The sequence below is a fragment of the Listeria sp. ILCC796 genome (assembly GCF_900186175.1).
GTDB classification, from domain to species: domain Bacteria; phylum Bacillota; class Bacilli; order Lactobacillales; family Listeriaceae; genus Listeria; species Listeria goaensis.
Window position 1 is genome coordinate 1 of the sequence record NZ_FYBV01000001.1, and the last position, 115,343, is coordinate 115,343.

Annotated in this window: 116 protein-coding genes, 1 other RNA gene, 1 pseudogene and 1 riboswitch (1 of these 119 running past the window's edge); of the genes and pseudogenes, 97 read left to right on the top strand and 21 right to left on the bottom strand. The window is 41.9% G+C overall.

Annotated elements, in window-relative coordinates:
* From CFS04_RS00005 to CFS04_RS00035, 7 genes and pseudogenes are all read left to right on the top strand, one after another.
* Positions 1–671 (top strand): annotated as a pseudogene (locus CFS04_RS00005) (hypothetical protein); the annotation flags it as partial.
* A gap of 5 nt (positions 672–676) precedes the next feature.
* Positions 677–1,033 (top strand): hypothetical protein, encoded by a 357-nt coding sequence (locus CFS04_RS00010; protein WP_088808554.1) that lies wholly within the window; start codon positions 677–679, stop codon positions 1,031–1,033.
* Between the two features lie 496 nt (positions 1,034–1,529).
* Positions 1,530–2,786 carry a tetratricopeptide repeat protein gene (locus tag CFS04_RS00015; RefSeq protein WP_088808555.1) on the top strand — a complete coding sequence of 419 codons (1,257 nt, stop codon included), beginning with the start codon at positions 1,530–1,532 and terminating at the stop codon, positions 2,784–2,786.
* A gap of 25 nt (positions 2,787–2,811) precedes the next feature.
* Positions 2,812–3,348, top strand: a complete 537-nt coding sequence (locus tag CFS04_RS00020; protein WP_088808556.1) for a ReoY family proteolytic degradation factor — start codon at positions 2,812–2,814, stop codon at positions 3,346–3,348.
* Positions 3,349–3,446: 98 nt separating this feature from the next.
* Positions 3,447–4,037, top strand: coding sequence for a DUF1405 domain-containing protein (locus CFS04_RS00025; RefSeq protein ID WP_179946361.1), 591 nt, complete (start codon positions 3,447–3,449; stop codon positions 4,035–4,037).
* Between the two features lie 102 nt (positions 4,038–4,139).
* A complete protein-coding gene (locus CFS04_RS00030) occupies positions 4,140–4,823 on the top strand; it encodes a zinc metallopeptidase (protein ID WP_088808557.1) in 684 nt (227 codons plus the stop codon).
* A 65-nt stretch (positions 4,824–4,888) separates the two neighbouring features.
* Positions 4,889–6,169 (top strand): NAD(P)/FAD-dependent oxidoreductase, encoded by a 1,281-nt coding sequence (locus CFS04_RS00035; protein ID WP_088808558.1) that lies wholly within the window; start codon positions 4,889–4,891, stop codon positions 6,167–6,169.
* Positions 6,170–6,190: 21 nt separating this feature from the next.
* Here the strand turns inward: CFS04_RS00035 and CFS04_RS00040 are convergent, their stop codons facing one another.
* Genes CFS04_RS00040 through CFS04_RS00065 form a run of 6 tightly spaced genes read right to left on the bottom strand, consistent with a single transcriptional unit; the run spans position 6,191 to position 12,826 of the window.
* On the bottom strand, positions 6,191–7,198 hold the full coding sequence (locus tag CFS04_RS00040) for a serine hydrolase (RefSeq protein ID WP_088808559.1): 1,008 nt from the start codon (positions 7,196–7,198) through the stop codon (positions 6,191–6,193).
* Positions 7,199–7,200: 2 nt separating this feature from the next.
* Positions 7,201–8,832, bottom strand: a complete 1,632-nt coding sequence (locus CFS04_RS00045) for an NAD-dependent malic enzyme (RefSeq protein ID WP_088808560.1) — start codon at positions 8,830–8,832, stop codon at positions 7,201–7,203.
* A gap of 44 nt (positions 8,833–8,876) precedes the next feature.
* Positions 8,877–9,551, bottom strand: coding sequence for an EAL domain-containing protein (locus CFS04_RS00050; RefSeq protein ID WP_088808561.1), 675 nt, complete (start codon positions 9,549–9,551; stop codon positions 8,877–8,879).
* Complete coding sequence (locus tag CFS04_RS00055) at positions 9,548–10,531, bottom strand: glycoside transferase (protein WP_088808562.1); 984 nt, start codon at positions 10,529–10,531, stop codon at positions 9,548–9,550. The genes CFS04_RS00050 and CFS04_RS00055 overlap by 4 nt, the downstream gene beginning before the upstream one ends.
* Positions 10,524–11,672: a GGDEF domain-containing protein gene (locus tag CFS04_RS00060; RefSeq protein ID WP_088808563.1), complete on the bottom strand. Its 1,149-nt coding sequence runs from the start codon at positions 11,670–11,672 to the stop codon at positions 10,524–10,526. The genes CFS04_RS00055 and CFS04_RS00060 overlap by 8 nt, the downstream gene beginning before the upstream one ends.
* A 5-nt stretch (positions 11,673–11,677) precedes the next feature.
* On the bottom strand, positions 11,678–12,826 hold the full coding sequence (locus CFS04_RS00065) for a sensor domain-containing diguanylate cyclase (protein ID WP_088808564.1): 1,149 nt from the start codon (positions 12,824–12,826) through the stop codon (positions 11,678–11,680).
* Between the two features lie 162 nt (positions 12,827–12,988).
* Between CFS04_RS00065 and CFS04_RS00070 the strand changes: the two genes are divergently transcribed.
* Both CFS04_RS00070 and CFS04_RS00075 read left to right on the top strand, forming a co-directional pair.
* Positions 12,989–13,660 carry a uracil-DNA glycosylase gene (locus CFS04_RS00070; RefSeq protein WP_117584595.1) on the top strand — a complete coding sequence of 224 codons (672 nt, stop codon included), beginning with the start codon at positions 12,989–12,991 and terminating at the stop codon, positions 13,658–13,660.
* On the top strand, positions 13,657–14,751 hold the full coding sequence (locus CFS04_RS00075) for an FAD-binding oxidoreductase (RefSeq protein WP_088808565.1): 1,095 nt from the start codon (positions 13,657–13,659) through the stop codon (positions 14,749–14,751). Before CFS04_RS00070 ends, CFS04_RS00075 begins: the two co-directional genes overlap by 4 nt.
* Here CFS04_RS00075 and CFS04_RS00080 read toward each other — a convergent pair.
* A complete protein-coding gene (locus CFS04_RS00080; protein ID WP_088808566.1) occupies positions 14,748–15,614 on the bottom strand; it encodes a YitT family protein in 867 nt (288 codons plus the stop codon). The two genes, CFS04_RS00075 and CFS04_RS00080, sit on opposite strands and share 4 nt — an antisense overlap.
* Positions 15,615–15,691: 77 nt before the next feature.
* Between CFS04_RS00080 and CFS04_RS00085 the strand changes: the two genes are divergently transcribed.
* The 16 genes from CFS04_RS00085 to CFS04_RS00160 all read left to right on the top strand — a co-directional run bounded on the left by CFS04_RS00085 (position 15,692) and on the right by CFS04_RS00160 (position 30,210).
* Positions 15,692–16,024 carry a nucleotide pyrophosphohydrolase gene (locus CFS04_RS00085; protein WP_088808567.1) on the top strand — a complete coding sequence of 111 codons (333 nt, stop codon included), beginning with the start codon at positions 15,692–15,694 and terminating at the stop codon, positions 16,022–16,024.
* Positions 16,024–16,812: a 4-hydroxy-tetrahydrodipicolinate reductase gene (gene dapB / locus CFS04_RS00090; protein ID WP_088809057.1), complete on the top strand. Its 789-nt coding sequence runs from the start codon at positions 16,024–16,026 to the stop codon at positions 16,810–16,812. Before CFS04_RS00085 ends, dapB begins: the two co-directional genes overlap by 1 nt.
* Before the next feature lie 14 nt (positions 16,813–16,826).
* Positions 16,827–17,234: a methylglyoxal synthase gene (locus CFS04_RS00095; protein ID WP_088808568.1), complete on the top strand. Its 408-nt coding sequence runs from the start codon at positions 16,827–16,829 to the stop codon at positions 17,232–17,234.
* A gap of 16 nt (positions 17,235–17,250) precedes the next feature.
* On the top strand, positions 17,251–18,423 hold the full coding sequence (locus CFS04_RS00100; RefSeq protein WP_088808569.1) for a CCA tRNA nucleotidyltransferase: 1,173 nt from the start codon (positions 17,251–17,253) through the stop codon (positions 18,421–18,423).
* Positions 18,416–19,393 carry a biotin--[acetyl-CoA-carboxylase] ligase gene (locus tag CFS04_RS00105; protein ID WP_244169910.1) on the top strand — a complete coding sequence of 326 codons (978 nt, stop codon included), beginning with the start codon at positions 18,416–18,418 and terminating at the stop codon, positions 19,391–19,393. The genes CFS04_RS00100 and CFS04_RS00105 overlap by 8 nt, the downstream gene beginning before the upstream one ends.
* 153 nt (positions 19,394–19,546) lie before the next feature.
* Positions 19,547–20,002: a thioredoxin family protein gene (locus CFS04_RS00110; RefSeq protein ID WP_088808571.1), complete on the top strand. Its 456-nt coding sequence runs from the start codon at positions 19,547–19,549 to the stop codon at positions 20,000–20,002.
* Between the two features lie 217 nt (positions 20,003–20,219).
* A complete protein-coding gene (gene panB / locus CFS04_RS00115) occupies positions 20,220–21,053 on the top strand; it encodes a 3-methyl-2-oxobutanoate hydroxymethyltransferase (RefSeq protein ID WP_088808572.1) in 834 nt (277 codons plus the stop codon).
* A 1-nt stretch (position 21,054) separates the two neighbouring features.
* Positions 21,055–21,906 (top strand): pantoate--beta-alanine ligase, encoded by an 852-nt coding sequence (panC, locus tag CFS04_RS00120; RefSeq protein WP_088808573.1) that lies wholly within the window; start codon positions 21,055–21,057, stop codon positions 21,904–21,906.
* On the top strand, positions 21,899–22,282 hold the full coding sequence (panD, locus tag CFS04_RS00125) for an aspartate 1-decarboxylase (protein WP_088808574.1): 384 nt from the start codon (positions 21,899–21,901) through the stop codon (positions 22,280–22,282). Before panC ends, panD begins: the two co-directional genes overlap by 8 nt.
* A gap of 37 nt (positions 22,283–22,319) precedes the next feature.
* The gene (dinG, locus tag CFS04_RS00130) at positions 22,320–25,112 is read left to right on the top strand and encodes an ATP-dependent DNA helicase DinG (RefSeq protein ID WP_088808575.1); all 2,793 of its coding nucleotides are present in this window, start codon (positions 22,320–22,322) and stop codon (positions 25,110–25,112) included.
* Between the two features lie 97 nt (positions 25,113–25,209).
* Positions 25,210–25,716 (top strand): DUF5590 domain-containing protein, encoded by a 507-nt coding sequence (locus CFS04_RS00135; protein WP_088808576.1) that lies wholly within the window; start codon positions 25,210–25,212, stop codon positions 25,714–25,716.
* 15 nt (positions 25,717–25,731) lie between these two features.
* Positions 25,732–26,916 carry a pyridoxal phosphate-dependent aminotransferase gene (locus CFS04_RS00140; RefSeq protein ID WP_088808577.1) on the top strand — a complete coding sequence of 395 codons (1,185 nt, stop codon included), beginning with the start codon at positions 25,732–25,734 and terminating at the stop codon, positions 26,914–26,916.
* 12 nt (positions 26,917–26,928) lie between these two features.
* Entirely contained in the window at positions 26,929–28,221 is a 1,293-nt protein-coding gene (asnS, locus tag CFS04_RS00145; RefSeq protein ID WP_088809058.1) for an asparagine--tRNA ligase, read from the top strand.
* A gap of 124 nt (positions 28,222–28,345) precedes the next feature.
* Positions 28,346–29,059 carry a DnaD domain-containing protein gene (locus CFS04_RS00150; RefSeq protein WP_088808578.1) on the top strand — a complete coding sequence of 238 codons (714 nt, stop codon included), beginning with the start codon at positions 28,346–28,348 and terminating at the stop codon, positions 29,057–29,059.
* 7 nt (positions 29,060–29,066) lie between these two features.
* Positions 29,067–29,726 carry an endonuclease III gene (gene nth, locus CFS04_RS00155; protein ID WP_088808579.1) on the top strand — a complete coding sequence of 220 codons (660 nt, stop codon included), beginning with the start codon at positions 29,067–29,069 and terminating at the stop codon, positions 29,724–29,726.
* A complete protein-coding gene (locus CFS04_RS00160) occupies positions 29,719–30,210 on the top strand; it encodes a YpoC family protein (protein WP_088808580.1) in 492 nt (163 codons plus the stop codon). The genes nth and CFS04_RS00160 overlap by 8 nt, the downstream gene beginning before the upstream one ends.
* A 37-nt stretch (positions 30,211–30,247) precedes the next feature.
* Here the strand turns inward: CFS04_RS00160 and CFS04_RS00165 are convergent, their stop codons facing one another.
* Positions 30,248–32,770 (bottom strand): PBP1A family penicillin-binding protein, encoded by a 2,523-nt coding sequence (locus CFS04_RS00165; RefSeq protein WP_088808581.1) that lies wholly within the window; start codon positions 32,768–32,770, stop codon positions 30,248–30,250.
* Between the two features lie 19 nt (positions 32,771–32,789).
* Positions 32,790–33,404 (bottom strand): Holliday junction resolvase RecU, encoded by a 615-nt coding sequence (recU, locus tag CFS04_RS00170; protein WP_088808582.1) that lies wholly within the window; start codon positions 33,402–33,404, stop codon positions 32,790–32,792.
* Positions 33,405–33,609: 205 nt separating this feature from the next.
* Between recU and CFS04_RS00175 the strand changes: the two genes are divergently transcribed.
* From CFS04_RS00175 to CFS04_RS00235, 13 genes are all read left to right on the top strand, one after another.
* Positions 33,610–33,978, top strand: a complete 369-nt coding sequence (locus CFS04_RS00175) for a DUF1798 family protein (RefSeq protein WP_088808583.1) — start codon at positions 33,610–33,612, stop codon at positions 33,976–33,978.
* Positions 33,975–34,523 carry a DUF1273 domain-containing protein gene (locus tag CFS04_RS00180; protein WP_088808584.1) on the top strand — a complete coding sequence of 183 codons (549 nt, stop codon included), beginning with the start codon at positions 33,975–33,977 and terminating at the stop codon, positions 34,521–34,523. Before CFS04_RS00175 ends, CFS04_RS00180 begins: the two co-directional genes overlap by 4 nt.
* Positions 34,524–34,638: 115 nt before the next feature.
* A complete protein-coding gene (gene gpsB, locus CFS04_RS00185; RefSeq protein ID WP_088808585.1) occupies positions 34,639–34,977 on the top strand; it encodes a cell division regulator GpsB in 339 nt (112 codons plus the stop codon).
* A 34-nt stretch (positions 34,978–35,011) separates the two neighbouring features.
* Positions 35,012–35,497, top strand: an RNA gene (rnpB, locus tag CFS04_RS00190) — RNase P RNA component class B.
* 137 nt (positions 35,498–35,634) lie between these two features.
* Positions 35,635–36,777: a class I SAM-dependent RNA methyltransferase gene (locus tag CFS04_RS00195; RefSeq protein WP_088808586.1), complete on the top strand. Its 1,143-nt coding sequence runs from the start codon at positions 35,635–35,637 to the stop codon at positions 36,775–36,777.
* Between the two features lie 6 nt (positions 36,778–36,783).
* Positions 36,784–38,292, top strand: coding sequence for a carboxypeptidase M32 (locus CFS04_RS00200; protein WP_088808587.1), 1,509 nt, complete (start codon positions 36,784–36,786; stop codon positions 38,290–38,292).
* Between the two features lie 40 nt (positions 38,293–38,332).
* Positions 38,333–38,434: riboswitch (purine riboswitch) on the top strand.
* 79 nt (positions 38,435–38,513) lie between these two features.
* Positions 38,514–39,107 (top strand): xanthine phosphoribosyltransferase, encoded by a 594-nt coding sequence (locus CFS04_RS00205; RefSeq protein ID WP_159457867.1) that lies wholly within the window; start codon positions 38,514–38,516, stop codon positions 39,105–39,107.
* Positions 39,097–40,407: a nucleobase:cation symporter-2 family protein gene (locus tag CFS04_RS00210; protein WP_088808589.1), complete on the top strand. Its 1,311-nt coding sequence runs from the start codon at positions 39,097–39,099 to the stop codon at positions 40,405–40,407. Before CFS04_RS00205 ends, CFS04_RS00210 begins: the two co-directional genes overlap by 11 nt.
* A 107-nt stretch (positions 40,408–40,514) precedes the next feature.
* Positions 40,515–40,784, top strand: a complete 270-nt coding sequence (gene rpsN, locus CFS04_RS00215; RefSeq protein ID WP_088808590.1) for a 30S ribosomal protein S14 — start codon at positions 40,515–40,517, stop codon at positions 40,782–40,784.
* A gap of 592 nt (positions 40,785–41,376) precedes the next feature.
* Positions 41,377–42,276: a helix-turn-helix domain-containing protein gene (locus CFS04_RS00220; RefSeq protein ID WP_088808591.1), complete on the top strand. Its 900-nt coding sequence runs from the start codon at positions 41,377–41,379 to the stop codon at positions 42,274–42,276.
* 193 nt (positions 42,277–42,469) lie between these two features.
* Positions 42,470–43,345, top strand: coding sequence for a 5'-3' exonuclease (locus tag CFS04_RS00225; RefSeq protein ID WP_088808592.1), 876 nt, complete (start codon positions 42,470–42,472; stop codon positions 43,343–43,345).
* A gap of 14 nt (positions 43,346–43,359) precedes the next feature.
* A complete protein-coding gene (locus CFS04_RS00230; RefSeq protein WP_088808593.1) occupies positions 43,360–43,743 on the top strand; it encodes a DUF1801 domain-containing protein in 384 nt (127 codons plus the stop codon).
* Between the two features lie 21 nt (positions 43,744–43,764).
* Positions 43,765–44,133 (top strand): hypothetical protein, encoded by a 369-nt coding sequence (locus CFS04_RS00235; protein ID WP_088808594.1) that lies wholly within the window; start codon positions 43,765–43,767, stop codon positions 44,131–44,133.
* 48 nt (positions 44,134–44,181) lie between these two features.
* Here the strand turns inward: CFS04_RS00235 and CFS04_RS00240 are convergent, their stop codons facing one another.
* Together CFS04_RS00240 and cspD are read right to left on the bottom strand one after the other, a co-directional pair.
* Positions 44,182–44,568, bottom strand: coding sequence for a ribonuclease HI family protein (locus CFS04_RS00240; protein WP_088808595.1), 387 nt, complete (start codon positions 44,566–44,568; stop codon positions 44,182–44,184).
* A 113-nt stretch (positions 44,569–44,681) separates the two neighbouring features.
* A complete protein-coding gene (cspD, locus tag CFS04_RS00245; protein ID WP_088808596.1) occupies positions 44,682–44,882 on the bottom strand; it encodes a cold-shock protein CspD in 201 nt (66 codons plus the stop codon).
* A gap of 354 nt (positions 44,883–45,236) precedes the next feature.
* Between cspD and mntR the strand changes: the two genes are divergently transcribed.
* The 9 genes from mntR (at position 45,237) to CFS04_RS00290 (ending at position 55,191) form a co-directional block, all read left to right on the top strand.
* Positions 45,237–45,665, top strand: a complete 429-nt coding sequence (mntR, locus tag CFS04_RS00250) for a transcriptional regulator MntR (protein WP_088808597.1) — start codon at positions 45,237–45,239, stop codon at positions 45,663–45,665.
* A gap of 139 nt (positions 45,666–45,804) precedes the next feature.
* Positions 45,805–47,487, top strand: coding sequence for a formate--tetrahydrofolate ligase (locus CFS04_RS00255; protein WP_088808598.1), 1,683 nt, complete (start codon positions 45,805–45,807; stop codon positions 47,485–47,487).
* A gap of 311 nt (positions 47,488–47,798) precedes the next feature.
* Positions 47,799–49,673 (top strand): ribosomal protection-like ABC-F family protein, encoded by a 1,875-nt coding sequence (abc-f, locus tag CFS04_RS00260; RefSeq protein WP_088808599.1) that lies wholly within the window; start codon positions 47,799–47,801, stop codon positions 49,671–49,673.
* A 10-nt stretch (positions 49,674–49,683) separates the two neighbouring features.
* On the top strand, positions 49,684–50,628 hold the full coding sequence (locus tag CFS04_RS00265; RefSeq protein WP_088808600.1) for a thymidylate synthase: 945 nt from the start codon (positions 49,684–49,686) through the stop codon (positions 50,626–50,628).
* A gap of 11 nt (positions 50,629–50,639) precedes the next feature.
* Positions 50,640–51,125 carry a dihydrofolate reductase gene (locus CFS04_RS00270; protein ID WP_088808601.1) on the top strand — a complete coding sequence of 162 codons (486 nt, stop codon included), beginning with the start codon at positions 50,640–50,642 and terminating at the stop codon, positions 51,123–51,125.
* A complete protein-coding gene (locus CFS04_RS00275) occupies positions 51,122–51,991 on the top strand; it encodes a putative RNA methyltransferase (protein ID WP_255377756.1) in 870 nt (289 codons plus the stop codon). Before CFS04_RS00270 ends, CFS04_RS00275 begins: the two co-directional genes overlap by 4 nt.
* A 44-nt stretch (positions 51,992–52,035) precedes the next feature.
* Positions 52,036–53,523, top strand: a complete 1,488-nt coding sequence (locus CFS04_RS00280) for a phosphomannomutase/phosphoglucomutase (protein ID WP_088808602.1) — start codon at positions 52,036–52,038, stop codon at positions 53,521–53,523.
* 83 nt (positions 53,524–53,606) lie between these two features.
* Positions 53,607–54,584 (top strand): aromatic acid exporter family protein, encoded by a 978-nt coding sequence (locus CFS04_RS00285; RefSeq protein WP_088808603.1) that lies wholly within the window; start codon positions 53,607–53,609, stop codon positions 54,582–54,584.
* 49 nt (positions 54,585–54,633) lie between these two features.
* Positions 54,634–55,191, top strand: a complete 558-nt coding sequence (locus tag CFS04_RS00290) for a 2'-5' RNA ligase family protein (protein WP_088808604.1) — start codon at positions 54,634–54,636, stop codon at positions 55,189–55,191.
* 21 nt (positions 55,192–55,212) lie between these two features.
* Here CFS04_RS00290 and CFS04_RS00295 read toward each other — a convergent pair whose 3' ends face one another.
* Together CFS04_RS00295 and CFS04_RS00300 are read right to left on the bottom strand one after the other, a co-directional pair.
* Positions 55,213–56,586, bottom strand: coding sequence for an L-cystine transporter (locus CFS04_RS00295; RefSeq protein ID WP_088808605.1), 1,374 nt, complete (start codon positions 56,584–56,586; stop codon positions 55,213–55,215).
* A 136-nt stretch (positions 56,587–56,722) separates the two neighbouring features.
* Positions 56,723–57,544 carry an AraC family transcriptional regulator gene (locus CFS04_RS00300; RefSeq protein WP_088808606.1) on the bottom strand — a complete coding sequence of 274 codons (822 nt, stop codon included), beginning with the start codon at positions 57,542–57,544 and terminating at the stop codon, positions 56,723–56,725.
* Between the two features lie 150 nt (positions 57,545–57,694).
* Here CFS04_RS00300 and CFS04_RS00305 point away from each other — a divergent pair, with 150 nt between their 5' ends.
* The 3 genes from CFS04_RS00305 to CFS04_RS00315 all read left to right on the top strand — a co-directional run bounded on the left by CFS04_RS00305 (position 57,695) and on the right by CFS04_RS00315 (position 63,383).
* Positions 57,695–59,443 carry an ABC transporter ATP-binding protein gene (locus tag CFS04_RS00305; protein WP_088808607.1) on the top strand — a complete coding sequence of 583 codons (1,749 nt, stop codon included), beginning with the start codon at positions 57,695–57,697 and terminating at the stop codon, positions 59,441–59,443.
* Complete coding sequence (locus CFS04_RS00310; protein ID WP_088808608.1) at positions 59,430–61,211, top strand: ABC transporter ATP-binding protein; 1,782 nt, start codon at positions 59,430–59,432, stop codon at positions 61,209–61,211. Before CFS04_RS00305 ends, CFS04_RS00310 begins: the two co-directional genes overlap by 14 nt.
* A 174-nt stretch (positions 61,212–61,385) precedes the next feature.
* Positions 61,386–63,383 carry a heavy metal translocating P-type ATPase gene (locus tag CFS04_RS00315; RefSeq protein ID WP_088808609.1) on the top strand — a complete coding sequence of 666 codons (1,998 nt, stop codon included), beginning with the start codon at positions 61,386–61,388 and terminating at the stop codon, positions 63,381–63,383.
* A 32-nt stretch (positions 63,384–63,415) separates the two neighbouring features.
* Here CFS04_RS00315 and CFS04_RS00320 read toward each other — a convergent pair whose 3' ends face one another.
* Positions 63,416–64,048 (bottom strand): hemolysin III family protein, encoded by a 633-nt coding sequence (locus tag CFS04_RS00320; RefSeq protein WP_088808610.1) that lies wholly within the window; start codon positions 64,046–64,048, stop codon positions 63,416–63,418.
* A 155-nt stretch (positions 64,049–64,203) separates the two neighbouring features.
* On the opposite strand from CFS04_RS00320, the gene CFS04_RS00325 reads away from it, so the two are divergent.
* From CFS04_RS00325 to CFS04_RS00425, 21 genes are all read left to right on the top strand, one after another.
* Entirely contained in the window at positions 64,204–65,043 is an 840-nt protein-coding gene (locus tag CFS04_RS00325; protein WP_088808611.1) for a DegV family protein, read from the top strand.
* A gap of 18 nt (positions 65,044–65,061) precedes the next feature.
* On the top strand, positions 65,062–65,856 hold the full coding sequence (locus CFS04_RS00330; protein ID WP_088808612.1) for an SGNH/GDSL hydrolase family protein: 795 nt from the start codon (positions 65,062–65,064) through the stop codon (positions 65,854–65,856).
* Between the two features lie 14 nt (positions 65,857–65,870).
* The gene (locus tag CFS04_RS00335; RefSeq protein WP_088808613.1) at positions 65,871–66,497 is read left to right on the top strand and encodes a YpmS family protein; all 627 of its coding nucleotides are present in this window, start codon (positions 65,871–65,873) and stop codon (positions 66,495–66,497) included.
* 26 nt (positions 66,498–66,523) lie between these two features.
* Positions 66,524–67,057, top strand: a complete 534-nt coding sequence (gene msrA, locus CFS04_RS00340; protein WP_088808614.1) for a peptide-methionine (S)-S-oxide reductase MsrA — start codon at positions 66,524–66,526, stop codon at positions 67,055–67,057.
* Positions 67,058–67,063: 6 nt separating this feature from the next.
* On the top strand, positions 67,064–67,501 hold the full coding sequence (gene msrB / locus CFS04_RS00345) for a peptide-methionine (R)-S-oxide reductase MsrB (protein WP_088808615.1): 438 nt from the start codon (positions 67,064–67,066) through the stop codon (positions 67,499–67,501).
* Between the two features lie 55 nt (positions 67,502–67,556).
* Positions 67,557–68,462 carry a Gfo/Idh/MocA family protein gene (locus tag CFS04_RS00350; RefSeq protein WP_088808616.1) on the top strand — a complete coding sequence of 302 codons (906 nt, stop codon included), beginning with the start codon at positions 67,557–67,559 and terminating at the stop codon, positions 68,460–68,462.
* A gap of 84 nt (positions 68,463–68,546) precedes the next feature.
* Positions 68,547–68,777 (top strand): YozE family protein, encoded by a 231-nt coding sequence (locus CFS04_RS00355; RefSeq protein ID WP_088808617.1) that lies wholly within the window; start codon positions 68,547–68,549, stop codon positions 68,775–68,777.
* 13 nt (positions 68,778–68,790) lie between these two features.
* On the top strand, positions 68,791–69,489 hold the full coding sequence (gene deoD, locus CFS04_RS00360) for a purine-nucleoside phosphorylase (RefSeq protein ID WP_088808618.1): 699 nt from the start codon (positions 68,791–68,793) through the stop codon (positions 69,487–69,489).
* A 69-nt stretch (positions 69,490–69,558) separates the two neighbouring features.
* Positions 69,559–70,377: a D-alanyl-D-alanine carboxypeptidase family protein gene (locus CFS04_RS00365; protein ID WP_088808619.1), complete on the top strand. Its 819-nt coding sequence runs from the start codon at positions 69,559–69,561 to the stop codon at positions 70,375–70,377.
* Between the two features lie 108 nt (positions 70,378–70,485).
* Positions 70,486–70,782, top strand: a complete 297-nt coding sequence (locus CFS04_RS00370; RefSeq protein WP_088808620.1) for a metal-sensing transcriptional repressor — start codon at positions 70,486–70,488, stop codon at positions 70,780–70,782.
* Between the two features lie 14 nt (positions 70,783–70,796).
* Entirely contained in the window at positions 70,797–73,010 is a 2,214-nt protein-coding gene (locus CFS04_RS00375; RefSeq protein WP_088808621.1) for a cation-translocating P-type ATPase, read from the top strand.
* A gap of 12 nt (positions 73,011–73,022) precedes the next feature.
* Positions 73,023–73,229, top strand: coding sequence for a copper ion binding protein (locus tag CFS04_RS00380; RefSeq protein WP_088808622.1), 207 nt, complete (start codon positions 73,023–73,025; stop codon positions 73,227–73,229).
* Positions 73,230–73,600: 371 nt separating this feature from the next.
* Positions 73,601–75,076: a S41 family peptidase gene (locus CFS04_RS00385; protein ID WP_088808623.1), complete on the top strand. Its 1,476-nt coding sequence runs from the start codon at positions 73,601–73,603 to the stop codon at positions 75,074–75,076.
* A 25-nt stretch (positions 75,077–75,101) separates the two neighbouring features.
* On the top strand, positions 75,102–75,515 hold the full coding sequence (locus tag CFS04_RS00390) for a MarR family winged helix-turn-helix transcriptional regulator (protein ID WP_088808624.1): 414 nt from the start codon (positions 75,102–75,104) through the stop codon (positions 75,513–75,515).
* A 140-nt stretch (positions 75,516–75,655) separates the two neighbouring features.
* Positions 75,656–76,369: a metal ABC transporter ATP-binding protein gene (locus tag CFS04_RS00395; protein WP_088808625.1), complete on the top strand. Its 714-nt coding sequence runs from the start codon at positions 75,656–75,658 to the stop codon at positions 76,367–76,369.
* Position 76,370: 1 nt separating this feature from the next.
* Complete coding sequence (locus tag CFS04_RS00400; protein WP_088808626.1) at positions 76,371–77,204, top strand: metal ABC transporter permease; 834 nt, start codon at positions 76,371–76,373, stop codon at positions 77,202–77,204.
* The gene (locus CFS04_RS00405; RefSeq protein ID WP_088808627.1) at positions 77,201–78,121 is read left to right on the top strand and encodes a metal ABC transporter substrate-binding protein; all 921 of its coding nucleotides are present in this window, start codon (positions 77,201–77,203) and stop codon (positions 78,119–78,121) included. The genes CFS04_RS00400 and CFS04_RS00405 overlap by 4 nt, the downstream gene beginning before the upstream one ends.
* 96 nt (positions 78,122–78,217) lie before the next feature.
* Positions 78,218–79,507 carry an NCS2 family permease gene (locus CFS04_RS00410; protein WP_088808628.1) on the top strand — a complete coding sequence of 430 codons (1,290 nt, stop codon included), beginning with the start codon at positions 78,218–78,220 and terminating at the stop codon, positions 79,505–79,507.
* A 60-nt stretch (positions 79,508–79,567) separates the two neighbouring features.
* Entirely contained in the window at positions 79,568–80,038 is a 471-nt protein-coding gene (gene lspA / locus CFS04_RS00415) for a signal peptidase II (RefSeq protein WP_088808629.1), read from the top strand.
* A complete protein-coding gene (locus CFS04_RS00420; protein WP_088808630.1) occupies positions 80,035–80,934 on the top strand; it encodes an RluA family pseudouridine synthase in 900 nt (299 codons plus the stop codon). Before lspA ends, CFS04_RS00420 begins: the two co-directional genes overlap by 4 nt.
* Before the next feature lie 188 nt (positions 80,935–81,122).
* The gene (locus tag CFS04_RS00425) at positions 81,123–81,764 is read left to right on the top strand and encodes a hypothetical protein (protein WP_088808631.1); all 642 of its coding nucleotides are present in this window, start codon (positions 81,123–81,125) and stop codon (positions 81,762–81,764) included.
* On the opposite strand, the gene CFS04_RS00430 is transcribed toward CFS04_RS00425, so the two are convergent.
* Entirely contained in the window at positions 81,754–82,014 is a 261-nt protein-coding gene (locus CFS04_RS00430; protein ID WP_088808632.1) for a hypothetical protein, read from the bottom strand. The genes CFS04_RS00425 and CFS04_RS00430 overlap by 11 nt on opposite strands.
* 244 nt (positions 82,015–82,258) lie before the next feature.
* On the opposite strand from CFS04_RS00430, the gene pyrR reads away from it, so the two are divergent.
* From pyrR to CFS04_RS00485, 11 genes are all read left to right on the top strand, one after another.
* Positions 82,259–82,804 (top strand): bifunctional pyr operon transcriptional regulator/uracil phosphoribosyltransferase PyrR, encoded by a 546-nt coding sequence (pyrR, locus tag CFS04_RS00435; protein ID WP_088808633.1) that lies wholly within the window; start codon positions 82,259–82,261, stop codon positions 82,802–82,804.
* A 117-nt stretch (positions 82,805–82,921) separates the two neighbouring features.
* Positions 82,922–84,193, top strand: a complete 1,272-nt coding sequence (locus CFS04_RS00440) for a solute carrier family 23 protein (RefSeq protein ID WP_088808634.1) — start codon at positions 82,922–82,924, stop codon at positions 84,191–84,193.
* Between the two features lie 70 nt (positions 84,194–84,263).
* A complete protein-coding gene (locus tag CFS04_RS00445; RefSeq protein ID WP_088808635.1) occupies positions 84,264–85,175 on the top strand; it encodes an aspartate carbamoyltransferase catalytic subunit in 912 nt (303 codons plus the stop codon).
* Entirely contained in the window at positions 85,163–86,440 is a 1,278-nt protein-coding gene (locus CFS04_RS00450; protein ID WP_088808636.1) for a dihydroorotase, read from the top strand. The genes CFS04_RS00445 and CFS04_RS00450 overlap by 13 nt, the downstream gene beginning before the upstream one ends.
* A complete protein-coding gene (locus tag CFS04_RS00455; RefSeq protein WP_088808637.1) occupies positions 86,437–87,531 on the top strand; it encodes a carbamoyl phosphate synthase small subunit in 1,095 nt (364 codons plus the stop codon). Before CFS04_RS00450 ends, CFS04_RS00455 begins: the two co-directional genes overlap by 4 nt.
* Complete coding sequence (gene carB, locus CFS04_RS00460; RefSeq protein ID WP_088808638.1) at positions 87,524–90,709, top strand: carbamoyl-phosphate synthase large subunit; 3,186 nt, start codon at positions 87,524–87,526, stop codon at positions 90,707–90,709. The genes CFS04_RS00455 and carB overlap by 8 nt, the downstream gene beginning before the upstream one ends.
* A gap of 18 nt (positions 90,710–90,727) precedes the next feature.
* Positions 90,728–91,489, top strand: coding sequence for a dihydroorotate dehydrogenase electron transfer subunit (locus tag CFS04_RS00465; RefSeq protein WP_088808639.1), 762 nt, complete (start codon positions 90,728–90,730; stop codon positions 91,487–91,489).
* Positions 91,486–92,400 (top strand): dihydroorotate dehydrogenase, encoded by a 915-nt coding sequence (locus CFS04_RS00470; RefSeq protein ID WP_088808640.1) that lies wholly within the window; start codon positions 91,486–91,488, stop codon positions 92,398–92,400. The genes CFS04_RS00465 and CFS04_RS00470 overlap by 4 nt, the downstream gene beginning before the upstream one ends.
* Positions 92,397–93,098 carry an orotidine-5'-phosphate decarboxylase gene (pyrF, locus tag CFS04_RS00475; protein WP_088808641.1) on the top strand — a complete coding sequence of 234 codons (702 nt, stop codon included), beginning with the start codon at positions 92,397–92,399 and terminating at the stop codon, positions 93,096–93,098. Before CFS04_RS00470 ends, pyrF begins: the two co-directional genes overlap by 4 nt.
* Positions 93,095–93,721 (top strand): orotate phosphoribosyltransferase, encoded by a 627-nt coding sequence (gene pyrE, locus CFS04_RS00480; RefSeq protein WP_088808642.1) that lies wholly within the window; start codon positions 93,095–93,097, stop codon positions 93,719–93,721. The genes pyrF and pyrE overlap by 4 nt, the downstream gene beginning before the upstream one ends.
* A gap of 564 nt (positions 93,722–94,285) precedes the next feature.
* Complete coding sequence (locus tag CFS04_RS00485) at positions 94,286–95,974, top strand: MucBP domain-containing protein (RefSeq protein ID WP_088808643.1); 1,689 nt, start codon at positions 94,286–94,288, stop codon at positions 95,972–95,974.
* A gap of 275 nt (positions 95,975–96,249) precedes the next feature.
* Here CFS04_RS00485 and CFS04_RS00490 read toward each other — a convergent pair whose 3' ends face one another.
* Complete coding sequence (locus tag CFS04_RS00490) at positions 96,250–97,110, bottom strand: mechanosensitive ion channel family protein (protein ID WP_179946362.1); 861 nt, start codon at positions 97,108–97,110, stop codon at positions 96,250–96,252.
* Positions 97,111–97,366: 256 nt separating this feature from the next.
* On the opposite strand from CFS04_RS00490, the gene CFS04_RS00495 reads away from it, so the two are divergent.
* The 10 genes from CFS04_RS00495 (at position 97,367) to CFS04_RS00540 (ending at position 105,700) form a co-directional block, all read left to right on the top strand.
* Complete coding sequence (locus CFS04_RS00495; protein WP_088808645.1) at positions 97,367–97,858, top strand: PTS glucose transporter subunit IIA; 492 nt, start codon at positions 97,367–97,369, stop codon at positions 97,856–97,858.
* A gap of 61 nt (positions 97,859–97,919) precedes the next feature.
* Positions 97,920–98,750, top strand: coding sequence for a PRD domain-containing protein (locus CFS04_RS00500; protein ID WP_088808646.1), 831 nt, complete (start codon positions 97,920–97,922; stop codon positions 98,748–98,750).
* Between the two features lie 21 nt (positions 98,751–98,771).
* Entirely contained in the window at positions 98,772–99,245 is a 474-nt protein-coding gene (locus CFS04_RS00505; RefSeq protein WP_088808647.1) for a PTS transporter subunit EIIC, read from the top strand.
* A 32-nt stretch (positions 99,246–99,277) separates the two neighbouring features.
* Positions 99,278–100,729 carry a PTS transporter subunit EIIC gene (locus CFS04_RS00510; RefSeq protein WP_088808648.1) on the top strand — a complete coding sequence of 484 codons (1,452 nt, stop codon included), beginning with the start codon at positions 99,278–99,280 and terminating at the stop codon, positions 100,727–100,729.
* Between the two features lie 89 nt (positions 100,730–100,818).
* The gene (locus CFS04_RS00515; protein WP_088808649.1) at positions 100,819–101,514 is read left to right on the top strand and encodes a copper homeostasis protein CutC; all 696 of its coding nucleotides are present in this window, start codon (positions 100,819–100,821) and stop codon (positions 101,512–101,514) included.
* A gap of 120 nt (positions 101,515–101,634) precedes the next feature.
* Positions 101,635–102,513, top strand: coding sequence for a S1 RNA-binding domain-containing protein (locus CFS04_RS00520; protein WP_088808650.1), 879 nt, complete (start codon positions 101,635–101,637; stop codon positions 102,511–102,513).
* Positions 102,514–102,618: 105 nt separating this feature from the next.
* Positions 102,619–103,332, top strand: a complete 714-nt coding sequence (gene liaF / locus CFS04_RS00525) for a cell wall-active antibiotics response protein LiaF (protein ID WP_088808651.1) — start codon at positions 102,619–102,621, stop codon at positions 103,330–103,332.
* Complete coding sequence (locus tag CFS04_RS00530) at positions 103,329–104,387, top strand: sensor histidine kinase (protein ID WP_088808652.1); 1,059 nt, start codon at positions 103,329–103,331, stop codon at positions 104,385–104,387. Before liaF ends, CFS04_RS00530 begins: the two co-directional genes overlap by 4 nt.
* A complete protein-coding gene (locus tag CFS04_RS00535; RefSeq protein WP_088808653.1) occupies positions 104,384–105,025 on the top strand; it encodes a response regulator transcription factor in 642 nt (213 codons plus the stop codon). Before CFS04_RS00530 ends, CFS04_RS00535 begins: the two co-directional genes overlap by 4 nt.
* Positions 105,026–105,040: 15 nt before the next feature.
* Positions 105,041–105,700 carry a TrkA family potassium uptake protein gene (locus CFS04_RS00540; RefSeq protein ID WP_088808654.1) on the top strand — a complete coding sequence of 220 codons (660 nt, stop codon included), beginning with the start codon at positions 105,041–105,043 and terminating at the stop codon, positions 105,698–105,700.
* A gap of 31 nt (positions 105,701–105,731) precedes the next feature.
* Here the strand turns inward: CFS04_RS00540 and rnjA are convergent, their stop codons facing one another.
* Together rnjA and CFS04_RS00550 are read right to left on the bottom strand one after the other, a co-directional pair.
* Positions 105,732–107,399: a ribonuclease J1 gene (gene rnjA, locus CFS04_RS00545; protein ID WP_088808655.1), complete on the bottom strand. Its 1,668-nt coding sequence runs from the start codon at positions 107,397–107,399 to the stop codon at positions 105,732–105,734.
* A gap of 6 nt (positions 107,400–107,405) precedes the next feature.
* Positions 107,406–107,615, bottom strand: a complete 210-nt coding sequence (locus CFS04_RS00550; protein WP_088808656.1) for a DNA-dependent RNA polymerase subunit epsilon — start codon at positions 107,613–107,615, stop codon at positions 107,406–107,408.
* Positions 107,616–108,058: 443 nt separating this feature from the next.
* On the opposite strand from CFS04_RS00550, the gene CFS04_RS00555 reads away from it, so the two are divergent.
* From CFS04_RS00555 to CFS04_RS00570, 4 genes are all read left to right on the top strand, one after another.
* A complete protein-coding gene (locus CFS04_RS00555; RefSeq protein WP_088808657.1) occupies positions 108,059–108,829 on the top strand; it encodes a Cof-type HAD-IIB family hydrolase in 771 nt (256 codons plus the stop codon).
* A gap of 206 nt (positions 108,830–109,035) precedes the next feature.
* The gene (locus CFS04_RS00560; protein ID WP_088808658.1) at positions 109,036–110,946 is read left to right on the top strand and encodes an OPT family oligopeptide transporter; all 1,911 of its coding nucleotides are present in this window, start codon (positions 109,036–109,038) and stop codon (positions 110,944–110,946) included.
* Between the two features lie 12 nt (positions 110,947–110,958).
* Entirely contained in the window at positions 110,959–111,300 is a 342-nt protein-coding gene (locus tag CFS04_RS00565; protein WP_088808659.1) for a hypothetical protein, read from the top strand.
* Between the two features lie 94 nt (positions 111,301–111,394).
* Positions 111,395–112,273, top strand: a complete 879-nt coding sequence (locus tag CFS04_RS00570; RefSeq protein WP_088808660.1) for an ROK family protein — start codon at positions 111,395–111,397, stop codon at positions 112,271–112,273.
* Between the two features lie 53 nt (positions 112,274–112,326).
* Here CFS04_RS00570 and CFS04_RS00575 read toward each other — a convergent pair whose 3' ends face one another.
* Genes CFS04_RS00575 through CFS04_RS00585 form a run of 3 tightly spaced genes read right to left on the bottom strand, consistent with a single transcriptional unit; the run spans position 112,327 to position 114,208 of the window.
* Entirely contained in the window at positions 112,327–112,896 is a 570-nt protein-coding gene (locus CFS04_RS00575) for a molybdenum cofactor guanylyltransferase (RefSeq protein ID WP_244169911.1), read from the bottom strand.
* Entirely contained in the window at positions 112,871–113,503 is a 633-nt protein-coding gene (locus CFS04_RS00580; RefSeq protein ID WP_088809060.1) for an ATP-binding cassette domain-containing protein, read from the bottom strand. The genes CFS04_RS00575 and CFS04_RS00580 overlap by 26 nt, the downstream gene beginning before the upstream one ends.
* A 33-nt stretch (positions 113,504–113,536) precedes the next feature.
* Positions 113,537–114,208 (bottom strand): molybdenum ABC transporter permease, encoded by a 672-nt coding sequence (locus tag CFS04_RS00585; protein ID WP_088808662.1) that lies wholly within the window; start codon positions 114,206–114,208, stop codon positions 113,537–113,539.
* Positions 114,209–114,376: 168 nt separating this feature from the next.
* On the opposite strand from CFS04_RS00585, the gene CFS04_RS00590 reads away from it, so the two are divergent.
* Positions 114,377–115,343, top strand: the 5' portion of a protein-coding gene (locus tag CFS04_RS00590) for a molybdopterin molybdotransferase MoeA (RefSeq protein WP_088808663.1). It continues 245 nt past the right edge of the window; 967 of the gene's 1,212 nt are visible here — the first part of the coding sequence; its start codon is at positions 114,377–114,379; its stop codon lies beyond the right edge, outside the window.

Genomic DNA, 115,343 nt, shown 5'->3' on the forward strand with positions numbered 1-115,343 from the left:
GAAAGTACTTAGACCCAAGTGACTACCAAATTATCACGAATGAGGATTTAAACAAAAAAATCACTGAATCGTGGAAAACCGGCACCTATTATATGGACGGCACGCAATACACCGGTATGGCTGGTGGCACGCTTCGGGCATCCGCGTATGTGGAATCGGTGAAAGGCACGCTGGATGAAAGTGGCTTGATGGACGTGGTGATGGGGTTGGGCTTGAGTACGGCGGCGATTCGGGGGAGTATGACGTATGAGAAAGCTAGCGGGGCTAATATTCCTAAACTTTCTAGTTTGTCCGAAGCAGAAAAATTTAGAATGGCTAATCAATATAAGCAGACTGCACCAGTAGGTATTCCTGACAGTGCAAAAATTAATGCCAAGACTATGAATGCCGGTTATGAACAACTTACTTATAAGTGGAATGATGGTCAATTTAAGTATGAAGTAAGGTGGCATACAAGAACTCCAGGAGCACCTGTAGAACAAGGTAATACATGGGTTGTTCAAAGAACAGTACCTGGGAATGGAGGAAACAAGCCACAAACATTCTTTAAAGTTGGTGATAATGAATGGGTAGAAGGATATAGATGGTATGATGCTATAAATGCTAGAAAAGCAGGAAATGCTACTCCAGAACAAATAAAAATTTTAGATAAGGGTCATTGGAAGGAATGAATAAAATGATTGATAGTAGGTTTTATGAAGGTTTTGAGGGCGAAGCAGAGCTTACCTTTGTTGCTGATAATAATAAACTTGTAATTTGGAATGGCTATTTCGAGACTACTTTAGATAACTTATTAGATTGTAATGTAGAAAAAGAGGGAATTGTGAAGGAATATTTTAATCATGAAGGATGGTATGATGATTCACCATGGTTGATAAAAGATAATTCTCTTACTATTAATCAATTAAAACGTTTTGATATTAATAAAATTAATCAAATTTCAATGAAAGATGATCTAGAAGAAATAGTTCAAACGATTATTTCATTTTTAGAAAATAATCGTTTGAGTAAAATCTATATTGAATATGAATAATCAAAAAACAAAAAAGGCACTCAATCACAAGACTGATAATCAAGTTGCCAATAGCTAACAAAAACTAACTGTATTCACTGTATAGAAGTTGCACTACCGAAAAAGATATGAGAAAACTAACTCTACAGAGAAATTAGTATACTCATATCTTTTTAGCTATGTTCAAAAGTATAAAAATCAGTATGTTGCTAGGTATGAGAGGCAGTTTGTCAAGTGAGTAGGAGCTCGGATGTGAACAAAAAAATCTGGTAGTGAGGTTGAAGTAAATATTTTTCCTCGAGTAACTATCAGGTTCTCACGAATTAGGAGTCAGACTTAAAAACGTAGTACGGAAAAATAGAGAAGAGCTATTTCGACAAATATCTACAGCAACACCTTAAATAAACCGATAAAATATTGGCAGATGTTTACAAGACCAATTGGAGCATGACCTTCCGTATCGTAGCAATTAGTGATATAATAGTACCCATGATTTCAATGGACACGGGGGTGCGTTATGGAAAATGCTGAAAAGATGTTACATGCATTAGAGCACGAAGATATGGTTTTGGCTAAAAAATATTTTGATTTGGCAATTCAAAACGGTTCTGACGAGGAGCAATTTTTTCTTGCTGAGCAATTGTTTAGCTTGGGCTTTTTAGATGAAGCGGAGGACTTATATGAGCTTTTGCTTGCGAATTATAAAGATGAAGGGGCACTTCTTGTTCGAGCGGCAGAAGTGGCACTTGAAAAAGACGATATTGATACAGCGCAGGAATATTTGGAAAAAGTGAATAAACAAGATGAAGCTTATCTTGAAAGTTTGCTTGTTTTGGCTGATTTGTATCAAATGCAAGGCTTGTTTGAAGTGACAGAGCAAAAACTGCTTGAGGCAAAAAAATTAGCGCCAAATGAAGCGATTATTGATTTTGCACTCGGGGAATATTATTTGTCACAAGGAAGATTTGCGCTTTCCGTGCAGCATTATCAGGCGGTGCTTGATACAGGCGTGACGGAACTTGCGCAAGGTACGATTTCCGTTTATGAACGTATTGCCGAAGCTTATAGCGCGAGCGGGGCGTTTGAAGAGGCGTTGCCGTTTTATGAAAAGGCACTTTCAGAACATGAATCGGTGGATACGTTGTTTGGGCTAGGGCTTACGGCATTTCAGGCGAGGGAGTATGTGAAGGCGATTCACGCGTTTGAACATTTGAAGGAACACGACCCGGCGTACACGACGCTCTATCCGTATCTTTCGAAAAGCTATCAGGAAAACGGCGAACAGGAGAAGGCACTTCAGGCGCTTACGGAGGGCTTGAAATATGATGAATTTAATAAAGAGCTTTTTTTCGAGGCTGGAAAAGTGGCAGACCGTTTAGGGAAACTAGATGCGGCAGAGGAGTTTTTCAGGCAAGCAATTGTGTTGGATGAGGAGTACTCGGCGGCTATTTTAGAACTAAACAAACTCCTTTTAGCAAAAGAAGATTTTGAAGGTTTGCTTGAGGTTACAGAGGCACTTTCTGAGGAGCTTGTGACGGAGCCGCAAATTTTTTGGGACTTAAGTGTTGCATACAGCGGCGTGGAACAATATAATAAAGCAAAAGAAAATTTTGAAAAAGCTTATCCTCATTTTGAAGACAATCCGACTTTTTTACGGGAATATGGTTTATTCCTGCGAGAAGAAGGAGAAACTCAGAAAGCTCGCGAAATTTTCGAGCGTTACTTGAATTTTGAGCCTGAGGATGCGGAAATTCGAAATTTACTTGAGTTTTAATCAACTTTCGGAAGGAGTGAGTGTGATGAAGGCATCCATTTCTGTAGATGAGAAGAAAGATTTTATTCGCTGGCTTTTAAATACGCATCAAATGAAGATGCGGGAAGCAATGTGGGTGTTAAACTATATTGCGGGTCACGATCAAATTATACAATATGTGCATTTTGTAGATGACTTAGAAGGCTGCAATCGCGGGCTCGTTCTTTCTGCTGAAGGTGTGGACTTTGAACCATTCCGCTTTTTTAAAGGAAAGCTAACAACGAGTAACCCGGAAAAAGCATTTCATGATATTCGTTTAAATTGGGACGAGGAATTATATATTGTGCTTCATTTTAGCGACGCGCTTAGTTCTCCTGAATATGCGCTTGTACGTGAAGATAACCCACATAAAGACTTGCAAATTGGCGAAGAAGAACAGCAGCTTGCGACAGACTTCTTAGATCGTACGCTCAGTAGTTTCATGATGGAATCGGTTCAAAAGGAAATTGACCGTGCGATTGATGCGGGTGATAAAGAACGTTTCTTAGAACTTACGGCATTTTTAAAGGAAATGAAAGAATAGATATGGCTAAAAACTGGGCAAGTTTTTAAGTTCGAGCGTTTTGCGCCCATTAACTTAAAAACATGCCTAGTTTTGTGTTTTTTTGAGATTGGGGGAAAATGTTTGTGTATGCGTTACTACAAAACCGTACGTTTTTGCGGTTGCTTTTGATTGTGAACTTGTTAGGTGCTATTTATGGCTACATTTGGTATATTCCGCAACTAGAAATAACACGACCGATATTTTGGCTGTTTGTTCCCGATAGCCCGACTGCTGTTTTGTTTTTCTTTTTTGTGATTGCGGCTTTTTTGGCTAAAAAACATTGGCCACTGATGGAAGCACTGGCGTTTGTAAGTTTGATGAAATACGGTTTATGGGCAGTAGGCATGAATGTTTTCTTAATGATTGACCAACAAACGATTATTTGGACGGGTGTTATGCTCATGATTAGCCATGGCTTTATGGCTATCCAAGCGATGCTTTATGCACCTTTTTATCGCTTTCGCATTGGGCATTTTATGGTTGCGGCCGTTTGGGTATTACATAACGATGTGATTGACTACTTATTTGGGCAAATGCCAATTTATATGGGCTTAGAGCGCTTTTTACCGTATATTGGTTATGCGACATTCTGGCTCACGATTTTTGTTCTGATTTATGTGTACCGGAAGACGTTAAAAGAAGATCGTCTGAAACTTGAATTATTTTAAGATTAGAATTTTCTCATAGTGAGTGAAACCTATTGAGAAGCGCGCAAAGATACTTTATAATTAAAACTAATCAAAGTTAGTATTAGGAGGAAGATGATTTAAATGTCATTAGGATCTTATATAATTTATTTTTTTATTGTCGCAGCGATTCCACTTTGGGCACAATTTCGTGTTAAAAGCACGTATGCGCAGTATTCAAAAGTGCGTGTAAGAAGTGGCCAAACAGGTGCTGAAGTTGCACGAATGATTTTAGATAGAAACGGTCTTTCTAATGTGCCGGTGCACGCCACAAAAGGTGTTTTGAGCGATCATTATGATCCAAGCAAAAAAGCAGTATTCCTTTCAGAATCAAACTATCATGAAGCAACGATTGCGGCAGCAGCAGTAGCCGCTCACGAAGTTGGTCATGCGATTCAAGATAAAGAAGGTTATGCTTTTATGCGTTTCCGTTCGGCATTAGTGCCAGCAACGATGTTTAGTTCAAACATTTCGTGGGTGTTTTTAATCATTGGGATGCTTGCAACGATTCCAAGCCTTATGTTAATCGGAATTGTTTTAATGGCTGTAGGTGTATTGTTCCAAGTCATTACTTTACCTGTTGAATTTGATGCGAGTAAACGTGCACTTGTACAACTTGAAGATGGTGGTTTCTTAGACTCTTCAGAGAATCCACAGGCGAAAAAAGTGCTTAGTGCAGCTGCTATGACTTACGTTGCAGCAATGGCTGTAGCTGTTCTAGAGTTGCTTCGTCTTATCTTGATTTTTACAAATATGAATCGAAATTAGTTATAAAACCTGAGAACAGCTCTCAGGTTTTATTTTGAGAAATAAGGATAAAATGAGGGGAAAATATGGATTTTGATGTGATTGTAATTGGTGGTGGCCCGTCTGGTTTAATGGCGGCTATTCAGGCGGCGGAGAAGAATAAAAAGGTGTTGCTCGTTGAAAAGGGGCCGAAGCTTGGGCGCAAATTGATTTTATCGGGCGGCGGTCGGTGCAATGTCACCAATCGTTTACCTGTAGAGGAAATCATTCGGCATGTGCCAGGGAATGGCCGTTTTTTGTATAGCGCGTTTCACCAATTTGATAACGAGGATATTATTGCGTTCTTTGAAAAACTTGGCGTGCATTTAAAAGAGGAAGATCATGGGCGAATGTTTCCGGTGTCAAATAGTGCACGGTCGGTCGCCGATGCGATGATAAGTCGAATGGAGAAGCTTGGGGTTACGGTGTTTATGAAGACGCCTGTTAAAAAGGTATTGTATGAAAATGGGCAGGTGAAGGGTGTCGAGCTTCTGGACGGACAGGTGAAGACAGCGTATAGCGTCATTGTGGCGGTTGGCGGGAAATCGGTTCCGCGTACGGGTTCAACGGGGGACGGCTATGGTTTTGCAAAGGACGCGGGGCATACGATAACGGAACTTTATCCGACAGAAGTTCCGATTACGTCGCAAGAGCCGTTCATTATGTCGCGCGCACTTCAAGGGATTTCGCTTCGTGATGTGTCGCTTTCGGTTTTAGGGAAGAAAAATAAAATTGTGGTGACGCACCGTATGGATATGATTTTTACGCATTTTGGCATTTCAGGTCCAGCAGCACTTCGGTGTAGTATGTTTGTTAATCAGGCGCTTAGGAAGCAGGATCTTGTGACGATGGAACTCGATTTGTTTCCGGACCTTGGGCTAGAAGAAGTACATCAGAACGTCTTTAAGCTGTTAGAGGAAAATCCAAAAAAAGCTGTTAAAAACGCGCTTTCCCCTTTAATACAAGAAAAATTATTGCTCTTTCTTTTGGAAAAAGTGAGCATTAATCCGGAAAATCATTATAAGCAGGAGAGTCCGAAAAAATGGGAGGCATTTGAGCAGCTTTTGAAAAGTTTTGTCTTTACTGTAGACGGGACGCTTGATTTTGAGAAAGCATTTGTGACGGGTGGCGGCGTGCAGACGAAGGAAATCATGCCGAAAGAGATGCAGTCGAAACTGATGCCGGGCTTATTTTTCTGCGGTGAAGTTTTAGATATTAATGGCTACACGGGTGGTTATAATATTACGTGTGCACTTGTGACGGGGCATACGGCGGGGGAATATGCGGCGAAATTTTCTAGTGAGGCAAGGAAAAATGAACTTGTCTAATAATGAAGCAGAGTAGGGTGGCTACTCTGCTTTTTCGTTTAGGAAAGTTGTGACAATTTGTTCGCGTTCTTCTAAAAAGGCGGAATTATTGCGGCTTGGATGAATGCGATTTGTGAGGACGATGAGTCCTTTTTTTTGTACGATGTCAAGGACGATGAAGGTGCCTGTAAATCCAGTATGGTAAAGGGCGTAATGGTCGCCGTTTGGTTTTAAGTCATAGCCAATGCCTCGGTCACGATTTAAATCTTGCGTATAGTTTTCTTGAATGCGGGCAAGGCTTTCGCGCGTTAAAATCGGGGCGCCGTCGTCAAAAAGGAGTGCCGATGCAAAACGTCTGAGGTCATCTAATGTTGAGAAAAGCCCTGCATGACCGGTGTTACCACCTGCGATGAAAGCCTTATGGTCATGGACGGTGCCTGAAATGACGCCGCGTTTTTCGGTTACTTCAGTTGGGACTGAATGGGCTTTGTCAGCCGTAAAGAATGTTGTGTCTTCCATGTGAAGCGGGCGTAAAATGGCGTCGGTTACTTGCGCTTCAAACGGCTTTTCACAAGCTACTTCGATAACTTTACCGAGGAGTAGGAAATTCAAATCGGAGTAGTCCACGATGGTGCGGTTTTTTGCGACTGGACGGGCAGCGCTAATGTAGGCGTCGATGTCGCTAGGCGTTTCAATTGGGAAGCCGGGAATGTTTTTTGGGAGCCCAGTGCGGTGCGTCAAACAGTCGAGTAGTGTCAAATCGGGCGTGTGATAGTCCGGCAAAAAGGTGTCAAGCGAATCCGTTAGAGCTAGTTTTCCGCTCTCAACAAGCTGCATCACACGCGTAGTCGTCGCCACAACTTTCGTGAGTGACGCAATATCGTAAATGTTTTTTTCAAAAGAAAGAAGCGGTTTTTTTGAAGGGCTAATTTGTTTTAAACCGCGAGTGAAGGACTGTGTCGCTTCTTGCGTCAAAAACTGGAAACTCGCTCCTGGCACGGTGCCTGAGTCAACCAGATTTTCGATGCGCATTTTCGTTAGTGGAAACATGGCTACACCTCTTTATAAACAGGCGTCCAGATGGCGTTTTGAACGTCCTCTTCTGCGACCGTTTTAATCCGTGCGACACCATCTTTGATGGCTGCTTTAGAAACGGCGTAAGCGACTTTTTCGCTCGTTTGAAGGAGTTTTGATATGTGAGGTAAAAGTGCCGAGCCTTTATGAGTGGCATCAACTTGTTCTGATACAGCCTTTGCTGCTGCGCGTAGCATGCCATTTGTGATTTTTTCTGCGCGCGAAATGATGGCGCCAAGACCAAGGCCCGGGTAGAGTAGCGCATTGTTCGCTTGACCAATTTCAAACGTTTGCCCGCCGAATTCAACAGGCGCGCTCGGACTGCCCGTCACAATGAGCGCTTTTCCATTTGTCCACTGGATTAAATCGGCAGCTTTTGCTTCAGCGAGTTTTGTAGGATTTGACAGCGGTAAGATGGCCGGACGAATCGTATAGCTGGCCATCTCACGCACCACGTCTTCTGAAAAGGCGGAAGGGACACCGCTTGAACCGATAAGCATCGTTGGTTTGATCAGTCTAACAAGCTCTAAAAGCGAAGTGGTGTCGATGTTCTCAAAATCCGCCCGGTCTCGCGCAAAAGAACGCTGCCCAGTTGTTAAGTCGGCCATGTCATCTGTCACAAGACCATTTCGATCGACTAAATAAAAGGCCTTTTTAGCGTCGTGGCGTGTGACTCCACTACTGTGCATGATTTCATGACAAAGCTCGGTGGCAATACCAATACCCGCCGTTCCTGCGCCAAAAATCAGAATCCGCTGTTTCGCAAGCGGAATTTTGGATACGCATGTTGTTGAAAGTGCAGCCGCGACAACCATTGCGCCAGTTCCTTGAATATCATCGTTAAAGGTGCAGACTTCATCTTTGTAGGTATCTAAAATTCGGCTCGCATTGGCCCGACCGAAGTCCTCAAAATGAAAGACGACTTCTTTGAAAATTTCTTTTGCGGCGGAAATAAATTGCGCGATGAAATGGTCATATTCAGTTTTAGACATGCGCGGCTTGCGCTCGCCGAGATAAAGCGGATCATTTCGCAAGTCCAAATTGTTCGTGCCAAAATCAATGATGACCGGTAGGCAGCTAGACGGGTCAAGGCCAGCCGCAACGGTATAAACCGCAAGTTTTCCTACCGCGATTTGAACGCCGTTTACGCCCCAGTCACCGATGCCTAAAACACCTTCGCCATCTGTAATGACCATCATTTTAATTTTTTCAGGCTGTCCGCACGCGTTTTTCAGGCTATTGTGTAAAATTTCTGGGCGGAAAGCATTGATAAAAAGCGCATCATCGGTATTTTGAAAGTGCTTGTGGTATTCGGTCACCGCATCACCAATTGTTGGCGTGTAAATAATTGGAAGCAGTTCCGTCACATATTTTTGCACTGTCGCAAAATAAAGCGTCCGATTTTTATTATAAAGGTCCGTCAAATAATAATTTTTTTGCAAGGCATCAGGAAGCGCGTCAAAAATGGCCTTCACGCGTACAATTTGTTCATCTAGCGTTTCCACGTGCGGCGGAAGTAGGCCGTCTAATTCATATTTTTCACGTTCCTCATATGTAAAAGCAGTTCCTTTGTTTAAAAACGGATTTCTTAAAATATTATTTTTCGTCATAAAGTGGCTCCTTTTCAATCTTTGGTTCTATTTTACCGCGTTTTTCAGATAAAATAAAATCCTTGCGCGTACGTAATCCCAAGACCTACCAAATAATGGAATTGTTCCTTGTTTTCAACACCTTCTACAACCATCTTTTTCTTCTTTTTTTCTAAAAAATGATGCAAGTTGGTGAGCACTAATTTTTTCCCGTGATGATTTTGTACGTCTTTCAACAGTTCAGCGTCCGTTTTCACAAAATCAGTCGGGTGCCTTAGAACGCGTGCGATGTCTGCATAGCCTGAACCATAGTCATCAATCGCAAATTGCGTGCCAAAACGTCTTTTCAGAGAGGTCATTTTTACGTGCAAGTCGAGCAACTGGCATTCATCAATCACAGATGTTTCTAAAAATTCAAATGTAATTTCGCCACTTTCTTTAAGTAGTTCTTCCAATTCTTGGTAGTGGTGGATAAACGTGTCGTAGGAAATATTTAAAAAAAGTCGTGTGCTTTCGCGCCAACTAAAGTGCTCGATGCCATTTTTAAGCGTGCGCAGTTCAAATTGACTGGTCAAACGGTTTTTCTCGCATTCTTTAATAAAATCCCCAATCGGTACGTTATGAACGCGCGTCAGGGATTCGTAGCCAAAAACATGATTTTCTTGAATGTTCACAATCGGTTGATAAATCGTTTGGAATTCATTGGATTCGATCATATCCAAAATTTGGTTTTTATTCATCTACTAACGTCCTTTTTTATCAAGGCTAACTCTTTATGCATGTAATCAAAGAAATGTGTCGTAGTAGCGTTCGACGTATCCATCTCGTTTAGTTTATCCATTGCTTTTTGATAAAAATCTGGTTGATTTGTTTGCGTGTAGTATTCCGTAAGCATCGCATAAACGGCCGTCGATTCAATACTTTCCACAGGTTCTTTCGTATCCCGATAAAAACGTGCATAAACTCGATTATTTTGTTCCCATTCGCTTTGCAAAAAAGCATCAAAATGCGGTTCTTTTTTATGAGTTAGCGTAACATATTGAATCGCAATTAGCATTTGATCAATCATATTCACTTCATTACCAGTCGTTTCATAACGCCCATCTTGAAAGATTTCATCAAAAAACGGACTAGCTACCGCATTTTCTAGCGGCTTGAAGGCAGCCTTATCAAACCCAGCTTCTTTCATCGCGGTACTATTATAATAACTCAAATGAAGCGTTTTTGCTTTTTCTTTTGTTTTAAAATCGAAAAAATCACGAGGTGTTTGGTTCCCCAAACCATATTTTTTCCAACTCACCGCGATTTTGTTCGCGAAGTCAGCGTACGGAGGGTAATTAAATTGGTCACTTGCCGCCTGAAGAGCTTCATAAATGCGCATATCATCTATAAACGCGTTTGTCGTAATACCATTTCCCATTTTCCACTTAATAAATGTTTGTTCAGTTAGCAGTTCATTTTGCATCGCCGTAAAAAGCGAATGAAACGTTTGGCTGTCATTGTTTAAAACAAGATACTGCATATATAAACCGATACTTTCCGACAAATAATTGGCATTTTTAGACACTTTATAGTCGGCAATTAACCCGTTTTCTGCCAAATAATTGGTTGCCACATGTTTCTCCACATTTGCCTTTTTCGGCGTTGTTTCTTTTGGCGGACTTTGCGCGCACCCGGCTAGAAATGCGATAAGCGTCAGTAAAAATAATTTTTTAAACATCTTCCAAGCCCTCCTTTGAAAAGCTTGTTAAAACTTGATTCCGTCCGCTTTGTTTGGCAAGATAAAGCGCCTTGTCGGCCGCCTCAAACAAACTTTCTTTCGTTTTATAGTTCGAATCAGGAAATTGCTGACAGGAAACGCCTAAAGAAATTGTCACTTGCCCGCTTTTTGGATTGTAAGGAAACGATGTGCGTTCAATTTGGCTCCGAATAATCTCGGCGATTTGCTGACTTTCTGGAAGCGCCACATTGGGTAATAAAATGGAAAATTCTTCGCCACCAATTCGGGAAATGAGCGCACTTTTTGGCAGCACATGATTGCTTAAAATCACACTAAACTGGGATAAAACCGTATTGCCCGCCTGGTGACCATGGACATCATTAATTTCTTTAAAATTATCTATGTCAATGACGATTAAACTAAGCGGTTTCTTTTTTTTCAAAGAAAGAAGAAAAGCTTTTTCAAATGTTTCTAAAAAATAACGGATATTAGGCAAATTGGTTAGCATATCTGTCATAGCAGAATTTCGAAGCTGAAACATGATTTTATTGCTCTTATCAATATAGTTACAAGCGGCAAATACGAGTGCGCTCGTTAGCATGAAAAGCGCGTAGTAAAGTAAGGCTTCGCTTCCAGTTAAAATGGTGTGGCTGCCAAAGTCGGTGAAGTAGTAGTAAGCTAGAACGGGAATGGCACAGGAAAAGACAATCAAATATTTTTTGAAATAGCTCATGTTAAGTTTGGTGACAATAAAGCAAATAAGATAAAAGCCTGTTAGCAGCAGAATAAATTTAAGCTCATTTTGCGTGGATTCCCCCATCCAAATGTGGCCGATAACCATGAAGCTATAGGCGATGGTGACAGGAATTCGGCCGCCGAAAATGGCAGTGATGAGTAAAATATTCATGCGCATGTTTGTATAAACGACTGTCGCCGCGTCTTGGTCCCCGCGAAAAATAAAATAAATGCCAGCTAAGCCGTAGTAAACACCAATTGAAATACTTAAAAGCAGCTGACTTTTACGATGTAAAAACCAATTGGGTTTTATTTCGCGAAGTTTGCGGAAGGCAATTCCTTGAATGAATAAAATGGCCAGAAATGTCGAGATACTATCAATATAGGCATCAAATTGTGTAGGCATAAAAATTACTCCTTTAATGGAACTGTTAAATGAACTGCTGCATGAACACGGTTTCGTCCATTTTCTTTTGCGATATAAAGCGCCTTATCAGCGGTGTTTAATAAGGCTGCACCACTTTCAAAATCGTGAAGTTCGTCCATCGTTGCAGTGCCAACAGAAATGGTCAAGTGGATATCTTCACGATTAAAAGGGAAATCGGTTTTCTCAATTTTCCCCCTAAGCTGTTCGGCGTAAAGCTTTGCACCGGTGCGTGAAATATTTGGTAATAAAATGGCAAATTCTTCGCCACCAATTCTTGCGATGAGTGTCCCTTTAGGAAAAAGGACTTTTTGTAGGGCGCCACTTAAGCTTGATAAAATAACATTACCCGTTTGATGTCCATATGTATCATTGATATTCTTAAAAAAATCAATATCAAAAATAATAATGCTTAGCGGTGTGCGATTTTTCTTGCTCTCAGCAAATTGTTCGCCTAAACAATTGTCAAAATGACGAAAATTGGCGAGATTTGTTAATGGATCTAAAATAGCTGACTGGCGCAAGGCAAAAATTTGTTTGTTGGAGGAATCAATGAAGTGGGCAGCCAGATATAATAGCAGGCTACAGAAAAAAGAAATGCCAAAAAATAAGAGCCACCTTGGAATAGCTTCCATTTGAAGGGGAATAGCCATTTTAAGATGGAGATAGAAAAGCATGAAGGGCGTAATGCTCAGCTTGCTTAAAATGAACTTTTGAAAAAGCGAGATTTTCAAAGTGTTTACTTGAATACAAATAAGATGGAAAGAGATAATAAAAAAAAGATAGAGAAGTTGAAGGCTCGTGTCTGCGGCTAGCATGAGTTTGCCTACTGCGATGATGATAGTTGCAATAGTAGCGGGGCCTACACCTGAAAATAAGTTTAAAATTAAGATAATGTTGACGAGCATGTCGGTATAAACGCCGTAATCTGTACCCGGCAAGCCACGCAAAATAAAGTACAAACCTAAAACACCATAATACATGCCGATAAAATAACGGATGATATGGTGTTGCCAATTATTAATAAACCAATTTGGTTTTCTTTCGCGAAGTGAACGTAAAATCATACCGTGAAAAAATAGAGCGGATAAAAAAAGTGCCAAACTGGACCATAACGAGTCAATCATATTCCACATAAAAAAAAGCTCCCTTTTTGTAATTCGTACGGGAATTCAGTAAAATAAAAAGATACGGTTAATTCAGAAGGCTAGTCACGGTGCTATTCTGATGATTTAATACATTTATCATATTATTACAAATTAACATATTGTTGTCAATATATGCAAAGGAAGGATAACATGCAGCCAAATGATGCTTTTTTTGAAACTTCAGATACTCTAGTTCAACTTGTCAAAAAACGGAGTGAACACTTGGCGCTGGAAGGCTTTGTAAAAGGTCGTGGTCCCAAAAAACCGCAAGTGATGCTAATTGGGGAGGCGCCGGGTGAAACAGAAATTCATAATTCAATCCCGTTTAGCGGCCGAGCGGGCGCTGAACTAATGAAGTCACTTGAGAGAGCTTTCTTAACGCGTGAGGACGTTTATATAACGAGCGCCGTTCGAAGTCGGCCTTTTAAAGACGTTTACAAGGTGGATGCGAAGTCCGGGGAGCGCGTTTTGAAGCGTTACAATCGTACGCCGAATCAGAAGGAGATTGATGCGCACGCCCCGATTCTTGATGACGAATTGCGGCACATTGAACCGAAAATTATTCTGACAATGGGGAACATTGCTTTAAGACGAATGCTTGGGGGGAAAATAGCGGTTCCAGATGTGCGCGGTCAGCGCCTTTATGTACCTGCACGCGAACTGGTTACGCCTGGTAACCGGGAGTACCAGGATACGGAGCGGAAATTTCGGATGATGGCAACGTTTCATCCGGCGAGTATTTTTTACAATCGAAAATTATTGCCGCTTATTGAAGCTGATTTTGATGCGCTTCGGGTGTGGCTAAAGGAGATTACGACATGAAAATAGCGGTTGTTGGCGCTGGCATTGTTGGTGCGAGTGCGGCCTATCATTTGGCGAAATGGGGACACGAGACGACGATTATTGAGGATAAGGCGCCTGGGCAGGCGACGGAACATGCGGCGGGGATTATTTGTCCGTGGCTTTCGAAACGGCGGAATAAGATTTGGTATGAGCTCGCGAAACATAGCGCTGCTTTTTATCCGCAGCTATCAAGAGAACTGGCGGGGTTTTCTGTGGATTCTGGATACAAACAAGTTGGCACGCTTGCGCTTCGGGGAAATGAAATGGCGCTTGATGCTTTGTTTGCGCTTGCGAAGGAGCGGCGCGTGTCGGCACCTGAAATGGGCGAGGTGATTCGTTTACAGGAAGCGGATGTGAAAAAGCGGTTTCCGCTCGTGCAGCCTGGTTTTGGGGCGGTTTTCGTGAGTGGCGGCGGGCGTGTGAATGGTGCACGGATTCGTGACGCGCTTTTAGACGGGGCGAAACGAAACGGCGCAGTGAAAATGGAGGCGCACGGTAAGGTGAACGCGGCAGGGGCGCTTTTTGCAGGAGAAGAAGAAGTTGCTTTTGATAAAATTGTGCTGGCAGCTGGCGCTTGGATGCCGCGATTCTTGGAGCCACTTGGTTTTGAGGCGGATGTTTTGGCGCAAAAAGGGCAAATTGTGACGATGACTTTTGCTGAGAAAACGGACGACTGGCCAGTTATTTTGCCGCCAGCTGCGAAGAGTATTGTGCCGTTTGATGCGGGGCAAATCATGCTTGGGGCCACACATGAAAAAGAAGCCGGCTTCGACCGTGAGCCTACGGAAGCCGGCTATGAGGAAATCATTCGAGAGCTCGCGCCGTTTATTCAGCTGGAAGGCGCACAGACGAGCACAATTTTGGTTGGAACTAGGCCATATACGCCTGATTTTACGCCGTTCATTGGTCAAATCGGGGACACGCCAATCTATGCGGCAAATGGCTTAGGGGCATCAGGTTTAACAACGGGTCCTTTTGTTGGAAAACTAATTGCTGAGTGCGCGCTAGGTGAACCGGTTTCGCTGGATATCACACGTTTTGACCCAGCGAATTATATCCGAAAGCGCTAATAAAGCGGATTTTTATTTTCATCCAGCGTAAAGCCTTCCCCCATCACATCATGGACGACGCTGACAGAAACGAAAGCGTGTGGGTCGACGGCTTCGATAATATTTTTAAGTTGGATAATTTCGTTTTTTGCAACGACGATATAAAGCACATCTTGGTCAAGTTTGGAAAAGCCGCCGCGACCTTCTAAAATGGTGACACCGCGGTTCATTGCGAGCATGACGTGAGTTGCGATGGCGTTGTTGTCTTTCGAGATTATCATGGCTCCGCGTGCGGCATACGCGCCTTCTTGGACGAAATCAATAACGCGCGCGCCAATGAAGACGGCAACAAGAGTATACATGACTTGTCTAATGTCTAAATAAGAGAGTGAGGCCGTTAAAACAAGTGCATCGATGACGAATAATGTGCGCCCCATGCTAATCCCTTTTTTAAAGTGGAGCAATTTCGCGATAATATCGCTACCGCCTGTTGTCCCGCCGTAGCGAAAGACGAGCCCGAGTCCAACACCAGTGAAACTGCCTGCAAATAAAGCGACGAGCAGTAAATCTGTGTGCAAATCGAGTGTAAACGGGATGCGCTGAAAAATCCATAAGAAAAGTGATAGGCTAATGGTGCCGATACCACTGTAAAGAAAGGTACGAAATCCTAAAATACGCCAGCCTAAAAGGAAGAGTGGAACGTTTAGGATAAGGTTTGAATAGGCGGGATCGATATGGAAGAAGTGTAACAAAAGGAGTGTAATCCCTGTTAAACCGCCTTCACCGAGTCCGTTTTGAATATTAAAATTGACAAGACCAAATGCATAAATGGCTGTGCCAAGCAAGATGAAAAGAATATTTTTAACCCGAAGTGTTTTGAACATAATCTGCTCCTTTCAAGATTTTTAGAATAACGTTATAATAATACTATTAGTGTACCAAAAAATGGGAGGTAAAGCGCGTGACAAAGACGATAAGAGAGATGCAACATGAAGTAGATGCTTTTATTGGACAATTTGAAGAAGGCTATTTTTCGCCACTTGCGATGATGGCAAGAATGACAGAGGAAACTGGTGAACTTGCGCGTGAAATCAACCATTACTACGGCGAAAAGCCGAAAAAATCATCAGAAGGCGAGAAAACGATTCAAGAGGAACTGGGCGATTGTCTTTTCGTACTAACGTGTATGGCGAATTCGTTACATATTGATTTGGAAGAAGCGCATGACACAGTGATGCAAAAATTTGCGACACGCGACATAAATCGCTGGACGAAAAAGGAGGAAGAAAAATGATACGAGTAGCAGTATCTGGTTATAAAGGTAGAATGGGACATGAGGTCGTAAAAACGGTGTTACGAGAAAGCGACTTGGAACTTGTTGGTGTGTTAGATAAAGATCCAGTAGAAAAAAATATAAATGAATTAGCGGAATTTAGTGAACTAAATGTGCCGGTATTTGGTGATTTAGGACAACTCCTTACCGAAGTGAAGCCAGAAGCTGTTGTGGACTTTACGATGCCAAGTGTGGCGTATTCTAATACGAAAAAAATTATTGAGCACGGGGTACGCGCGATTGTTGGCACAACTGGATTTTCGCCCGAGCAAATCGAAGAACTGACAAAGCTTGCTGCGGATAAAAAAATCGGCAGTTTGATTGCCCCTAATTTTGCTGTTGGTGCTGTTTTGATGATGCAATTTGCTGAAAAAGCGGCGGCGTATTTTCCAAATGTCGAAATTATCGAGCTCCACCATGATAAAAAGTTAGATGCCCCGAGCGGAACCGCGGTAAAAACGGCGGAAATGATTTCCAAAACACGTGAAAAGATTAAACAAGGCGCGATTGGGGAAGAAGAAACTATTCAAGGTGCTCGCGGTGCCGATTATGAAGGCATGCGCATTCATAGTGTTCGCTTACCGGGACTCGTCGCCCATCAAGAAGTTATTTTTGGTTCAGAAGGGCAAGGGCTGACCATTCGGCACGACTCTTATGACCGTATTTCCTTCATGTCAGGCGTTGCGCTTGCTATCCGTAAAACAGCCGAATTCGATACGCTCATTTACGGACTTGAAAATATTTTATGATGGAAGTGAAAAAAATGAATATTGCCCTGATTGCTCACGATGAAAAAAAGGAACAAATTATTGAACTTGCGCTAAGCTACAAAAATTATTTGAAGCCGCACACGCTTTTTGCAACTGGCACGACTGGAAAGCGAATCATCGAAGAAGTAGGGCTTGATGTCCATCGTTTTAAATCCGGACCGCACGGTGGTGACCAGCAAATTGGTGCGAAAATATCGGAAAATCAGATGGACTTAGTCATTTTTTTACGTGACCCATTAACAGCACAGCCGCACGAGCCAGATGTGACGGCGCTAATCAGACTTTGTGATGTATATGCGATTCCACTTGCGACGAACATCGGGACAGCGGAAGTACTGCTTCGCGGACTTTCAAAAGGCTTTTTAGATTGGCGGAAACTACGACGTGACGACACGTTTTAAGAAACGAGAGAGAGCGATGAATCAACTATTTAAACAAGCCATTCCAGTTTTAGAAAAATTAGAAGCGGCAGGATATGAGGCGTATTTTGTCGGTGGTTCAGTGCGTGATACGCTCCTAGACCGCGAAATAGATGATATTGACATTGCCACAAGCGCTTTCCCGGAAGAAGTGAAATTGCTTTTTCCGGCTACATATGACACCGGCATCGAACACGGGACGATTACGGTTCGCTATGAAACGGAATATTATGAAGTGACAACGTTTCGTACAGACGGGAAATACGAGGACTTCAGACGCCCGACAGACGTTACGTTCGTGCGTTCGCTAGAAGAGGATTTACTGCGTCGTGATTTTACGATGAATGCCATTGCGATGGATAAAAACGGGGTGTACCATGACCCATTTCACGGGCGCGATGCGATTCGCATGAAAATGATTTGTGCGGTAGGTGATGCAAAAACGCGCTTCCACGAGGACGCTCTCCGAATGATGCGCGCAGTTCGCTTCGTCAGCCAACTTGGTTTTGCGCTTGAAGCTGAAACGAAAGCGGCGCTCATTTCGGAAGTGGGCCTTCTAACGCATACTGCTACGGAACGGAAAGCTGTGGAGTGGGTTAAATTGATGCGCGGGGCTTTTCGGAAAGACGCCCTCCAAGTCGTGCTGCAAGCTAACATGGAAAACTATTTGCCGCAACTTGCTGGCAGAAAATCGGAACTTGCCGAGCTTTGCGCGTTTCATTTTACGGATAATCCGACAGAAGAGGAAATTTGGCTCGCGCTGCTCCTTGCTGTTCGGCCGAATGAGGCGGTTTCATTTTTGAAAGCTTGGAAGTTGCCAACAAAGCGCATTCAGCTCGTAACGGCTGCGTATGTACTCATTCTAGATGATGTTTCTTGGAATCCGCTAACTGTATTTCAAGCTGGGTCTACTTTAGTCGATTTAGTTGAAGCGGGACGCGCGTTTTATTCAGGAGAGAAAAAAGTGGCTGATGCACTTGAAATTTACGAAAAGTTGCCGATTAAATCTCGGCGGGAGCTTGCGATTTCGGGAACGGAACTAATGGAAATGTTCGGCAAACCGGGCGGCTTATGGCTTCGGGAATTGCTTTTAAAGATTGAGCGGGCGGTTGTTTTTCGGGAAGTGGAAAATGAAGAGGAAGCGATTCGGAGGTGGTTACGACGTGGCTAATCAAAATCGAGAGAAATTGCTCGCGCTTTTTGCGAAGCGTCAAGGTGAGTTTTTATCGGGTCAGCAAATTGCAGATTTACTTGGTTTATCGCGCACGGCGGTATGGAAACATATGGAAAGTCTGCGAAATGAAGGTTTTGAAATTGAAGCGGTTCGAAATAAAGGTTATCGCCTAGTTAAAAATAGCGATTCCTTTTCAAAAGACAGCATTTTAATTGGCTTGCATACGAAATTTATGGGGCAAAAACTGTATTTTTACGATGAAGTCGATTCGACGCAATTTGTGGCGCATCAAAAAATTAGCGAGGGTGCTACGAGTGGCACGGTTGTGGTTAGCGAGTTGCAAACAAGCGGCAAAGGTCGCCTAGCGCGCGTCTGGGATTCGCAAAGCGGCAAAGGTATTTGGATGAGTGTCATTTTAAAGCCGCAAATTGCGATGCAAAAAGTGCCACAGTTTACGTTCATCGCTTCGCTCGCGGTGGCAACAGCGATAGAGGAAATCACGAAACTCGAACCGCAAATTAAATGGCCAAACGATATTTACATTGGCCGACAAAAAGTGTGTGGTGTTTTAACGGAAATGCGCGCTGAAGCGGCTTCTGTTGAGGCGGTCATCATCGGCATCGGCATCAATGTCAATCAAATGACGTTCCCAGTGGAGATTCAAGAAAAGGCGACTTCGCTTGCGCTCCAGGCGGGGCATGCTATTTCGCGCACGGCGCTCATTCAAGAAATTTTAAAACAGCTTGAAAAATATTACCAGCTGTTCATGGCGGAAGGATTCCGTCCGATTAAGCTACTTTGGGAAGACAAGGCGATTCCTTTTGGGGAAAAAATTACGGTTTCAACGATGCAAGGACAACTGGCTGGCTTTGCCGAAGGAATTTCAGATGACGGTGTTTTACTCGTTCGTGACGAATCAAACGTACTGCACCAAATTTATTCAGCGGATATTGATTTCAACTCCTAAAATTGTTTTTCTGCTACGGAAAATTAGAAAATCAAGCCGAATGGTTTGGTGAAATTGAATTTTGTGGGGCTAGACCCTTTAGAAAATGCTAAACTTAGCATTTTCTTTTTTTACAGAGATTGTGTAAAATGAAAATGAATTAGGAGGTTGGACATGAAAAAAATCATGCTGTTTGTTGGTGTTTGTGTGTTAGGGTTGGTTCTTTCGGCTTGTTCGCAAACGGAAGAAAAAAAAGCGGTGGAAAAGGAAAAGACGGAAAAAACAAGTGAAGCTGCGAAAGCTTTTTTAACGACAATTGGAACGAGCGAATTTGCGGATAAAAAAGATGGCTTTGTTTATGTAGGACGCCCGTCTTGTGTGGATTGCCAAGCTTTTCAACCGATTTTAAAAGAAGTACTTCAAGAGGAAAATTGGCCGGAGAAAATGGCTTATTATAATACAGATGCGGCAAGTAAAGAAAATCGTGACAAAATGATGGACTTGCTGAAAGGAATGGATATTGATTCTGTGCCTACAATGGTTTATTTGAAAGATGGCAAAGTGGCATCTAAATTTTTAGGGAACGATAGTAAGGCCGATTTAAAAACATGGCTGGAGAAAAATATGTAAAAAAACCGCAAGGCTCTTAAATTTGCCTGCCCTAGCCTCGATTTAGGCGAGGGCTTTTTTAAGTAAGTGTACTTTATAGCGATGTACAAATATGCTAAACTAACAGAGGAAGCAAAGACAATGATCGTATTCGGATGAAACGATACCGTAAAGCTTCTTTTTCAACTTAATTTTTGCCGTGATTCATTTATGAACATGGACGAAAGGATGCGTTAAAATGAAAACTCCAATTGATTTTTTGAACATGAAGCAAAAGCAAGAAAAAATAACGATGCTGACTGCTTATGATTACCCTTCTGCCAAAAATGCGGAAGCCGCTGAAATCGACATGATTTTAGTTGGTGACTCGCTTGGCATGACGGTGTTAGGTTACGATTCAACAATTCCAGTGACGCTCTCGGATATGATTCACCATACAAAAGCGGTGAAGCGTGGGGCGAAAAATACATTTGTTGTGACCGATATGCCGTTTATGACGTACCACGGGACAGAAAGCGAAACGGTAGAACGCGCGCGGACACTCATTCAAGAAAGTGGTGCAAATGCGGTGAAACTGGAAGGTGCTGGTGATGTTGTGCGACATATTGCGGCACTGACGACGGCTGGGGCACCTGTTGTCGCGCATCTTGGTTTGACGCCTCAGGCTATTGGGCTTACAGGAAGCTACAAAGTCCGTGCAAAATCGCAAGAAGAGGCTAAGAAATTGTTAGACGATGCTAAAAAGATAGAGGCAGCAGGTGCTATTGCGCTCGTTTTAGAGGCGATTCCCAAACAGCTTGCTGAGCAAGTGACGAAAAATATAAGTATCCCAACAATTGGGATTGGCGCAGGTGCTGGAACTGATGGGCAAGTACTGGTCTATCATGATGTCATCGGGTATGGTATTTCGCGGCGCGCTAAATTTGTGAAGGCTTATGCGGAAGTTGATGAGCTGATTGAAAAGGCACTTACTACTTATGTGCAAGATGTCAAAACGCAAGCTTTTCCAGAAGAGAGCCATAGCTTTACGATGAATGAAGAAGAGCTAAAAGGCTTATACGGGGGAAAATAAGATGAAAATTGTACGCACAAAAACGGAACTCCGCGAAACGCTTCGTGCGGTGGACTCGAAATCGGTTGGCTTCGTTCCAACGATGGGTTATTTACATGTTGGTCATCTTACGCTCGTTCGGGAAGCAAGGCGAGAAAATGAAGTGGTTGTGATGAGCATTTTTGTGAATCCGACGCAATTTGGGCCGAATGAAGATTTAGATACCTATCCGCGTGATGAAAAACGCGATATTGAACTGGCAGAAGGAGCCCACGTGGATATTCTCTTTTTGCCGAGTGTCGCGGAAATGTATCCGGTGGAATTATCAACGGCGCTGCATGTTACAAAGCGTGTTGATGTGCTTGACGGGGCGAAACGGCCGGGTCATTTTGATGGCGTCGTTACTGTATTGCTCAAACTATTCCATCTTGTTGGCCCCGACCGTGCTTATTTTGGGCAAAAAGATGCCCAGCAAGTTGCGGTTGTGGAAGGACTTGTTCGTGATTATTTTCTACCGATTACCATTCGGCGTGTAGCGACAGTGCGCGAACAAGATGGCCTTGCGAAAAGCAGTCGAAATGTCAATTTATCCACCGCTGAACGAAATGAGGCGCCGATCATTCATCAAGCCCTTTTAGCTGGGAAGAAACGCATTTTGGAAGGCGTAAACGATGAGGCTGTCATTTTAGCCGAGGTACGAGCGGTTCTTGGAAATGTGGCACAGAAAGTGGACGACTTGGCGCTCTACGAATATCCTGATTTTACTGCGGTGTCTGATTTCTCAAATTCGCTTATTTTAGCCATAGCAGTGCAGTATGAAAAGGCGCGTTTAATTGATAACGAAATTATAAAGCGAGGTGAGTATGATGCTTAGAACGATGATGCATGCGAAAATTCACCGCGCGACGGTTACGGAAGCGAATTTAAATTATGTGGGGAGCATTACGATTGATGCGGCGCTTTTAGAGGCGACGGGCTTACTGCCAAACGAAAAAGTACAGATTGTGAACAATAATAACGGTGCGCGTTTAGAGACCTACATTATTGCGGGTGAAAAAAATAGTGGTGTAATTTGTTTAAACGGGGCGGCAGCTAGGCTTGTGTCACCCGGGGATATCGTTATTATTATGGGCTATGGCTTGTTTGAAACGAACGATGCCAAAACGATGACGCCGAAAGTGATTGTGTTAGATGAAAACAATCAAATTGTAGAACGACTTTACGAAGAAAAAGCGAATACAACGTTGTAAAAAAACAAGTGGAACTGGTTTTAGGAAGGTGAATCATATGGGACGAAAGTTAAAAAAATATGTAGTGGTCGATTTAGAAACGACAGGAAATCAGGCATCAAGAGATGACCGAATCATTCAATTTGCTGCCACGCTAGTGGAAGGAAAACAAATTGTAGAGACTTTTTCAACCTATATCAATCCTTTAAAGCCAGTTCCGCCTTTTATTCAGGAATTGACGGGGATTACGCCAGATGATTTATCTGATGCGCCGCTGTTTGAAGATGTGGCGGATACGATTTTGGCGCTTCTGGATGATACGATTTTTGTGGCGCATAATGTGAATTTTGATTGGACTTTTTTGCAAAAGGAAATGCGCCGTGCGGGTAAGCCGTTTAGTAAAATGAAGTTGCTTGATACGGTGGAAATGGCGCGTATTTTATATCCGTCTGTCGATAGTTATAAATTGCAGGATTTAGCTGATGAGTTTGGTTTTATTCATGAAAATCCACATAAAGCCGATAGTGATGCTTTGGTAACAGCGGAATTGTTTCTTCAGTGCGTGGAGAAGTTGGAGAGTTTACCGGTTTCGGTGATTCGGAAGATGACGACGATTGCCCAGCCGTTAAAAACGCATTTGCCGGAACTTTTCTTTGAGATTGAGATGAAAAAAGACCGCCAAGCTGAGCCGCTTCCTGAAAAATGGCTGGAACATCGTGGTTTAGTTTTGCGTAAAAAAAATATTCGTAAGCCGATTTATCGTACAGAAGATAAATTGGATTTTCCAAAAAGTGAGGAAGAAAAACTTGCGTTATTTAAACGTGCGGGCGCCCCTTTATATGCGAGAAGTGGTCAATTTGAGATGATGAACTTGGCGTTTCAAGCGATGCAAACAGGGCGCCATGCGCTTATTGAAGCAGGAACTGGGATTGGAAAATCATTAGGTTATTTTTTGCCGTCAATTTATTTTGCGAAACAAAAAGAGTTGCCTGTTATTATTAGTACATATACCAACCTTTTGCAAGCCCAACTTTATGAAAAAGATGTCCCGCTTGTGTCAAAATTAACTGGATTTGATGTGCAAGCTTCGCTGTTAAAAGGGAGAGATCATTATTTAAATTTGTTTAAATTTGAGCAATTGCTTCATGAAAGCGATCCGCAGTACGATGTTGTCGTGACGAAATTAAAACTGCTCGTTTGGCTTACGGAAACAGAAACGGGTGACATTGATGAAGTCAATTTATCGAGTGGTGGCGAGCTGTTTTGGAACAGAATGAAGCATACTGGTTGGTACCTTTCTGAAACGAAAGATCCGTGGATTGCTTTTGATTTTTACAAATTTAGTTTGGAGCAGGCGCGCCATGCCGACCTAGTCATTGTGAATCATGCTTTACTTCTTTCCGATCACTTCAACGGGAAAAAATTATTGCCAGCATATTCTTTCGCAGTTATTGATGAGGCGCATCATTTTGCGGAGAGCGCTCGCATGCAGAAGAGCTTTTACTTGTCTTACCGAAAAGTGAAGTATTTCTTGAATCAACTTGGAACGCTCGAAAAATATTCACTTCTTAGTCGCTTAGAAATGGTCTTTCCAGCAGAAGAGAGTTTGTTTGATTTAGACATCGCCCAGTTGAAACTGACAGAAGCAACAGATATTTTATTTAGTTTGTTACATGCGGAACTATTAAATAGTCGCGGTGCTAAAAAAGAACTCGTTTTAATTGAAAATGAACAAAAAATTCATTTTGATGACACATTAAAATATGCGGCTGAAAATGTTCTCGTACTGTTCCGTGAAGTGGAACGGAATATCGAAACGCTTCTAAAAAAAGGGAAGCAAGAAGAAACGGACTTAAAAGAAGCGGAAACGGCTTTTGTTGAGGAAGTGTATTCTTTCTTACTTGATTGGAAAACAATGCGGGAGGATTTTGCTTGTTTACTAAATGAGAATCAGCCTGTCATGACGATTTCTCTTGAGGCGGACAAAAACGGGGCGTTGCCGAGTTTGCGTATTGTTGGTACGCTTATGGAGGTGGAGAGGGCGCTTCAAGAGGACTTTTTTGAACAAAAAGAAAGCGTCATTTTGACGTCTGCCACGCTTTCTGTCAATCATGATTTTTCTTACATAAAAAAAGCACTTGGTCTTGAGGAAAGTGACTTGTTAGAGGCGAAAATTCCATCGCCGTTCCAGTACGAGGAAAATGCGCGGATTTTGATTCCGCAAGATATGCCGCAAATTAAAGGGACGCCTGTTTCGGATTATGCGAAGGCGCTGGCTGATTATTTGAGTGATGTGGCGCTTTGTACGGACGGTCGCATGCTTGTTTTATTCACGGCAACCGAGATGTTGCGCGAAACGCTACGCTTCATGAAGGGGAAAGAGGTACTTGCGGAATATATGATTCTCGCACAAGGCGTGTCTGCGGGGAGTCCTGCCCGGCTAACGAAACAATTTCAACTGTTTGAAAAAGCAATTCTGCTTGGGACGACGAGCTTTTGGGAGGGGATTGATATTCCGGGCGAAGATTTATCTTGTCTGGCTATTGTGCGCTTACCGTTTGCACCGCTCGAAGATCCATATACGAAAGCTCAAATTGCTCTCCGTAAAGAACGCGGGGAGAACGCCTTTCAAACGTATTCGTTACCGGAAGCCGTATTGCGCTTTAAGCAAGGCTTTGGGCGTTTAATTCGCCGCGAAACGGACCGTGGAATTATTTTAGTGTTCGATAACCGAATTGATACGACGAAATTTGGTCAATCTTTTTTAAACTCTATTCCGAAAGTTCCTACGAAAAAAGGCGATAAAACAGTTCTTTTAAGCGAAATTGCTGACTTTTTTAAGTCAGAATAATAATAAAGCTTCAAAAAAAAGCAGCAAATTGCTATAATAGGAACATATTGAAACTTAGCCATTTTGGCAATTAAAGAATAGAAATGAGCGAATAGATTTGCAAAAACGAAAAAACAGGCGAAAAATCGCCCGATATATTCTCATTCCAGTCAGCATTTTGGTAGTTTTAGGACTCGCTTTCTTTTGGTTTTTGCATAGTGCTGAAAAGCCAATTAAAAAAGATGAGCAAGCGGCGCTAGACCGAATAAGCGGCAGCGTAGATTTGAAATCGCACGATGATTTTTATTTGTACAATGGACCAAAAGAAACGTATTATGTTTTAACCGGGAAAAATAAAGCTGGAAAAGACATTATTGTTTGGGTGCCGAAGAAAAAATCGGGCGAAGTTTTAGTCAAATATGCGTCTGATGGTATAAGCGAACAACAAGCGCGAGATATTGTGCAAAAAGAGAAGAAGCCGCGCAAAATTTTAAACGTAACACTTGGTATGGAAGAAGGCGTCCCAATTTGGGAAGTCAGCTATTTAGATAAAAACGATAATCTTGGTTACTACGACATGTCTTTCAGCGAAGGAGAATGGCTAAGACAAATCGAAAATTTATAAGAGGAGGAGCAAAAAATGGACTTACCTTTGTCTAAACGCGTGCAGGAAGTAGCACCTTCACCGACGCTTTTTATTACGGCAAAAGCGAAAAAAATGAAACAAGATGGTATTGATGTCATTGGCCTCGGCGCAGGAGAACCCGATTTCAACACGCCGGAAAATATCATTCAGGCAGCTTATAAGTCCATGAAAGACGGCTTTACGAAATACACCCCATCAACAGGAATTCCCGAGTTGAAAAAAGCCATCGTTCAGAAATTAGAACGTGACCAAGATGTGCGTTATACAGAAGACCAAATTTTCGTAGGAACGGGAGCGAAACACGTTTTATATTCTGCCTTCCAAACGATTTTAAATCCGGGAGATGAAGTGATTATCCCTGTTCCTTATTGGGTTACTTATCCGGAACAAGTCAAACTTGCCGGCGGCGTGCCTGTTTTTGTTGAAACAGGATTCGATGCCGATTTTAAAATGAATCCAGCTAGTTTTGAACGAGCAATTACGGCGAGAACGAAAGCGGTGCTATTAAATTCGCCAAACAACCCAACTGGCATGTGCTATTCAAAAGCCGAATTAAAGGCGCTTGCAGCTATTGCCGTCAAACACAATTTATGGATTGTATCTGATGAAATCTATGAAAAACTATATTACGGCGACCCGGCGGATGTGGTTTCCGTTGCGAGTCTTAGCCCGGAAATTTATGCGCGCACAATTTTAATTAATGGTGTTTCAAAAGCGTATTCCATGACCGGCTGGCGTATCGGTTATGCTGCGGCAAATGCCGACGTCATTCGGGGCATGGGCAAACTAGCGGATCATATGACGAGTAATCCAACTGCAAATGCGCAGTACGCGGCGATTGAAGCCTATAACGGGAGCCAGGAAGTGCCGGAGAAAATGTATCAGGCGTTTTCGGATCGCATGGCGCGATTTTACCCGCAGTTAGAAGAAATACCCGGCTTTAAACCGAAAAAACCAGATGGTGCTTTTTATTTCTTTATTGACGCGCACGAAGCGGCCGCGCGAAAAGGCTATCCAAGCGTGGATGCGTTTGTGGAAGCTTTGCTGACGGAAGCACTCGTGGCCGTTATTCCGGGATCAGGGTTTGGCATGCCGGATTATATTCGGATTTCCTATGCGACAGATCCAGCGCTGTTCCAAGAAGCAATAAATCGAATCAAAGACTTTATGAATCAATAGGGAGTGTACATGGTGAAAATTACAATTAATCAAGTGAAAGATTATGTAGGACAAGAAGTTACAATTGGTGTTTGGCTCGCAAATAAACGTTCCAGCGGCAAAATTGCCTTTTTACAAATGCGTGATGGAACTGCCTTTATGCAAGGTGTTGTTGTGAAGGCGGAAGTGCCAGAAGACATTTTCACACTGGCGAAAGGCATAACGCAAGAAACGAGTTTTTATGTAACGGGGATCATTCAAGAAGATAGTCGTTCTTCGTTTGGTTATGAAATGACTGTTCAAAATATTGAAGTGATTTCAGAAGCACACGATTATCCGATTACACCGAAAGAACATGGTACGGAATTTTTAATGGACCATCGCCATTTATGGTTGCGTTCCAATAAACAACACGCGATTATGAAAATCAGAAATGAAATTATCCGCGCATCTTACGAGTTTTTCAACAAAGAAGGTTTTATTAAGGTGGATCCGCCAATTTTAACAGGCAGCGCACCGGAAGGCACAACGGAATTGTTCCACACGAAATATTTTGATGAAGATGCTTATTTATCGCAAAGTGGACAACTTTACATGGAAGCAGCCGCAATGGCACTTGGAAAAGTGTTTTCATTTGGTCCAACATTCCGCGCTGAAAAATCCAAGACGCGTCGCCATCTTATCGAGTTTTGGATGATTGAACCAGAAATGGCCTTCTATACGTTAAAAGATAGTCTTGAAGTGCAAGAAAAATATGTCGCATTTCTTGTAAAATCCGTTTTAGACAACTGCGCTATTGAACTTGAACGTCTTGGTCGTGATACAGCCGTTCTTGAAAAAATGACGGCGCCATTCCCGCGGATTACGTATACAGATGCGATTACACTTCTTAAAGAAAAAGGTTTTGATGATATTGAATGGGGCGAAGATTTTGGTGCACCGCATGAAACCGCGATTGCCGACAGCTTTGAAAAACCTGTCTTCATCACGTATTATCCAAAAGGCATCAAACCTTTCTACATGCCAGAAGACCCTGAAAACAGCGAAGTCGTTCTCTGTGCGGATTTAATCGCACCAGAAGGATACGGCGAAATCATCGGTGGTTCCGAGCGTATTCACGATTTAGATTTAATGCTTTCTCGTGTAAAAGAATTCGGTCTAGATGAAGAAGCTTACAGCTGGTATATCGACTTGGCACGTTACGGTTCCGTACCGCATTCTGGTTTTGGACTTGGATTAGAGCGCACAGTAGCTTGGATTTCTGGCACTGAACACGTTCGCGAAACCATCCCATTCCCACGTCTATTGAATCGTTTATATCCATAAAAATAAATGACATGCAAAAATAGCGAAACCTTCTGGGTTTCGCTATTTTTATGTCCAAAATGAAACTTTCCCGCATTTTCTTATTTTTTTCGTCTATGCTATAATTTTATGTGAGGTGTTTTGGATGGAAAAAAATGAATTAAGTGCGTGGATGACAGAAGGCTTTGTCACATTACCGCAAATTCTTATTAAACATTATACGAAATTAAATATAGACGAAACGGAATTTATGCTTGTTTTGCAAATTGAAGCGTTCCGTGTGAGCGGGAATTCGTTCCCTAGTATTAGCGAGCTGGCCGAGCGAATGGGGACATCATTTGAGCGGGTGACGCGATTGCTCGAATCGCTTGTTAGGAAGGGCAACTTGGCCATTTTAGCACAGGAAAATAAGCTGGCTCATGAGGTTTATTCTTTAGAACCGTTGTATCAAAAACTTGCCGCTTTTTTAGCAAATGAAGAACTTACGAATCAAAAGGAAGCGGTTAGCGAGGCAGAAACGCATATTTACCGCACGTTTGAATCCGAGTTTGGTCGGCCGCTCTCCCCGCTTGAAGCCGAAATGCTATCGGGCTGGTTGGACCAAGATCACTTTGCTCCGGAATTAATTCGTGAGGCGCTAAAAGAGGCGGTTATTTCACAGAAACTCAATTTTCGTTATATCGACCGGATTTTATTAAACTGGAAAAAAGAGCAAGTGAAAACGGTAGAAGACGCGCGACGTATTGCTGAAAATTTCCATCAGAACGGGCGAACTGGAATTACGACAAATCGAAGTGATATTCAAAAAAGTAAGGACTCCATTCCGCTGTATGACTGGCTAGAAAATCGAAAAGGGTGATGGACACGTGTTAAATAAAAAGCAAACGGTAATGTGCATTCAGGAAATGGCAAAAATGTTTCCTAATGCGCATTGTGAGCTCGTACATAAAAATACATTCGAGCTTTTAGTCGCAGTTGTACTATCCGCACAGTGCACAGATAATTTAGTAAATAAGGTCACGGCTTCTTTGTTTGAAAAATATCATACGCCCGAGGATTATTTGGCGGTTCCACTTCAAGAGCTAGAAGATGATATCCGCTCAATTGGGCTTTACCGCAACAAAGCAAAAAACATTCAAGGTTTATCAAAGCGCTTATTAGAAGTGTTTAACGGCGAAGTACCAAGCACGCATGCGGAATTAGAAAGCTTACCTGGTGTCGGCCGAAAAACGGCGAATGTCGTCTTATCAGTCGGATTTGGCGTCCCTGCAATGGCCGTAGATACACATGTTGAGCGAGTTACAAAACGCCTCGGAATATGCCGCTTAAAAGACTCTGTTGTCGAAGTGGAAGAAACTTTGAAACGTAAATTGCCTGAAGAGATGTGGTCAGATGCGCACCACGATTTGATTTTCTTTGGACGCTATCATTGTAAGGCGAGAAAACCAGAGTGCCCAACATGTCCGCTCCTTTTTATTTGCCGTGAAGGGAAGAAACAAGCGAAAGCGAGAGGTTTTGATGGTTAAATTTCAATATGTCGAGGAACTCCAGCACGTTGCATTTCCTGCGCCGAACGTGAATATCAACGACTTTGACGAAGAATCGATATTCGTTGCGGGCTGTCCTTTTTGGCAAGAAACCTTATTTTATACGAAAAACGAGGGTGTGCAACCATGGGCAAATGATGCCGAAAAAGCCTGCCGTAAACTCACCAAACAAATGACAGCCATTCTAAGCGCCATGGAAGCAAAATTTCGCGCACATGAAAAGCCCGACTCCTACCTCGTTCAAGATGCACTTGGCATTTTCTTGTCCATTCTTTTTTGGAGTAACAGAAAGCCTGTCCGATTAGAAAATTTAAATGAAGCGCTAAACGAACTGTCCATTAAGCCGCTAAATCTTGAAGAACGACTCGAATATTGTCTAATGCGCGCCCATACATTTCCAGGATTTAAGCAATTAAACGAGCTTTTGCTAGAACAGCGAAAATTAATTGCTAAGCATAAGTAAAAAAAGAAGTATAGCAGATAGCTATACTTCTTTTTTATTAGTTACTTGGAGGATCCCCATTGGCGTTGTCCCCGTTATTATTGCCAGGATTATTTCCATTCTGACCGTTATTGTTTGTCGCGTCGTCATTTGCGCTAGCATTTGCAGGTATTGCAACAGATGTTGTCGCGGCGCTGCTTCGTTTATTATCCTTTATTGCTACAACGCTAATGTTGACCGTACTTCCCGGGCTCATTCCACTAACCGTAATCGAAGTGGTTGTGACCGTTGATTTTTGACCATTTACGGTCACTTCATAAGTGGCGCCTTCAACAGCTCCCCAACTTGCGGAAACTTGTTTAGTTGCTGTATTGTAAGATGCTGAGATGCCACTTGGTGCTGCAAGAGGTTTATTTTTTTCCTCTTCAGCCTTCTTCTTCTCTTCCTCAGCTTTTTTCTTCGCTTCCTCTTCAGCTTTCTTCTTCGCTGCTGCTTCCTTTTCTTTATCCGTTGTTGAAGCCGTTTTGCTTGGTGCTGTACCAGCAATAAATAACTCATTCGTTACTTTGTCGCTTGGCGTACCAGCAGCCGCACGAACAGGAGGATTGGAGCCTTTTAGAATCGGAATAGATACAACGTTACTAGGTGCTTTAAAGTCGGCAGTTGTTTTATTAGCTGAAACATGGCTCATTAATTTACTAAACATGCGTTGCGATATTTTTTGCTCATCTGGAGATAAATAATTTTTCAAGCTGTCATAACCAGTCCAAACGGCGATGGTGTAATTCGTTGAGTAGCCAGCGAACCACGCATCACGTGCCGCACCACTTGGATAATAGTATTTACTTTGTGCCGCAGCGTCAAAGTTCGTTGTCCCTGTTTTACCAGCGACTGGAACACCAGGAACAGCTGCACTTGTACCAGTACCCATCGTTAAAACATCTTTTAAAACATCAGAAGTCATATAAGCAGTAGATTCCTTCATTGCCACTTCGCTTTTCGGTTCCATATCAATCGATGTATCGCCATCAGATAGGACGATTTTGGTTACCGTATGAGGTTTGGTATAAATCCCTTGGTTCCCAAAAGCCGCGTAAGCACCAGCCATTTGAAGAGGATTCGACTCATTAGCACCAATCGCATAAGACTCATAGAACTCTTTGTAATTAAAGCCGAGTCCATCAGTGAAGGCTTTTGCCTTATCAAGTCCAACCGCCTGTAATGTCTTAAGCGCCGGAATGTTACGTGACTGGTAAAGGGCTTGCCGAACTGTTATAGGTCCTTTATAGCCAAAGTCCCAGTTGTTAATTTTAGAGCCTCCCGTGTACGTATACGGTGCGTCATCTAAAATTTGAGCAGTAGACCAATTTAAATATTCGAAAGCAGGACCATAATCAGCAATTGGTTTCATCGTCGAACCAACTTGGCGTTTAAGCTGCGTCGCATAATTGTAACCACGTGTAACATTCTCTGCCTGATTTCGCGAACCACCTATAGCTTGCACACGGCCGTTTTTCGTATCCTGTAACACAAGACCAGCTTGCATCTTATCATCCGAATACTGTACGATTTCGTTCGTATTTAACATTTTTTCCGTATACTGCTGGGCATCTTGATCAAGTGCCGTATAAATCGTTAAGCCATCCGTGTAAACATCATATTCTTCCGGAATTTCACTTAAAACTTGTGTGACGTACGCATCATATTTGTACGTTTTTTCCTCACGTTCTTTTTGAGAACGCAAGCCGTCTGAAATAGGGGTTTGTTGGGCTTGTTCCATTTCTTGCTTCGTAATTTTATCATGGTTGTACATGTTTGTGAGTACTAAATCACGACGTTTTTTCGCCAGCTCTGGATCGTCATACGGATTGTAGTTGTTTGGACTTTGCGGCATACCAGCAATTAAAGCCGTTTGCCCTAAATTCAAGTCCTTCAAGTTTTTTCCGTAAAAATGTTCAGCCGCCGTTTCCATACCATGAACTCGGTCAGACATATACACTTTGTTGACGTAAATTTCAATAATATCATGTTTGCTATATTTTTCTTCAAGTTGAAGAGCTAAATAAGCTTCTTGCGCTTTACGTGCAAGTGTCTTGTTGGTGTAATCCAGATAGCTCATTTTAATGATTTGTTGCGAGAGCGTACTTGCTCCTTCCGCACCAAAGCCATTTTTAACATTCGCGATAACGGCGCCACCTAAACGAATAGGGTCGAGACCATCATGCGAGTAGAAACGCGAATCCTCTGTAGAAAGAATTGCATTTTCCAGCTGTTTTGGAATATCTTTATACTCAATATACTCACGGCGTTCTGTACCGATTTCTGCAAAGACCTTACCATCTTTATCTAAAAGTTTAGAAGATAGCGGGTCACGCAATTTTGAATCAGTGAGTTCAGGCGCGTCTTTTGCATAGACGTAAAATAAAGATGCACCAGCAGCAATACCAAAGAACGCAAAGAATAGAGCCACGAAGAATATGGATTTAAAAATCGTTTTCGCGATATTTTTTTTTGGCTTTTTCGGCTTAGCATTTGTCTTTTTGCTGCGATACTCTGATCTAGTTTGCGGTTTTTCTGCCATTCATTTTTCTCTCCTTTAATCAAATCGAACTAAAAAAGTGTGAATCTAAAATACTCAAATAGTCCAACCTTGGATTTAGACCATAGGGAATCAGTGTCGAATGCACTTTTAGCTCAGCAAGCGTGATAGATTTACGCCCACCATCTTGCATTCTTTCCCAAAACGGCAAGAAAGAGTCAAAACTTGTTAAATAAACTTCCCCAAGTGAGCTAAAAGAGGTAATGACAAAAGCAAAACCACCTTGGTTTAAAACTTGTTTCATGTGCTCCATTTGATGGGGATGAAAATTACTTAACGGAAAAGAAGTTTTGTTTTTTGTTTCTTTCGCTTCAAAATCAAGATACTTTCCTTGATAGACGCCGTTATAGTCTGTTGTTGACGGCTGCTTGAAATAGGCTTCTTTAATTGTCGCGCTACTTCGTTTTGGATAGTCAACTCTCACAATTTGAACAGGGGTGGGTTTCTTGTGAATCACTGCCCGTTCATGTGCCAAATAATAGGCATTGGTTTCATTTAAATCTTCCTCAAGCGACATACCACGTTTCCCGTAGTTTGTTTGCGGCTTCTTTTTTACAGGGGACTGGCTATTTTGATGCAGCAGATTTTTCTTTCCATTAGGATAGCCAATTGCCATATGCTCACCTCAATTATGATTATTATTCAAAATGAACCATTCTTTATTATACCAAATTAAAATGAAAATGATAGTAAATTTTGGCTAAAGCGCATACGAAAGCCTTTTCTGCTTAGTAAAAAGCGCTTTTAAAGCAGAGAAATGTTTTAAAAAGCGACTTTATGTTATCCTAGTTTAATAGAAACTTTAGGGAAAGGTGCTAAATATGGACAAACTTGTCGCGCAAACAAAGGCGCTTTTACAACAAAATGAAGAAAATTTCAAACGCTATTTAGCCAATCAAAAAGCGCAGGAAGACTTTGATTTTTATCAAGATATGAAGCCGTTTGTTGATGCCGCTAAAGAAAAATGTGAGCAATTTTTAGCGCTTGCGGTTCCTTATGTGAACAAAAACAGGCCGCTTTATTTAACAGAAACGCAACTTTTGCAGTGCACTCAGAATATTCAAATGACCGCTGTCAATTGTTTTAATGGAAAATCCTTTTATAAACATTTTCATGATCATTATGAATCATCTAAGTATACACTAGAACGCATGTTAACTGCATTAGAACGAGGTGAAAATTTAGAGTGAAATCGATTGCTATCTCGGGCTATAAGAATTTTGAATTAGGTATTTTTAAACGTGATGCCGAGGAGGCCAAGTATATCCAATTGGCGCTAAGGAAAAAATTGCTTTCCTATATAGATGAAGGTTTGGAGTGGGTCATTATTTCTGGGCAGCTTGGAACCGAGCTTTGGGCCGGGGAAGTGGTGCGTGACTTGAAGCAAGAATATCAGGTTCAGCTGGCGATTTTAGAGCCATTTGTTGAGCAGGCGAGTAACTGGAATGAGGCGAACAAACTGTGGTATGAGGAAGTCGTTGCCGCGGCAGATTACCGGGCCTATATTACGGAGCGCCCGTATGAGAATCCCGGACAATTCGGCATGCGCGACCAGTTTATCATTGAAAACACAGAAGGCGCGCTCTTGCTTTATGATTTTGAGAAGGAAGGGTCCCCCAAATTTTTTTATGAACGGGCAAAGCACTTTTCGGAACAAAATGAGTACGCGCTCACACTAATTGATTTTTACGAGTTACAAGAAATCGTCGCCGAAACTCAAAATGATTTTTTCTAAAAAAGAAGGGTTTACATTGACAAATGTTATTAGATTTGGAAGAATAAGGATATAGATTTATTAATTAACTCGATGAAGAAACAATCATGAAATGAATAAAATTGAGGTGGATATTATGGCTGAGGAACAATTTGATTATCACTTAACAGCAAAAGAAATTTTAGAAAAAGCGTTTAAAACTGGCTTGCGTGGCTATAATCCAGAAGATGTGGATGAGTTTTTAGATATGGTCATTAAAGACTATGGAACGTTTACACGTGAGATTGAAGCTTTACAAGCGGAAAATATTCGCCTTGTGCAAGAGCTTGATAGTGCATCTGTAAAATCAGAACCGACAAGAAGTGCGTACCAAGCGCCAGCGCAAACAGCAGGTGCTACTAATTTTGATATTTTAAAACGTTTATCAAATTTAGAAAAACATGTTTTTGGAAATAAGCTAGACGACGGCGAATAAATGTGATAGTATCAGCTAGTAGAAAATTTTATTAACGTTCGGATAATCGCTGCGTTATGCAGAGGAAAGTCCATGCTCGCACGGTGCTGAGATGCCCGTAGTGATCGTGCTTGGTGAAACCATAAGCCAAGGCAAACTGATGCCAGTTTGACGGCAGGTGAATGACCTAAGTCTTTTAGATATGGTCATTGTACCTTGAAAGTGCCACAGTGACGGAGTCCTTTTAGAAATAAGAGGAGTGGAACGAGGTAAACCCCACGAGCGAGAAACTCAAACAATGGTAGGGGCACTTTTCCCGAGTAAATGAATGAGGGAAGAGACACCTTTTAAGATTGTCCATAAATGGTAAGATTCTAGAAAAAAGTGAGCACCGTACTGGAGCGTATTTTTATACGTGAACAGTGGTGCGCAAGCTTTTGACAATGAAGGTTGCTATTTATGGGCAATCTGGGTGTAGATAGATGATTATCCCTTTACTGTAACCCTGTAAGCAGTAGAGGACAGAACATGGCTTATAGAACGTTAATAGCAGGATGAAAATGAACAATTAAGGCTGTTTCAAAGGGCCACCGCATTCTTTTAATGCCTTTTACGTGTTACGTAGATGTCCTTTTGAAGCAGTTTTTTTCTTGGATAAAATAAAAAAGGATGATGACGATGAACGAATTTAATCTTGTAGCTACCGCTGCATCTGGACTTGAAGCCATTGTCGGCAAAGAAGTGAAGCGGCTGGGCTACGAACCAAAAGTTGAAAATGGGAAAGTATTTTTCAGTGGGGATAAAAGCGCGATTGCTCGTGCCAATTTATGGCTGCGCGTAGCGGACCGGGTCAAAATTGTCGTCGGTGAATTCAAGGCGACCACATTTGATGAGCTATTTGAAAAAACAAAAGCTTTGCCGTGGGAAAATTATTTACCGCTTGATGCGGCGTTTCCAGTTTCCGGTAAATCCGTTAAATCAACGCTTTTTAGCGTGCCGGATTGTCAGGCGATTACGAAAAAAGCGATTGTGAATCGGCTTAGTGAAAAATACCGGCGGAGTGGAAGGCTCATGGAGACGGGGGCGCTTTTCAAAATAGAAGTGTCGATTTTAAAAGATGTTGTGACGCTTACGATTGATACGAGCGGAGCGGGCTTACATAAACGTGGCTATAGAACGGCTCAGGGCGGTGCTCCGCTTAAAGAAACGATGGCAGCAGCACTTGTTTTACTGACGAGCTGGCACCCGGACCGTCCGTTTTATGATCCGGTTTGCGGCTCCGGCACGATTCCAATTGAAGCGGCGATGATTGGGCAAAATATTGCGCCTGGATTTAATCGCGATTTTGTATGTGAATCATGGGACTGGATGCCCAAACAGATTTTTAAAGATGCGCGAAATGAAGCGGAAACCCTTGCGAATTACGACCAGCCACTTGATATTTTAGGGGCGGACATCGACCACCGTTTAATCGAAATCGCGAAGCAAAATGCGGAAGAGGCAGGGCTCGCTGATTTAATTTCCTTTAAACAAATGCAAGCAAGTGACTTTACGACTGAAAAAGAATACGGCGTTGTCGTGGCGAACCCGCCTTATGGTGAGCGTTTAGAAGACGAGGAGCAAATTCGAATTCTTTACAAGGAAATGGGCGAAGCATACGCAAAAATGCCAACTTGGTCGGTATATGTACTCACGAGCTATGAAAAATTTGAAGAAGTTTACGGAAAAAAAGCAACGAAAAAACGTAAATTATATAATGGTTATTTGCGAACGGATTTATATCAGTATTGGGGACCACGAAAACCGAGAAATAAGGAGTGAGTGACAATGTCAGAATCCATTTATGAAATTGAAAAAGAGTTTTTGGCTTATGTGAAACGCAAAGAAGCGCTTAGCGAGGCGCTCAATTTAGTTTATTGGGATATTCGCACGGGAATTCCGAAAAAAGGCGCGGAAGCACGTGCTGAAGTCATTGGCGTGCTTTCAGAAGACATCTTTAAACTCGAAGTCTCAGAAGAAATGGCGGCGTTTATTGCCGCTCTTACGCCGCATAAAGACGAGTTAGGAGAAGTGGCACGTAAGACGCTTGAAGAGTGCAGTCGTTTATATGAACTCAACAAAAAAATTCCCGCAAAAGAATTTGCTGCTTATTCCAAACTTGTTGCGGATGCTGAAAACGTTTGGGGCGAAGCCCGTGCGGAAAACAATTTCGCGAAATTCGAACCACTTTTAACCCAAATTGTCGCGATGAAACGCAAGTTCATCGAGTATTGGGGCTACAAAGCGAATAAATACGACACGTTGCTCGAGCAATATGAGCCGGGTATGACGGTGGAAACGCTTGATGCCATGTTTGGGAAGTTAAGAAGCGGGATTATGGATTTGCGCAAAAAAATGGAGCAGGGCGAGGTACCAAGCAGCAAGCCACTTCAAGTGAATATCGCAAAAGACATTCAAAAAACGTTTAGTGAACGTATTTTGCAAAAAATGGGTTTTGACTTTGACGCAGGCCGCTTAGATGATACGATTCACCCGTTCGCCATTGGGTTAAATGTGAATGATGTGCGGATTACGACACGCTATGCCGAAGATAATTTCAAAATGGCCGTGTTTGGCATCATTCATGAAGGCGGGCATGCCATTTATGAACAAAATTTTGACCCGAAACTTTCGGGTACACCACTCTCAGAAGGCGCTTCAATGGGCATTCACGAATCGCAGTCGCTCTTTTATGAAATCATTCTCGGCTCAAGCTTCGCCTTTTGGAAGAGCAATTTTAAAGACCTTGCTGAACTGGCTAAACCTGTGTTTGATGCGGTGTCGCTGGAGGACTTTTACCGCGCGACGAACATTTCTGAAAGCTCACTCATTCGAATTGAAGCAGATATTTTAACGTATCCGCTGCACATCATGATTCGCTACGAGCTAGAAAAAGCTCTCATGAACGGCGAACTTGAAGTGGCCGATTTAAGAGAGGCATGGGCGAACAAATACGAAGCCTACCTTGGCGTTCGCCCTGAAAAAGATAGCGATGGCGTCTTGCAAGACATTCACTGGGCAGGTGGCGATTTCGGCTATTTCCCGTCTTACGCGCTCGGCCTTATGTACGCCGCCCAGTTCTTCCACACCATGAAACGTGAAATTCCGAATCTTGATGCGATTATCGCAAGCGATGACTACACGGAAATTCGAAAATGGCTTACAAAAAACGTCCATCAATACGGGAAGCTAAAGAAACCGCTTGAAATTTTGCAAGATACAACAGGCGAAAGTTTAAACCCCGATTATTTGTTAGATTTATTGAATGAACGTTACAAATTTGTTTACAAGTTCTAAAAAAGCGATTGACCAAACGAAAACCGTTCGTTATAATGGAAAAATAATTAAATGAAGCACTTATATAATAATTGTGATATGGACAATGAGTTTCTACCCGGTTGCCGTAAATAACTGGACTATGAGTGATAAGCGACAATCAGCACAGCTGGTTTATTTTGCCTATCTCTCTAGCCGGGAGATAGGTTTTTGTTGTCTTTAAAATGAAGGGAGAACTTGTTTTGAAGTTATTAGAAGACTATATTTTGGAAAAAGGGACGGTTTTAGAAGGTGATGTGCTGAAGGTCGATGCCTTCCTGAACCACCAAATTGATCCCCGCTTAATGCGCGAAATCGGCAATGAATTCGCGGAACATTTTAAAGGTCGCGGTATTACAAAAATCGTCACCATTGAATCATCAGGTATTGCGCCCGCTGTATTCGCTGGGCTTTTCCTTGATGTTCCCGTCATTTTTGCGCGCAAGAAAAAATCCGTCACGTTGAAAGAAAATTTATACACGGCGGACGTCTATTCGTTTACAAAAAAAGAAACCAATTCGATTTCCATATCGCAAAGCTTTTTAACGAGTGAGGATACAATTTTAATCATCGACGACTTTTTGGCAAACGGACAAGCCGTTCTTGGTTTACTTGACATTGCCAAAACGGCAAAAGCAAAAGTTTCAGGCATCGGCATTGTCATCGAAAAATCATTCCAAAAAGGACGCGCTTTACTAGACGAAGTAGGACTAGAAGTACTCTCACTAGCTCGAATCGCCTCACTTGAAAATCAAACGATTCGCTTTATTAGAGAGGAGAATGGCGATGTTAAATAAAGGCAGAATGGCCGCACTCGGCTTTCAACACGTACTGGCAATGTATGCTGGCGCAGTTATTGTCCCACTCCTCATTGGTGGGGCGCTCGGCTTTAACGCCGAACAAATGACGTACCTCGTTTCCATCGACATTTTCATGTGCGGCATCGCTACGCTGCTCCAATTAACCGTCAATCGTTTTTTCGGCATCGGCTTGCCAGTTGTACTTGGCTGTGCAGTCCAGGCGATAGCGCCCATCATTTTAATCGGGCAGGAAATGGGCATTTCTGCGATTTACGGCTCCATCATTGCGTCAGGCCTCTTTGTTCTTCTTATCGCGCCGTTCTTTTCAAAAATTGTGCGCTTTTTTCCACCAGTCGTAACGGGTTCGGTCGTGACGGTGATAGGCTTAACGCTCATTCCGGTGGCGATTAACAACCTTGCAGGCGGACAGGGCGCAAAAGATTTTGGCTCGTTTTATAATATCGGCTTAGGATTTGGCACGCTCTTGCTCATTATTTTAGTTTATCGATTCGGTAAAGGATTTACGAAAGCTATCGCCGTGTTGATTGGGCTTGCCTGTGGTTCGCTTGCTGCCGCGATTTTAGGTGGTATCAATTTAGCCCCCGTTAAAGAAGCAGACTTTTTCCATCTCCCGCAACCATTTTACTTTGGTATGCCGACTTTTGAATGGCCAGCAATTGTGACGATGATTTTAATCGCACTCGTCAGCATGGTTGAGTCCACAGGCGTGTATTTCGCACTGTCTGACATTACGGGTCGCACGCTTGATAAAAAAGATTTAACACGTGGTTACCGCGCAGAAGGGCTAGCCATCATTCTCGGCGGAATTTTCAACACTTTCCCGTACACAGGCTACTCCCAAAATGTTGGTTTAGTGCAATTATCTGGGATTAAAACACGTAAAGTTATCTATGTCGCCGCCGGATTTCTAATAATCCTCGGTTTGATTCCAAAAATTGGGGCAGTGACAACCATTATTCCAACAAGTGTTTTAGGTGGTGCGATGGTCGCGATGTTCGGTATGGTCGTTGCCCAAGGAATTAAAATGCTAGGTAAGGTGAATTTCACGTCGCAAGAAAATTTGCTTATTATTGCGTGCTCCGTCGGTGTTGGACTAGGCGTTACCGTGGTACCAGATTTATTCCAAAACTTTCCATCTTTCATTCAACTTTTCACAAGTAACGGTATTGTTGCTGGAAGCTTTACGGCAATCAGCTTAAATATTATTTTTAATATGTTACCAACACGCAAAAAAGAAGCAACAGAAGAATTAGAGTGGCAACAGGTTAATGACTAATTTTCTTAAAGCAACCTCATTTGGGTTGCTTTTTTAGTTGACTTTTTTGTAGAAAAGCGTAAAATGTAAAACGTAATGATTCCTATTTATAGAAATGAGGAGAAACGATGGCTAAAAAATCGAAGGTAGCAAAATATGAACGACAAAAAGCATTAGTTGCTAAATACGCAGAATTGCGGCGCGAGTTGAAGGTTGAGGGACGCTACGAAGAACTTCGGAAATTACCGCGTGATTCATCGCCAACGCGTTTGCATAACCGCTGCGAATTAACTGGTAGACCACATGCATATATGCGTAAATTTGGCATGAGTAGAATCCGTTTTCGCGAACTTGCGCATAAAGGACAAATTCCTGGTGTCAAAAAAGCCAGTTGGTAAAATTATACAGATGAAAATTGACGACAAACGGCAATTTTCGTCATTAAAGCTCCGTTCTATCACACGTGGTCGGATAGATTGCGATTTCCAGTATGTGCTGCTTTAGTCTGATTTTACGTGTGTTTGGAGTTTTTCTACATGCTAGGACTGCTGCTTTCTTGTAGCAGTCTTTTTACATAGACAGCACAAAAAAAGCCGAACATAGTCCGGCTGGCTGTTATACTTGTATGAAGTTATACAGCAAAAAAAGATGAATGAAAACAAATAACTACGATAGTGCGTCAGAGAAATGATGCTTGATTCAGTATTAACATATTTCAGATTGCATTAGACAATTTATAAATAAAATAGTATACTAAAACCAAAGATTTACAAAATTGTCGTGACATGTCAGGCTATTTAATTCCGATTCATCCACGTCATCTTACGAATTAAGTAGCCTAAACACTTGGGGAAAGAATTATACAATAATGAAATAAACTAGTACTGAAGCTAACATTTCCTCACCTCCCTGACAAATACAGTTTATCACACAAAATATACTGACTTATTAAAAAGCAACTTATAAAAACATAAAAAGGATGCGATGGAGATGACAGAAAACAAAAATAAGTTAGCAGTCGGGAAAACTTTAAAAAGCATACGCACAAGTATTGGATTGAAACAAGTTGATGTTTATACGGATATTATGTCGCGAACACATTTACAACGCCTCGAAAACTGTACTCAAACACCTAGTTATCCACTACTTTTAGATATTTTAGAACGATTTTCAATGGATTTATCTGAATTTGAGTATATTCGAAATGGTTATGCCCATTCTCATATACAAGAGATTTTTAATGAATTCAGAAGGCTTGGTTCAACGCTTAACAAGTCTGGATTTCAAAACTTAATAAGTAAAATTGAAGCATTGCAACATAATGGGAATAGTGACACATTTTTAAATCATTTAAAGTCTATATTATTTGGCTACATGGAACTCCAAGAATCCCAAAATATAAATACCGCTCGGCATCACTTTGATGCTGTCTGGCAAGATTTGAAAAATAGGGAAACGTGGTATTACAATGATATTGTATTAATGTCTAACATATTCTATATTTTTGCTGAAGAGCCTATGAGCTTAATCTTGCAGAGACTGAATAAGTTTTATGATAAGTATGCTGGTTATAGAGATATTGATAAGCTTAGTCGTACTACTAAATTTAATTACTGCACTTTGCTAAGAGTGAACGATAGAATTCTAGAAACTAAGCCGATTATTGAGGAAGTTCTAGAGGACGCAAAAGAAGCTCATGATAGCGTTTTAATCCTAAGCTGTAAATTTATTTTAAATCAGATCTACTTTCTTGGCGGCGAGCATCAAAGTACATTCGATGAAGTGAAAAAGATTATTCAGTCTATGCGTGTATTAGGCGAGGATTTGATTGCGGATGATATGTTGAAAGACTGGGAGAAGCTTATAAAAAACAGCAAAATCCCGTTATGAACTAGAACCGCTTGGAACATAAATTTCCATTTGCCAAAGTGAATCAAGTAGTGGCAAACAAAGATGGCTTTTCATTAACCAAAACCGTGAAGAAAGTGATTTTCTTCACGGTTTTTATGTTTAGCTAAGATTTATGTTCTGGCCTCTTCTTTTATGGTAAAATTGAAGTAATCATGATAAAAGGAGTCACGAAATGGAAACTAAACAACCTAATTTACTTGTTGTGGACGGTATGGCGTTGCTTTTTCGCGCTTTTTACGCCACAGCGGTAAGCAAACAATTTATGTATAATGAAGCGGGGCTACCGACCAATGGCGTACAAGGAATGTTACGCCACATTTTTGCAGCGATGCGCCAAAGTCAGCCAACACATGCGGTGATTTGTTGGGATATGGGCGCACAGACATTTCGTAATGAACTTTTTGACGGGTATAAAGCTGGGCGAACTGCACCACCTGATGAGATGATACCGCAATTTGATTTGGCGAAGGAAGTCGCAGAGGCTTTTGGGTTTGTCAATATCGGTGTCCCCGGTTTTGAGGCAGACGACTGTATCGGGACGATTACGACAAAATTAACGTCAGATTTAAACACAACGGTTTTAAGTGGCGATAAAGATTTGCTGCAACTTATTCACTCGAAAAATGATGTGTGGATTATGCAAAAGGGTTATGGCAACTATAAGCGTTACGACGAAGCCACTTTTTATGAAGAAATGGGAATTACACCTACGCAGTTTGTTGATGTAAAGGCGCTCATGGGCGATACGTCAGATGGTTACCCGGGCGTGCGCGGTATTGGTGAAAAAACAGCTTTAAAACTTATCCAAGAATTTGAATCGGTAGACGGTGTTTTAGCCAACCTCGACAAATTGAAACCCGCCCAACAACAGAAAATCGCAGAGGATAAAGAGATGCTGTTCTTGAGTCAAAAATTAGCAGCGATTCATACGGACGTGCCGCTTGAAATCGATTATGATCGCTGTTTATTCCGCGGATTTTCAAAAGAAATGAACGATGCAGTGTTGCATTACGGGTTAAAAACCGTCGAGCGCGATATTCAGTTATAAGGAGTGACAAACAGATGCAAGCGATTTCTGTAAAAGAAAAATATGCGACCTATACGCCTCTTGAACAAGCGAAATTGCTTGAAATTCGCAGTATCTTGTTTGAGGTGGCGGCTTTAGTTGATGGGGATGCCGTTTTAGAAGAGGACTTAAAATGGGGACAACCGAGCTATGCGCTAAAAGGCGGGACCCCAATTCGGCTTGATACGTTTTCTGATGGTCAAGTGGCCATGTTTTTTCATTGCCAAACGAATTTGATTGAAAATTTCCGGACGATTTTTGGAAATGAATTGTATTTTTCTGGAAATCGTGCCATTGTATTTGATATTTCTAAGTCACTTCCTGAAAAAGCCATTCAATTTTGTGCAGAAGCTGCCTTTACTTATCATAAAAAGAAATAGAGTTTAGTTAGAGGTGATAAGATGACAACATTTCGTAAAATAACAGTTGAGGGGCAAAAATTTTTATGGAAGTACTCTTTTGATGATTATGACTATCAAAATGATTCGTCTTTAATTATTAAAAGTGCGGATACAAATGGGAAGTTGCTTATTTATTTTAGGACGGGAAAATGGGATAGCGGCTATTGTCCGTTTAACAAAGGGGTTCCAGCTTTATATCAAGGTCAGCGCATCACAATTAATCTTAATCAACCTCGTTTTATAGCAGAAATAATCGCGTATGTGCGAGAACAATTAGATTTGAAACTTTTACTAGGAACGGTAGAATTGGACAATGGGATTGAACTACTCCGTGATATCGGCTACGTGTTCGACTATCAAAAGCAGTAAAAAAATCAGGCTCTTGAAAACCATGAAGGGAAGCAAGAGTCTGATTTTTTATTTTTCCGATTGAATGGCTTGGCGGGCTAGTTCGTCGGCTTTTTTATTTTGGGCGACGTTACGGTAATTGATATAGAAAAGTGGAACTTGTTCGGCGAGCTTTAAAATGGCGTCTAGATGCGGCTTGAATAATGGGTTTTTGACGTAGTTTTTTTCAACGCTGTCTAAGACGATTTTTGAATCGGTGTAGATGCGGATAAATTCCGGGTTGTGTGTGAGCGCGAGTTCTAGGCCAAGTTTGCAGGCGATAAATTCGGCTTCATGATTGGTTAGGATACCAATTGGAATGGCATGTTGCTCGTAGATTTGATCGGCTTTCAAAACGATGCCTGCACCGCTTAAACCTGGATTTCCGGAGCTCGCGCCATCAACAAAAACGTCCATCTGATACATTCCTCCTTGGATGCATTTTCTTCCCTATTATATTTTCTTCTTTATAAAAATGCAAAAATAAAAAGCCGGCTAAAAGCCAGCTTGTCCGTGTCAAAGTCATCACATTAAATTTTTTCTACATTTGCCGCCTGTGGTCCACGATTACCTTCTACAACTTCAAAGGAAACTTCTTGACCTTCTTCTAAAGATTTGTAGCCATCACCTTGAATCGCTGTGAAATGTACGAAGATATCTTCGCCGCCGTCTGTTTCGATAAAACCATAACCTTTTTCATTGTTAAACCATTTTACTTTCCCATTTTGCATTGAAATAAATCCTCCAAATCTTGGCCCTTTTAAAGAACCTTTCTGTCATACAAGAAAGTCTTATACGATACTTTTAATATAAACCAAAGTACCTATAGAGGTCAAGGGAATTTTTAAAAAATTCTATAATCTTCTGACTTGTAAAGGTTTTCTTTTTTGTTTTTTATCATTATTCTTGAAATCAGCATCAAACGAAGCGACGAAAGTACTAAAACTTACAAACTAATATTTGTTTACTATGCGTTTTTTTCAAAAAGAAAAAGTTTTGTCAGAAAAAGGGGTAAATGCTTTGTGAAACGAGGAAGAGTGTAGTACAATTTGTATGTGAAAGAAATTGAGTTGGAGGGTAGTGCTATGCCAACACCTAGTATGGAAGACTATATTGAGAAAATCTATTCTCTGATCGAAAACAAGGGTTATGCGCGTGTTTCGGATATTGCTGACGAACTTATGGTGCATCCTTCTTCGGTTACGAAGATGGTACAAAAACTTGATAAAGATGGCTATCTTGTCTATGAAAAGTATCGTGGCCTGATTTTAACGCCGAAAGGTAACAAAGCAGGGAAACGACTACTCGAACGCCATACTTTGTTGGAAAGTTTTTTACGTACGATTGGCGTAAAAGAAGAGCATGTTTATGAAGATGTTGAAGGAATTGAGCATCATTTAAGTTGGAATTCAATTGACCGAATTGGCGATCTCTTACAGTTTTTTGAAGAGAACGAAGACGCACTGAAAAAGCTTCGAGCGCTGAATTCAGCTGACTCGGAAAAAGATGAGTAAGGTAACACGGAATTGTAAATGTAGCTGCGCAATCAAATTTCCGTTCAGTAGTTTCTTACTGGCCGATTTTTTCGGTGCCTAAAAAGGAAAGGGTTTACATTTTACAATTTCTCATTATACATATATGGAGGGGAATAGAATGACGAAAGAAGTAAAATCAGACATCGAGATTGCACTCGCAGCAAAGGTAAATCCTATTATAGAAATTGCGGAAAGTATCGGTTTAGATGAACAGGATTTAGAGCTTTATGGTAAAACAAAGGCCAAGTTGACCTATGAAACCATCCATTCATTAGAAAATAAAGAAAACGGGAAATTAATTTTAGTTACGGCGATTAACCCCACACCCGCGGGTGAAGGGAAATCAACCGTGACAGTTGGTCTCGGGGATGCTCTTTCGAGAAAAGGGAAGAAGACGGTGATTGCACTTCGTGAGCCGTCGCTTGGTCCAACAATGGGAATTAAAGGCGGGGCAACTGGTGGCGGTTATGCACAAGTTGTGCCAATGGAAGATATCAACTTGCATTTCACTGGTGACTTTCATGCGATTACAACGGCAAATAATGCTTTATCGGCATTTATCGATAACCATATGCAACAAGGCAACGATTTGAAGATTGATCAACGACGCATCGTTTGGAAACGTGTGGTGGATTTAAATGACCGCGCACTTCGTAAAGTTATTGTCGGTCTTGGCGGTCCCGTTCAAGGGATTCCACGCGAAGATGGTTTTGATATTACGGTTGCGTCTGAAATTATGGCGATCATTTGCTTAGCGACAGACTTAAAAGATTTGAAGCATCGTTTAAGCGAGATCGTGATTGGCTATAACTATGCACGGGAGCCAATTACAGTCGGAGAACTGGGCTATGAAGGGGCTTTAACGTTACTTTTAAAAGATGCGTTAAAACCGAATCTTGTGCAGACATTAGAACATACACCGGCGATTGTGCACGGGGGACCGTTTGCGAATATCGCACATGGCTGCAACAGTATTTCGGCAACCAAAACGGCGCTTAGGCTCGGCGAATTTGTTGTAACTGAAGCAGGATTTGGCGCAGATTTAGGCGCAGAAAAGTTCTTAGATATTAAAGTGCCTTCTTTAGGAAAAGCACCAGATTGTGTGGTCATTGTCGCAACAATTCGCGCACTTAAAATGCATGGTGGTGTAGCGAAAACCGAGCTTGGGGCAGAAAATGTGGACGCACTGAAAGCTGGTTTTGCTAATCTGAAAAAACATACAGAATCCATTGGGGAATTTGGTTTGCCATTTGTGATTGCCATCAATAAATTTGTGTCAGACACAGATGCAGAAGTGCGTGCCCTAGAAGAACTCTGCCAAGCAAATGACATCCCATTCTCGCTTACAGAAGTTTGGGAAAAAGGCGGAGAAGGTGGGCTCGAACTTGCCGAAAAAGTGATTGGTGAAATTGAGAAAGGCACAGCAAATTATACACGCCTTTACGACGATGCTGAATCCATTGAAGCGAAACTTGAAAAAATTGTTACGAAAATTTACGGCGGCATGGGCGTCGAACTCTCCACGAAAGCGCAAAAACAAATTGTTGATTTCAAAAAGTACGGTTGGGATCGCTATCCAATTTGTATGGCGAAAACGCAGTATTCACTTTCTGATGAGCCAACGCTACTTGGTCGCCCAGAAAACTTTACGATTCATATCCGCGAATTTATTCCAAAACTAGGCGCAGGTTTCATTGTTGCTCTAACTGGCGATGTTATGACCATGCCTGGTCTTCCGAAAAAACCGGCGGCACTGAATATGGACGTTGATGAAAACGGAAATGCAATGGGATTATTCTAAGCTAGAAAGACGCGATTTTCGCGTCTTTTTTGTATGCAAAAAACGACGAAACTACTTGAAAAACCAGCGTTGTTAGCGAAAATACAATAGTTGCGAAAACGTAGATTGGTTGAGGGGATTGTGTTAAAATAAATGGACGGAGAAGCGAAGATAGTTATTTTGCATGCTACTAAAATTATAAACCACTGTCTTAAACAGATTCTGCCGAAGGGGCTGTTCCAACACGTCCCTCTTTCATTGAAAGTTTTTTTACGTATACGCGGTTGGATATGCTAGAATAGATAATACAAACCTGAATAGGATGAGGATAAATGAAACAACTAAAAGCGATGAATATAACCAAGACGTTTGGAGATAAAACGCTCTTTGAACAAGTAGATTTGACAATTTCAGAAGGTGAGCGCATCGGTCTAATTGGCGTAAATGGTACGGGTAAATCCACCTTTTTAGATTGTCTTGCAGGGGTTTCAAGTGGGGATACAGGAGAAATTGTGAAAGCGAATGATTATACAATTGGCTTTTTAAGACAAAATCCCCCTTTAGATGAAAATGCAACGGTTTTAGAAGCGGTTTTTGCGGGAGAAACACGAAATTTACGGGCGATGCGGGAATATGAAGAAGTTTTGCTTGCCATGGAAGAAAATCATAGTGAGGCTATAAATGAGCGTTTTGCGCGGGCACAGGCGGAGATGGACGCGACGAATGCGTGGGATATGAACACCGAAGCGAAGACGATTCTCGACCGACTTGGCGTCACACAATTAAAAGCAAAAATTAGTGAGCTTTCTGGTGGCGAACGAAAACGTGCGGCGCTGGCCCAAGTATTAATTGAAACGCCCGATTTACTCATTTTAGATGAGCCGACGAACCATCTGGACTTTGCTTCAATCAAATGGCTAGAGGACTTTCTTTTGCGCTTTAAAGGCGCCGTTTTAGTTGTGACGCATGACCGTTACTTTCTGGATAGGATTACGAATCATATCGTTGAACTCGATCGCGGCAAGCTTTACCGCTACGTAGGCAACTATGAGAGTTTCATGGAATCTAAAGCGGTTCGGATGGAAAACGAGGTGCGGGAGTCGGAGAAAAATCGCAATTTATATCGGAAAGAGCTTGCTTGGATGCGTCGCGGGGCGAAAGCGCGTTCTACGAAGCAGAAGGCGCGTAAGGATCGTTTTACGGACTTGGAAGATAAGGTGAAGACGAAGGCGGACGATACGAAACTAGAGCTGGATTTCAAGACGAGTCGCTTAGGAAATGATGTGTTTTTACTTGAACATGTGGCGAAGCGTTTTGACCAGAAAGTGATTTTAAACGATTTTAATTTATTAATTGCTCCGGGTGAAAGGCTTGGGATTACTGGGCGAAACGGCACGGGAAAGTCAACTTTGCTCAACATGCTTGCAGGAGAAATTTCGGCAGATGCGGGAGATGTGACGACGGGGCAGACAGTGCAAATTGGCTATTATACGCAGCAAAATACCGAACTTGATCCAGATAAGCGGCTAATTACTTTTCTACAGGAAATTGGAAATGAAGTTAAAACGATGCAAAATGAAACAATTAGTGTGAGCGCCATGCTTGAACGCTTCCTTTTTCCAAAAGAAACGCACGGGAAATTGATTGCTTCACTTTCAGGTGGGGAAAAGCGGCGCCTCTTTTTACTTAAAATTTTGATGAGCGCGCCGAACGTTCTATTACTCGATGAACCGACAAATGACTTAGATACAGAAACTTTGACCGTTTTGGAAGACTATTTAGAAACGTTTAATGGGACTGTCATTACAGTCAGCCATGATCGCTACTTTCTTGATAAAACGGCTTCCAAATTGCTTGTGTTTCAAGGCGCTGGCGTCGTCCAAGAATATTACGGGATGTATAGCGAGTATTTGCTTTTGGAAGAACAAAAAGAAATTAAGCCAACCGTTCGAAAAGTGCAGGAAAAACCTGTAGCTGAAACGAAAGAAAAAGTGCGACTTTCTTATATGGAGAAAAAAGAATGGGCCGGTATTGAAGAAGCCATTGCCACAAAAGAAGAGCTCGTCGCGAATTTGAACGAAGCTTTACTTGAAACAGGTGCCGATTTTACAAAAGCTCGCGAGTTAAGTGAACAAATTGAAGCAGGAGAAGCCGAATTGTTACATTTGTACGAGCGTTATGAATATTTATCGCAATTTGCGAATTAGGAGTGGGACGATGAAACAATATTTAGATTTGGAAAAATATGTGTTAGAAAATGGCACGCAAAAAGGGGACCGCACAGGGACTGGAACGATTAGTACGTTCGGCTATCAAATGCGTTTTAACTTACAGGAAGGGTTTCCGATTTTGACGACAAAACGTGTACCGTTTCGCTTAGTTGTGAGTGAATTGTTATGGTTTTTGCACGGGGACACGAATATTCGCTATTTGTTGCAACACAATAACAATATTTGGAATGAATGGGCGTTTGAGCGCTATGTGAAAAGTGCGGATTACAGTGGCCCTGATATGACGGATTTTGGTTTGCGGGCGAATAGTGATCCGAAATTTAATGAAGTTTATCAAGCTGAAATGGAGAAATTTAAAGCGCAAATCTTAGAAGACATGAGCTTTGCTGAAAAATACGGTGAGCTTGGCAATATTTACGGGAAACAATGGCGTGAATGGAAAACGTCTAACGGCGCGACAATTGATCAGCTGCAGGAAGTCATTCAAATGATTAAAACGAACCCCAATTCGCGCCGTCTAATTGTATCCGCATGGAATCCGGAAGATGTGCCGAACATGGCTTTGCCGCCTTGTCACACGCTGTTCCAATTTTTTGTGGCAGACGGAAAACTATCCTGTCAGCTTTATCAAAGAAGTGCGGATATCTTTTTAGGGGTACCGTTCAACATTGCAAGCTATGCGCTACTTACGCATTTAATTGCGCGTGAAACGGGGCTTGAGGTGGGCGAATTCGTTCACACGATGGGAGATGCGCATCTTTACAACAACCATATTGAGCAAGTGAAAGAGCAATTGTCGCGTGATACGCGTCCGCTTCCGAAGCTTGTTTTATCGGATAAGCCGGCGACGATTTTCGATTTTGATGTGGCGGATATTACGCTAGAAGGCTACGACCCGCACAAGATGATTAAAGCACCGATTTCTGTTTGAGGAGGATGACGATGATTTCTTTTATTTGGGCACAAGATAAAATGGGCAACATTGGGAAAGAGAATAAAATGCCGTGGCATCTGCCAGCCGATTTGAAGTTTTTTAAAGAGCAGACGAGCGGTCACACAATTGTGATGGGGCGAAAAACGTATGATTCCCTTGGAAAAGCATTACCTAATCGGCGAAATCTCGTTTTGTCACGTGATAAGTCGCTCCAATTGCCAGATGCGGAAGTGGTCCATGATAAGCAAACTATTTTGGATTTGGCGGCAAATGAGTCGGTCTTTATTTGCGGGGGAGCAGAAATTTATCGCTTATTTCAAGCGGAAGTCGACCGTTTAATTGTGACGAAAATTGATGCGGCTTATGATGCTGATACGGCTTTCCCTGAAATCGACTGGTCAAATTTCCAATTGATGAGCCAAACGGACGGCATGCGTGATGAAAAAAGCAACGTTACATTTGGTTTCTATACGTACGAAAGAAAATCGGTATGATGAAATCGAAACTAGAGCAGCGAGCGGAACGAATTTCTGCCGCAGTGGATGCATTTCGTTGCCCAATTTGTGCGTCGCCATGTCATTTTGTTCGGCCATTGACATTAAAATGTGGAACGGGGCACGCGTTTGATGTTGCGAAACCAGGCTACTTGTTTTTACTGCCACACGGAGTGAAAACGAAATATGAGCAAGGTTTATTTGAAGCGCGGAAACGGCTCATTGAAACAGGCTTTTTTGATGGTCTGACGGCGCAAATTGTCCCTCTTATAAATCGTTTCAATAAAGCGGAGATTCAAATGGTTGACGCTGGTTCAGGCGAGGGCAGTCACTTGGCGCATCTTTTAGCCCAGAGTGAGAAAAAAGTTCGGGCATTTGGTTTTGATATTGCAAAAGAAGGCGTTCGGCAGGCTGCGAGAGATTACGGGGAAGCAATTTGGGCGGTTGCGGATCTTGCGAATATGCCGCTTCAAACGGGACAAACGGATGTCATTCTAAATATTTTGTCGCCGGCTAGTTATCAGGAATTTGCGCGAATTTTAACGGATGACGGTATTTTAATTAAGGTTATGCCGGAAACGAATTATTTAACCGAGTTACGTGCCTTTTTTTATGAAGAAAACACGTATTCAAATGAGCGTGTGCATGAACGCTTTAAGGAAACTTTTACGATTTTGCATGAGGAGCGTATTACGTATGAGCGCGAACTTAATCGGGTGGAGCTGACGGATTTAATGGAAATGACACCACTTGGCTGGCACATTACGGAAGAAAAGAAAGCGGCGCTACTACAAAAAACGCCTCAAAAAATCACTGTTGATTACAAATTAGTTGTTGGCGCTAAACATAATTTGGACTTAAAATAAGGCTTTCCATGTTATATAATGAAAAGAAAAACAGGAGGTTTCGTATGACTGAATTTTTAGCACTTCAAAATGGCTCAGATATTCGTGGTATTGCGATTCAAACGGACGAACACGACGTGACTTTGACGGATGAGGCGATACAAAAAATAGCACGCGGCATCACCTTTTTTCTAACCAAAAAGAAAGGGTTAAAAGGGCGCATAAAAGTGGCGATTGGCCATGACAGCCGTTTATCGGCGGAACGAATTAAGTCGGAGCTTATTTCCGTGCTCGCGGCAGATGGCTTCGCTGTTTTGGACGCGCACCTTGCGACTACGCCTGCGATGTTTATGGCGACCCAGTACGCGGAAATTGACGCCGATTGTGGCATCATGATTACGGCAAGTCACCTTCCTTATTTTTACAACGGTATCAAAATTTTCACAAAAGCGGGTGGCGCTGAAAAAGAAGATATTGCTTACATATTGGAACATGCGGACCGAGAGCATGTGAAAGAACAAGCTGATTCGGTTGAAAATATTGATTTGATGAGCCTCTACGCAGATGATTTAGTGAGGAAGATTCAAACAAAAGTTGGCGCAGGAGAAAAGCCACTTGCTGGCAGTAAAATTGTGGTCGATGCAGGAAATGGAGCAGGTGGTTTTTTCGCAGAGCGCGTTTTAGCTCCACTAGGTGCTGACGTTTCCGCGAGTCAATTTTTAGAGCCGGACGGCCATTTCCCGAATCACATTCCGAATCCTGACAATGATGAGGCAATGGCGAGCTTACGAAAAGCTGTTTTAGAAAGTCAAGCTGATTTAGGTGTCATTTTTGATACGGATGTCGACCGCGCGGCTATTATGGATCAGCACGGGGAAAGCTTGAATCGAAATGCTCTTATCGCCGTTATTTCCGCTATTCTTTTAAAAGAGTATCCTGAAACGACAATCGTGACGGATTCGACAACTTCTGACCATTTAAGAGCCTTTATTGAGGCGCATGCTGGCAAGCAGCATCGTTTTAAACGCGGCTATCGCAATGTTATTGGCGAAGCGATTCGCTTAAATGAAATGGGTACGCCATCTGAAATTGCGATTGAAGTGAGTGGACATGCTGCTTTGAAAGAAAACTACTTTTTAGATGACGGCGCCTATTTAGTGGCTCGAATTTTAATGGAATATGCGGTACTCAAGAAAAACAGTCAAGACTTAACTGCTTTGATAGCCGACCTAGAGCAGCCAAAAGAAAGCAAGGAGATTCGCATTCAAATTGCGACATCTAATTTTAAATCCTACGGACAAAACGTGTTGCACGAATTTGAAAGCTTTATCAAACAGACGCCTGACTTTGAACTTGAACGGGAGAATTTTGAAGGTATTCGCGTTAAGACAAGCGGCAAGTATGGTTCGGGCTGGTTTCTACTTCGAATGAGTTTGCATGAACCAGTGATGCCGTTTAATTTAGAGGCTGACGAAGCGGGAGGCATAAATCGCGTGCTTGACACGCTAGAGCCATTTTTTGAACGTTTTGATGGGCTACACATTCCATTTTAAACTTTACAAAATCTTGAAGAGAATTCTTCAAGATTTTTTGTTTTCATGCTATCATAGAGTGATGTGAAAGAGGAGGTCGACCGATGCGAATTGGGATGCGGACATTAAAAACGGCAATTGGGGCGACAGTTGCAATACTGCTTGCACAGTGGATAGGATTAGAATATGCTGTTTCGGCGGGAGTTATTACGATTTTGAGTGTTCAAAATACGAAGAAGGGATCGATGCAACTTGCGATTCAGCGCGTTTATTCGACTGTGATTGCGCTATCGATTTCAGCCATTTTATTTCTTTTGATAGGATTTAATGCGATTAGTTTTGGACTGTATTTACTTATTTTTATTCCGCTTGCTGTACGTCTTAAAGTGACAGATGGGATAGTCGTTAGTTCGGTGCTTGTGACGCACATTTTAGTGGAACAGTCGCTAGCGCTTTTCTGGTTTGTTAATGAAATGGCGCTTATGGCAGTGGGGGCGGGGATAGCAATACTGCTAAACCTTTATATGCCTAAACTGGATGTGAAATTAAAACAGGATCAGCAAAAAATTGAGGCATTGATGCGGCAGATTTTATTCGCGATGTCGCAAAGTTTAAAAAACGAAGTGCCTTATGTTGACGGTGATGTTCGTTTTAGTGAACTTAAAACGTCTCTTTTAGCCATGCAAGCGGGAGCTACGCAAAATGTGGACAATTATTTTTTAAAAGAAGTGCATTATTATGTGCAATATGTGGATATGCGGCTTGTTCAGTATCGTGTTTTGACGCAGATGAAGCGACATCTTGCGGAGTTTAAGGGAAATACGGAGCATAGCAAAATTTTGGCTGGATTGACGGAGAAGACAGCGCTTGAACTTGCGGAAGATAATCCGGCTGATAGGCTGGTTGAGGAAATTACAAATCTTGTTCGCGCTTTTCGAAAAAGTGATTTGCCTAGTTCGCGGGAAGAATTTGAAAATCGGGCGGTGCTCTTTCAATTTATGAATGATTTACGTTATTTTTTAGAAACAAAACGTGATTTTTATGTGGAATTTGGGTTGGAAAAAGAGCAGGTGAACGTTTAGTCTAAGTTGGAAGGGGAAAACTGGTAAAAAAGCATGCGGAGGTGGTTGTATGTATGCTGTAATTGCACTTTTTGATGAGAATACGGAGCGAGAGATTAAGGACATTTGGTTTGAATTGAAACGGGGTGGCTTGTCAAATTATGTGGACGACATGCGCCACCGGATGCCACATATTACGCTTGCTACGTACGATAATATTCGGCATCAGCAATTTGTGAATAAGCTTGTGCATTTTTATAAAGGGCAGTATGAGATAAAAGTGGAATTTAATGCAGTAGGCACATTTTTAAAGTCAGGCGTAGTTTTCTTGGCTCCTACGGTAACAAGAGAGTTGCTGTCTCTACATGAAAAGCATCACCTTTTATTTGATGACTACAATCGCAATCCGACATCGCATTATTTACCGGGCAGATGGACGCCGCATACGACGATTTCCAGTCATTTACACAATGAAAAAATCGCGGGTGTTTATCGGTACGGGGTCAATCTTTCGCCGATTAAAGGAAAGATAACGGGAATTGCGCTAATTGAATCGTTCCCGGGAAACCGTGTTGAAATCATTTTTAGAAAACGATTGAAGAAAATAGAGAAAGGAGCAAGGCGATAGGTCGCCTTGCTCCTTTTCATATTATACGGCAACTTCTTCAGTTTCTTGTTCTTTTTCAAGAGAGCCTGTGGCGCGACTTGTGACGATTCCGGATACCATGCTATCACTCACGTTAAGCGCGGTACGCCCCATGTCGATTAAAGGTTCGATTGAAATTAAAACGCCAGCAAGTCCAACGGGTAGGTTTAAGGCAGATAATACGATGATGGCTGCAAATGTTGCACCACCTCCAACACCGGCTACGCCAAACGAGCTGATGGCTACAATGGCAACTACGGTCAGAATGAAGCTAATCGAAGTAGGGTCAATGCCGACTGTTGGTGCAATCATAATGGCAAGCATCGCTGGATAAATAGCAGCACAGCCATTTTGACCGATGGAAAGTCCAAATGATGCGGCAAAATTGGCAATCCCTGACGGCACACCTAGTTTGCGTTGTGTTTCAATGTTGAGAGGTAAGGCTCCCGCGCTCGTTCTGGAAGTAAAAGCGAATGTTAAAACGGGGAGTGATTTTTTTACATAAGTAATAGGGTTAACGCCTGCAATCGCAACGATTAATAGGTGAATAATAAACATGGTGATGAGGGCAACGTAAGAGGCGATGACAAAGTTCCCTAGCTTCAATATCGCATTAGCATCGCTTGTCGCAACAGTACTTGTCATAATCGCGAAAACGCCATACGGTGTTAGACGAAGGATTAATCTCACGATGCGAAGAACGATGGCGAAAATGGCATCAATGCCGCGCGAAAAAATTTCTGCTTCTTTCGGCTGCTTGCGTTTAACACCAAGATACGCGACGCCGATAAAGGCTGAAAAAATAACTACGGCAATGGTTGATGTTGCTCTTGCACCAGTCATATCGAGGAACGGATTAGTTGGTAATAATTCTAAGATTTTTTGGGGTAAAGTAAGATCACCAATTTCTGCGAACCGGTCTTGAAGCTCCTTGCCGCGTGCGACTTCTACCGCACCTTGTGAGATATTATCGGCGTTTAAATGGAAGAGTAGGGCAGAAACGATACCAACCACAGCAGCAATTGCCGCCGTTACAATAAGTGTTCCAATAATCCAAATTCCGATTTTAGCGATATTCGTTTTGAGTTCCAGACGCGTAAAAGCGGTGATAATGGAAACAAAAATAAGTGGAATGGCAATCATTTGTAGGAATTTGACGTAACCTCCGCCGATAATCCCTAGCCAGTCGGTTGTTTCTGTTGTAACAACGCTTGACATGCCGTAAATCCACTGTAATATAAATCCGGCTAAAATGCCGACGAAAAGTGCGAGTAAAACCCTTTTTGAGAATGAAACATGACGCTTTTGTAAAAAGATAAAAAGTCCGATAATGGCAAGCGCCACAACTAAATTAAGTATGACTAAAATGGTATTCAAATAAAAAGCCCCCTTTTTTAATGTTTATAATTCCGATAAGAATTATTGGTATTAAGAATACAATGAAATAAAACAGAAGTCAATTAAAATTTTTTAAAAGAAGAACCTGCCAGCTCTGGCAGGTTCTTCTTTTAATTCAACTCGTTTGAGACGGCGGGAAGCCGTAATGTTTTTTGAAGAGTTTGCTAAAATAATAGGCATCATTGTAGCCGACAAGTTTGGCGGCTTCTTTTACGGTTAGGTGGCCGTCTTTTAGTAGCAGATAGGCTTTTTCGAGGCGGATTTTAATCAGGTAATGAATCGGTGAGTCGCCAGTTTCCTCTTTAAAAACGCGAGAAATATAGGCGGGACTAATGTACATGGTTTCGGATAGGCGTGACAAGGAAACTTCTTCGGTGTGATGTTTTTCCATATAGTGAATGATTTCATTGACGATTTGTTGTTTTTCAAGTTCTTCCATAGACAGTTTTAAGCCGCTTGTTTGAATTTGTTCTGGTTCTGCTTCGCGCAATATTTGGATAATAAGTTGCATAACGTAAGTTTTTAGCAGTAAATCATAGCCAGGATTTTCTTCGGACTTTTCTCGAAGGATATCCTCACAAATGGCTAAAATTTTCGAGCTTAACTGATTTTTTTGCAATACGGTTTCTTTAAAAGGAAAGGTGTTGCGCGGGAAGCCGGCTAAAGAAAAATTGCGAAAACCGATATGAATCTGGATATTTTGCATGCCTCGTTCGGCAATATCAAAATGGCGCACACCTGGGTTTAGAATAAGCATATCGCCACGACTTAAAAGAACCTCACGTCCTTCGATATTATACTTCACTTGTCCTTCGTAAATAATGGAAAACTCGATAAAATCATGATGGTGATTCTCGCCAATCCGTGGCTCGTTCGTATAACAATCGCCCACATAAAGAATTTGCGGATTAAACGTGTTGGTATCGATTTTGAGCATCTTCTTTCCCCCTTTGGATTTAAACGCTTACAAGCCTCGATTTAATTATATAATAAAGTCCATCATTATGGGAAAGATTAACCATTCTTTTTTAATAAAATCGGTGTAAACTAAGTACTTGTATATTAATTCAAAAGGATGTGTTCGCACTTGGACAGCTTAAAATGGATTTGGACATATGTGAGGCCTTATCGTACGCGCTTGTTAATTGCTTTTATTCTTATACTTCTTGCTTCGCTTATTAGCGTTCTTTATCCATTGCTTGGCGGTAAGGTGATTGACTTGGTCGTTTATCAGCACAAGACTTCTTTGCTCATTCCGATTTTGCTTATTATGATTATAAGTACCTTTATTCGAACTGTTTTTCGCTATAGTTATCAAATTTTGTTCGAACGGATTGGACAAAACGGATTATATCAAATTCGTGAAGACCTTTACCAAAAATTGCAAGCGCTTGATTTTGACTTTTTCAATCACACTCGTGTTGGGGATATTATGGCGCGAATGACAGGGGATACAGATGCGATTCGGCATTTCGTTTCTTGGGTTGTTTATAATATTTTGGAAAATTTATTCCTGTTTATTTTTGCGATTGGCATCATGCTGACTATTGATTGGAAACTAACACTTACTCTCGTACTACTAACACCATTTATAGCGATTCTTACCATTTTGATGTCTAAAAAGGCACAACCCGCTTTTTATGAAATTAGGGAAAGTTTTTCGCGCCTTAATTCCATGGTGGAGGAAAATATTAGTGGAAATCGTGTTGTAAAAGCCTTCGCACGGGAAGACTACGAGATGCAAAAATTTCATAAGCACAATCTTGATTTTAAAAAGCGTAACTTAGATTCTGCGGAAGTTTCTAAGAAATATTTACCAGTGCTTGATTCATTAGCAGGTATGTTAACCATTATTACACTTATTCTAGGTGGCTACTTAGTGATGAAAGGGCAAATGTCACTTGGCGATTTAGTCGCATTTAATGGCTTCTTATGGATGCTGAACGGGCCGATGCGAATGAGTGGTTGGTTAATCAATGACGCGCAGCGTTTTATCGCCTCTTCTTTTAAAATTCGGGACATGCTAAAAGCAGAAGCGAAAATTCCACTACGCGCTGAAAAATTGCCACATACGATTGAAGGGTATGTTGAATTCAAAAATGTTTCTTTTCATTTTGAAGATGATCCAACAACCGAGGTATTAAAAAATGTTTCTTTTCAAGTTAAACCAGGGCAAACGATTGCGATTTTAGGGGAAACCGGAGCAGGTAAGTCAACGCTCGTCAATTTAATTTGCCGCTTCTATGACCCAACTTCTGGGCAAGTGCTAATCGATGGTGTTGATGCAAGAGAATGGCATGTGCGCGAGCTTAGACAGCATATTGCAACTGTGATGCAAGATATTTTCTTGTTTTCGGATACGATTGAGGGCAATATCGCGTTTGGCGCACCAGATGCTTCAATGGAAGATATTCGGCGGATGGCGCGTATTGCTGATGCGGATCATTTTATTGAAACGATGCCGGAAAGTTATGACACAATAGTTGGTGAGCGCGGTGTTGGTTTATCGGGTGGACAGAAACAGCGGATTTCGCTTGCACGAGCTTTATTGAAGCAGCCTTCTATTTTAATTTTGGATGATACAACTTCTGCAGTGGATATGGAAACAGAAGTAAAAATTCAAGATGAGTTAAAAAAAGTGACGCATAAAACGACGACGTTTATTATTGCGCACCGAATTTCTTCGGTAAAAGATGCGGATGAAATTTTGATTCTCCGCCGCGGAGAAGTGATTGAACGTGGAAATCACGCGGAGTTACTTGAGAAGCAAGGATACTACTATGAAATTTATCATAAGCAACTTGGAACGGAGGTGAGCGGCGATGGCACGGAATAAATTTGATGTTGATGAGGAACTAGAAGAGGGCTTCAATGCGGCGCACTTAAAACGCATTTTTGTCTATATTAAACCTTACCAGAAGCCGATTTATTTGACGTTATTTGTCATTTTACTAGCGAACATTGCGCAAATGGCGGGTCCTTATTTAACTAAAATTGTCATTGATGATACGATTCCGAATCAAGATTATACTCAGCTATTTTGGATTGCCGTCATTTTCATTCTTTCGGTTGTCATTACTGGACTGTGTATGCGGTACCGAATTTATTCAATTACGGTTATCGGGCAAGACATTTTAAAGGATATGCGAACGGCGATTTTTAGTCATTTGCAGAAGCTACCATTTTCATATTTTGATAGTCGTCCACACGGCAAGATTTTAATTCGCGTCGTCAATTATATTAATATGCTGAGTGACTTATTATCAAACGGATTAATTAATCTTATTTCAGATATTTTAAGCGTGATTGTGACACTTGGTTTTATGTTTGCTATTGATCCTGTGCTAACGCTTTATAGTTTAGCGCTTGTGCCCGTTTTACTTATTATCGTGTTAGTCATCAAAACGGCTCAACGCAAGGCATACCAAGTTTTAAGCAATAAAACATCAAATATGAACGCCTATATTCATGAAAGTATTGCGGGTATTAAAGTCACACAAAGTTTTGCGCGTGAAGAAAAGAATTTTGAAATTTTTAGCGATGTGAGCGATGCTTACCGGGAGTCGTGGATGAAGGCTGTTAAAATCCAGTTTTTACTTTGGCCAGGTGTGCAAAATATTGCGGTAATGACGACTTGTTTGATTTACTTTGTCGGCATTAGAGGGCTAGGCGTAGATGTTTCAACAGGGACACTAATTGCCTTTGTCGGCTATGTTGGGAATTTTTGGAATCCGGTAATTAATATCGGGAATTTCTATAATGCGTTAATTACAGCAACGACCTATCTTGAGCGGATTTTTGAAACGCTTGATGTAAAACCAGATATTCAAGATTTGCCGCACGCTGCGAAAATGCGTCCAATTAAAGGGAATGTTGATTTTAATAGAGTCTTTTTCCGCTATGAAAAAAATCATGATATCCTAAAAGGAATTGATTTTCATGTGAAAGCTGGCGAATCGATTGCGCTTGTTGGGCCAACGGGGGCTGGGAAAACGACGGTCATCAATTTGCTGAGCCGCTTTTATGATGTGAATGAAGGGGAAATTGCTATTGATGGGCAGAACATTCGTGATGTGACACTTCATTCGCTGCGCAGTCAAATGGGGGTCATGCTGCAAGATACCTTTATTTTTTCCGGGACGATTATTGAGAATATTCGTTACGGGAAGCTAGATGCAACGGAAGAAGAGGTTATTCAGGCGGCGAAAATCGTTCGGGCACATGATTTTATTAAGGATTTAAAAGACGGGTATCATACGGAGGTTAAAGAGCGTGGTAGCACGCTTTCGGCTGGACAGCGGCAACTCATTTCGTTTGCGCGAACGCTTCTTGCGGATCCGAAGATTTTAATTTTAGACGAGGCAACTTCAAGCATTGATACTAAAACGGAAATTTTATTACAAGAGGGACTTGAACGTTTGTTAGAAGGACGGACCTCATTTATTATCGCGCACCGGATTTCCACGATTAAAAATAGTTCGCGAATTTTCTATATTGACAATGGGCTCGTTCAGGAGGCTGGTAGTCATGATGAACTCATGGCGCAAAAAGGCTATTACTACAATTTGTATCAGGCGCAATTTGATTTATTGAATGCGCTCTAGAAAAGTCGCATGGAATCGAAAAAGATTTCATGCGACTTTATTTTGCGAAGTCCTTTTCGGAAAAATTCACAAATTGATGTTACAATAGTGATGGAAATCAGATTGTGAAAAACTTTGAATTTGTGTGAACTAAAACGTATCAGTCTGAAATATCATGTAAAGAAGGTGTGATTGATGGAAAATGAACATAGTCATCACCATGATTTGCATAAGGAAGATTCGGAGCATATGCACGATAAACATGCGGGGCATCATACGGGGGATTTTAAGAAGAAGTTTATTATTTCGCTCTTTTTGACAGTCCCACTTGTCGTGCTTTCTGTTGCTGTGCAAGATATTTTTGGCTATCAATTGACATTTCCCGGGACGGAATTTGTGCAGCTTATTCTCGCATCCATTTTGTATTTTTACTGCGGTTTACCGTTTTTAAAAGGGGCCGTTTCGGAAGTGAAAGACCATGCAATTGGCATGATGAGCTTAATTAGTGTCGCCATTTCAGTTGCTTATTTTTACAGTGTAGCAACGGTTTTCGGTTTTCATGGCATGGATTTCTTTTGGGAATTAGGTACGCTGATTTCCATCATGCTGCTTGGGCACTGGCTTGAGATGCGTTCGATTATGGGGGCGTCAAAAGCGCTTGAAGCTCTTGCAGGACTTTTGCCGAAACAGGCAATTAAACTGGTGGACGGGAAACAGGTGGAGGTAGACATTAGCGATATTCAGCCAGGCGACAAGGTGCTCGTGCGTGCAAACGATAAAATCCCGACAGACGGTGAAATTGAAAGTGGTAGCACGCATATTGATGAGTCGATGCTGACGGGGGAATCACGGCCGGTCAAGCGTGTGACGGGAGACCAGGTGATTGGCGGCTCGATTAACGGAAGTGGCACGATAACGCTTCGTGTGACGGGAGTCGGGGCGGAATCTTATTTGCAGACGGTCATTGATATTGTGCAAAAAGCGCAAAACGCCAAATCAAAAACGCAAAATCTAGCGGACCGTGCAGCCAAATGGCTAACTTATATCTCACTAGCAGCGGGTTTTTCAACTTTAATTGTCTGGCTGGCTTTAGGGCGGGAACCGTCGTTTGCGATTATGATGATGGTTGGCGTCATGGTTATTGCCTGTCCGCATGCTCTTGGACTCGCGATTCCGCTCGTGGCCTCTAACTCGATTTCGAAAGTGGCAGCGAACGGCGTCTTAATCCGCAACCGGACGGCATTTGAAAATAGTAGCAAAATGACAACCGTTGTTTTTGATAAAACGGGTACGCTGACAATCGGGAATTTTACGGTTGTTCAGGTCGTGAGCTTTAAAAGCGATTATTCGGAGGAACAAGTCCTTCAGCGCGTTGTTTCCCTCGAGCAGTTTTCAGAACACCCAATTGCAAGCGCGATTACAAATTACGGCAAGGAGCATGAGGTGCGGAAGCACGATGTTACTGGTTTTGAAGCTTTAACTGCAAAAGGGGTTAGTGGCTTGATTGACGGCGAAAAGCATGCGGTGCTTAGTCCAAAGGCGCTGGCAGATTTTGATTTGAAGCCGCTTAAAACGGAAGATGCTGCGGCGCGAACGGTTGTGTATTTGGTCATCGCAGGCGAGCTGATTGGGCAAGTTGAGCTGGCTGATGAGGTTCGGCCGGAATCGAAGCAAGCGGTGAAAGATTTGCAGGCAAACGGGATTCGCGTTTTTATGGCTACAGGAGATAATGAAGCGGTCGCGAAACATGTGAGCGATGAACTTGGACTTAATGGCTACTTTGCGGAACTTCAACCGGAAGAAAAACTCCAAATTTTAACGGAACTCCAAGAAAAAGGGGAGTACGTAGCGATGGTTGGCGATGGTGTCAATGATGCCCCAGCCCTAGCAACAGCGAGTGTTGGCATCGCAATTGGGAGCGGAACGGAAGTCGCAAATGAAGCGGCAGATATTATTTTAATCCAAAACAATCCAGAAGATGTGTTCAAGGTGATTCATTGGGGAAAATTAACGAAACGTAAAATGGTGCAAAACTTGGCTTGGGCAACGCTTTATAACGTGATTGCCATTCCAGTTGCGGCAGGCGTTTTATACCCGTTCATTTTACCGCCCGCAATTAGTGCGGCGATTATGTCGCTAAGTACGATTATTGTGGCGATTAATGCGCAACTTTTGCTGAAGCAAATTAAATAAACGCCACCGGGCAAGAGCCCGGTGGCGTTTTTCTATACATAAAACAAAATACAGAAATACATAAAGGTTGTGCCAGCGATGACAAATAGGTGCCAAATCGCATGCATGTACGGGATTTTTGGAAAGCTGTAAAGCACAGCGCCAATCGTGAACATGATGCCGCCAGTAGCGAGAAGCCAAAAACCAGTTGCACTAAGGCCGGAATAAAGCGGCTTAATGCCGATTAAAACGAGCCACCCCATGATGACATAAACGATGGTTGACAGAACCCGCCATTTTTCCAAAAAGAAGATTTTGTACGTAATGCCGAGAAGTGCAAGCCCCCAGACAATGCCGAAGAGCGTCCAGCCGAGTGCGCCCTCTAAGGTGATTAAAACGAACGGTGTGTAGGTGCCAGCGATTAGTAAGTAGATGGATGCGTGATCCATAATGTTGAAAATTTTGCGCGCTTTGCATGGCTTAAAACTGTGCAGTAGTGTGGAGCAAAGATAAAGAACCATAAGCGAGATGCCGTAAATGAGAAAGCTGGTTAAATAGAGAGGATCATTTTTCGTTACGCCATATAGGACGAGTAAAATAAAGGCTGGAATGCTAAGTAAAAAGCCGATACCGTGCGTGATGGCGTTCGCGAGTTCTTCTTTAAAATTATAGGAAATCGTGTTCATTTTATCACCAAACTTTTCTTTTGTAATACCTTTATCTTACGGCAAAAATGTTAGAATGAAAAGAGTTTTCTGAGATTTTCCTAATATGACTATCCTAATAGCCAATTGAACGTTATAATAGGGAGTATCAAGCGAAAATTGGATGTGATGAAAGTATGAGGAAAATAAAAATTATTACGGACTCTACAGCATGTATTTCAGTTGAAGAACAAAACGAGTGGGGGATTGCGGTTTTACCGTTGTCTGTAGAGGTTGACGGGAAAATATATAATCCGCTAACCGATTTAACACCGGAAGCTTTTATGGATTTAATGAGTTCGTCAAAAAGTTTACCAAAATCTTCTCAACCCGCAATTGGGAATTTTGTTGAGATGTATGAAAAATATATTGCTGAAGGTTACGATATTTTATCCATTCATTTAACGGAAAAATTAAGTGGAACGGTGAATACGGCTAGACAAGCTGCCGAAATGGTTGAAGGAAATGTGACCGTTGTTGATACGGATTATATCGCAAGAGGCCAAGCTTTCCAAGTGCTTGAGGCAGCTAAATTGGCGAAATCTGGCGATGCTTCGGTTCAGGAAATTACGGCGCGCATGACGGAAATTCGGTCGAAAACGAAACTTTATATTGTCGTTGTGACGCTTGAAAACCTTATTAAAGGTGGGCGCGTCGGGAAAGTGCAAGGGATTTTAGGTAGTCTGTTAAACATTAAATTGATTGCGCGTTTAAAAAATGGCCAGCTAGAAGAAGAGGCTAAATTACGAAGCAACAAAAAAATCATGTCGTATTTATTTGATGTGATTAAAACGGAGTCGAAAAAAATTGTCGAGCTGGATATTGAACATGCGAATGGTCTTAAAATGGCCGAGGAGTTCAAAGCGCAGGCGATGGAAATATTACAGCTTAGCAAAATGCCGATTTTTAATGCCGACCCAGTTGTGGCAACGCATGCAGGAAACGGCGCTTTTGCAGTTATGTACTATACTGAATGAAGTGAGTGAATAAGATAGATGAAGAAAAAATGGATTTGGCTTTTAGTCGCCGTATTTGTCATTGTTGCGGGGATTCTAGGCGGATTTTATTTGAAAGATTATATGGAGCAAAAAAGGATTGCGGAACAGACGCCAATTCGATTGCTCGCGATGGGCGATTCCTTGACGGAGGGCATTGGCGATGAAGAGAAAAATGGCGGCTATGTCGGGATTTTAGAGCGAGAACTGAAACAAAATGAGGATGTCAGAAGCGTCAAAACGTATAATTATGGCGTTTCGGGCAACCGAATTGATCAGCTTTTAAAACGTTTGGATGAAAATGAGGATTTCCGTTCCGATTTAAAAAAGGCGAATGTCGTCACAATTACAATCGGGGGAAATGATGTCATGAAAATCCTCAAGTCGCGCTTACTTGAAGCACAAGTAAGTGATTTTACGAAAGCGGAAAAAAATTTCCAAAAGCAATTAGTCACCCTCTTTTCAGAAATCCATACCTTAAATCCAGATGCGCCTGTTTTTTTAGTGGGGATTTATAATCCGTACACCACATATTTCAGCCAAATTAAACAACTGGATACGATTATTTCGAGTTGGAATAAAGGGTCTGAAAAAATTGTTGCAGACGAACAAGACGTTATTTTTGTGCCAGTTGCGAATGTTATTGAAAATCGCGAAAAGAAAAATATGGACAAGCCGAACCCGCTACTTTCGGGTGATTATTTCCATCCGAATCATAAAGGCTATGAAAAGATGGCGGCTGAGCTTTATGGAAGCATAAATCAAGCGATACAAGACGGGGAAATTCCAAAATAAGAAAGGTGATTGGTTTGGAGCGGAGCAAGCGAAATAATGAAACGAAAGCGGATTTAAAGCGGCAAATAAATTATTGGAAAATCATTTGTTTGGCGTTATTACTTCTTATTGGCGGATTTTTCATTTGGATTTATTTGTCGATTTTCGTTTTAAGTCCTACTGAATCTGGTGGGCCGGCTTTAATTAGCAATAAAAAGAATGTGGAGTTTCAAACGAGTACGACGAAAGCGGATTTAAATAAGCTGATTGCGACGTACATTGATGATTTTACGAATGATGATGATATTGGCTATGACGTTTATGTTGGCAACACGGTGACTTTCCAAGCGGAAGCGGAACTGTTTAATGAACCGATCCAGCTGACACTTAATTTTTCCCCAAAAGTAGTGGACGATGGAAATGTGCTACTCACGCTTAAAAGTATGTCGGTTGGTGCGCTGCCGCTGCCGGTTTCTTCTGTGATGAGTTTTGTGAACAAGGAATATAAATTCCCTGATTGGGTGACGGTGATTCCGAAAAAGAAAACAATCTATCTTGCACTCGATCGTTTAAAATTAAAAGGGGATACGAAAGTTCGTGTCGATGCGCTAAATTTGAAGAAAGATGATATTTCGTTTACACTTTTAGTACCAGTGAAATAGTTTTTTTGGTAGGAAGGGTGATAATTTTGACGGAAAAACATTTAGAAAAAGCGACATTTGCAGGCGGTTGTTTTTGGTGTATGGTGAAGCCTTTTGACACGCAACCGGGCATTTTGAAAGTTGTATCGGGATATACGGGAGGGTTTACGGAAAATCCAACGTATGAGGAAGTTTGTAGCGGTAAGACGGGACATGCGGAAGCGGTTGAAATTACGTTTGATCCAGAAGTTTTTCCTTATGATAAATTAGTCGAGGTTTACTGGCAGCAAACGGATCCAACTGATGCGACTGGCCAATTTGTTGACCGCGGCGATTCCTACCGGCCAGCAATTTTTTACCATAATGCTGAACAAAAAGCTATTGCCGAAAAATCAAAACTAGCTTTAGACAAAAGTGGTCGTTTTAAAAAACCGATTGTAACGGAAATTGTACCGGCTGAAACGTTTTATCCGGCAGAGGACTACCATCAAGATTTTTATAAAAAAGATGCGCGTCATTATAAGGGCTACCGAAATGCATCTGGCCGTGATCAGTTTATTCAGTCGCACTGGGAAGGGTGATGCGCTATGAATAATGAGAAAAAACAAGCAAGGCTACGCGAACTCACGGATTTACAATATAAAGTGACGCAAGAAAGCGCAACGGAGCGCCCGTTTGAAAATGAATTTTACAATCATTTTGGTGAGGGTATTTACGTGGATATCGTATCTGGAAAGCCGCTTTTTTCTTCCAAAGATCAATATGATGCGGGTTGCGGCTGGCCGAGCTTCACAAAGCCAATTGATGCGGCAGAAATCGCAGAAGAATTTGATGCGAGTCACGGCATGCGACGGACAGAAGTTCGTTCAAAAGAAGCCGACTCCCATTTAGGACACGTGTTTACAGATGGACCACGGGAAAGTGGTGGTTTGCGCTACTGCATTAATTCAGCAGCGCTTCGCTTTGTACCACGAAGTGACTTGGAAAAAGAAGGTTATGCAGAATATCAAAAACTGTTTGAATAAATCAGGAGGCTCTTTGGACATTCTAAAGGGCCTTCTTTTAAAGGAGAGTGCTAGAATGAAAGTCGCAATTATTGGGTTAGGTGGGATTGCACAAAAGGCGTATTTGCCAGTTTTTGCAGAAATGGAAAATGTTGAAATTCATCTTTATACAAGAAATTCGTTGAAATTGAAACAGCTTAGCGATAAATATCGCTTTCCGCATATTCATCAGTCGATTGATTCGCTCATTGAAGCGGGTATTGAAGCCGCATTTGTACATAGTTCAACGGCAAGTCATCCAGAAATCGTGCGCCAACTTTTAGACAATCAGATTTCCGTATATGTTGATAAACCGATTTCGGATAATATCGAGGAAACGCGCGCATTGACAGCACTTGCAAAAGAAAAAAAGACGCTGTTTATGACGGGCTTCAATCGCCGCTTTGTGCCGTTTTATCAAACGCTTAAAGAGCTTCCAGATGCCAATATGATTGTCATTCAAAAAAATCGCCCGAACCAACCAGGTGAGGCGCGAACGTTCATTTATGACGATTTCATTCATGTTATCGATTCGGTTCGTTTTCTTTTAGGGGAAAAAATTCAGGATTTTGATGTCTACGGTACGTTTGACGGAGACTTATTAGCGAGTGTAACGGTACAATTCAAGGGCGAAACGAAAAACGCAACGGCCATCATGAACCGAAATAGCGGTGTCAGCGAAGAAAAAGCTGAATTGATGACGAAAAACGGAAAATGGACCGTCGCCAATTTGACGGAACTAACGATTCAAACCGGCATCGAAACGCGCCTAGTGCGCCATGCAGATTGGGAAGGAACGCTCGCAAAACGCGGCTTCGTACCGATTATCCATGCCTTTTTAGATGCTGTCAGAAGCGGTGCGGCAGAACCAATTTCAAAAGATGACGCACTAGAAACCCACGAAATTTGTGAAGCAATCTTGAAAAAGCTATCTGAGCGCTGATTTCATCATTTTTACAATTTAGCTTTACCTTTTCGCGAAAATCCTCTATAGTAAAAGTTGAAAAACAAGATGGAGGGAACGAATTTGGGACGATCTTTTTACCATTTTTTAATGACTTATCGGGATCCAGTAAAGCAGGACGCAAAAACAAATTTTGCGAATGCGGCTTATAAAGATCATAGTTTTCCAAAACAAGCGAAAAATTATCATACTGTAAGTGATTATTTAGAGTTAAATGCGCCTTATTTAAATGGTATGGCGACTTTTGATGAACTTTGGGACGAGTACTTGTTAGACGAAGAAAAAAACCGCTAAGGAGGAAAGTAAGATGAGTGTACATATTGCAGCAAAACAAGGTGAAATTGCCGAAAGTATTTTATTGCCAGGAGATCCTTTACGTGCGAAACATATTGCGGAGCGCTTTCTTGAAAAGCCAGTTTTATTTAATGATGTTCGCGGGATGCTTGGTTTTACAGGAACTTATCAAGGGCAAAAAGTGTCCGTCATGGGAACAGGAATGGGTGTACCATCGATATCGATTTATGTGAATGAGCTCATTCAAAGTTATGACGTGCAAAATTTAATTCGTGTTGGTACAATGGGCGGCATGCAAAAAGACGTCAAAGTACGTGATGTAGTCATTGCTCAAGCGGCTTCTACTGATTCACAAATTAATCGCAATACGTTTGACGGTGTTGATTTTGCACCTGTTGCAGATTTTAGCTTACTAAAAAAAGCGTATGACGCAGGTGTTGAAAAAGGCTTATCAATTAAAGTTGGCAATGTCTTTTCATCTGACCGTTTCTACAATGATGAGCTTGATAAACAAAAATTAGCGGATTATGGTGTGCTTGGGATTGAAATGGAAGCCGCTGCACTTTATACGCTAGCTCAAAAATACAATCGTCGTGCGTTAGCAATTTTAACCGTTAGCGATCATATTTTTACTGGGGAAGAAACAACGGCATTAGAACGCCAAACGACTTTCGATGATATGATTGAAGTGGCGCTTTCCGCTACACGCTAAAACGAAATTTAGAACTTAAAAAGCTGATGGGGGCATTGTGCAGTTATTCAGAAAGGTTGATCATTTCACATGAATACAATTATTGGCATAGCGCTTGCGATTTGTGTGTCCATCGTACAAACTGTTCATGATGTTGATTCGCAAAAGCAAGTAAATGCACCGACAAACGAAGTTACACAAAATACGGAACTGCAAAAATTAAAAAAAGACCCACTTTATCCGTTTATTGATAAGCAAAATCAGACAAAAGTGGAAAATGGCATTACGTATATTGAAAATGAAGATAATCTTTTAATTTTAGCGAATAAGAAATACTCGATGCAACCAACGTATGCACCAGCCGACTTAGTCGTGCCTGATGTCGCTTTCTCATTCGGAGATACTTCTATTGAAAAAGCGCATATGCGAAAAGAGGCAGCGGAAGGTCTTTCGAAAATGTTCCAAGGAGCAAAAGAGGCTGGGTACGATTTATATGCCGTATCGGGGTATCGTTCTTATAAACGCCAACAAGAAGTTTTCCAAGCCGAAGTAAATGCGAAAGGTGATGCTAAGGCGCGCGAGGCTGTGGCTTATCCGGGAACTAGCGAACATCAAACGGGGCTCGCGATGGATATTTCATCTAAAAGTGCGGATTTCAATTTAAGCGAAGGCTTTGGCGCCACACCAGAAGGCAAGTGGGCGAAAGAAAATGCGCATCAGTATGGATTTATTTTACGCTATCCAGCAGGCAAGGAAGCCATTACAGAATATCAATATGAGTCTTGGCATTTCCGTTATGTGGGTGTAGATGCGGCTAAAATTATTTACGAAAATAACTGGACGCTAGAAGAATTTTTTGACCACGTAGAAGCTTTGGATAAGGAAGTTCAGGCGGCTAGTGCGAAGTAGTTTTTTAGAATCATGATGTATCATGATTCTTTTTTTTGAACAAAACACTTGCTTTTATACCTATAGGGGGTATAATGGTAATTGTAAATCGAAAAAGGAGGGGCTCGCATGAATATGGATAAACCAATTGTTCCGCGCGATTCGGAGGAAACAAAGCAAATTTTAAATCGATTAAAGCGCGTGGAAGGACAGATTCGTGGAATTCAACAAATGGTGCAAGATGATCGGTATTGTACGGATATTCTCGTGCAAATTTCGGCGGCGAATTCGGCGCTAAAAAAAGTTGGACTAGAAGTGCTTGAGCATCACACGAAGCACTGCGTGATGGACGCTGCAAGTCAGGGCGACGGCGAAGCAGTTTTGGATGATTTGGTCCAAACAATACGCCAATTTTCCAAAACGTAAAAGGAGTGTTTTAAATGGAGGAGAAATACATTCGGCAAGATTTAAATATATTTGGTATGACGTGTGCGGCCTGCTCGACGCGCGTTGAAAAATCATTAAATAAAGCAGATGGCGTTAAGCAGGCGAACGTCAATTTGGTAACGGAAAGCGCGGCGGTTTACTATGACCCAGACGTGATTTCGCCAGATGGTTTGATTGGGGTTGTCAAGCACGCAGGATATGATGCGAAAGAAAAAATGTCCAAAGCCGAAAAAGACGAAATTTTAGCGAAGAATTTCCAAAAAGAAGTTTGGCGTTTTGTCATTTCGGCGATTCTTTCGCTTCCGCTCTTACTTACGATGATTTCACATATTCCCGGGCTTGCTACGACAAGCTTTGCCCACACTGTGATGAACGTCATTAACCCGACAGTTCAACTCGTTTTAGCCAGCATTGTGCAGTTTATTATTGGGTATCGTTTTTATGACGGAGCTTACAAAGCACTTCGGGGGAAAAGCGCGAATATGGATGTTCTCGTCGCACTTGGAACGAGCGCAGCTTATTTTTACAGCCTTGTCGAGTACATTTTGCAAATGACAGGACAAACAGATATGCCGCATTACTATTTTGAAACGAGTGCGATTCTGATTACGCTCATTTTGCTTGGGAAACTACTCGAAAGCTATGCGACTTCACGCACGACGGAATCCATCGCAGGGTTACTAAAACTTCAATCGAAAGAGGCGAACGTGCTTCGCGACGGAAAAGAATGGAAGGTACCGCTTGAAGAGCTCCGCCTAGAGGATATTTTAGTCATTCGTCCGGGCGAAAAAATACCCATAGATGGTATTATTGTATCTGGCGAAACGAGTATCGACGAGTCAATGATTTCCGGAGAACCAGTCCCCGTGAATAAAAAAGCAGGCGACGACGTCATCGGTGGTACGGTGAATTTTGATGGTGCCTTGCAAGTTCGCGTAACGAAACGAATGGAAGAAACCGTCTTGCAATCAATTATTCGATTAGTAGAAGAGGCTCAAGGCGTGAAAGCGCCCATCCAAAGAATTGCCGATAAAATTTCGGGTATTTTTGTCCCCGTAGTTTTAGGAATCGCCCTTGTCGTGTTTATTACTTGGCTTTTAGTTGGCGGCGAGTTGAGTCACGCGCTTGAAGTCGCTATCGCCGTGCTTGTCATCGCCTGTCCATGTGCGCTCGGCCTAGCGACTCCAACCGCCATTATGGCTGGAACTGGGAAAGGCGCTGAAAATGGTATTTTATTCAAAGGTGGCGAACATCTTGAACGCACGTCGAAAGTTGACACGATTATTTTCGATAAAACAGGTACGCTTACAGAAGGCAAGCTAAATGTGACGGATGTTTTTAGTACCGATGAACGCTTTCTAAAATATGCGCTCGCAATTGAGTCGCAAAGTGAACATCCAATTGCGATGGCGATAAATCGTAAGCTCGCTGAAGACGGTGTTCAAACGGACGGCGTTGAAATTGGTCGCGTTCGCGCAAAAGCAGGCCACGGCATGTCAAGTGTCATGGACGGTCAAAAAGTGGAGCTCGGTTCTTACCGGTATATTCAGGCGATAACGGAGCTTTCTGAGGATGCTCGCGAACAAGTTGAATCCTTTATGCAAGAGGTGAAAACGGTCGTATTAATGGCGATTGAAGGAACTTTTGCGGGTGCTTTCGCGTTATCTGATGTAGCTCGTCCAGAAGCGGTTCAGGCGATTCGAAGCTTGCAGGCGCAAGGAATTAAAACTTTTGTCTCCTCGGGTGACCAAACCGTTGTCGTTCAAAATATGGCTGACGCCTTACAACTTGATGGATTTTTTGCAGAACAACTCCCTGGGGATAAAAGTGAGTTAGTCGTTAAACTGCAAAATGAAGGTCATGTCGTAGCCTTTGTTGGCGATGGTATAAATGATGCCCCAGCTCTTGCCGCATCTGATGTAGGAATTAGCATCGGAACAGGTACCGACATAGCAATTGAAACTGGTGACGTAACGCTTGTTGGCCATCGTTTAACGCTCATTCCAGAAACCGTTGAGCTTAGCCGTGCTACGATGCGAAACATTCGACAAAACTTCTTTTGGGCGTTAGCCTATAATTGTGCCGGTATTCCAATTGCAGCCCTTGGGCTACTTGCCCCGTGGGTTGCAGGACTTGCCATGGCGTTTAGTTCCGTATCTGTTGTCAGTAACGCACTGCGACTAAAAAGATATAAATTTAAAAATTAGGAGGAGATTAGTATGGAAAAAGAAGTATTAGAAATTGAAGGAATGAGCTGCGATCATTGCAAAGCGCGCGTTGAAAAAGCGCTAGGAGAATTAGTTGGTGTTTCAGCAGCCACAGTTTCACTTGAAGAAGGAACTGCGACGGTTAGCTTTGATGCTAGCAAAGTAACCCAAACACAAATGGCGGAAGCTGTTGAAGAAGCAGGCTATGAAGTCGTTTAATCGCGAAGGAAATATAAAAAGCGCAATCTTTTTTGATTGCGCTCAGACTGATGACAAACAGCAATCTTCGTCGTTAAAGCCTCCGTTCCGCTCCTCACGTACTCAAGTACGCTCCGGTGCGGTACTCGGCTTTGCCTAGAATCTCACCATTTGTCATCAGTCTGATTGTGCGTGGTACGTTTTGTTTGGCTTAAAGTTTAGAGTTTTTCTACAAGCTGAGCGCAATCTTTTTTGATTGCGCTTTTTATATTGTAAGCTTATTACAATTATTTCAATGGAAAAGGATACCATAAACGGGGAAAAACTGTTAAAATAAAAAAGTTAGGATAGTAAATGAAAGTTGCTATACATAAAGAAAGTGGTGAAGGTTGATGGATCAAAACCAACAACAAGATGAGAATAACTCGAAAAAACAGAAGCCAGGACATGGCTATATTAAAATAAAGACATTTCCATTTATTATGCTTTTATTTGCCTTTGTGTTCGTGACAGCGCTTGTTACAACGATTGTGATGTCACTTGGGGAAGATAAACAAGTAAAAGTTTCCATTCCAGAACGTAAAGAGTTTACAAAATTATATGAAGCGTACGACGAGATTACGAAAAACTTCTACCAAGACACGAATTCAGCAGATTTAGTTGATGGAGCGATTACAGGGATGATAAATTCGCTAGATGATCCCTACTCAACTTTTATGACAGAAAAAGAGTCGGAGGATTTCAATGATTCGATTAGCTCAAGCTTTGAAGGAATCGGTGCTGAAATTCAAGAGCAGGACGGAAACATCATGGTCGTTTCACCGATTAAAAATTCTCCAGCTGAAAAAGCGGGCATTAAACCAAAAGATATTATTTTAAAAGTAGACGGGAAATCAGTCAAAGGTGATACTGCCACAGAAGCAACGAAAAAAATCCGCGGGGAAAAAGGCACGAAAGTAACACTTACTATTCAACGCCCTGGTGTTGATAAGCCTTTTGATGTGGTAATCACGCGTGCAGAAATTCCGATTGAAACGGTTTATAAAGAAATGGGCGACGATAAAATTGCGCACGTCACCATCAGTACTTTCTCTGAGAATACATCTGAAGAACTTTTAAAAGCATTGAAATCACTTGATAAAGACGGCATGAAAGGTCTTGTTATGGACCTGCGCGGAAACCCAGGCGGCTTGCTGGATCAAGCGGTAAGTATTGCTAGTATGTTCGTTCCAGATGGGAAAGTGGTTGTGCAAGAAGAGGACAAAGATGGCGAGAAAACAGCCATTACAGCAGACAGTTCAGCAAATGATGGCTATAAAGTAAAAGTGCCAACAACGATATTGATTGATAATGGTAGCGCAAGCGCATCGGAAATTTTAGCAGCAGCAGCGAGTGAATCAGGGGATATTCAAATCGTTGGTACGAAGTCCTTTGGAAAAGGCACGGTCCAAACAGCTAAAACTATCGAGGACGGGTCAACGATTAAACTAACCATTGCGAAGTGGCTCACACCAAACGGCACATGGATTCATAAAAAAGGAATTACGCCTGATAAGGTCATCAGCATGCCAGCTTATGCGACAGCAACAGTTCCACCTAGCAGCGAGAAATATACAATCAATGATTTTGGCGACAATGTTAAGACCATTGAAGAACTCCTAAAAGCCCTTGGCTACAATGTTGGCGATGTTGATGGGCTTTACACAACCGAAACCGCCTATGCAGTGGAACGCTTCCAACGTGATAATGATTTGGAACAAACAGGCATTATGACTGGGAAAACGACGGACAAGTTAGTGGAGTTGATTCAAAAACAACTGAAGGAAAACGATCCGCAATTAAATGCCGCAAAAGCGATGACCAAATAAGAGATACACACAGGAGGATATTGAAGTGGATAACTATTTAGAAATTGAAGCAGCCGTCAAAAGAGTATTCAGCAGTTTTCGCCATGATATTGAATCTGTTTTAGACAAAAAAATGAGCAGCGGTGAATACCGCGTCTTGAGATTGATTAGTAGTGGTGTTAATAAAACGAGTGATTTAGCTAGAAAACTGGACGTTTCGGCGAGTCACATTACATCACTCACGGACGCGCTAGTCGCTCGTTCGCTTATTACGCGCAATCGTTTAACAGAAGATAGACGCATCATTTTGCTTTCACTCACTGACGAAGCGGAGAAAATTGTTAAGGAAGTCAGCAAACGAAAACGCGAATTAATTGTAAAACGCTTCGCTGTCTTTTCAGATGCCGAACAAGAAGAATTTAAACGGCTATTAAAAAAGTTAGCGGACTCAATTGATTGAACCTCACGTATGTGAGGTTCTTTTTTATACAAAAACCTTGCCTTTTTAAAATGTCTCGATTATACTAAAATAAAAGTTGGTCAAAGGAAACAATTTTAGTTTTAGTTCAAAAAGAGTCTTTTAGGAAAGAGGAGGATTTTATGGATATTACAAATATCACGGTTCGATACGAAGATAAAGTTGTGTTGGACGATATTAGTGTTGCGATAAAGCTTGGAAAATTAACGGGAATTATTGGGCCTAACGGGGCTGGGAAATCGACGTTACTAAAAGCGATGATGGGGCTCGTGAAGCGTGAAGCAGGAGAGGTGATGATTTCGGATGTGGCGCTTATAAAAGTGAAACAAAAAATTGCTTATGTTCCGCAACGTAGTGAAATCGATTTAACTTTTCCTATAACTGTCCAAGAAACGGTTCTGCTTGGAACCTATCCAAGTTTGCGGTTGATGCAAAAGCCCGGAAAGAAAGAAAAAGAGCGGGCGCATCAGGCGCTTAAACAAGTTGGAATGGAAAGCTATGCAAAGAAACAAATTGGTCAATTATCTGGCGGACAATTGCAACGCGTTTTTATTGCACGAGCGCTAGCACAAAATGCGGAAATTTTTTTGCTAGATGAACCTTTTGCGGGAATTGATGCGACGAGTGAAAGATTTATTATGGGACTGCTGAAAAAACTGCGCGACTCTGGCAAAACAATTGTCGTTGTTCACCATGATTTTCATAAAGTAGCAGAATATTTCGATGAGATTATTTTACTAAATAAAAAATTAATTACAGCTGGACCTGTTGAGGCTCATTTTACAGACGAGATGATTAAACGAGCTTATGAGGTTCAAATGGTGAGGGGCGGATAAAATGGAATTTGTTCAAGGATTATTTGAATACCAATTTCTACAAAAAGCATTGCTTACGTCTGTTGCGGTAGGAATTGTGTGCGGCGTCATTGGTAGTTTTATCATTTTGCGTGGTATGTCGCTGATGGGGGATGCAATTAGTCATGCGGTGTTACCAGGCGTTGCGATTTCGTATATGGCAGGCATTAATTTTTTCTTTGGGGCGGTGCTATTCGGTATTTTGGCGGCGTTCGGGATTGGATTTGTGAACCAGAAAAGTACGATTAAAAGCGATACGGCGATTGGAATCGTATTTAGTGCTTTTTTTGCACTAGGCATTATTTTAATTACGCTTGCGAAAAGCAGCACGGATTTGTATCACATTTTGTTTGGGAATGTACTCGCTGTACGTTCATCAGACATGTGGCTGACGATTGGAATTGCGGCCATTGTCGTCACATTAATTGGCCTTTTTTACAAAGAATTGTTTATCAGTTCTTTTGATCCGGTTGTGGCCGAAACATATGGCTATAACACGCGCTTCTTGCACTATTTTCTTATGTTGATGCTCACGCTCGTGACGGTTGCGGCGCTGCAAACAGTGGGGATTATTCTCGTCGTTGCACTGCTCATTACGCCAGCTGCTACAGCGTATTTAATCACCCACCGGCTGAAGACGATGATTTTTCTGGCTGCTTCATTCGGTGCAGTGAGTTCTGTGATTGGGCTGTTTTTAAGCTATCGCTATAACTTGGCTTCCGGCGCAACCATTGTACTCACGGCAACGCTTTTATTTATCATCATTTTTATAAGCAAAAATCTTATTTTAGTTAAAAAGAAAGGGGTTTTAGGATGAAACGTGTTATTTTATTTGCGAGTTTCCTCGCTTTGGTCGTGCTTGGTGCGTGCGGTGCGGCTAGCGATAAAGAAAAATCAACTGACAAATTGCAAGTTGTCGCCACGTATTCGATTTTAGCAGATATGGTGAAAAATGTTGGCGGAGATAAAATTGATTTATATAACATTGTGCAGGCAGGCGTAGATCCGCATGAATACGATTTATTACCGGAGGACATTCAGAAAGCAACGGATGCGGATGTTATTTTTTACAACGGTTTAAATCTTGAAACGGGCAATGGCTGGTTTACGAAGATGCTTGAAACGACCGGGAAATCGCAAGACGATGCGACAGTTTTGAGTGAAGGTGTAAAACCGAAATATTTGACGGAAAAGGGGAAGGAGAGTGAAACGGATCCGCACGCTTGGTTAGATGTATCAAACGGGATTATTTATGTGAAAAACATTGAGAAGGCACTTTCCAAAAAAGATCCTGATAATAAAGCGTATTACGAAAAACGGGCTAAGGACTATATTGCCAAATTGGAGAAACTAGATGCGGAAGGCCTTGCTGCTTTCGGTGATTTGAATGAGAATCAGAAGACTCTTGTAACAAGTGAGGGAGCGTTTAAATATTTTGCTGAAAGATACGGACTTTCTGCGGCTTACATTTGGGAGATTAATACTGAAAGTCAAGGAACTCCGGAACAGATGCGCCAAATTATTAAGACCATTCGTACGCGCAATGTGAAAAGCTTATTTGTTGAAACGAGCGTGGATCCGCGAAGCATGGAAAGTGTTTCCAAAGAAACGGACGTCCCTATTGTTGCCAAACTGTTTACTGATTCAACAGCGAAAAACGGGACAGCGGGTGACTCGTATTTGGAAATGATGCAACTCAATTTTGAGCGGATACACGGCGGACTCGCGAAGTAGCGTTTACTTTTAGCCAGTTCTTTGCTATAATTTTATCTTGTGACAAGGCGTATCCTTGTGGGTTGGGAGAGGGACAATTTCATAGAGGGAAGAAAAATGAAAAAAGTTTTTGAACAAATGTTTCAGCTAAAGAAGGAAGGTACGACAATTCGCACTGAACTTTTAGCTGGCATGATTGGCTTTTTCACCGTTGTGTACATCATTGTTGTCAACAGTTCGATTTTGAGTGAGGCAGGAATGAGTTACGAGGGCGTTGTCATCGCAACGATTTTCATTTCCGTAGTAGGCTGTTTTCTAATGGGCTTTTGGGCAAACTTACCGCTTATTTTAATGCCCGGTATGGGGATTAATGCGCTGTTTGCATACAGCCTAGTAAACACGATGGGGCTTTCATTCGAGCAAGCGCTCGCTGTCGTTGTCGTGAGCGGTATCATTTTTATGGTGCTTGCTTTTACCCCTTTGGCTCGAAAATTAAATGAAGCCATTCCACTTGTCTTGAAGCAAGCTATAACAGTTGGATTAGGGTTCTTCTTGATTTTACTTGGCTTAGAGAAAGGCGGAATTGTAACGCGTGGCAGTCATTCGATTTTAGCGCTTGGTAAATTAGATGACCCCGCCGTTTTAGCGACCATACTCACGCTACTTGTAACGATGATTCTCGTCATTCGCAAAGTGCCAGGCGGCTTTTTAGTCAGCCTACTCATCGGAACGATCATTGGCTATTTCTTCGGCATAAACGGAAAAGTGAGCGGAAGCGCGCTTAGCCTAGCACCGTTTAAAGACGTGTTCTTGCAACTCGATTTTTCCGGCATAACGGAAGTGGCCTTCTGGTCTGGCGTATTTTCTCTAACGATGGTTGTCGTGTTTGAAACGGTCGGTTTGACATACGGTCAAGTGCGGCAATTAAAACATGAGGAACGCTTACCACGAGTGCTTCAAGCGAGTTCTGTGACCGTGTTTTTATCCGGGATTTTCGGAACAAGTCCAACGGTTTCCGCACTTGAAAGCGGCTCGATGATTGCAAGCAACGCCAAAACAGGCCTTGCAAGTGTTACAACGGGTGTTTTGTTCTTATGTTCGCTCTTTTTAATGCCATTCCTTTCAGTTATTCCAAACAGCGCGGTTGCGCCGATTCTAATCATCATCGGGATGTCGATGGTACAGGAATTAAAAGAAATGGATTTAAAAAATCCTGCGAATAGTTTTTCAAGCCTACTCATTATTGTCATTATCCCTTTCGCCTACAGTATCGCGGACGGAATTGCCGCAGGCTTTATCGCGTACCCCATTTTACATTTATTTGTAAAAAAAGAGGAAAAGATCTCGCCTGTGATGTATGTGATTGCGGCTTTATTTTTAGCGCAATATATTTTACAATGGATATAATGACTCGGAAAAGCTGCCCAGTCGATGGGTGGTTTTTCTTTTTGGAAAAGAGGAGAATAGATGTACTATTATTATCTCATCACGGTCGCCGTTTTAATTGTCGACCAATTTACAAAATGGCTAGTGGTACAAAATATGGAAATCGGGGAACAAATTACGGTGATTCCGAATTTCCTTTACTGGCTAAGTTACCGAAATAACGGAGCTGCTTGGAGCATTTTAGAAGGAAAAATGTGGCTCTTCTATATTATTACTGTCATCGTTGTCGGCATTATTGTTTATATTATGCAAAAGTATGCGAAAGGTCACACATTATTTTCTGTTAGCTTGGCGCTCATTTTAGGCGGAGCTTTAGGGAATTTCATTGACCGATTATTGCATCAGGAAGTCGTGGATTTCATTGCCACCGTGTGGGGAAGCTATCATTTTCCGATTTTTAATATTGCGGATGCCTCGCTATCAATTGGGGTAGTGCTCATGCTTATTTACGTCTTCTTAGATGATCGCAAAACGAAAGGAACGAATTCATGAAGCTTGAAATTACTGAAGAAATGAAAGGCGCCCGCCTAGATAAGGCACTTAGTGAACTGACCGATTTAAGCCGTTCACTTGTTCAATCGATGCTAAAGTCGGGTGATGTTCTTGTAAATAACGAAAGCGTCAAAGCGAACTATAAAGTGCAAACGGGCGACGTTATCACCTACCAAATTCGGGAGGTCACAGAACTTGTTGCGGAAGCAGAGGATATCCCACTCGATATTTATTACGAAGATCAAGATGTTTTGGTCGTGAATAAACCGCAAGGCATGGTCGTTCACCCGGCAGCGGGCCACATGTCCGGTACGCTTGTGAACGCGCTACTTTATCATTGTAAGGATTTGTCGGGAATAAATGGGGTCGTCCGTCCTGGCATTGTTCACCGTATCGATAAAGATACATCGGGGCTTCTAATGGTAGCGAAAAACGACGCGGCACACGAGTCGCTCTCAGAACAGCTGAAGAACAAGACGAGCGACCGGATTTATTTGGCTCTCGTCCATGGTGATATTAAGCACCAAAAGGGCACGATTGAAGCGCCGATTGGACGAGCAAAAGAAGATCGCAAAAAGATGGCGATTGTTGCAGATGGCAAGGAAGCGCGCACGCATTTTGAAGTCGTCGAACGATTTGGTGCCTACACGCTTATAAAATGCCAACTAGATACTGGCCGGACGCATCAAATCCGCGTTCATTTGAAATACATCGGGCACCCCCTTGCCGGCGACCCGAAATATGGACCAAAAAACACGTTAAAAGGCAACGGCCAATTCTTGCACGCAAGTGAGTTAGGATTTGAACATCCAAAAACGGGCGAGCGCCTGCATTTTAAAGCTCCATTACCAGACGTTTTTCACGAAACCCTCGCAACATTACGCGAATCAAATTGAATATTTTTGGAAAAGAGTGCTTTCGTGGTGCTCTTTTTTGTTCGAGAGTTTTGTGTTATATTGGGGGAAAAGTGCACAGCGATAAAAGGGACGGCAGATTTTAAGATAAAATGGTGTTAAAGTAGGGAGCCGATTAAGAGTGACTGGAATCAAGCATGCGCAATTGCATAATGAAAAGAGGCCATAATATGAATCAAAAAAATGTAGCTTTTTTAAAAATTTCATTAAGCATTTTCTTTGTTTTAATGGGCTGTTCAAATACAGCTGAATCTCTGAAGGGAGAGGAGAAGAAAAATGAAGAAAATGTTGTGAAATTTTATCCATCTATTGATAAGGCTACTGCAAATAATACCTTCTCGGTTGCTCTTGATAAAGATAGTTTGGGTGAGCAATTATTATCTTTAAAAGACGACAATCATCAAATCATATTTTTCAAATCTTCTTATGAAAATAAAGATACGATAACAGTGTATAAATACCAATTAAAATTAGACTCAGGACAAGAACAGTATTCAAATCCAACAAATGCAACACAAATTGTCTGGCAGGCGCAGCTGGATTCACAGAAAAAATCAAAACTATCAGATGTAGAAATGATTCAACTAGCCATTAAAATGAACAATCCAAAACAAACTTTTAATTTAAGTCCAGAAACTACGAAGTTACAATGGGGAATTTCTAAAGCAATAAATACACCAAAATTAAAAATAGACGGGCAAACCGCAACAAAAGTTATTCCAATTACTTTAGATGGTGACAATGTGTACTTCTGGTATTTTGAAAACCTTACAAGTGCGAATGCTCCTGATAGTATGGAGGTTACATTTTAAGCGAAAAGGAGTATCTTCCTTCTCCTTTCCAAATACACAAAAACAACAATTTAATTGCAAAATAAAAACCATTCTTTTCATCACCCAAAGAATGGTTTTTATATTTGTTTTGATACAACGCATCTTTTTTGGTTTTCGTTTTGCGTGTGGATAAGTCGAGTGTGTGGAAAGGACTGCGTTTTATTTCTGGGTTTAGGCGACCTTCGCGCACGAGCTTTTCACGCTGTTTTTTTGCTTTAGATTTAGCCATAAATGCCACTCCTTTACTTTATTCTTTCATCATTATAACATGAATTTATTTTTTTAGGTAAAAAGCATTGACACATATTCTTTTTTCCTGTAAGCTGAAGGAAGTTAAAGAGCACCTTTAAAGGTAGTCCAGAGAGGCTAAAAAGGTAAACGTTTTGTACGGGAAAAGTGTATTTCCCTATACGCATGATACGTATACCCTTCGCCGCTTTGGTGAAGGGTTTTTATATGTAAAGGAGGACATTATGGCTGAAAAAGTAGTCGTCATGGATCAAGCAGCAGTAGGGCGTGCCCTTACTCGTGTCAGCTATGAAATTATTGAGCGCAACAAAGGCGCAAAAAACTTAGCGCTCGTCGGGATTAAAACGCGTGGCATTTTCCTTGCTAAACGAATTGCAGCGCGCATTCAGGAAATCGAAGGCGTGGCAGTGCCTGTCGGGGAAGTCGATATCGCGCTTTACCGCGACGATTTAAGTTTTAAAAACGCAGAAACGCGGGAACCATCTGTAAACGGCTCGGAAATCCCATTTTCCTTAGAAGGGAAAAAGATTGTCTTAGTGGACGATGTGCTATACACGGGGCGAACGGTGCGTGCAGCGATGGATGCGCTAATGGACGTTGGTCGTCCGGAGCAAATTGAGCTTGCGGTGCTCGCTGATCGTGGCCACAGAGAACTACCAATTCGCGCCGATTTTGTCGGGAAAAATGTGCCGACCTCAAAAGAAGAACGTATTGAAGTGCATCTTTCTGAAGTAGATACGGACGAAGATGCCATCATGATACTCAAATAAAACACTTTTTAAATGCAGTCCAGAGAGGCTAGCAAAGAGTGGAGTCGTAGAGCCAAACTCTACCTTTCTAACTCTTTGCCTAGCGCAGGGAGTTTTTTAATTAAAGGAGAGAAAAAAATGTCAGAACAAATCGAAGCAAAGCCAGTACTTGATATACACGAAAAACCTACTTGGAATAAATGGATTGTTTTAAGTATTCAGCATCTATTTACGATGTTTGGCTCAACCATTTTTGTACCAAGTGTGACAGGAATGAATCCCGGCGTCGCCCTTGTATCGAGTGGGCTCGGGACACTCGCGTATTTAGCAATTACACGCGGCAAGATTCCCGCTTACTTAGGTTCCTCATTCGCATTCATTCAGCCACTCACGATGTTTATGTTGGCAGATTCGCCGGGCTCGGTTATGGTCGGAACGTTTTCCGTCGGGGTCGTGTATGCGATTATTTCTTTAATTGTTTACTATGCAGGTGTTGAATGGATTCAAAAAGTCTTGCCGCCACTTGTAGTTGGACCAGTAATTATGGTTATCGGGCTTAGCCTTGCACCAAATGCTGCTGCTATGGCGATGGGAACAAGTAGTGGTGGCGATTATAGCTTCCAGTCAGTTGCTGTTGCGCTGATTACGTTAATGGCCGCAGTGATTGCAATGATTGCTTTCAAAGGATTTTTCGGACTGATTCCGATTTTATTCGGCTTCTTCGTTGGCTACCTTGTAAGCATTCCATTTGGTCTCGTTGATTTCTCACTTGTCAAACAAGCTAGTTTGTTCCAAATTCCAGATTTCACAATTCCATTTATTGATGCTGACCCGGTTGTAACGGCAACGGTCATCATTAGTATGGCGCCACTTGCATTCGTCACGATGGCTGAGCATATGGGGCACCAACTCGTTTTAAACAAAATTACGAACCGAAATTTCTTTAAAGATCCAGGGCTACATCGCTCGCTTATTGCGGACGGAACGGCTTCTGTTATTGCGTCGCTTATCGGTGGGCCTCCTGTTACGACATACGGGGAAAACATTGGTGTGCTTGCGATTACACGGGTTTATAGCGTCTTCGTCATTGGCGGGGCGGCTGTGTTCGCTGTATTATTCGGCTTTATTGGCTACATCAACGCTATCATCACATCTGTACCGCAAGCTGTTCTAGGCGGGATTTCGTTCCTGTTATTCGGTGTTATTGCTTCAAGTGGGCTTAGAATGATGATTGACAACCAAATCGATTTAAATATTAACCGCAACTTAATTATTACTTCTGTCGTGCTCGTTATCGGCATCGGTGGCTTCTTCGTAGAAATCAATTCCGTGAAAATTACTGGAATGGCGATGGCAGCTGTCGTTGGGATTATTTTAAACTTAGTCATTCCCGAGAAGAAACACGCGTAAATGTAAGACCTCTTTTGGAAAAATCTAAAAGAGGTCTTTATATAGAAAAAATGGAAGGTGGCGTTATAAAATGAAACATCTTTTGACGATGGACGAACTAAGTAATGAAGAAATTGAAGGGCTTTTAAACCAAGCGGCTTTTTTTAAAAAAGAAGAAAAAACGAAATTCGAAAAAGAAGTCTACGCTGTCAATTTGTTTTTTGAACCGAGTACACGAACACATACAAGCTTTGAGATGGCTGAGAAAAAACTCGGCATGAACGTGTTAAGTTTTGAGCCTGGTGCCTCTAGCGTAACAAAAGGTGAGACGCTTTATGATACGGCTTTAACCATGCAAGCACTCGGGACGGACATCGCAATTATTCGCCACCCAGCTGAAAACTTCTTCGATGAATTACGCACGCTTGATATGGCCATTATAAACGGCGGTGACGGTTGCGGCGAGCATCCTAGCCAGTGCCTGCTCGATTTATTCACCATTCGCGAACAATTTGGGTACTTCACCGGTTTGAAAGTCGGCATTGTCGGCGATATTTCCCACAGTCGCGTGGCGAATTCGAATATGAAAGTGCTCAAACGACTTGGTGCTGACATTTATTTTGCCGGCCCAGATGAATGGTTCAACAATGAGCTAAGCGCGTTTGGACAGCATATGACGATGGATACGCTCGTTGAAACGGTAGATGTTGTCATGCTGCTGCGCGTTCAACACGAGCGCCACGACGGCGAGGCGATTTTCCATAAAGAAACGTACCATCAAACATTTGGTTTGACGGAAGCGCGCGCAAATAAAATGGGTGAACAAGCGATTATCATGCACCCAAGCCCAGTTAATCGCGATGTGGAAATTGCAGATTCTTTAGTAGAGTCGGCCAAGTCGCGCATTATTGAACAGATGACAAACGGCGTTTATATGCGCATGGCAATTTTGGAAGCAGTTTTAAAAGAAAAAGAAGTGAGGGTGAAAACATGTACATTTTAAAAAACGGACAAATTTTAAACGAAAACGGGGAATTAACGAAGCAAGATATTTTAATAAGCGGCGACAAAATTGTGAAGATTGCTGAAAACATCACGGAAGAAACGGCGACAGTTATTGACGTCAAAGGGAAATTTGTTTCACCGGGGCTAATTGATGTCCATGTGCATCTGCGCGAACCAGGCGGGGAGCATAAGGAGACCATTGAAACCGGGACGAAAGCGGCAGCGAAAGGCGGCTACACGACGGTTTGCTCAATGCCAAATACGAAGCCAGTTCCAGATACGCCAGAAAAAATGGCTGCACTCGTCGAACGAATTCAGGAAACAGCGCGCGTTCGCGTTTTACCATATGGCTCGATTACGAAAGAACTTGGCACGGACGAGCTCGTTGATTTTTCGGGCTTAAAAAGCGCAGGAGCTTTTGCGTTTACCGATGACGGGGTTGGCGTTCAAACGGCTGGTACAATGTACGAAGCGATGAAGCGCGCGGCGAAGCTCGATATGGCGGTTGTCGCTCACTGCGAAGATAACTCGCTTGTCTACGGGGGAGTTGTCCATGACGGGAAGTTCGCGAAGGAATCGGGGTTAAAAGGGATTCCAAATATTGCGGAGTCCGTTCAAATTGCGCGTGACGTTTTGCTCGCCGAAAGAGCAGGGTGCCACTATCATGTCTGCCATATTTCAACTAAAGAATCGGTGCGTGTTGTGCGCGACGCAAAACGCGCTGGCATTCATGTGACGGCAGAAGTTTCACCGCATCACCTGCTACTAAATGAGGAGGACATTCCAGGCGATATTGGCAATTGGAAAATGAATCCGCCACTTAGAAGTCGTGAGGATCAAAACGCGCTTTTAGAAGGGTTGCTTGACGGGACGATTGACTTTATCGCAACAGACCACGCCCCGCATGCGGAAAGCGAAAAAAACGTGTCAATGGAGAAAGCCGCATTTGGCATTGTCGGACTTGAGACGGCGTTTCCGCTTCTGTACACGCATTTTGTGAAAAACGGGGACTGGACGCTCGCACAGCTTACGCGTTATATGGCGGAGAAACCAGCAGAGGTATTTAAGCTTTCGTACGGACATCTTGGTATCGGAGATGTTGCCGATATTGCGGTTATCGATTTAGACAAAGAAGAGGAAATTAATCCGGAGACGTTTTTATCGAAAGGAAGAAATACACCGTTTGGCGGCGTGAAATGTTTCGGATGGCCAGTTTTAACAATCGCACGTGGCGAAATCGTCTACACTTGGGGGGATAAATGATGAAAAGAATGTTAATGCTTGAAGATGGAACTTATTTTATCGGCGATAAGATTGGCTCGGACAAGGAAACAATTGGTGAGGTCGTGTTTAACACGGGCATGACGGGCTACCAGGAAACGATTACCGATCCTTCTTACTACGGCCAGATGATTACCTTCACGTACCCGCTTGTTGGGAATTATGGCATCAATCGCGATGATTTCGAATCGATTCAACCTGTGGTTAAAGGGGTGATTGTCCGTGAAGCGGCTGATTTTGCTTCCAACTGGCGCGAACAAATGACGCTTGATGCATTTTTGAAGGAAAAAGACATTCCGGGTATTGCGGGAATTGATACGCGTAAACTCACCAAAATGATTCGCAGCGTTGGAACATTAAAAGGCATTTTAGCCCCAGCTGATGCCGATAAAGAAAGCTTACTGCATCACTTGCGTTCTGTTAGGCTGCCCTCTGACCAAGTGAGTGAGGTGTCGTCTTCGAAGCCATTTGCGAGTCCGGGCGAGGGGAAACGCGTGGTGCTTGTCGATTACGGGGTGAAAGGTTCGATTTTAAAGGAATTAAATAAGCGCAATTGTCACGTGACAGTTGTGCCTTACGATACGACGGCTGCTGAAATTTTAAACATGCATCCTGACGGCGTGATGCTCTCAAATGGCCCTGGAGATCCAAAAGATGTGCCGGAAGCGAAGGATATGATTTTAGGCTTGCAAGGCAAGGTGCCGCTTTTCGGAATCTGCCTAGGGCACCAATTGTTCGCACTCGCAAATGGCGCGGATACATTTAAAATGAAGTTCGGTCACCGCGGTGCCAATCACCCAGTGAAGGAGCTTGCTACGGGACGCGTCGATTTTACGGCACAAAACCATGGCTACTCGGTGGACGCAGATTCCCTTTTGAAAACCGATCTAGCCGTGACGCATGTTGAATTAAATGATGGCACAATTGAAGGTTTAAAACACCGCGATTATCCTGCTTACACCGTGCAATATCACCCAGAAGCGAACCCAGGACCAAGCGATGTTAATTACTTGTTTGACCAATTTATAGAAATGATGGATTTAGACCGGGAAGGACGGATGGATTATGCCTAAACGCGAGGATATTAAGACGATTTTAGTAATCGGTTCTGGCCCAATTGTAATCGGCCAAGCCGCAGAATTTGATTACGCAGGCACACAAGCTTGCTTGAGTTTAAAAGAGGAAGGTTATCGTGTCGTCTTAGTGAACTCAAATCCAGCGACGATTATGACAGATGCTGAAATGGCAGACAAAGTATATATTGAACCAATCACACTCGACTTTGTGTCGCGCATCATTCGCAAAGAGCGTCCCGAAGCGATTTTACCAACACTTGGGGGGCAAACGGGTCTAAATATGGCAATGGAACTTGCTGGCGCCGGCATTTTAGATGAGATGAACGTGGAAGTACTCGGAACCGATTTAACGGCCATCAAAAAAGCGGAAGACCGCGAGGCGTTTCGTGACCTTATGAATGAACTAGGACAGCCTGTACCAGAAAGCGAAATCATTCATGATTTAGAAGAAGCAAAAACTTTCGTAGCCCAAATTGGTTACCCCGTTATTGTTCGACCAGCTTATACGCTTGGCGGTTCAGGCGGCGGGATTTGTCATGATGACGCGGAACTTGCAGAAATCGTCCAAAGTGGCTTAAAGCTAAGCCCAGTGACGCAGTGCCTACTCGAAAAAAGCATCGCTGGTTTCAAAGAAGTCGAATACGAAGTCATGCGCGATGCAAATGATAACGCGATGGTCGTCTGTAACATGGAAAATATGGACCCAGTCGGCATACATACAGGGGATTCCATCGTTGTTGCGCCAAGTCAGACGCTTTCAGACCGCGAATACCAACTGCTGCGAGACGTTTCGCTGAAAATCATTCGCGCCCTCGAAATTGAAGGCGGCTGTAATGTTCAGCTTGCACTCGACCCAGATAGCTACCAATATTACGTCATCGAAGTGAATCCGCGTGTTAGTCGCTCATCAGCACTCGCGTCAAAAGCAACCGGCTATCCAATTGCAAAATTAGCCGCAAAAATTGCAGTCGGTCTCACACTAGACGAGATTAAAAATCCCGTAACCGGCACGACTTTCGCACATTTTGAACCAGCCCTCGATTACGTTGTCGCAAAAATCCCGCGTTTCCCGTTTGATAAATTTGAAAATGGCGACAGACGACTCGGCACACAAATGAAAGCAACCGGCGAAGTCATGGCCATTGGTCGCACATGGGAAGAAGCGCTCCTAAAAGCCGCACGCTCCCTCGAAATCGGTGCTAGTCACGTGTATTTAGAAGAAGCAGAACAGGCAACAGCCGAGAAGCTCGAACAAAAAATTCGCTTCCCAGAGGACGACAGACTGTTTTTCTTGGCCGCTGCTCTTAGACGAGGGGAAACAATCGAGTCCCTTCACGAAAAAACAAAAATCGATCTTTTCTTCCTGTATAAATTAGAAAAAATCATTTCGCTTGAAACTAAATTAAAAGAGCAAAAAGGAGACCTCGAGGCGCTTTATGAGGCGAAACGAATGGGCTTCTCCGACGCGTTTATTGCGGAGTTATGGGGAACAAGTGAGGCCGCGCTTTACGATTTGCGCAAACAAGAAAATCTGCTGCCAGTCTATAAAATGGTGGACACATGTGCCGCCGAATTCGCCTCTACGACACCGTATTTTTACAGCAGTTATGAAGAGGAAAACGAATCGATTCGCAGTGAGAAAGAAAAAGTCATCGTGCTCGGCTCCGGCCCGATTCGAATCGGCCAAGGTGTGGAATTCGACTACGCGACGGTGCATTCTGTTTGGGCCATTCAACAAGCTGGCTATGAAGCGATTATCATCAACAATAATCCTGAAACAGTTTCCACTGACTTTTCGATTTCCGACAAGCTGTATTTTGAACCGCTAACGCTAGAAGATGTTATGCACGTCATTGAAATCGAACAGCCACTAGGCGTTGTCGTGCAATTTGGTGGGCAGACAGCAATTAATTTGGCGGAAGGGCTAGCAGAACGCGGTGTTAAAATTTTAGGAACCAGCTTAGAAGACATCGACCGCGCCGAAAATCGCGACAAGTTTGAAAAGGCGCTTGAAATTTTGCAAATCCCGCAACCAGCCGGCAAAACGGCCACATCTGTGGACGGCGCGCTTGAAGTCGCAAAATCAATCGGCTATCCCGTTTTAGTTCGCCCGTCATACGTGCTAGGTGGACGTGCGATGGAAATCGTCGAATCGGAAGAGGCATTAATCTATTATATGAACAACGCAGTGAAGGTGAATCCGAAACATCCAGTGCTCGTCGATCGCTACGTGCAAGGTCAGGAAGTAGAAGTCGATGCCATTAGCGACGGGAAAGATGTGCTTATTCCGGGAATTATGGAGCATATCGAACGTGCAGGTGTACACTCGGGCGATTCTATCGCAGTCTATCCGGCCCAAAGTTTAAACCAAAAAGTGAAGCAACAAATTACGGATTATACGACGAAACTTGCGACAGGACTTGGCATTATTGGCATGTTGAACATTCAATATGTAGTGAGCGGCGAAGAAGTTTTCGTCATTGAAGTGAATCCGCGTTCGAGTCGGACGGCGCCGTTTTTAAGTAAGATTACGGACATTCCGATGGCAAATGTGGCAACGAAGGTCATTTTAGGGAAAAGCTTGAAGGAGCTTGGCTTTATGCCAGGACTTGCGCGCGAGAAGAAGGAAATTTTTGTAAAAGTACCCGTGTTCTCCTTCGCGAAATTGCGCAGCGTAGATACGTCACTTGGCCCAGAAATGAAATCAACGGGCGAAGTTATGGGGAAAGATGTGACGCTTGAAAAGGCGCTATATAAAGGTTTTGTAGCAAGTGGAACAAAAATGCATGACTACGGGACGGTGCTTCTAACAATTGCTGACCGCGATAAAAAAGAAGCCACTGCGCTAGCGGAACGTTTCAACACGATTGGCTTTACAATTATGGCAACTGCTGGAACAACGAAAGTGCTGGAAGAAGCTGGCATTCAAGTTTCCGAAGTGAAGAAAATTGGTGAAAATCATGAAACGCTTTTGGATTACATTCGGAACGGACAAATTACCCTTGTGGTGAATACGCTGACGAGTGGGAAAAGACCAGAACGTGACGGTTTCCAAATTCGCCGCGAATCGGTTGAAAATGGCATACCGGTTTGTACGTCACTTGATACGGCGGAAGCAATTTTACGCGTACTCGAATCACGCTCATTTGAACTAGAAGCGATTCAGTCCGTTTAAACAGACGGGAGGAGAAACATGGAAGCGAAAAAGATGGCAGTCATTAGGCAAACTGAAATTGCCGACCGCGTTTTTGAACTGGTTTTAGGCGGAGAAGACGTTTTAAATATGCAACCGGGGCAATTTTTGATGATTAAACCGAACAGGCAAGACTTGCTTTTAAGGCGACCAATTAGTATTGCGGCGTACGATAAAGAGCGCAGCGAATGCACGTTAATTTACCGTGTTGAAGGGGACGGAACGCGGCAAATGGCACAGTTAGAAGCCGGGGACTCTGCTGACGTTTTAGGGCCACTTGGAAATGGGTTTTCAGTCAAGGAAGATTTAGCGGGCAAGCAGGTGCTGCTCGTTGGCGGGGGCATTGGCGTGCCTCCTTTATACCAGCTAGGAAAAGAACTACACGCGCTAGGCGCAGCGGTAACGTTTGTGAACGGTTTTTCGGCAAAAAAGGATATTTTTTACGAGGCGGAAATGGCCAAGTTCGGCGAGGTCCATATTAGTACGGTCGACGGAACATACGGAACACAAGGTTTTGTGACGGATATTACGAACCAGTTCGACTGGTCGCCTGATGCGGTTTTTAGTTGCGGTCCACGCGCGATGCTTCAGGCCGTTCAAACGAGCTTTCAAGAGGCCGAGGTTTACCTTTCGCTTGAAGAACGCATGGCTTGCGGGATTGGCGCTTGCTATGCTTGTGTCTGCAAAGGAAATGAAGCCGGAAAGCAATTTAAAGTCTGCCAAGATGGCCCCGTTTTTAACGCAAATGAGGTGAAATTATGAATCGCTTAGAAGTGAATATTCCCGGTTTAAACTTGAAAAATCCGATTATGCCAGCTTCTGGTTGTTTCGGTTTTGGACGCGAGTACGCGAATTTGTTTGATTTAAACAAACTCGGTGCGATTATGGTTAAGGCTTGTACGCCAGAGCCGCGTCTTGGCAATCCTACGCCGCGAATCGCGGAAACGCCTAGTGGCATGCTAAACGCCATCGGCTTGCAAAATCCCGGTTTAGATGCGGTGATGAACGAAGAACTGCCTTTCCTCGAACAATTTGATACGCCGATTATTGCCAACGTGGCGGGAGCAACAGAAGAAGATTATGTCACAGTTTGTGCGAAAATCGGTGATGCAAAAGCCGTCAAAGCGATTGAGCTGAACATTTCTTGTCCGAACGTCAAACACGGCGGCATTGCTTTTGGAACAGATCCAGAAGTGGCGCACAGATTGACGAAGGCGGTCAAAGAAGTGGCAACGGTGCCTGTTTATGTGAAACTTTCGCCAAATGTGACAGATATTAAGGCGATTGCCCAAGCGACTTCTGAAGCTGGCGCGGACGGCTTGACGATGATTAATACGCTGCTTGGCATGCGGCTTGATTTAAAAACGCGCAAGCCGATTATCGCAAATGGCACTGGTGGCTTGTCAGGCCCGGCGATTAAGCCAGTGGCAATTCGAATGATTCATGAAGTTCGCACAATCACACAACTCCCCATCATTGGGATGGGCGGCGTTCAAACGGTGGATGATGTGTTGGAATTTTTAATCGCTGGCGCGGACGCGGTCGCAGTCGGTACACTCAATTTTACGGATCCACATATTTGTCCAAAGCTGATTGATGCACTTCCTGCTCGCATGGACGAGCTTGGTATAAGCACGCTAGAAGACTTGAGGAAAGAAGGGGCAGGTAGATGACAAAACCAATTATTGCGCTAGATTTTAGTACAGCAGAACAAGTCGCAGGATTTTTGGGAAAAATAGCAGAAGAGAAATTAGCGCTAAAAGTAGGAATGGAGTTGTTCTATGCGACTGGCCCAGCCTTTGTCGAATCGCTTAAAGCGGAAGGGCACGAAGTTTTCCTTGATTTAAAGCTGCATGATATCCCAAACACGGTGGAACGCGCCATGGCGGTCATTGCGCGGCTTGGTGTCGACATGGTGAACGTCCATGCTGCCGGCGGAAAACGCATGATGGAAGCCGCGCTTTCAGGACTTGTAAAAGGCAGCCAAGGTGGCAAACGCCCGAAACTGATTGCCGTGACGCAGCTTACGAGTACGAGTGAAGCAGACATGCAGCGTGACCAACAAATTCAGACGACGCTTTTAGAGTCTGTCTTAAATTACAGTTCGCTCGCCTACGAGTCAGGCCTTGACGGTGTGGTCTGCTCCGCGTTTGAAGCGCATGACATCAAAAAAATAACGCACCCAGACTTCTTATGTGTCACGCCCGGAATCCGCCTAGCAAACGCCGCATCTGATGACCAAAAGCGCATCGTCACACCAAGTGCGGCACGAGAGATGCAAGCGAGTGCCATTGTGGTTGGTCGTCCAATTACACAAGCAGAAAATCCACAAAAAGCATATGCGAAAATTGTAGAGGAGTGGGGAAAATGATGGAAAAAAACACGGCAGAAGCACTATTAAAAATAAAGGCTGTCTTTTTGCAGCCAAGTGACCCGTTTACATGGGCATCAGGTATGAAGTCACCGATTTATTGTGATAATCGTCTAACACTAGGATTTCCAAAAGTGCGCAAAATGATTGCGATGCACTTAGCTGAAAAAATTAAAGCTGAATTTCCAGACTGTGAAGTTGTTGCAGGAACGGCAACAGCAGGTATTCCACATGCTGCATGGGTAAGCGATTTACTCAACTTGCCGATGGTATATGTTCGCGGTGAAGCAAAAAAACATGGTAAAGGCAACCAAATTGAAGGACCAATCGAGCCCGGTCAAAAAGTTGTCGTCATCGAAGACCTTATTTCAACTGGTGGAAGTTCGCTAAAAGCAGTAGAGGCCCTTGAATCAGCCGGTTGCACTGTGCTCGGCATCGCCGCAATCTTTACATATGGCTTACCTGTTAGTGAAAAACGATTGCGCGAAGCACATATTAAACTCGTCACACTGACCAATTACGAAACACTAATTGATGTCGCAATTGAAGAAGGCTACGTCACAGAAAATGAGCGTCAAATTCTACAAGAATGGAATAAAAATCCAGAAGCATTTGGGAAATAAATAAGCATGGATCCAGTAAAAGCCATTTTTAAAATAGCTTTTACTGGATTCATGCTTATTTTTTATTTATGTCCTAAATCTTATACGATTGACAGGATTTTTGCTTCAATTTTCTTTTTTGCTTAAAAACAAAAATCTTAGGAGGGAATATTTTTATAAGCAAAAACTATCACAAAACATATGAAATCCATAAATATAGATATATAATAAAAAATTATTGCCTTTGAAAAATTGTCACAAAAAAAGAATGAAACTGGGAAATTTACACAAATGGGAATCTTTATTCTTTGTTATACTTTGATAAGAAAATACAAATGAACTTAATTTGAAGAAAAGTCATAAAAACTAAAGAGATGAAAAAAATTAAATTATACAGGGATATAATTAAAAAAAAGAAAGATAATCTGATATGTATAGTCTCTTAGTTAAAAATCACTAGAATTAAATCTAAAAATATAGTTCAGAATTTTCGGTAAAGGATGTGAATATCTTAAAAATAATAGTTTGATATTCAAAATCAATCTATAAAGTTATACTAATTAATTTTTAAAAAGGAGAAAAAATATGAATTTAAAACGAGTAGGTATCATTACACTTGCAACTGCTTTGGTTGCTCAAGCACCATTATATGTAAGCGCAGCAAAAGTAGGAGATTCTGAGAAAAAATCAGCAACATTAGAAAGTGATCAAACTTTATCTGCTACTAGTGATTTAACATTAACAGTCGGGGAACCTGTAACGAAAACTCTTCATGTTCAAGACCAAGCTTCAAGTAATAGTGAATGGGGAAGTTATGTTTCTGATGTGAAAGTGATTTTAACCGATATGGATGGAATTAATTATAAGGTAGTATACGGACCTAAAAGTGACGATGGGACTCATTATCAATATTTGGATGTAGTTCTTTCAGGGACTCCTACAAAAGCTGGTGCTGGGAGCTTTAGCCTAGAATATTATGATGGTGCTGGTAACGGTGGAGTATATCCATATACGGTGAATACACAGTCGACGACAACGGTGGAATATGTTGATCAGAATGGTACAAAGATTGCAGATGATACTGTTCAAAAAGGTGATTTGAATACGGCATATACGACAGAAGCAAAAATAATCGACGGCTACACCTTAGATGAAACAAAACTTCCTAGCAATCAAAATGGACAATTTGGTGAAACAAACCAAACTGTAACTTACACGTATACAAATAATCAAAATGCAGTAAATAAAGGAACAGTAGGTATTTCGTTTTATTCTGTAGATGGTAAATGTAAAGAGTTAGTGTCATCACTCAACTTATCATATGCATATCCAGATGGCGTACCAACAGATACTGTGACATTTGGTGATTTAGCAAAAGATGCCACATATAATGATTTAAGATCAGGAACATTAGACTCTGAAATATTATGGAGTGATGTGCTTAGTAATATGGTTGCATATATGAGTGGAGATATAGATGGAGCACAATTTGAAGCTGCTGTTGGGGCAAGTCCAGAAAAATTTGATTTAGATGGAATTGCTGCAAACTTCGAAGGATATGAATTTGATGAAGCCACTTATCAAGAAAATCTAAGTAAAATGGTTACTTTTGAACAAGATGGTGGTAATGTCAATTTACAAGTTCCATTTAAGAAAATAGCAGAAGTTCAAGCAGCAGCAGATGTGACCGTGAAATATGTGGACACAAAAGGAAATGAATTAGCACCAGCGGATACTTTAAGCGGAAATGTTGGCGCGGACTATACATCAGAAGCAAAAACAATTGCTGGTTGGTATTTAAAAGAAACACCTGCTAATGCAACAGGTACCTTCAGTGATAAAGCACAAACAGTCACTTATGTATATCAACAAATTGACAATTCTGTAAAAAGTGAAGTTACCATCAACTTTGTAGATAAAAATGGTAATAAAATTGCTCCTTCTAAAAAGATTTCCGGAGAACTTGGAACTCAGTATAAAGCTGTAGCGGAAGACATTCAAGGCTACAAACTGATTGCTCAAGATCCGGCTAATGCTTCTGGCGTATTCACAGAAGAACCACAAACAGTTAACTTCGTTTACGAAAAAGATGGTGTACCAGCAACGAATAACGGAACTGGCAACGGTCATAACAACTTGAATCAAAAGCAAACTAGTAAAATGGAACTTCCAAAAACTGGAGATACAAGTAGTCCACTTCTTATCTTGTTTGGTGGAGCACTCGTACTGGGCGCATTTGGTTTGTTCTTTAGAAGAAAACAAACGCAACGTTAATTTTAATTGATATAGATTCAACTTTTCTTATAAGCAAGAACATTTATTATCATTTGTCTAACCCATTGAAATGGGACAAGATGAGGAATCCCCCCTTAAGTTGTGCTTTTTATTGCACAGCTTAAGGGGGGGATTTTACATATTTTTTATGAGCGATGCACTATAAACCTTTCAGATAAGAATAATTTTAAAATTTAATTTTGTTTTTTCCTAGATTCTACAGAGTTCTTAAAAATGCTGCTATTTCAAGAAATTTAGTACAAAAAGGATTGCTTTTACCTTGCCGGATTTGCCACAACAGTTGGAAGAGGCAGGTCAATTCCGCCAGCCACAAGTGCGGCCCGAATTTCTTTCAATAAATCGCGTTTTACATTGAATTGTTCACCGTTCACAGCTTTTCCAACAACACGAATAATCATGTTTGTTCCGTCTGAATTTTCCACGCCAAGCACAACCGGTGTTTCCACGATGTTTTTATTGTGCTCTTTCATTTCTGTACAAACTTGACCAATAATCTGCATCGCTTTTTCCGTATCGGCGGTTGGACTAATCGCCACATCAACAAGCACACGCATATTTCCGCGCGAATGGTTACTCACGACCATAATTTGGCGGTTTGGAATAAAGTGTAGCGTCCCGTCGAAATCGCGCACTTGCGTCGTTCTGAGCCCCAAGTTTTCCACAATCCCATTCACAGCATCAAGCGTAATATTATCACCAACATCAAGCTGACGTTCAAGCAAAATAAAGAATCCAGTCACTACATCGCTAACAAGCCCCTGTGCCCCAAAGGCAATCGCTAAACTTAGCACCCCGGCACCCGCAATAATTGCCGTCACGTCCATGAAATTTTGCAAAATCAAAATCGCAAAGGTGAAAAATAAAACGTAGCTGTAAACATTAAAAGTCAAGCCTTCAAGCGTGTCTGCCCGACCAGGCGAAACCGCTTGATTGGCGCGATATTTTTTGAAAAAACTTTTAATGATTTTCCGACCGACATAATTTAATACAAAATATAATACAATTAATAGGGCAACGCGTATCCCAATGGAAATAACATTCCCCCAGAAAGCATCCCAATCAATTGTGCTTAACCATTTTGAAAACTGATTCACGATATGTGTCACGTCCTTCATTCTAAATTCTAGTCCATTGTATCAAACGAAGCGCTATCCAGCAACGGAACACATTAAGTGTGAAAAAAAAGGTTGCATTTTTTTGTTTTAAAGAGTAAGATAGATTTGAAAAAGTTATTAAATATGCTTTCATGTTACTGTCACGAACAGGCATGGAGAGGTGAAGCTGGTTTTACTGCCGAGTTTTTGCACCCTCCGTGCCTTTTTTATGTCTATTACCAATTGGAAAAGAAAGCATGCTTAGGAGGAATGGATAATGTTTAAAAAAATGTTCAAAAAAGAGAAAGACGAAACGATTTTTGCACATGCAACAGGAACTTTTGTCGCTCTTAACGAAGTACCAGATCCAGTGTTTAGCCAAAAAATGATGGGTGAAGGTATTGCCATTAAACCAACTGATGGCACGATTGTAGCACCTGCTGATGGAGAAATTATTCAGCTTGCTGACACAAAACATGCTTTTGGAATTCGCACAGAACTTGGTCAAGAAATTCTTGTTCACATCGGTCTTGAAACGGTTGCTTTAAAAGGCGAAGGTTTTGAAGTGCTCACGCAAATGGGTGCAAAAGTGAAAAAAGGCGACGCGCTCATTAAAGCCGATTTAGATTTCATTGAGAAAAATGCGAGCAGTACAATCATTCCAATGGTTGTGACAAACAGTGCAGAAGATAAATTTGATTTCGACTGGAAAGCTGTAACCAACACAATTGCTGGCGAAACAGAAGTGTTTGTTTCAAAATTAAAATAAGTTTTGAGTGAGGGAGTTACGGCTCCCTTGCTTAAAAATTGCGATAAGAGGGGGAGCCAACATGAAGATTATTCGGATATTAAATAATAATGCGGTGGTCGTTCGTGATGGTGACCAAGAAAAAGTCGCAATTGGTGGTGGCATCGCGTTTAATAAAAAACGCAATGATATTATCTCGCCAAGTAAAATTGAAAAAATGTTTGTCATGCAAGAAGAAGCGGAACATTTTCAAGAACTATTAAATCGTATCAACGAAGAATATTTTGCTATCTCTGAAGAAATTATTTCATATGCAGAAGCCACTTTAGGCGGAAAGCTAAGCGAGCACATTCATATCGCGTTAACAGACCATCTTGCCTTTTCCATTGAAAGAATAAAAGAAGGCATTATTTTGCAAAATAAACTTTTGAATGAAATTAAAGTATTATATGAAGCAGAATTTAAGATAGGTTTATGGGCGATTAATCATGTGAAAGAACGCTTTGGTCTTGATATGCCAATTGATGAGGCGGCTTATATTGCACTGCACATTCATACCGCAAAAATAGGCTCAGGCGACATTCATGAAAGTGTACGCCAAGCCACAATTATTTCTAGCATGGTTGAAACGATTACGACAGAACTTAACGTCTCCCTTTCAGGCCAAGATATTGCCTATGAGCGACTTATCACACATCTTCGTTTTGTTTTAAACCGTGTAGAGAAAAAAGAATTACATACGATGGACGATGAAATGCTAAACATGATTAAGTCCAAATTTGAATTTAGTTTTAATACCGCGAAGAAGGTTGCACTTCTCTTGCAAAGAGATTACAAAAAAGCCTTGCCTGATGCGGAATTAGGATATATTGCCCTTCACATTGAAAGACTTAGGAGTTTTTGGGGAAATTAAACTTATTTAGGAGGAATAAAGATGGATGTATTAAAAAGATTCGCGATTGGCGCTGTGTACCCAATTGTTGCCCTTATTATTATGGGTATTTTCTGGGTAGCGAGCCAAACTGGAATGGACGCAATGAAATCCATTTATGATGGTCTTGTGCTCATGTTCCCATTAATTGTTTCGATGGGTATCGCAATCGGAATGTCGAAAGATCAAAGCGGAGCAGCAGCCCTTGCAGGTGCTGTCGGTTGGTTAGTTTACGGAGCCGTTATTGTATCGCTAAACTATCCAAAAGATGGAGTCTTTACAACAACGGAATTTTCAGCGAATTTCAACTTCTTCAGTGGAATTTACATGGGAATAACAGCAGGCGTTTTATACAATAAATTTTATAATATTCGTTTGCCAGAATGGCTCGCCTTTTTCGGTGGACGTCGTTTTGTTCCGATTATAACATCTGTTGTAGCCTTATTCATTGGCGCATTCGTTGCGGCAATATTCTAAACATATCGAAAAAATGAAATGGAGGAAATGAAATGTTAGGTGGATTGCAAAAAATCGGAAAAGCGCTCATGCTGCCAATTGCCGTATTGCCAGCAGCAGGCCTTTTAAACCGACTAGGAGCAGATGATGTATTCAATGTACCATTCATCCACTCAGGGGGAGCAGCACTATTCACGTTCTTATCTTTACTATTTGCCATCGGGATTTCCATCGGTCTATCTCGTGATAATAGCGGAGCAGCCGGCTTAAATGGCGCGCTCGTATTCTTTATTTTAAACTTTGGTGTTATCGGTGTAAATGAAAGCATCAACATGGGCGTTTTTGCTGGTTTCATCGCCGGATTAACCGCACCAATTTTGTACAATTACTTATATGATAAAAAGTTTTTTGGAAATCAAAATTTTGTTGATGGTCGCCACGTAGCGATTCTCGTAAATGCAATTGCAGCACTTGCTTTAGTTGCTCTATTTGGTTGGGCTTGGCCAACGATTCAAGATGGTCTTGACGCTGTTAACGGCTGGATTACAAGCGCTGGTGCATTTGGTGCGGGAGTATTTGGCGTACTGAACCGCGCATTAATTCCAACTGGGCTCCATCACGTTTTAAACACATATTTATGGTTTGGTTACGGTGACTTTATTGATGCCGCAGGCCAAATGGTACACGGGGATATTAACCGCTTCTTCGCAGGCGATCCAACAGCTGGAACGTTCCAAGTAGGTTTCTTCCCAATCATGATGTTCGGTCTTCCAGGCGCTGCACTTGCGATGTACCTCACTTCGAAAAAGAAAAACCGCAAAGAAGTCGGTGGGATGATGTTCTCGCTTGCTTTTACCGCGTTTCTAACTGGGATTACCGAACCAATCGAGTTCACGTTCATGTTCATCGCACCGTTCCTATACGGAATTCACGCCATTTTAACGGGTGTGTCGATGTTTATTACAAACCTTCTCGGAATAAAACTTGGTTTCACATTTAGCGCCGGGGCAATCGATTTCGCCTTAAACTTCACGAAGGGCCATAATGCATGGCAGCTCATCCCAATTGGGCTCATCTTTACACTCATTTATTTCGTCCTCTTCTATTTCGTCATCAAGAAATTCAATTTGAAGACGCCAGGACGTGAAGATGAAACGGAAGAAGAATTAGCAGCAGAAATGCCAAATGCAAGCGTTCAAACGGCCGCAGCAGCAGTCGGTTCTACGGAAGCAGAAATGCCAGTTGGCGGTAAAGTCGATAAATACGAAGAAATGGCACGTGGCTACTTAGGCGGCCTAGGCGGACCAGACAATCTCGTGAAAGTTGACAACTGTACAACTCGTTTACGTTTACAAGTGAAAGATTCGGATTTACTCAACGAACCAGCGCTTAAAAAATCAGGCGCCCGCGGTGTCGTTAAACTTAATAAAGAAAATGTTCAAATTATCGTCGGCGCAGACGTTGAATTCGTCGCAGATAAATTGCATGACATTACTGGGAAATAATCTAAAGAGCGAGAATTAATTCTCGCTCTTTTTTACTTGAAAAGCCTAATCAAATTGGCGATAATGAAGAAAGAATGGAGTGGATAAATTTGTTAGAAGTCATTGTTCAAAATGCCGAAGATGCAAAACGCGCGGAACAGTTTGGCGCTGACCGAATGGAAGTTGTTTCGGCGATTAGTGAAGGCGGACTCACACCAAGTTACGGAGCCATTTCTGAAATTGTTAAAAATTCGAAGCTAGAAGCGATGATGATGATTCGGCCACACAGTTTTTCTTTTACATATGATGATGCAGACATTCGCGCCATGAAACGCGATATCGAAGTCGCAAAAGAAGTGGGCACAACAGGAATTGTATTCGGTGCTTTAACCAAAGAAGGGAAGATTGATACGGCATTACTTGAAAAAGTGATTAGCTGGAAAGGTGACTTAAAACTTACTTTTCACCGGGCGCTAGAGGACGCGTCTGACATCGAGGAAGCCTATCAAGTGCTCCGCGGATACGGCGAAGAGATTGACCAAATTTTGACGTCTGGAGGCACAAATAGCGCGCTTGATTCGATTCCACGCCTGAAAAGATGGATAGCAGATAGTAAAAATGCACCGAATTCATTCCGCATACTTGTCGGAAGCGGCGTATCGAGTGAAAACATTGCACAATTTCAGGAAGCTTTGAACCATACGGATTATCACGTTGGAAGCGGTGCCCGAAAAGACAGTAGTTTCGCAAATTCCCTCGACAAAGAAAAAATCACAAAATTACAACAAGCCATTCATTCCCTCTAAATGTAAGCCAAATAAAATATGCTCTGAAAAGCCGCCAATTTTGGTGGCTTTTTAGCTATCTAATTCGCGCAAGATAAGCTATAATAGACCAAGGAATATACGGAAAAGGTGGCAAAAATTGTGCAAAATTTAATTGGCAAAAGCCAAATGATGACAGTGAAAGAAGTTAAACAAGACGGTTTTCTTTTAGAAAAAGAAGGCGAACTCGTTTTATTAAAAAAAGGAAATAGCCAAAACCTAGACCTCGCGGTAGGCGACGACATTCAGGTTTTTGTTTACATCGATTATGACCACGAAGTTACGGCAACCACGACAATACCAAAAGTCCAAGTGGGGCATTACGGCTTTGGAACCATCACAAATGTTCGAAAAGATTTAGGCGTTTTCGTCGATATCGGCATCGAAAAAGATATCGTCGTTTCCATGGACGACCTGCCCGCACTTACGCACCTCTGGCCGAAAAAAGGCGACCGCTTAATGCTCTCTCTTCGGGTGGATGAAAAGCATCGGATTTGGGGCGAGCTTGGTTCGGAAACCGAATATAAAGCCATTTCAAGACGTGCAAAAGAAGATATGTTCAACCAAAATGTATCCGGTACGGTCTATAAGCTCCTAAAAATCGGTTCATTTGTGCTGACGGACAACTATGCAATCGGCTTCATTCACGAAAGCGAACGCACGAGCGAACCACGACTTGGTGAATACGTAAAGGCGCGCGTCATTGCCGTAAAACCAGATGGCACGTTAAATCTTTCCTTGCGCGGCCGGGTCCATGAAGTGCTCAGTGACGACGCCGAAATGATTTTGACCTATTTAAACAGTGTCGGCGGCGAAATGCCATTTGGCGATAAATCAGATCCCGATGCCATTCGCGCTAAATTCGGCATCAGCAAAGCCCAGTTCAAACGCGCAATTGGCACACTAATGAAAGCACGCAAAGTCACACAAGAAGACGGACTCATAACGAAATTAAATACAGCACCGCCTGAATCCGACTAAAGTTGTAGACACGCTTACAGCTATAGCGGTTTGTCCCATTAAGCGGAGTTTTCTATAATGAACCTATTAACGGCTTGATTTAGACAAAAAAAGGAGGTGTTCGTCATGAAAAAATTCGAAAGTTCCACGCTTTTTATTGGTCTTATTATCGTCATTGTTGGAATTGGTTTAGAAGTTTTATTTAAATGGCAACTTTTAATCATGCTTGCCATCGGTATTTTCTTACTATTTTCTTCGCGCAAGACTGATTTAACAAAGCGGAAGCAACGCAATCGTTTGTTTTTAGCAGCCGTATTTATTTTAATAGCCATTCTTCTCACTTCTACGTTTAAAGTAGGGTTAGTGATTGTTGGAATCTTTGCGATTTTTCATTACATTGGTCGTAAACGAGCGCCAGAACTACTTATGCTTGAAACAAGTGAGCCTGAATCAAAAACGGATAAGACGAACCATTTCATTCGCAATCAGTGGTTCGGCAATCAGCGTGTGTTAGATGTTGTATATGAATGGGAAGATATTAATGTGCAAACTGGAATCGGTGATACGATAATTGATCTCGGGAACACCGTTTTACCTACAGGAGAAAGCATTATTATGATTCGTGGTATATCCGGGAAAATTCGGTTGCTTGTTCCATTTGATATTGGCATTTGCCTAGAGCACTCAGCTATTTTCGGTAAATTACAATATGATAAGCAAAGTACAATGATGCAAAATAATACGGTCAAGATTTACTCGGATAATTATGATCGTTCAGCACGTAAAATTAAAATCGTCACATCCGTTGTGTTTGGAGATTTAGAGGTGATTCGTCTATGACTTATACGAAGACCCAAATGGCGCTTTGTTCAGCTCTATTACTTGGGGCTACGCTTGTCGGAACGCTCATTTACTATTTCGCAAGTAATTTAAGTTGGTATGAGCTCTTATTTCAATCTAAAATCCTATATTTACCTTACGTTGTTTTTGTACCACTAACGGCTGTTTCAGCAGGTGTAATTATCGGGGCTGTTTCTGGGTATGTTATTAAACAGAAATTTGAAGGCATCGATTTTGCAATTCGCCTACTTGAACAAGGGGATTTAGAAAAGAAAGTTCACGATGAAGATGAAGAAAATTTTGTTGAAGTACAGCAAGTGTACAAACAAATCGATCAGCTGCGCGAAAAAATGAAATCCCAAACGCTCTTAACGCAAAAAATAGCAAGCGAAAAAGCAGAAACAAGCGGTGAAACAAAAGAAGCGATTCTGTCAGAAGAACGTCACCGTATCGCGCGTGAATTGCACGATTCTGTCAGCCAGCAATTGTTTGCCGCCATGATGCTTTTATCAGCGCTGAATGAACAAGTTGAGAACAATGCTTCTCCCGTTTTGCAGAAACAATTAAAAATGGTAGAATCAATAGTAAATGAATCTCAATCTGAAATGCGTGCGCTACTCTTGCATTTACGTCCAACGCAACTAGAAGGAAAGTCGCTCAAAAAAGGTATGGAACAGCTTCTAAAAGAGCTAACAACCAAACTGCCAATTAAAGTGGAGTGGCAAATTGAAGATATTAAATTGCAAAAAGGAATTGAAGATCATTTGTTCCGTATTGTACAAGAATTACTCTCCAACACGCTACGTCATTCAAAAGCGGAATTGCTTGAAGTTCGTTTTGTTTTCATTGATAATTTAGCCGTTTTAAAAGTCGTAGATGACGGAATCGGTTTTGACATGAATAATGTGCCCCAAGGCTCATACGGCTTACAAAATATGCGTGAACGTGTCGCTGAATTTGGCGGGGTCATTAAAATAATTAGTTTTCCCAAAAAGGGAACAAGTGTAGAGATTAAAATTCCGTTAGTGGCGGAGAAGGAAGTGGACGACGAATGATAAAAGTTTTATTAGTAGACGATCATGAGATGGTACGCATTGGCGTATCTGCTTATTTATCTGTCCAAGATGATATGGAAGTCGTAGGCGAAGCAGAAAATGGTCTTGAAGGCGTAAAAATGGCAATGGACCTGCGCCCCGACATTATTTTAATGGATTTAGTCATGGAAGAAATGGACGGAATCGAAGCAACAAAAGAAATTATGCAACAATGGAAAGAAGCGAAAATCATCATCGTCACAAGTTTTATTGATGATGAAAAAGTGTATCCTGCACTGGAAGCTGGTGCGAGTAGCTACATGCTGAAAACATCGACAGCAAGTGAAATTGCTGATGCCATTCGCGCTACATACGGCGGGGATTCTGTGCTCGAACCTGAAGTGACCGGGAAAATGATGCAACGACTAACCGCAAAACCAGAAAAGAACTTGCATGATGATTTAACAAATCGCGAAAATGAAATTTTACTTTTAATCGCAGAAGGAAAATCAAATCAAGAAATTGCCGATGAGCTTTTCATTACACTCAAAACCGTAAAAACACACGTCAGCAATATTTTATCGAAACTAGACGTGCAGGACCGGACTCAAGCAGCGATTTATGCTTTTAAACATGATTTGGTTAAAAATCAAGGATAGAGAGGCGTTTTTAGAATGAAAGAAGGATTTGCAGTTATCGGCCTCGGCCGTTTTGGTGGAAGTATTTGCCGCTCTCTTATAGAGCAGGGAATGGAAGTACTCGCGATTGATTCGAGTGAAGAGCGCGTCAATGAATATATGTCGATTGCAACCCATGCGGTTATTGCGAATTCAACAGACGAAAACGCGCTTCGTCAGCTTGGCATTCGAAATTTTGAACACGTCATTGTGTCAATCGGTGAAGATATTCAGTCGAGTATTTTAACAACCCTCATTTTAAAAGAAATGGGCGTTAAATTCGTGACAGCAAAAGCGACTAGTGACAAACATGCCAAATTGCTCGATAAAATTGGAGCTGATCGAGTCGTTCACCCAGAACGCGACATGGGACGACGAATTGCCCACTACATCGTATCAAAAAACATGCTCGACTACTTGGAACTTTCCGATGAATACAGTCTTGTAGAAATTGCTGTGTCTGATCCAAGATTCCTCGGAAAAAGCTTACAAGAACTCGATTTCCGAAATGAATACGGCGTCAATATCGTCGGTATCAAACGCGACAAACAAATGATTATCACACCAGAAGCGCAGGCTGCTTTACACGATGGCGACATTCTTATCGTAATCGGTTCTGATGATGATATTGAACGTCTACAAGAAAAAATCCAATAGAAAAACGAGTGGAAATTTCCACTCGTTTTTTTTATACTTCCATAATGATTGGTAAAATCATTGGACGACGTTTTGTTTTTTCATATAGGAATGGTTGTAGTGTGTCGGTAATTTCATTTTTAATTTCCGACCATTGCGTCGTTTTACGTCCCATAACTTTATTTAAATGTTTTTTAAGCAAGTCTTGTGCTTCGCCAATTAAATTTCCTGATTCGCGCATATAAATGAATCCGCGGGAAATGATATCTGGTCCAGCCATTACTCTTGAGTTTTTCATATCAATTGAAACGACCACAGTAACAAGACCTTCTTCAGATAAAATGCGACGATCGCGCAAGACGATATTTCCAATATCACCAATTCCGCTGCCATCAATGTAGACGTTTGCTGCTTGAATTTTACCTGCCACATGGGCGGAATCACTTGTTAGCGCAAGCACATCACCATTGCCGCAAATAAAGCTGTTTTCAAGTGGCACATCGCACTCTGCTGCTGATTCAGCATGGATTTTTTGCATTCTATATTCCCCGTGAATCGGCATAAAATATTTTGGTTTCATCAAACGAAGCATTAGTTTTTGTTCTTGTTGGCCGCCGTGTCCAGAAGTATGAATGTTGTTTACTTTTCCGTGAATAACTTCTGCGCCTGCTTGATAAAGCAAGTTAATTGTACGGTTGACGCTAATTGTGTTTCCCGGAATCGGGGACGAGGAGAAGACAACCGTATCGCCTGGTTGAATTTGAATTTGACGGTGCGTCCCGTTTGCGATTCGCGAAAGTGCCGCCATTGGTTCCCCTTGACTTCCTGTACAAAGAATCGTTAACTCATTTGCCGGAATACGATTGATTTGGTTGGCTTCAACAAAAGTATCTTTCGGCGCTTTAATATAGCCAAGTTCACGACCAATCTCAATCGCGGACTCCATACTCCGACCAAAAACAGCGATTTTGCGTCCCGTTTCAAGTGAGGATTCCACAACTTGTTGCAAACGATAAATGTTGGAAGCAAATGTGGCGAAGATAATCCGACCAGGTACATCACGGAAGATGTTTTTAATACTTTCCCCAACAACGCGTTCACTCATCGTAAAGTTAGGAACTTCAGCGTTTGTGCTATCTGACAAAAGACATAACACGCCTTCTTTTCCAATTTCAGCCATTTTAGTTAAGTTAGCAGGCTCGCCAACCGGTGTGAAATCAAATTTGAAATCACCAGTGTGCACAATATTACCAGAAGGTGTTTTAACGACAACACCGTACGTATCCGGAATACTATGCGTTGTTCCGAAAAATGAAACGCTCGTTTTTCTAAATTTAAATACATCGTCTTCTTCAAACTCATAAATTTTAGCTTGACGAAGTAAACCATGTTCTTCTAATTTATTGCGAATAAGAGCGCTCGCTAGTTTCCCTGCATAAATGGGAATGTTAATTTGGCGAAGTAAATAGGGCACACCACCAATGTGATCTTCGTGACCATGCGTAATAAAAAGCCCTTTAATTTTATCTTTATTTTTCACTAAATAAGTGTAGTCAGGAATGACATAATCAATCCCTAATAGCTCATCTTCTGGAAACTTAATTCCAGCGTCAATCAAAATAATTTCATCTTGAAATTGTACGCCATACGTATTTTTACCGATTTCACCAAGTCCACCCAAGGCGAAAACAGCCGTTTCATTATTTTTTACAAATTTCATAAAATCTTACTTCTTCCAGAGCGAAAAGCCCGGTTGTCCTTCTTCATACGCTAAATGCTTGTCACTCAAACCTTCGATAAATTCGATGTGGAAAGGTTCATTTTTTAAATTTTGGCGTACTTCAACTTCATCATTTGCGTCCATGTATAAAGTTTGTGTTTTCTCTCTAACAGGTGTTTCAGTACTTGTTTCCTGATAAAATACTTTAAAAATCATTTTTTTCTCTCCTTAGTTATAAAAAATTAAAAAAAGTCAGCTTGTAAACTCTACAAGTCCTAAACTTTGATTTTAGTGTTTGCGGATATTAATTTGTAGGCATGGAAAAAGACAAAAGTAAAGTAGCACAGCAGGACAAGCTAATCCTATCTGCGTGCATCATAAAGTGTCATGTAAGGTTTTAATTAACATACCATCATTCCACGAATTTAAAACAAATTTGTGGGATGTGAACGTCATTAAAAACTCCTTTTTCCAAATGTATTTCAAGATTCTTTTTCTCCGAACAATATCCTTGCTTTCTAATATACCATAAAATGACATAAATGCTACTAGAATATGCCTTATTTTCGTAAAAAAGCTGTTTTTAGATGGATTTTCCCACTTTTTAAATGAATTTGTTATACTAAAGTAGAAGTCTAAGTACTGAGGAGTATGTCTAAATGAGTAAAATTGTATTTTTTGATGTAGATGGCACACTTGTGAATGAAGCAAAAGAAATTCCAGCTTCCACAAAAGAAGCCGTTCAAAAGCTTCAAGAAAAAGGCATTTTTGTGGCCATTGCAACAGGAAGAGCACCGTTTATGCTAGATGAAATTGCAAGAGAATTAAATATTCAATCCTTTGTCAGTTACAATGGACAATATGTTATTTTTGAAGGAGAAGTCATTTATAAAAATCCGCTCCCACAAGAATCCCTTGAACGCTTAATTACAGTTGCAACTGAACGAGAAAATCCAATCGTATTTTCAGCAAGCGATTCACTTCGAGTAAATTTACCTGATCACCCTGGTGTAGCAGAAGGCATGTCATCTATTAAACGTGAATATCCAAAAGTAGATGCCAACTATTATAAGGGACGCAACATTTATCAATGCCTCCTTTTCTGCGCCGAAAAAGATGATGATTTTTACGCGGAAAAATTCCCGCAGTATCGTTTCTTACGCTGGCACGACGTTTCCGTTGATGTTTGTCCAGCGAACGGATCAAAAGCAAAAGGCATTCGTGAGTTAATTAAAAAGCTCGGGTTTAAAATGGAGGACACATACGCATTTGGTGACGGCCTTAATGATATTGATATGTTAAAAGAAGTTGGGTGCGGCGTTGCAATGGGAAATGGGCGCGATGAAGTCAAAGCTGTAGCAGATTACGTCACACATTCAGTCGAAGAAGATGGTATTATGAAGGCACTTCAACATCTTGGGATTCTGTAGGAAAATTCTATTAATTTGAATAATATTAAGATAGCGATAAGTCAAAAGACCTGTTTTGTGGAAAAACGGGTCTTTTTTTTGGTGAAATATGTATGGTTTTATTCTTATTTACGTAAAATATGTTGTAAAAGTCATGTGACAGGTGTACTATATTAGATGTTGCTTTTATGCTGTAAAGCAGTTAATAAATATAAAGGAGTGTTAATATGAGTGAACAAAAAGGGCGTAAGCCATTTGTTCCTTATATCCCTGCATCGAAATCACTTCCAGAACTTACGGTTACATCTATCGTTCTAGGTATCATTCTTGCCATTCTATTTGGCGCAGCAAATGCTTATTTAGGATTAAAGGTAGGTCTAACAGTATCGGCATCTATTCCAGCCGCAGTTATTTCGATGGGGATATTACGAGGTATTTTTAAGCGGGATTCCATTTTAGAAAATAATATTGTACAAACAATGACAACAGCCGGCGAAGCCTTAGGTGCAGGAGCGGTATTTACGATTCCGGCGCTATTCTTAATGGGTGTTGAAATTAAGCAAATTATGTTGATATTCATCGTTCTTGTCGGGGGATTCCTTGGCGTATTCATGATGGTTCCACTTAGAAGAATGCTCATTGTAAATGAACATGAGACTCTTCCATACCCAGAAGGAACAGCTTGTGCAGAAGTTTTAAAATCTGGTGAAACAGGTGGCTCACAAGCAAAATTAGTCGCACTTGGCTTTTTAGCAGGCGGTAGCGTAAAAATACTTACAGACGGCTTTAAACTTTTTAAAAGTGAAATCCAAGTCGGCGTTTATAAATTTCAAGAAGCCTTCATTGGAACTCAAATTTATCCAGCATTAGTCGGTGTCGGCTTTATTATCGGCCCTAAAATTGCTGGTCAAATGGTAGCTGGTGGCCTTATGGCTTCATTAGTTTTAGTACCTTCCATCGCCTTTTTCGGGGGAGAGAGTGCGCAAATTATTTTTCCTGCAAGTGAAGCACTTAAAAATCTTGATGCAGCAGGAATTTGGGATAATTACATAAGATATATTGGCGCAGGGGCAGTTGCGGCAGGTGGACTGATTACACTTGTCAAAACTTTACCAGCCATTATTCAAACTTTACGCAGCACAATGAAAAGTATGAACAAAAATAAAGGTGGAAAAATGCTTGAATTAGAACGTACAGATAAAGATATTCCAATGAAATGGGTTATCATCTGTATTGCAATTCTACTCGTCATTATCGCCTTTGATCCATTCACAAATGTAGGGATTATTGGTGCGCTTGCCATCGGTATTTTCGGCTTTTTATTTGTAACAGTTGCTTCTCGTATTGTAGGGATTGTCGGAAGTTCTTCTTCACCAGTTTCTGGTATGACAATTGCAACATTACTTATTGTTGCGCTCGTTTATAAAGCTTTTGGTTATCACGGTGATGAAGGAATCATATTAACCTTAACCGTTGCGGCTATCGTCTGCTCAGCGCTTGCTGTTGCAGGAGATATTTCTCAGGATTTAAAAACAGGTTATTTAGTTGGTGGAACTCCTTGGAAACAACAAGTCGCAATGATGATAGGTGTACTTGCTAGTGGTCTTGTTATGGGATATATTTTAACCTTACTTGACAATGCTTATGGCATGGGTTCGGCTGAATTGCCAGCTCCAAAAGCAATGCTTATGAAAATTCTTGCAGAAGGAATTTTAAATGGCAATTTACCGTGGACGCTTATATTCATCGGCGTTTCAATTGCGATTGTCATTGAATTTTTAGGCATGAATTCACTCGTATTTGCAGTAGGCCTATACTTGCCACTAAACATTAGTGCAACCGTTATGTTCGGTGGCTTCGTACGAATGATTGTAAATGCAGTTATTAAGCATAAAAAAGAAAAAGATACAGAAGGAAAAGGCGCAGAAAGAATTGAGCGTGGGACATTGTTCGCATCCGGTTTAATTGCCGGTGAATCGCTACTCGGCGTTATTATCGCTTTCATCATTTCGATTAACGCAAACATCATTCCAACAGAAGTGCTCATTCAAAATCAGTGGTTACCATTTATCGTCTTTATAATCATCTGTACACTTCTTTATATTTCAACCGTTCCACGTTCTAAAAAAGCAAAATAGGAGGGACATTTTGTGGCAAAAGAAAAAGTGAATTTGCTCCATCAAATTCCGGTTTTAAAAGATAAATTGCAAGTCACGAAAGAAGGCGATAAAGCGTATTTACTTGTGGCACGAAATAACCCTATTGAAAAAATAGCAGTCCGCTTTTTTAAACAAAAAGCCTTTCGTAAAATTCAATTAGATGCAGAAGGCGAATTTATTTTAAGCCGCATTGACGGGCAAAAAAACGTGTTTGATCTTGAAGCAGAGTTTAATGAAACCTTCGGTAATGAAGATGAAATGAGCCTATCACGCTTAGTCCGCTTCCTGCAAATTGTCGAATCATACGGTTGGCTAAAATGGAGAAAAGCTTAACCTAAGCTGGGAATGTTAAAACATTCCCAGCTTTTTTTTGACAGATACGAAAAACTATGGCATTAATTAAGAAAAAGCTTTTGGAGGGAATAGAATGGATCTACTAGTTTTTGACTTCGGCGGTACAAGTGTAAAAGGCGGCGTCTGGCATAATAATGCGCTCGAAGACACTTTTTCATTTCCAACACCTAAAACTTGGGACGAAATGAAAGCGTTATTAAAAAAGGAACTTGAAAGTCGGCAAAATAAATTTTCGTTTTCAGGCGTCGCAATTAGTGCCCCGGGCGTTGTATTAAACGAACAAGGGATTATCGATGGCATTAGTGCTATTCCGTATATTCACCACTTTCCAATCAAAGAAGAATTAAAAAAGCTATTCGAATTGCCAGTAGAAATGATTAACGACGCGAATGCGGCCGGAATGGCGGAAGCAATTTGTGGGGCAGCGAAAGGTTTACCGAACGTCCTATTTCTAATTCTCGGAACTGGGGTTGGTGGTGTTTTCATTCAAAACGGTCAGCTGTACACAGGAAAACATGGCTATGCTGGCGAATACGGCATGATGTTTTTAGAAGGCGATAAAACCTTTAGTGAACTCGGCACGGTTGTCCGCATCGTAGAACGCTATAGTAAGCGAACAGGAGAAGAAAAGGGCTCGTTAAGCGGAGAAATTATTTTTAAACGTGCAGAAGACGGAGACACAGTCGCACAAGAAGAAATCAAGAAATTTTACCACACGCTTGCGCTTGGCATTTTTAACTTGCAAGTTGCTTTCGACCCAGACTGCATCGTTCTAGGCGGTGGGATTTCGTCGCGCCAAGCTTTTCTTACTGAAATGAAGCAAACAATGGACGCTTTTTTGGAAGAAAAGGAGTGGGGCTACTTTGCGCCAGAACTCAGACAATGCGAGTTCCAAAATCAAGCCAACCTAATTGGAGCGGCAGAATACTTCAAAAGCCAAATTTCAGGCTGATATTTCAAAAAGGCACAGCTCTCATTTTAGAGCTGTGCCTTTTTAAATTCATATTATAACGGCGTATTTTGGTTGAGGAAGGCCAGTTCGTCGTTGAAAAAGAGCGGGGCAGTGCCCAGTTTTTCTAAAAGATGTATCACGCGATGCTCATCCAGCTGGATGCAACTTGCGATGGCGCTTTTGAAATTCGGAAGATGTGCCATTAAATAGTGGTCATGCTCTTTTGTTTTGACATAGACGTTCTGAGCGGCAAGAAGGCGTACAAAATCGGCTGTTTGGATATGCGGCACATCGACGGGTGTAATCAGGCAATTTTCCCCGTGTAACATGCGCGAAACGCTATAAAGGCCACCAAGCGGGCCGTAATCAGCAAGTTCTGGCTCATCGACAACCAGTTTAATTCTTTCGTTTTGAGAAAAAAGGGTGTTCATCTTACCCAATTGTTTTTCCTGAATGGAAATATAAATCAGTGAGACGACGGGCGTTAGTTTGGCTACAAGTTCCTCCACCCACGTTTTCGTTTTACCTTCCGGGACATAGAACGCCTTGTCACAGCCAAAGCGCGTCGAATTCCCACCAGCTAAAATTATGGCAACACTAGGCGTCTTTTTCAAGGTGACCATCCTTTAAAATCACAATTTCGTTCGTCATTTTTTGCGCTTCAAAACGGTAATGCGTCACAAAAATGACAGGTAAATTGAAATCCGTAGCCATATTTTGAACAAGGTCCATACAAAGGTGGCGCGTATCCTCATCAAGCCCATTAAACGGTTCATCAAGCAGGAGCAGGTTCGGGTTAATGATCATTGCGCGCGCCATCGCCACACGCTGTTTTTCGCCCCCAGAAAGCTTTTGAACGGAAGAATAAAGCAAGTGTGAAATTTGCAAGTAATCGCCGATGTGGCGAACTTGGCGTTCGATTGCTGCTGTATCTTTTCGCTTAGCTTTATTCATTTTAAGCCCAAAAGAAATATTGTCGTACACGTTCATATTGGGAAAGAGCGCTAAATTTTGAAACAAGTAGCCTACTTTTCGTTCTGCTGTCGGCAAATGAAGGGCAATAGACGTGTCGTCGAAAGCGATATCCTCAAACTGGATAATGCCAGAATCAATTCGCTTCAAGCCGCTTATACATTGAAATAGCGTTGATTTCCCGGCACCGCTCGCTCCCATAATCGCGGTGATTTTATTCCCAAAAGTATAATCCACTTTTAAATCATGAAAAGGCATTTTTTTAGTAAATTGAAGTTGTAAAGTCACGTTTTACATCCCCCTCATCAAATTGCTTTGTCTAACGGTTAAAACATGAATAATCATGAGTGCCACAACGCCAATAAGTAAATTTAGAAGTCCTAAATAAAAGGCAAGTTTCATATTTCCTTGCTGTACCATAAAATAAATGCTTGATGCAATCGTATCGGTTTTTCCTTCGATGTAACCAGCGACCATAAGGGTTGCGCCAAACTCACCCATTGCGCGGCAAAAGCTTAACAGAATACCAGCTAAAATAGGTTGCCAGCAATTTGGCAGAATGACTTTGCGGAAAATTTGACCGGAACTTGCAGATAGCGTTTCCGCTGCCCAGACGAGTTCGTGATCAATGGATAAAAACGCCGCTTTTAAACCTTGATACATGATGGGCAAAATGATGATGACGGTAGCAACGATAGCACCAGCCAGCGAAAAGATAAAGCTAAAATGGAAGGTATCCCAAATCATGCCCCCAAACGGGTTGTTTTTCCCAAAAATAGAAAGCAAAATTAAACCAACAACGGTTGGTGGTAAGACGAGTGGAAGTAAAATTAAAGTTTCAACTGGAAGCTGAATTTTTGATTTCCGTTTTGCAAAATAATAACTAAGTGGTAACATAGCGAAAAAGGCGATAGTTGTAGAAATAACCGCCACAAAAATAGAATGCCAAACAGGCGTAAACATATTGATGACCTCCAAGCCAAGAAAAGAAGATGTTTTCTGCTATTATTATCGCTTTCTGGACTATAAAATGTCAATGATTAGCCGAAATCAAACGGCTTCACTGTTCAAATACGCTCATTTACGTTATATTAGTATAAAGTAAACGCATACAGAAAATGAGGGGTTTTTATGACGTTTAAACGGGATTCGATTTCCTACAAAGAAGCTCAAAATATCGTGGTCGAGAAATCAGTCACATTAAGTGAAGAATTGACCGCGCTTTATTCAAGTAAAGGAAGGGTGTTAAGCCGCGCTATTCTTGCGCCGTTTGACTTTCCTTACTTCCGCAGGTCAGGCTATGACGGTTTTGCGATTTGCGCGGCTGATGATTGGAACTATCCGATTACGCTTCGTGTGGTGGGCGAAGTGCCATGTGGTGCGACGTATGACAAGCCGCTAAAAAAAGGAGAAACGGTTCGCATTATGACCGGTGCAAAGGTGCCAGATGGAGCCGCTAAAATTATTATGCTGGAGCAGTCAAAACGAGCGGAAGACGGTTTTATCACCTTAATTAATACGCAACCACAAAGCAACATTACTGAAGTGGGAGCAGAATTTCGCGCTGGTGACGTCTTACTTCCGAAAGGCCATGTCATAAACGCGGGTTCAGTAAGCTTGCTTGCTGCTTTTGGCATAACGGAAATACATACCATTCAACGCCCCAAAGTGGCTATTTTTTCAACTGGAAGCGAGCTTGTCTCACCATTTGAAGCTTTACCAGATGGGAAAATCTATAATAGTAATGACGCACTGTTGCGCACGCTCCTAGAAGAATTTGATTGCGAAATTTGTTTCCAAGAGGCGCTGCCAGATGATTACGAATTGACACTTGAAAAATTGACTTTGGCAAGCGAAACGGCAGATTTGATTATTACAACTGGCGGGGTGTCCGTTGGCGATTATGATTTTATGGCCGATATCGCGACCCAAAACGAGCTTCTTTTCAACAAAATCCAAATGCGTCCCGGCAGTCCAACCACGGCTCTGCGCTTTCGCGGCAAACTCTTAATCGCCTTGTCTGGCAACCCAGGCGCGTGTTTTACAGGCTATCATTTGTTTGTTCTACCTGCACTTGCGAAACTTTCGGGGAAAAAGT

What these genes read in the sequence shown, in the direction of transcription:
- CFS04_RS00175 (WP_088808583.1), top strand. Translation starts at nt 33,610, where the DNA reads ATGGACAAACTTGTCGCGCAAACAAAGGCGCTTTTACAACAAAATGAA.
- CFS04_RS00315 (WP_088808609.1), top strand. Translation starts at nt 61,386, where the DNA reads ATGGAAAATGAACATAGTCATCACCATGATTTGCATAAGGAAGATTCG.
- CFS04_RS00495 (WP_088808645.1), top strand. Translation starts at nt 97,367, where the DNA reads ATGTTTAAAAAAATGTTCAAAAAAGAGAAAGACGAAACGATTTTTGCA.
- CFS04_RS00535 (WP_088808653.1), top strand. Translation starts at nt 104,384, where the DNA reads ATGATAAAAGTTTTATTAGTAGACGATCATGAGATGGTACGCATTGGC.
- msrB (WP_088808615.1), top strand. Translation starts at nt 67,064, where the DNA reads ATGAATAATGAGAAAAAACAAGCAAGGCTACGCGAACTCACGGATTTA.
- carB (WP_088808638.1), top strand. Translation starts at nt 87,524, where the DNA reads ATGCCTAAACGCGAGGATATTAAGACGATTTTAGTAATCGGTTCTGGC.
- panC (WP_088808573.1), top strand. Translation starts at nt 21,055, where the DNA reads ATGAAAATTGTACGCACAAAAACGGAACTCCGCGAAACGCTTCGTGCG.
- dinG (WP_088808575.1), top strand. Translation starts at nt 22,320, where the DNA reads ATGGGACGAAAGTTAAAAAAATATGTAGTGGTCGATTTAGAAACGACA.
- CFS04_RS00055 (WP_088808562.1), bottom strand. Translation starts at nt 10,531, where the DNA reads ATGTTTAAAAAATTATTTTTACTGACGCTTATCGCATTTCTAGCCGGG.
- CFS04_RS00275 (WP_255377756.1), top strand. Translation starts at nt 51,122, where the DNA reads ATGATGAAATCGAAACTAGAGCAGCGAGCGGAACGAATTTCTGCCGCA.
- CFS04_RS00500 (WP_088808646.1), top strand. Translation starts at nt 97,920, where the DNA reads ATGAAGATTATTCGGATATTAAATAATAATGCGGTGGTCGTTCGTGAT.
- CFS04_RS00045 (WP_088808560.1), bottom strand. Translation starts at nt 8,832, where the DNA reads ATGACGAAAAATAATATTTTAAGAAATCCGTTTTTAAACAAAGGAACT.
- CFS04_RS00225 (WP_088808592.1), top strand. Translation starts at nt 42,470, where the DNA reads ATGGAAACTAAACAACCTAATTTACTTGTTGTGGACGGTATGGCGTTG.
- rpsN (WP_088808590.1), top strand. Translation starts at nt 40,515, where the DNA reads ATGGCTAAAAAATCGAAGGTAGCAAAATATGAACGACAAAAAGCATTA.
- pyrE (WP_088808642.1), top strand. Translation starts at nt 93,095, where the DNA reads ATGATGGAAAAAAACACGGCAGAAGCACTATTAAAAATAAAGGCTGTC.
- rnjA (WP_088808655.1), bottom strand. Translation starts at nt 107,399, where the DNA reads ATGAAATTTGTAAAAAATAATGAAACGGCTGTTTTCGCCTTGGGTGGA.
- CFS04_RS00485 (WP_088808643.1), top strand. Translation starts at nt 94,286, where the DNA reads ATGAATTTAAAACGAGTAGGTATCATTACACTTGCAACTGCTTTGGTT.
- CFS04_RS00380 (WP_088808622.1), top strand. Translation starts at nt 73,023, where the DNA reads ATGGAAAAAGAAGTATTAGAAATTGAAGGAATGAGCTGCGATCATTGC.
- CFS04_RS00140 (WP_088808577.1), top strand. Translation starts at nt 25,732, where the DNA reads ATGGACTTACCTTTGTCTAAACGCGTGCAGGAAGTAGCACCTTCACCG.
- abc-f (WP_088808599.1), top strand. Translation starts at nt 47,799, where the DNA reads ATGAAACAACTAAAAGCGATGAATATAACCAAGACGTTTGGAGATAAA.
- CFS04_RS00325 (WP_088808611.1), top strand. Translation starts at nt 64,204, where the DNA reads ATGAGGAAAATAAAAATTATTACGGACTCTACAGCATGTATTTCAGTT.
- CFS04_RS00410 (WP_088808628.1), top strand. Translation starts at nt 78,218, where the DNA reads ATGAAAAAAGTTTTTGAACAAATGTTTCAGCTAAAGAAGGAAGGTACG.
- CFS04_RS00025 (WP_179946361.1), top strand. Translation starts at nt 3,447, where the DNA reads ATGTTTGTGTATGCGTTACTACAAAACCGTACGTTTTTGCGGTTGCTT.
- CFS04_RS00280 (WP_088808602.1), top strand. Translation starts at nt 52,036, where the DNA reads ATGACTGAATTTTTAGCACTTCAAAATGGCTCAGATATTCGTGGTATT.
- CFS04_RS00300 (WP_088808606.1), bottom strand. Translation starts at nt 57,544, where the DNA reads ATGCTCAAAATCGATACCAACACGTTTAATCCGCAAATTCTTTATGTG.
- CFS04_RS00270 (WP_088808601.1), top strand. Translation starts at nt 50,640, where the DNA reads ATGATTTCTTTTATTTGGGCACAAGATAAAATGGGCAACATTGGGAAA.
- CFS04_RS00570 (WP_088808660.1), top strand. Translation starts at nt 111,395, where the DNA reads ATGGATCTACTAGTTTTTGACTTCGGCGGTACAAGTGTAAAAGGCGGC.
- CFS04_RS00420 (WP_088808630.1), top strand. Translation starts at nt 80,035, where the DNA reads ATGAAGCTTGAAATTACTGAAGAAATGAAAGGCGCCCGCCTAGATAAG.
- CFS04_RS00365 (WP_088808619.1), top strand. Translation starts at nt 69,559, where the DNA reads ATGAATACAATTATTGGCATAGCGCTTGCGATTTGTGTGTCCATCGTA.
- CFS04_RS00555 (WP_088808657.1), top strand. Translation starts at nt 108,059, where the DNA reads ATGAGTAAAATTGTATTTTTTGATGTAGATGGCACACTTGTGAATGAA.
- CFS04_RS00285 (WP_088808603.1), top strand. Translation starts at nt 53,607, where the DNA reads ATGCGAATTGGGATGCGGACATTAAAAACGGCAATTGGGGCGACAGTT.
- CFS04_RS00220 (WP_088808591.1), top strand. Translation starts at nt 41,377, where the DNA reads ATGACAGAAAACAAAAATAAGTTAGCAGTCGGGAAAACTTTAAAAAGC.
- panD (WP_088808574.1), top strand. Translation starts at nt 21,899, where the DNA reads ATGCTTAGAACGATGATGCATGCGAAAATTCACCGCGCGACGGTTACG.
- pyrF (WP_088808641.1), top strand. Translation starts at nt 92,397, where the DNA reads ATGACAAAACCAATTATTGCGCTAGATTTTAGTACAGCAGAACAAGTC.
- CFS04_RS00210 (WP_088808589.1), top strand. Translation starts at nt 39,097, where the DNA reads ATGTTAAATAAAGGCAGAATGGCCGCACTCGGCTTTCAACACGTACTG.
- CFS04_RS00165 (WP_088808581.1), bottom strand. Translation starts at nt 32,770, where the DNA reads ATGGCAGAAAAACCGCAAACTAGATCAGAGTATCGCAGCAAAAAGACA.
- cspD (WP_088808596.1), bottom strand. Translation starts at nt 44,882, where the DNA reads ATGCAAAATGGGAAAGTAAAATGGTTTAACAATGAAAAAGGTTATGGT.
- CFS04_RS00540 (WP_088808654.1), top strand. Translation starts at nt 105,041, where the DNA reads ATGAAAGAAGGATTTGCAGTTATCGGCCTCGGCCGTTTTGGTGGAAGT.
- CFS04_RS00320 (WP_088808610.1), bottom strand. Translation starts at nt 64,048, where the DNA reads ATGAACACGATTTCCTATAATTTTAAAGAAGAACTCGCGAACGCCATC.
- gpsB (WP_088808585.1), top strand. Translation starts at nt 34,639, where the DNA reads ATGGCTGAGGAACAATTTGATTATCACTTAACAGCAAAAGAAATTTTA.
- liaF (WP_088808651.1), top strand. Translation starts at nt 102,619, where the DNA reads ATGAAAAAATTCGAAAGTTCCACGCTTTTTATTGGTCTTATTATCGTC.
- CFS04_RS00030 (WP_088808557.1), top strand. Translation starts at nt 4,140, where the DNA reads ATGTCATTAGGATCTTATATAATTTATTTTTTTATTGTCGCAGCGATT.
- CFS04_RS00240 (WP_088808595.1), bottom strand. Translation starts at nt 44,568, where the DNA reads ATGGACGTTTTTGTTGATGGCGCGAGCTCCGGAAATCCAGGTTTAAGC.
- CFS04_RS00235 (WP_088808594.1), top strand. Translation starts at nt 43,765, where the DNA reads ATGACAACATTTCGTAAAATAACAGTTGAGGGGCAAAAATTTTTATGG.
- recU (WP_088808582.1), bottom strand. Translation starts at nt 33,404, where the DNA reads ATGGCAATTGGCTATCCTAATGGAAAGAAAAATCTGCTGCATCAAAAT.
- CFS04_RS00080 (WP_088808566.1), bottom strand. Translation starts at nt 15,614, where the DNA reads ATGTTCAAAACACTTCGGGTTAAAAATATTCTTTTCATCTTGCTTGGC.
- CFS04_RS00070 (WP_117584595.1), top strand. Translation starts at nt 12,989, where the DNA reads ATGCAGCCAAATGATGCTTTTTTTGAAACTTCAGATACTCTAGTTCAA.
- lspA (WP_088808629.1), top strand. Translation starts at nt 79,568, where the DNA reads ATGTACTATTATTATCTCATCACGGTCGCCGTTTTAATTGTCGACCAA.
- CFS04_RS00065 (WP_088808564.1), bottom strand. Translation starts at nt 12,826, where the DNA reads ATGTGGAATATGATTGACTCGTTATGGTCCAGTTTGGCACTTTTTTTA.
- CFS04_RS00425 (WP_088808631.1), top strand. Translation starts at nt 81,123, where the DNA reads ATGAATCAAAAAAATGTAGCTTTTTTAAAAATTTCATTAAGCATTTTC.
- CFS04_RS00470 (WP_088808640.1), top strand. Translation starts at nt 91,486, where the DNA reads ATGAATCGCTTAGAAGTGAATATTCCCGGTTTAAACTTGAAAAATCCG.
- CFS04_RS00395 (WP_088808625.1), top strand. Translation starts at nt 75,656, where the DNA reads ATGGATATTACAAATATCACGGTTCGATACGAAGATAAAGTTGTGTTG.
- CFS04_RS00560 (WP_088808658.1), top strand. Translation starts at nt 109,036, where the DNA reads ATGAGTGAACAAAAAGGGCGTAAGCCATTTGTTCCTTATATCCCTGCA.
- CFS04_RS00330 (WP_088808612.1), top strand. Translation starts at nt 65,062, where the DNA reads ATGAAGAAAAAATGGATTTGGCTTTTAGTCGCCGTATTTGTCATTGTT.
- pyrR (WP_088808633.1), top strand. Translation starts at nt 82,259, where the DNA reads ATGGCTGAAAAAGTAGTCGTCATGGATCAAGCAGCAGTAGGGCGTGCC.
- CFS04_RS00450 (WP_088808636.1), top strand. Translation starts at nt 85,163, where the DNA reads ATGTACATTTTAAAAAACGGACAAATTTTAAACGAAAACGGGGAATTA.
- CFS04_RS00350 (WP_088808616.1), top strand. Translation starts at nt 67,557, where the DNA reads ATGAAAGTCGCAATTATTGGGTTAGGTGGGATTGCACAAAAGGCGTAT.
- CFS04_RS00100 (WP_088808569.1), top strand. Translation starts at nt 17,251, where the DNA reads ATGAATCAACTATTTAAACAAGCCATTCCAGTTTTAGAAAAATTAGAA.
- CFS04_RS00195 (WP_088808586.1), top strand. Translation starts at nt 35,635, where the DNA reads ATGAACGAATTTAATCTTGTAGCTACCGCTGCATCTGGACTTGAAGCC.
- CFS04_RS00150 (WP_088808578.1), top strand. Translation starts at nt 28,346, where the DNA reads ATGGAAAAAAATGAATTAAGTGCGTGGATGACAGAAGGCTTTGTCACA.
- CFS04_RS00015 (WP_088808555.1), top strand. Translation starts at nt 1,530, where the DNA reads ATGGAAAATGCTGAAAAGATGTTACATGCATTAGAGCACGAAGATATG.
- CFS04_RS00370 (WP_088808620.1), top strand. Translation starts at nt 70,486, where the DNA reads ATGAATATGGATAAACCAATTGTTCCGCGCGATTCGGAGGAAACAAAG.
- CFS04_RS00375 (WP_088808621.1), top strand. Translation starts at nt 70,797, where the DNA reads ATGGAGGAGAAATACATTCGGCAAGATTTAAATATATTTGGTATGACG.
- CFS04_RS00290 (WP_088808604.1), top strand. Translation starts at nt 54,634, where the DNA reads ATGTATGCTGTAATTGCACTTTTTGATGAGAATACGGAGCGAGAGATT.
- CFS04_RS00020 (WP_088808556.1), top strand. Translation starts at nt 2,812, where the DNA reads ATGAAGGCATCCATTTCTGTAGATGAGAAGAAAGATTTTATTCGCTGG.
- CFS04_RS00505 (WP_088808647.1), top strand. Translation starts at nt 98,772, where the DNA reads ATGGATGTATTAAAAAGATTCGCGATTGGCGCTGTGTACCCAATTGTT.
- CFS04_RS00400 (WP_088808626.1), top strand. Translation starts at nt 76,371, where the DNA reads ATGGAATTTGTTCAAGGATTATTTGAATACCAATTTCTACAAAAAGCA.
- CFS04_RS00040 (WP_088808559.1), bottom strand. Translation starts at nt 7,198, where the DNA reads ATGTTTCCACTAACGAAAATGCGCATCGAAAATCTGGTTGACTCAGGC.
- CFS04_RS00310 (WP_088808608.1), top strand. Translation starts at nt 59,430, where the DNA reads ATGGCACGGAATAAATTTGATGTTGATGAGGAACTAGAAGAGGGCTTC.
- CFS04_RS00230 (WP_088808593.1), top strand. Translation starts at nt 43,360, where the DNA reads ATGCAAGCGATTTCTGTAAAAGAAAAATATGCGACCTATACGCCTCTT.
- deoD (WP_088808618.1), top strand. Translation starts at nt 68,791, where the DNA reads ATGAGTGTACATATTGCAGCAAAACAAGGTGAAATTGCCGAAAGTATT.
- panB (WP_088808572.1), top strand. Translation starts at nt 20,220, where the DNA reads ATGAAAACTCCAATTGATTTTTTGAACATGAAGCAAAAGCAAGAAAAA.
- CFS04_RS00405 (WP_088808627.1), top strand. Translation starts at nt 77,201, where the DNA reads ATGAAACGTGTTATTTTATTTGCGAGTTTCCTCGCTTTGGTCGTGCTT.
- CFS04_RS00585 (WP_088808662.1), bottom strand. Translation starts at nt 114,208, where the DNA reads ATGTTTACGCCTGTTTGGCATTCTATTTTTGTGGCGGTTATTTCTACA.
- CFS04_RS00465 (WP_088808639.1), top strand. Translation starts at nt 90,728, where the DNA reads ATGGAAGCGAAAAAGATGGCAGTCATTAGGCAAACTGAAATTGCCGAC.
- CFS04_RS00050 (WP_088808561.1), bottom strand. Translation starts at nt 9,551, where the DNA reads ATGAATAAAAACCAAATTTTGGATATGATCGAATCCAATGAATTCCAA.
- CFS04_RS00160 (WP_088808580.1), top strand. Translation starts at nt 29,719, where the DNA reads ATGGTTAAATTTCAATATGTCGAGGAACTCCAGCACGTTGCATTTCCT.
- CFS04_RS00490 (WP_179946362.1), bottom strand. Translation starts at nt 97,110, where the DNA reads ATGAAGGACGTGACACATATCGTGAATCAGTTTTCAAAATGGTTAAGC.
- CFS04_RS00255 (WP_088808598.1), top strand. Translation starts at nt 45,805, where the DNA reads ATGACGAAAGAAGTAAAATCAGACATCGAGATTGCACTCGCAGCAAAG.
- CFS04_RS00445 (WP_088808635.1), top strand. Translation starts at nt 84,264, where the DNA reads ATGAAACATCTTTTGACGATGGACGAACTAAGTAATGAAGAAATTGAA.
- CFS04_RS00550 (WP_088808656.1), bottom strand. Translation starts at nt 107,615, where the DNA reads ATGATTTTTAAAGTATTTTATCAGGAAACAAGTACTGAAACACCTGTT.
- CFS04_RS00010 (WP_088808554.1), top strand. Translation starts at nt 677, where the DNA reads ATGATTGATAGTAGGTTTTATGAAGGTTTTGAGGGCGAAGCAGAGCTT.
- CFS04_RS00530 (WP_088808652.1), top strand. Translation starts at nt 103,329, where the DNA reads ATGACTTATACGAAGACCCAAATGGCGCTTTGTTCAGCTCTATTACTT.
- CFS04_RS00035 (WP_088808558.1), top strand. Translation starts at nt 4,889, where the DNA reads ATGGATTTTGATGTGATTGTAATTGGTGGTGGCCCGTCTGGTTTAATG.
- CFS04_RS00455 (WP_088808637.1), top strand. Translation starts at nt 86,437, where the DNA reads ATGATGAAAAGAATGTTAATGCTTGAAGATGGAACTTATTTTATCGGC.
- CFS04_RS00265 (WP_088808600.1), top strand. Translation starts at nt 49,684, where the DNA reads ATGAAACAATATTTAGATTTGGAAAAATATGTGTTAGAAAATGGCACG.
- mntR (WP_088808597.1), top strand. Translation starts at nt 45,237, where the DNA reads ATGCCAACACCTAGTATGGAAGACTATATTGAGAAAATCTATTCTCTG.
- CFS04_RS00580 (WP_088809060.1), bottom strand. Translation starts at nt 113,503, where the DNA reads ATGCCTTTTCATGATTTAAAAGTGGATTATACTTTTGGGAATAAAATC.
- CFS04_RS00095 (WP_088808568.1), top strand. Translation starts at nt 16,827, where the DNA reads ATGAATATTGCCCTGATTGCTCACGATGAAAAAAAGGAACAAATTATT.
- CFS04_RS00060 (WP_088808563.1), bottom strand. Translation starts at nt 11,672, where the DNA reads ATGCCTACACAATTTGATGCCTATATTGATAGTATCTCGACATTTCTG.
- CFS04_RS00200 (WP_088808587.1), top strand. Translation starts at nt 36,784, where the DNA reads ATGTCAGAATCCATTTATGAAATTGAAAAAGAGTTTTTGGCTTATGTG.
- CFS04_RS00110 (WP_088808571.1), top strand. Translation starts at nt 19,547, where the DNA reads ATGAAAAAAATCATGCTGTTTGTTGGTGTTTGTGTGTTAGGGTTGGTT.
- CFS04_RS00075 (WP_088808565.1), top strand. Translation starts at nt 13,657, where the DNA reads ATGAAAATAGCGGTTGTTGGCGCTGGCATTGTTGGTGCGAGTGCGGCC.
- CFS04_RS00510 (WP_088808648.1), top strand. Translation starts at nt 99,278, where the DNA reads ATGTTAGGTGGATTGCAAAAAATCGGAAAAGCGCTCATGCTGCCAATT.
- CFS04_RS00440 (WP_088808634.1), top strand. Translation starts at nt 82,922, where the DNA reads ATGTCAGAACAAATCGAAGCAAAGCCAGTACTTGATATACACGAAAAA.
- CFS04_RS00430 (WP_088808632.1), bottom strand. Translation starts at nt 82,014, where the DNA reads ATGGCTAAATCTAAAGCAAAAAAACAGCGTGAAAAGCTCGTGCGCGAA.
- CFS04_RS00385 (WP_088808623.1), top strand. Translation starts at nt 73,601, where the DNA reads ATGGATCAAAACCAACAACAAGATGAGAATAACTCGAAAAAACAGAAG.
- CFS04_RS00575 (WP_244169911.1), bottom strand. Translation starts at nt 112,896, where the DNA reads ATGGTCACCTTGAAAAAGACGCCTAGTGTTGCCATAATTTTAGCTGGT.